This window comes from Kribbella sp. NBC_01484 (assembly GCF_036227145.1).
Taxonomy (GTDB): Bacteria; Actinomycetota; Actinomycetes; order Propionibacteriales; family Kribbellaceae; genus Kribbella.
The window spans coordinates 5,883,607-5,998,949 of sequence record NZ_CP109437.1 but is presented as its reverse complement, the minus strand read 5'-3'; the positions used below and the strand labels follow the sequence as shown (position 1 = coordinate 5,998,949).

Sequence of the window (115,343 nt, the reverse complement as noted above, 5' to 3'; positions counted from 1 at the left end):
TCGCCGAACTCCAGCAGGCCCACGAGGAGAACGCCGCTCTGCAGGCCCAGCTCCTGATCCAGGCCAGGGAAGCGGGCATCGCCGACGAACGCCGGCGGCTGGCCGCCGAGATCCACGACACCATCGCCCAGGGATTGACCGGCATCATCGCCCAGCTTCAGGTCGTCGCGAAGACCGCCGACCCGGCGGCCGCGCGAGAGCACGTGAACCGGGCCACCGACCTGGCCCGGCACAGCCTGGGCGAGGCCCGCCGCTCCGTGCAGAACCTCGCTCCGGTCGGCCTGTCGTACGACGGACTCCCCGAGGCGATGCGCAAGACGGTCGACCAGTGGGCGGAGCGGACCGGCGTACGCGCGGAGTTCACCCTCACGGGTCCGGCGCAGCACCTGCACGGAGAGGTGTCGGCGACGCTCCTGCGGATCACGCAGGAGGCGTTGGCGAACGTGGCCAAGCACGCGGCCGCCACCCGCGTCGGGGTCACACTCAGCTACATGGACGACGAGGTCACCTTGGACGTCCGCGACGACGGGAAGGGATTCGATCCGATGACGCTACCCACCCGCACCGGTACCGGCGGCTTCGGCCTGGACGGCATGCGTGCCCGCGCCGAGCGCATCGCCGGCTCGCTCAGCGTGGAGTCCGAGCCGGGCTCAGGTACGGCGGTGTCGGCTCGCGTACCGTTGGTGCTCCATGGCTGAGATCTCGCTCCTCCTCGTCGACGACCACCCAGTGGTCCGGAACGGTCTGCGCGGCATGTTCGAGGCGGAGCCCGGCTTCACCGTGCTCGCCGAGGCGTCCAACGGCGTGGAGGCGGTGGCACTGGCCGCCGAGCTCGACCCGGACGTGATCCTGATGGACCTGCGCATGCCCGGGGGCGGCGGACTGGACGCCATCACCGAGCTGACCCGCCGCGGCGCCCGGGCGAAGGTCCTGGTCCTCACCACGTGGGACACCGACACCGACACGCTGCCGGCAATCGAGGCGGGCGCGACCGGCTACCTGCTGAAGGACGCGCCGCAGGATGAGCTGTTCACCGGGGTCCGCGAAGCGGCAGCAGGACGCACGGTACTCTCCCCTGCCGTCGCCTCCCGGCTGGTCTCCGCTGTCCGGACGCCGGCGGCGACTCCGCTGGCCGCCCGTGAACGCCAGGTCCTCGCACTGGTTGCCAAAGGCACCTCCAATCGCGAGATCGCCCGCGAGCTCTTCATCAGCGAGGCGACGGTCAAGACCCACCTCAGTCACCTGTTCACCAAGCTCGGCGTGACCGACCGCGCGGCGGCGGTGGCCAAGGGCTACGAACTGGGCATCCTCGGTCAGGACTGATCAGCGGCCTCCGGTGAACGTGATGCCGTTCGTGATCTGCTTCTGAGCGACGAAGAAGACCACCAGGCAGGGCAGCGTGATGAGCACGGAGGTTGCCATCAGCAACGGTGTGTCGGTGCCGTTGACGGACTGGAAGCCGGCCAGGGCGAGCGGGAGGGTCTTCCACTGGTCGGAGTTGATGTAGATGGCCGGGCCGAGGAAGTTGTTCCAGTAGCCCATGAACAACAGGATCGACACCGCGACCACGGCCGGCCGGGCCAGCGGCAGGTAGACCAGCAGGAAGGTCCGGAACCAGCCGCACCCGTCGACAACCGCCGCGTCGGCCAACTCGGACGGCATCCGGGCGAAGAACTGCCGGAACAAGAAGATGTAGAACGGCGACCCGAAGAACGCCGGCAGGATCAGCGGGTAGAGCGTGTCGATCATGCCGAGGTTGTTGAACAGCATGAACTGCGGCACCATCGTCACCTCTCCGGGCAGCAGCATCGTCGCCAGCACGACGGCGAACACGACCCCGGAGAACCGCACCCGCAACCGCGCGAACGCGAACCCGGCCAGCGAGCACGAGAACACGGTCCCGACGATCGGGATGAACGTCGTCAGCACCGAGTTCAGCGCGTACCGCCAGAACGGGAACGACGTGATCGCGCGGGTGTAGTTGTCCCACAAGAACTCGTGCGGCCACACACTGGCCCCGGAACCGCCCACTCCGGCCAGGGACCGCAGCGATGTCGCGAGCATCCACAGGAACGGATAGACGAACACCAGCGATCCGAGGGCGAGGACGACGTACAGGACGGCGGTGAGGGACACGTTCCGGCGCCAGAACGGACGATCGGTGCGGACCGCCACCGCGGGACGTGCTTCGGCCAGGGCCGTCATCGGGTCCTCCTCTTGCGGCGACCGGACAGATCGGACTCGTAGTACACGGCGAACGCGCTGCCTCGGGCCGTCACCAGGGTGAGCGCGAGGATGACGACGAACAGGATCCAGGCCAGCGCGGACGCGTAGCCCATCCGGAAGTTCTGGAAGGCGTTGTCGTACAGGTAGTAGACGAAGAACAGCAGCGAGTCCTTCGGGCCGCCCTTCGCGACGAAGCCCTGGGTGAAGATCTGCAGCGCGCCGATGATCCCGGTCAGCGCGTTGAACAGGATGATCGGCGACATCTGCGGCAGCGTCACGTGCCAGAAGATCCGGACCGGCCCGGCGCCGTCCAGCGCCGCCGCCTCGTAGAGGTTCGTCGGCACGTCCTTCAGCCCGGCCAGGTAGATCACCATCGCCCCGCCGACCGTCCACAGACTCATCAGGATCACGGTCGGCAGCGCCCAGGACGGATCGTTGAACCACCCGGGCCCGTCGATCCCGACCTTGCCGAGTACGTCGTTCGCCAAGCCGTACTGGGGATTGAACACCCACAGGAACAGCACCATCTGGGCCACGCCGGACACCAGGCTCGGCAGGTACCAGACGGTCCGGAAGAACCGCATCCCGGGCAGCTCGGTGTTCAGCAGCAGGGCCACCAGGAACGCCAGGACGGCCTGCAGCGGCACGCTGATCACGGCGTACAGCAGGGTCACCTTGAGCGCCTGCCCGACCCGCGGGTCCTGGAACGCCTCGGTGTAGTTGGCCAGACCGACGAACTTCGGCGGCGTGATCAGGTCCCACGAGGTCAGGCTGACGTAGAGCGAGGACACCATCGGCCCGACCGTGAAGAGGCAGAAGCCGATCAGCCACGGCGAGACGAACAGCCAGAACGCGATCGTCTTGTCGGCCCGCGGCCACTTCCGCCGCGCCCCGTACGCCGCCAGTCCGATGACGGCGTACAGGACGATCAGCAGGAGCAGGAACGGGACCAGCGGCACGAGTACGGTGGGGACGCCCCAGGACTCGGCGAGTCCCCGGATCCAGCCAATGGTCGGGTTCACGGGCTACCTCACTGCTTGAGCGACTGGGTGCACTTGGCGGCCAGTTGCGGCAGGATCTTGGCGACGTCGTCCTTGCCGGTACCGAGCGGGGTGTAGCTCGTCATGCCCTTCTCCGCGTCACCGGAGATCTGCGCTTCCTTGGCGACCGACGGGCCGACGATGCCGCTCTTCAGCGCGGTGGTGAACGCGGCCAGGTTGCGATCGGCCGGCAGCACCTTCTCGAGCGTCGGCGTCGACGCCGCGATGATCGGTACGCCGAGCGCCGTGTTGCCCTGGATCAGCTGGTCCTGAGCGACCTGCTGCGTGCTGGCGAACTCGACGAACTTCTTCGCTGTCTCGAGTTGCTTGCCGGACGCGTTCTTCGCGATCCCGAGCCCGTCCACCTCCATCGGGAATCCCTTGCCGGGCACGGGCACCAGGGTCCAGTTCGGCTTGCTGATCTTGGCGAAGTCGGCGACCGTCCAGGGACCGAAGTCACTGAAGGTGGCCAGCCGTCCGGCCGCGAACCACTGCGCCTGGTCCTGGCCCTGGATGTCCACCGAGGTCGGCGCCGAGCGGTCCTTCTGCAGGTCGACGACGTACTGCGCGGTCTGCACGCCGGTCTCGTCGCCGAACGTGCACTCGGTCCCGTCGGCGTTGTAGTAGCCACCACCGGCGGCCGTCAGCCAGCCGCGGTACCAAAGATTGCTGGAGCCGTAGACGCGGGCCCTGCCGTCGCCGTGCGACAGCTTCGCGGCGATCGTCTTGAACTCGTCCAGCGTCAGCGGGGTCGTTGCGCTAGGCAACGGTACGCCGGCGGCCCTGAACGCGTCGGTGTTGACCGCCATCACCTTGGGCTTCGCGGCGAACGGCATCGCGTAGTACTTGCCCTGGAACTGCAGCGCGGACGAGATGTTCGGCTGCACGTACTTGCCGGGGTCAACGGTCTGCTCGGCGAAGCTCGGCGCGAACCCGGCCAGGCTGGTGTTGCTGATCTCCATCACGGTCGACTGGGTGCCGGCCGCGATCGATGTCTGCAGCTTCTGCTCGTAGTCGGCCTGGATCCAGTTCGTGGTCACCTTCGTGCCGGGGTTGGCCTTCTCGAAGGCCGCGGCGATCGCCTTGAGCGACGCGGCCTCGGAATTCGTTCCCCAGAAGGAGAAGCTGATGGTGGCGGAGTCCCCGGAGGTGTTGCCGGCGTTGTTGCCGGCGGGCTGGTTGCCGGTGGCGCAGCCTGCCGCCAGCAGGACGGCGGCGACCACAGGGATGAGGCGGTTGGGTTGCTTCATGAGGGGTCCTTCGGCTGGGTGCTGACCCGGGCGGTCCGACCGGGTTCGAGGATGCGGTTGGTGCTTCCTGGGCCGACCGTCACCGTCAGCGGCCCCGGTCCGCTGTGCACGGTGACTTCGGTCGCGTGCCGGCCTTCCTGGCTGATCCGGAGATCCCAGCCGCCGACCCGGACGTGGTCGGCGGTCAGCCGGCCGATGGCGGCCGGCAGATGGGATTCGATGGTCAACGTCGCCGACGCCGCGTCCGGCCGCAGCCCGAGCAGTCCGGCGACGAGGTGCTCGACGACGGTGAAGGAGATCTCCGGGTAGTCGTCCCGGCTGTCGATGAGATGCTTCGTCCAGCGCCAGGCGGATTCGTCGCGACCGTGCTTGAAGAACACGGCCGGGAGGTAGCTGAACGACTCGATGTTCAACGGCGGGTGAGACTCCATCCGGGCTTCGATGTAGTCGAGGAGCCGCTCGTTGCGTTCCCCGGTGCCGCTGAGCCCGAACAGCGGGACCAGGTCGTGCGACTCCAGGCCCCACCCGTAGTCGAACCCGTCCTTGGTCCGCCCCCGAGCGAACTGGTCGCCGTTCCACCAGTCGTTCAGGTACGTCGCCTGGATCCGCTCGGCCTCGGCGTCCCGGCCGAGCTTGCGGAGTACGGCGTACTGGAGTGCCATGCCGTCGCCCGCGACGATGAGCGGCGCCTCCCGCTCGTTGTAGGTGGCGGTGCCGAGGAAGATGTCGCCGGTCCCACCTGCCTCGGGGACGCCGTCGCCGTCGGCGTCATGGGCCTCGATGAACTCGCCGACGCTGTGCCGGTAGTACGCCGCCAGGTCGGGGTCGTCGAGCCATCGGCGGTCGCCGGTCCAGTCGTACTGTTCCAGCGCCCGGAAGCTGAGGTCGAACACCGCGGGGATCTCCCGGACGAAGTGCTCGTTGTGGTGGTAGTCGAGCGCGGCGATCCGCCCGTCGAAGTGGAACGCCCAGATCGGGAACCACTTCCGGGCCGGCGTCGCCGAACGCGCGAAGTACCGGAACATCGCGAAGTTCTCCGCGTCCAGCCCGAGCAGATGCGCACCGGTGGCCTGGTGGCAGACGTCGCGCGAGTAGAACATCGGCCGGGACGGATACCCGGCCCAGTACGACGGCAGGTTGCCGGGCCCGGCGTCCGTCTGGACCCAGTCCAGCGCCCGCTTGCGGGCCCAGGCGAAGGCGTCCTCGACGAGCGGGTTGTCGGAGCTCACAGCCAGCACGGGCACTCCTCGATGAATCCGATATTAGCGCTAAAACTAGAGACCTGGACCAATTCGGTCAATACCTTCTGGCGATCTGGTTTTACCGCTATAGTCCCAGCGTGACGACTTTCGAGATCTGGTCGCCCGACGGCCGCACACACCGCACCGGCACGATCGACGGCACCGCCACGGTGACCGAGCGGCCGGCCGTCGAGCCGGGTGTGCTGCGGTACGACGTGGCCGCCGACGGCCCGGTGACGCTGCGGTGGACCTGGCCGGCCGAGACCGCGGTGACACTGTGGCGCGCCACGCAGGGCTCGCGTCGCGAGCTGCCGATCGACTGGGGTTCGCACCGCGATGTCCGGTCGGTCCGGTCCGCGCCGGTCGCGGCCCTCGTCGACGCGCAGGACCGCAGCTTGTCGACAATCTCCTTGTCGGCAAGTGTCCGCGGCTGCGACTTCGCCGTCGGCGTGAACGAGGAGACCGCCGAGCAGCTGATCGAGCTCACCGTGGACGACGTCGAAGCCCGGCGCTTCACCCTGCGGATCGACCTTCGTGAGCTGCACTTCGCCGAGGCGCTCCGGGGCGTGACCACGGAGTGGACTACCGAGCTCGGCGACCGGATCGCGCCCGTGCCGTCGGTGGCACGGGAGGCGATGTACTCCACCTGGTACAGCGACCACCAGCACGTCTCGGCCGAGTCCGTCGAACGGCACGCCCGCGCGGGAGCGTCGTACGGCTGTGCTGCGGTGATCGTCGACGACGGCTGGCAGACCGACGACACCGCCCGCGGGTACGCGTACTGCGGTGATTGGGAGCCGACCAGCCGGACGTTCCCCGACATGGCCTCGCACGTCCGCCGGGTGCACGAGCTCGGATTGCGTTACGTGCTGTGGATCGCGCCGCCGCTGATCGGCGTGCACTCGAAGGCCTGGGATCGGTTGAAGGATCGCATTCTCGGCTTCGCGGACGGTGAGGTCACAGCGGTGCTGGATCCGCGCTACCCCGAGGTGCGCGAGCACCTCCTGGAGAGCTGCATCCGGCCGGTGCGGGACTGGGGTGCCGACGGGCTCAAGATCGACTTCATCGACTCGTGGGCGTGGTCTTCCCCGCCGCCGGCGCCGGATGCCGATTGCACCTCCGTCGACGAGGGTGTCGAGTTGCTGCTGCAGGCGATCACCACCGAGCTGCGGAAGTTGCGGCCGGATGTGCTGATCGAGTTCCGGCAGGACTATGTGAACCCGCGGCTGTGGCAGTTCGGCACGTTCCTGCGCGCCGGGGACTGCGCGATGGACCCGGTGGAGAACCGGGTGCGCACGATCGACAGCCGCTTGCTGGCCGGGGATCGCGCGGTGCACTCGGACATGCTGATGTGGCACCCGTCGGCGTCCGCGGAGAACGTCGCGCAGCAGTTCATCGGTGCGATGTTCAGTACGCCGCAGGTGTCGATGGAGCTCGATGCGATGTCGCCCGAGCACGAGCGCGTGGTGCGGTACTGGCTCGGCTTCCTGCGTGATCACGCCGATGTGTTGCTGGACGGCGTACTGGTGCCTTCGCGGCCGGATGCTCGGTACACGCAGGTCCGGGCTGTCGGTGCGGAGACTGTGGTGGCCGTTTTCACCAACCCTGTGGTGCGGGTGGCGGACACCGATCGGTCGATCGTGCTGGTGAACAGTGGCGCTTCGAGCCGGATCATCGTGGAAGATGCCGGACCTGGGCCGGTCGACCTCGTAGTGTCGGACTGCTCGGGCACGGAGGTGCATCGCGGGCGGACGACACCGCCGGAGGTGTGGGCGATCGACGTACCGATCGCCGGGGTGGCCCGGATCCAACGGGTCTGACAGAGGGGGCTGGATTGACGCAACAGAAGCCGCGGCGGACGACCGTCGCGGATGTGGCCCGGCGGGCCGGGGTGTCGGCGATGACGGTGTCGAACGTACTGAACGCGCCGCACCGGGTGGCCGAGCCGACGGTCCGGACCGTGCGCGCGGCGATCGAGGAGCTCGGGTACACCCCGAACCACGCGGCCCGGGCGTTGTCGTCCGGCCGCAGCCAGGTGATCGGATTGCCGCTCTACCTCGAGGACGACGCGTTCAGCGAGCAGAACCCGGGCCTGGGTGGGTTCCTGCACGGTCTGCTCGGTGGCCTGGTGAAGGCCGCGGCGGTGTCCGGGTACGGCGTGCACGTCACGACGCCGACCGAGGGTGCGACGGAGATCGCGCTGTACGAGAAGCTGATCGCCGCCCGGCAGGTCGACGCGATCGTCGTCCTGGAGACGATGCCGCGGGACGAGCGGATCGAGTTCCTCAGCCAGCGGCGGTTCCCGTTCGTTGCGTTCGGGCGGACCGGGCCGCAGCATCGGCAGTGCTGGGTCGACGTGGACAACGAGACCTCGATGGCGGGGATCGCGCAGCACCTGCGGTCGACCGGACGCTCGCGCGCGGTCTACCTGGCGACCGACAGTGCGTTGCCGTGGGTGCATCAGCGCCAGGCCGGGTTCCTGCAGGAATTCCCGTCGGCGCTCGTGCGATCGTTCCGGTCGCTCGAGGCAGTCGCGTCGTACGTCGAGGAAGCCGATCAGCCGGATGTCTTCGTGGCGGACAACGACGCGTACGCCGTGGTCGCGATGCGGGCGTTGCAGCGACGCGGGATCACGGTCGGCGAGGATGTCGCGGTCACCGGGTTCAACGACTTCCCCTTCGCGAGCATGCTCGACACGCCACTGACAACAGCGCGGATCCCGTTGCGGGACATCGCATCGTGCCTGTTCGACCGCGCGCTCCAGGAGATCAGCGGCGACGTCGATCAGCCCGGCCGGCTGGTCACCGCTCCCCTGGTAGTCCGCTCGAGTGCCTGACGGGCGATCAGGAGTGTGGTCGCCGTACCGAGGATGCCGGCCGCGGCGATGGTGAGGTTCGGGGCGAGGAAGGTGCCGACGACGCCGGCCAGGGCGATGCTGACGCCTTGGATCGCCATCAGGCCACTGGTCTGGACGGTGAAGAGCCGGCCGCGGTACGACGGGTCGACCGCCTGCAGGATCAACGGATCGACGCCCTGGTTGAACGCGTAACCGGCGCCGGAGACCGCGAGCAGGACGGCCGCGACCGGGATGGACGGGGTGAAGAAGAAGGCGATCGCCGGGAGCTGCGTCATCAGCAGGAGTGGAACGACGAGCCGTCGCCGCGTGGAAGGGGGAAACCGCGCGGCGACGAACTCGCCGAGTACTGTGCCGGTCGCGTAGCCGGTGAAGAGCGCACCGGCGGCCGCCGCGACCGTACCGGCCTGGGCTGTGTAGGCGACCGCCAGACCGTCGGGGACCGAGGAGAACGCCGGCGCCACCCAGGTCAGCAGGATCAGACGGCGAAGCCGTTTGGTGGTGAACAGGTAGCGCAGCCCGTCCCAGGAGTCACGGACCGTATTGCGCCGCCGCTCACCGGCCGGGGTGTACGGCGTACCCACGCCGATCAGTACGGCGGACGCGACGAAGGACACCACGTCGAGCGCAAGCAACCGGGTGGGCCCGATCGCCGCCACCGCGACCGCCCCCAGCGCGAACCCGGTCAGCACCGTCACCTGACTGATTGCCCGAAGCAACGACCTCCCGATCGGGAACAGGTCACCGGGCAGCAGCTGCGCGAGACTCGCGGCCCGCGCGCCGGCGAAGACCGGCGCGATGATCCCGGTCGCCAGCAGCAGCCCGAGCAGCGCCGCCACCGGAAGTCCGGGGATCAGCATGACGCCGATCCACAACCCGCTGAGCAGGTCACAGCCGACCAGCACCCGCCGTGCCGGGAACCGGTCCGCGATCGACGAGAGCAGGATTCCACCCAGCGCGTACGGCAAGAACGAACACACCAGCACCAGGGCCGAAAGCAACGGCGACCCGGTCCGCTCGAACACCAGAATCGACAACGCGACCTGGGCGGCCACCGTCCCGAGCATCGACACCGTGTGGGCGAGGAAGATGGCGGGCATGCCGGGAACGCGCAGGACGCCTCGATAGCCGGGGTTGGGTGTCACAACAGTCGCGCTCACGTCGCGAGCGTGCCCGACCGGGACGGCGCGGGCGTAGAGTTTTGGTTGTGGCCGAAAGTTCGTTGCGATGACGGTACTGCGCTTCACCCAGGGCGACGCGTTGCGCTGCCGGTTCGGGGCTTCGCCGTTGTGGGAGACGATGTCGGCGGTGCGCGTGCTGAACGGCTCGAAGCATCAGCCGCTGTACGCGGGCTGGGTGGAGACGAAGCGCGAAGCCGCGGCCGGGCTCGATCTTCGCGGCCTGAAGGCGTTGCAGCCCCGCGTCGGGTTCACGCCGGACTTCCTGACTCCACCGCCGAAGGCTTCGCGGGCCAAGTTCACGACCGAGATCGCCCGGGTCCGCAGTACGCCGCTCGAGCGGGTGCGGACCGAGCTGATCCGCTCACGCGACGAGCTCAGCAACCCCGCCGCACCGGCGATCAACCGGATGCTGCAGGACCTGGCCGGCACCCGGGAACGACTCGCGGACGAGATCGAGAGCGCGTGGATCACCTTGATCCAGCCCGACTGGCCGCTCATCAGCCGCGTCCTCGAGGACGACATCGCGTACCGCGGTCAGCAGCTCACCGACGGCGGCTTGGCCGCGCTCTTCGACGACCTGCACCCGACACTCACCTGGGAGGACGACCGCCTGATCGCCACCCGGTACCGCTCGGAAGACCGTGATCTCACCGGGCAGGGCCTGCTCCTCGCCCCCGGCGTCTTCGCATGGCCCTACCTCGTCATCGTCGTCGACCCGAGCTACCAACCCACTCTGGTCTACCCAGCCCGCGGCGCAGCCCGCCTCTGGTCCGATGCACCCGCTCCCCCGGATCCGCTGGCCCGCCTCCTCGGCCGCACCCGCGCAACCCTCTTGGTCGCACTCGACCCACCGGCAACCACCAGTGCGCTCTCCACTCAGTACGGGTTGGCCTTGGCCACGGTCGCCGAACACCTCTCCGCCCTGTACGACGCGGGTCTCGCCACTCGGCGTCGTACGGGACATCAGGTGCACTATCGCCGTACGGAGGTCGGACAAGCCGTCATCGACGCCTCCGTCGGTTAACCAGGTTTCGGGGTCAGAATGCTGGGGTGAATAAGGAGCCGAAACCCGCTGCCGGACCGAGCAGTCGTCATACGCGGCGGTGGCCGGCGTCGCTGGCGGTGTTAGCGGTGCTGATCCTGCAACTGCTCGTGCCGACGCAGATCAATCTGCTGCCGCAATGGCTCATGCCCATCATCGGTGCGCTGCTCCTGCTGCCGCTGGTGTGGACGAACCCGTTCCACCTTCGCCGGGACGAGCCCTGGCTGCGCTGGGTGGAACTCGTGCTGGTCGCGATCCTGGTCCTCGTCAACGCGCTGTACCTGGCCGGCCTGATCGCCTTCCTCAACTCCGGCGAGGCGACCAACGGCAAAGTGCTGGTGAAGGGCGCTGTGGTGATCTGGGTGACGAACTTCGTCGCCTTCGCGGTCTGGTACTGGGAGATCGACCGCGGTGGCCCGTTCGCGCGGGCGCCCGAACACGAGCGCCAGATGGAGCGGGCGGACCTGCTGTTCCCGCAGATGACGGTCGACCTTCCCGGGTGGGAACACTGGCTGCCCGGGTTCACCGACTACCTGTTCGTCTCGTTCACGGCCGCGACCGCGTTCAGCCCGACCGACACGATGCCACTGAGCGCGCGGACGAAGACACTGATGGGGATCCAGTCGTCGATCGCGCTCCTCACCCTCGCGGTGATCGCGGCCCGCGCGATCAACGTCCTCTGAGATCTGTCTCGACAGGGATGTAATGGGCATGAGACTGTTATGCCCATGTACAGCACGAAGTCGGTGGGGTTGGGGTTCGCGGTGTTCTCCGCGATCACATTCGGTGGGTCGGGGCCGTTCGCCAAGGCCCTCATCGGGGCCGGTTTCACGCCTGAGCAGGCGGCCTGGTTACGCATCCTCGGCGCCGCCGCGCTGCTTGTCCCGCTCGTGCTGACCTTCCGTGGTGCGGCGGGACTCCGCGCGGCTCGATCGTCCTGGAAGCCCCTCGTGCTGTACGGGCTGACCGGGATCGCCGGGTGTCAGACCCTGTTCTTCATCGCGGCCAGCCGGTTGCCGGTAGGCGTCGCGCTGATGCTGGAGTTCTCCGGACCGGTGCTGGTGGTCGCGTGGCTGAAGTTCGGCCAGAAGGTCGCCGTACCGCGGTCCGCCGCACTCGGTGTCGGCATCGCGCTGATCGGTCTCGCCACGGTGGTCGAGATCTGGTCCGGGCTGCAGCTCGACGCGGTCGGCCTGCTCGCCGGACTCGGTGCGGCCGCGTGCCAGGCGACGTACTTCATCCTGATCGACAAGCTGACGGGTGCCGCGGATCCGCTGGTGATGACCGCGGCCGGGAGTGTGGTCGGTGCCGTGCTGCTGACCCTGATCTCCGCGCCCTGGGGGATCCCGTGGCACACGCTGGTCGACACCATCGCGATCGGCCACCGGCACGCTCCCGGCTGGGTGCTGGCCGGCTGGCTGATCGTCGTCAGCACGGTCGTCGCCTACCTGGCCGGTGCCGCCGCGATCCAGCGGCTGTCGGCCGCCATCGGCGGAGCAGTCGCGTACGTCGAGGTCGTCGCGGCGAGCATCTTCGCGCTGATCCTGCTCGGCGAGACGTTGAGCACCAACCAGATCATCGGCGGCGCGATCGTCCTGGTCGGGGCGTTCGTGGCCCAGTCGTCGGTCGGGAAGGTCGTGCCTCCGGAGATCCCGGACTCCGATCCTGATCCCGACACCCCGGACCCCCGCACCGCCGACCTCGACCCGGCCCGCATCTGACCACCCGCCCCTCCTCCATTTGAGGGGTTATCAACTCGAGTTGCGCCTTCTCCCCTGGTGTACGAGCGGAGAAGGCACAGCGGCAGGGGATAACTGGGTCTCCTGCTCAATGTGTGGGTGGTGGCCGACGTGTCACGTCCTCGTCGGAGGCCGGATCCGTTGACCTGAGACAGCTTGTGGTGGGCGGGGATCTGCAATACCAGGTCCCCGCCCACCACGTCCTGCGTGAGACCCCCGGGCCGACAGCGGGATCGTCGCGACCTCGGACAGGTACCAGGGACCGCGGACACGGCACAACCTGTCCGACGACCCCAAATGGTGTCCCCAGTCCCGCAGATCCGCACCAATCCCACCGTCAACCCCACGAACCCGCCCGGCTCCCGCTCCGCCGTGCCCCACCCCGGCTCCCGCTCCGCCGTGCCCCGCCCGGTTCCCGTTCCGCCGTGCCTCGCGGTGCGGTCGGTTGGGTGCGGTCGCAGGCTGATGGGGCGCAGCTGGAGGCTGGGATGTGCAAGGTCATTAGGAGGTGTCGGCCCCAGCCCCGGCCGGACCAGCCGATCTCAGGCGTGAATGCCTCGCCCGAACGGCACCCTGGACCGACACCACCTGTCGAGCTGCACACCGGCCAGCCTGGCTCACCTCGCCCACACATCCAGCAGAACAGCCGGATAACCCCTCCAACTGAGCGTTCTCCCCTCGCATACCAGGGGAGAAGGCACCGCTTCAGGGGATATCCGGATAACCCCTCAAATCACCCCACATCTCAAATCACCCACACATCGAGCGGAAGAGCCCTGAAATGGCGTTATCGCAGCGAGTCGACGAGCTCCCGGGGCAACCCGTGGGTCTCGTGCAGGTACTCGTAGTCGGTGTCGTCGAGGGACTTGTGGAACCGCTCGTGGCTGAGCACCTTGCGGCCCCGATCGAGCAGGTCGCTGAACCGGATCTCCTCGTCGATCAGGATCCGGCGGACCAGCGTGACCGTCTCGCCCTGGTGGAAGTGGTTCAGCGTGTGCTCGAACAGCTCCAGCGGCAGGTCGGACAGCGACCGGGACTCGTCGCCGCGCCACAGGATCGTCAGCACCCGGCGGATCAGCCGGCGCAGCACGTAGCCACGGCCGGTGTTCGACGGGTGCACGCCGTCGCCGACGATCACGATGCTCGAGCGCAGGTGGTCGATGACGATCCGCTGCGACTCCTCGTCCAGCTGCCACAGCTTCGGGACGATCCGCAGCCACGGCTCGAACAGCGAGGTCTCGTACACCGAGTCCTTGCCCTCCAGCAGCATGGTGAGCCGCTCGAGGCCGAGACCGGTGTCGATGTTCTGCTGCTGCAGCGGTTCGAGCGAGCCGTCGTCGAGCCGGCGGTAGCGCATCATCACGTGGTTCCACACCTCGACCCAGCGCTTGTCGGTGCTCGGCGTACCCTCCGGCTCGCCGTCACCGGTCCAGACGAACATCTCCGAGTCGGGGCCGCACGGACCGGTCGGGCCGTTCGACCACCAGTTGTCCTCGGTGGTCCGCTCGATCGGTACACCCAGCTCCTGCCAGGTCGTGACTGACTCCTCGTCCAGCGGCACCTGTTCGTCGCCGCCGAACACGGTCACGTACAGCTTCCCGTGGTCGATGCCGAAGCCGCCGGTCAGCAGCTCGTAGCCCCAGCGCAGCGTCTGGCTGCTCCCGTAGTCCCCGAGCGACCACGAGCCCAGCATCTCGAACACGGTCAGGTGGGTCGGATCCCCCACCTCGTCGAGATCGGTCGTGCGCAAGCATCGCTGGATGCCCACGAGTCTGCGCCCCAGGGGATGGGGTTCCCCTTCCAGGTACGGCGTCAGTGGATGCATCCCCGAGGTCGTGAAGAGCACCGGATCACCGAGCCGCGGGATGAGCGTGGAACCCGTCGTCGGGATGTGACCGCGGTCGAGGAAGAAGTCGATGAAAGTCCTGCTGATGGTCATGGTTCTGGTCCTTGTCTTTCACATGACCGGAAACCAGACCACCGGGCCTCAGAAACAACAAAACCGGCGAACCGTTTCCGGTCGCCGGTGGAGTTGGAAGATGTCAGGCAGCGGCAGCCGGAGAGCACGAAGCTCGTACGGCTGCGATAAGTCGGCCCATCTGCTGCATGTCGGCCAGGGTACACGATTCGCGGACCTAGATGTCCAGGAGTTTCCTGAGTTCTGTGCCGGTGTGGGGCCAGGTCCAGGCGTGTTGGACCCACTCGCGGCCGGCGGCGCCCATGGCTTGGGCCCGGGCGGGGTCGGTGAGGAGCTCGGCGATGCGTACGCCGGTGGGCGCGGGGTTGTAGGGGTCGACGAGGTAGCCGGTCTCGCCGTGGCGGACGGTGTCGGGGGCACCGCCGGAGTCGCCGACCACGACCGGCTTCCCGGTCGCGGACGCCTCCAGCGTGACGATCCCGAGCGCCTCCGGCTCGAGGCCGAACCGCCGGGTCCGGCACGGCATTGCGAACACATCCGCAGCATCGACGTACGGCGGAATGTCGGCCCACGGCACCGGCCCGGTGAACACCACCGACGCCCGCACTCCCACCGACGCCGCCAGCTCCTCGAGCCGTTCGCGATCAGGACCGCCGCCGACCAGGAGCAGGATCGCCGACGGTACGGCGGCCAGGACCCGCGGCCACGCGCGGATCAGCGTGTCCTGCCCCTTCCGCGGAATCAGCCGCGACACACACGCGACCACCGGCACACCATCGAGGCCGAGCCCCTTACGGACCTGCTCTCCCCCGCAACCCGGGAAGAAGCGATCCGTGTCGACCCCGGGCGTCAGCCGCCGCATCCGTCCTACGGCGGCCGGCGACAGCGCCGGCGCGATCTGCGCCTCGCACCACGACGACACCGTCGTCATCGTGTCCGCCGCGTCACCGATCCTCCGCAACGCCCACCGCGCACCTGGTACGCCGGCCCACCAGGTCTCGTGCCCGTGCGTCAACGCGACGATCCGCTTCGCCCCGGCCCGCCGCAGCGCCGGGCCCATCAGCCCGAGCGGCGCGGCCGCACCGAACAGCACCCGGTCCGCGTCGTACTCGCGCAGCAGCCGGACGGCGCGCTTCGTGATCCGGGCCGTCGGCAACAACATCGTCGTCCGGTCCCGAACCACCGGGAACGGAAGGCTCTCGTCGTACGCCGTATCGCCGGGCTCGTGCGACGTGTAGACGACAGGCTCGGGAAGCTCGTCGCACAAGGATCGGACGAACGTCTCGATCCCGCCCTGGCGCGGCGGGAAGTCGTTGGTGACGACGAGCACCGTCATCGCGGCACCAGCGGCGGGACAGGCGTGCCGTACTCGGACGCCCAGGCCCGGCCCATCGCGATCCGCTCCGGCGCGGTCGGGTGGGTGGCGAACAGCCAGTATCGCCAGCGGCTCGGGTCCAGCCCGGAGATGTTCGTCACGGCCAGGTCGTGCTGCATTGCGACGAAGTCCGTCGGGTCGTTCGTCAGGTGCAGCGAGTGGTAGTCGGCGCGGGCCTCGATCCGGCGGCTGACCAGGTTCTGCACCGGGGAGGCGAGCGTCGTACCAGCGACTATCAGCGCGAGCAGCAGTGCGGTCCGGCGCGGGTCGGCCATCCGGGCCCTGAGCAACAATCCCAGCAACGTCACCGCGAACGCCGCGCCGAGCACGCCGATGATCGTGCCGTGCAGTACGTCGTTCTCCGCGGCGTGACCGAGCTCGTGCGCGACCACGAGCCGAACCTGCGCGGGCGGCGTGTTCTTCAGCAGCGTGTCGTAGAGGACCAGCCGGCGGGTCGAACCGAAGCCGGAAACATAGGCGTTCACGGCGGTCGTGCGCTTCGACGCGTCCGCGACCAGCACGTCCTTGACCGGTACGCCGTCCTGCGCCGCCAGCTGCATGAACTGGTCACGCAAGGCGCCGGCCGGCATCGACGTGAAGTGGTTGAACCGCGGCTCGACCAGCACCGGATAGGCGAACGACACTCCGAGCACCAGCACCGCGGCAGCGATTGCCGCAGGCAACCACCACGCGCTGCGCCAGCGTTTGGCCAGGCCGATCAGGACGAGCGCGATCACCGCGAGTCCGAGCGACATCAGCAGCCAGTTGACGGCGCGGTCACGCGTCCACAACCCCCAGTCCTGCACCGACAGGCCGTACTTGCGGGTGATCCGCTCGGCCATCACATCAGTCGGAACCGTGATCAGGCTGGTGAGCAGTCCCAGTCCGAGAACGAGCAGCGGTACGGCGACGTACCAGCGCCGGATGCGGATGGCGTCGTACAGGCGAGGGCCGAGCGGGCTGAAGCCGATCGCGAGCGGGACCAGGATCGTGAGCACCCACGAGGTTGTTGACCACGGCAACAACTCGTGGCGGAACGCGTTCTGGCGGGCGATCTCCGCAGCGGTGAAGTCGAGGCTCGCGTCCGGTCTGGGCAGGTCGATCAGGTGCCAGGGCGTGGTGACGACGATCGTCAGGATCAGCGCCACTGCGAGGACGCCCGCGGCCGCACGTGGTGCCCACCGTGCGACTGGCTCAGACACCGGCGAGCCTCTTGAGGTACTGCTGCCACTCGGCGACGAACTCCGCCTCGGTCATCCCCAGCACCGACTTGAACGCGTCCGCCAGACCGCTCGTGGTCTTCGACGCGTGCACCGCCCGGTAGAACTTCACCAACTTGCTCTGCCCCTCCCGCTCGGAGATGAGCCGGCACGCGAGCCAGGCCGACTCGTACGCCTGGGGCAGCTCGGTCGCCGACGCCGCGAACGCCTCCGGTGCCGGGAGGGTGGCCGGCACCTTGCCGGCCCGGATCGCCTTGAACAGTTCCTTCGCCGCCGACTCGTCCTGCACGGGTACGGCGGTGAACGCGACGTAGTCGGCGAACCCCTCGGCCAGCCACAACGGCACCGGCGAGGCCGTCGCGGTCGAGGCGACGTGGGTGGTCTCGTGGGTCAGCACGATCCGGCGGCCCTGTTTGCCGAGCTCCTCGAACAGCTTCGGATTCGCCACGATCCGCACCGGGGCACCGGCCTCGGGCGTGTCCAGCTCGGCCATCGTGACGGCGGCGATCTGGGTATAGGTGTTGGGCTGGGCGCCGAGGACGGATTCCATCTGCGCCTGCTTGGCCGGCAGGTAGACGATCACCTTCTGCCGCCAGCCCTTGCCCCACACCTTGGTGACGGACTCGACCGCCTTGTCCGCGACGGACACGTAACTCTTCGCGTCCGCCTCCGAGCCGAGACTGATCACCAGGCTGTGGGCGCCCTTGGCCACATCGATCGGGCCGAGCGCCCAGATCGGCCGGCGCTGACCGGCCACGAACCGCTCCGAGAACGAGGCGGCGTACGTCGCTCCGTCACGCGTGACGAACGTGACCGGGAGGGTCTCCCGGGCCGGCTTGGCGTCGAACCCGGCGAGCTGCCAGGACACCTCGACCTGAGCCAGCCAGGCCTGACTGCCGCCGAGCTCGCTCCGGCGGTCCGGAGTGAGCGCCCCGGTGTCGTCGCTCACGTACCGTAACTGGAATGTGCCGATCGGAAGCGTGCTCAGGTTGGCGAAGATCGTCCGCGCGCTGGCCCGGAACTCGGCGGCCTTCGGGTCGATGCTGTCCAGGAACTCGGTGCGGTTGTCGTTCTCGACCGCGTCGGTCATCTTCTGCAGCACGGCCTCGCCCGCGACGGCCCGCCGTACCCCTTCGGCGGCTTCGTCGGAAGTGGCGGAGGTCTGCGGCGGGTGCGTGCCGGACGCGTTCGGGTCGGCCGGCGCGTCGGCGATCTGGCGGAGTCCGGCGTACCCGGCTCCGGCGACCAGGCAGACGGCCAGGCCGAGAGCGACCTTCTTCGCGATCGGGGCGAACGACGGCGGGATCCCGCGACCACGCAGGGCTGGGCCGTCCACAGCCGACGGCCGGTCATCACTTCGCTCCGGACGGTCACCGGCCGGAGGCGCCGCCGGGAGAGGCACTGTGTCGCCCTGTTCGTCGATCACCTCGGCCCCTCGCTGCTCACCTGCCCCAGTCAGGCGGGACACTACGTGCCTCCTCCGACACTACGGCACTCGGATGATCGTGAAACGAATCGGCTCCGGGGGTCGTGCCCCCCGGAGCCGGTGAGTATGTCAAGGACGCAGGTCAGCCCGGGCGGACCGCGGTGTTGTAGGGCATCTCGTCCATCGGGGCGATCTCGACCGACTTGCCCGGACGCGGGGCGTGCACGATCCGGCCGTTGCCGATGTACATCGCGACGTGGCTGATCGGCGAGTAGTAGAAGATCAGGTCGCCCGGCATCAACTGGTCCTTGCTGACCCGGCGGCCCTCGCCGGCCTGCGCCTTCGACGAGTGCGACAGCGAGACACCGGCCTTGGCCCAGGCGTACATCATCAGGCCCGAGCAGTCGTAGGAGCTGGGACCGTCGGCGCCCCAGACGTACGGGTCGCCGAGCTGCGACAGCGCGGCCGACACCGCGGTGCCGGCGCGGCCGCTGACCGGCACCGGCAGGTTGTCCATCCGGTCGCCGGAGCGGGTCGGCCGCTCCTTGCGTGCCTTCTCGGCCGCGTCGGCATTCTCCTGCGCGATCCGCTTCCGGTCGGAGTCGCTGAGCTTGTCGAGCACCTTCTGCGCGGCGTCGAGGTTGGTCTGGAGTTGCTTCTTCAGGGTGTCCTGTTGAGCCTGCACGGCCTGCAGCGCGGACAGTTCGGTCTGCTCACTGGCCTGCAGATCGGTCAGCTTGCCCTCGGCCTGCTGGTAGCGGCGCAGCGCGGTGTCCTGCTGGCCCGCGAAGGCCTGGGCGGTCGACGCCTGGCTGAGGAACTGGTCGGGGTTCGGCGACAGCAGCAACTGAGCCGTCGTCGACATCCCGGAGGTCTGGTACCCGGCGACCGCGAGGGATCCGATCTGCCGCTTCACCGTGTCGACCTGGCCCTGCTGCTTGGCGATGGCGGCCTTCAGGGCGTTCACCCGGGCGGTCGAGGCGCTGATCTGCCCACGCAGGTCGTTGGCCGACTCACCGGCGACCTCGGCCTTGTGCTGCAGTGCGGCGACCTGCGCCTTCGCCTGCGCCAGAGTGGGCTGCGGATCAGCGTCCGCGGCTCCCTGGATGAAGATCACGCCCGCGACGACGGCGGTGCTGGTGATGGCGGCGAGGGCGATTCCCTTGGTGCGGTTGATGCGTCCGGTGGACACAGCCCGGTCGGTCCCTTCCTCTGCTCGCGCCGTCCCCGTCAACCGCGCCGGCTGTGGATATCTCACCCACAGGTGCCGACTGGTTACTCCCTCGGCTTACCGCTGCCCGGCCGGTCTGATCAACCGGCGCCCTGAGGCAACGAGACGTAACAGTAGTGACCGTTTCGTGACCAGTGCAATTCGCCCCTCGGGTTTGATCCAAAATTAACGCAGGATCATCCCGACCCAACGGCCGTTTCACCTTCACCTGCAGGGCTTTCGGCAGCAGTGTCGGGGTCGACACTGCTGACAGCGTGAACGAGGCGGAGCGGTGGCACCAGACCCGACTCGGCCAGGGCGTCCAGAGCGGCCTTCTCGTCGTCGTCGATCCGCAGGCTGCCGGACCGTCCGGCGGCGCCGGCCCGTTCGGTAGCGAAGCCGAGCACCACCGTGACCACGCAGTCCTGACAGCCCGGACCCTTCATCACGCACGCGTCGCAGTCGATCAGCACAACGTCCTCCAAAGTGGGGAAGCACCCGGACTTGCATCCGGCTGAGAAGGACGCTAGAGAAGGCCGCCGACAGTTTTCGTGGTCAGGCGCGAGCGATGCGTGCGATCAGACTGGCCGCGGAGAGTGAGCGGGCGCCGAGGTTGATGATGCTTTCGGCAACCTCGCGGTCGGTGGAGACGACGACGACCGGGCGCCCCGGGGGCTCGGCGCGGACCAGTTGCCGGATCACCTCATCGGCGATCACCCCGGCCGGGCTGAAGCGCACGCGCACACCACGGGGCGGATTCAGCTGCACCGGACCGGACAGCTCCGCACCGTCGAAGACGACTGTGACTTCGATCCTGCGTTGGGCGACCAACGCACCCAACGCCGTCACCAACCGCTGACGCTGCGAATGCAATGGTGAGTTGGGCCACGCGGTCTTCGTCACGTTGTAGCCGTCGATGATCAGATGCACCTGAGGCAACGACAACAGCTCGTCGAACAACGCCGGATCGTCCTCAGGCGCGGTCCGCCCGACCGGGGCGGCGTCAGGCTCTCTCCCGGCCACTGTGTCGGCCGGCCTGAGCTCTCCCCCGGGCGGCAACGCCAGTTCGCGCCGCAGTCCACTCGCTGCCTCGAGCACCGTGTCCAGCAGCAGGCGTGTCCGGGTCGACGCGAGTTCGCGTTCCTGTCCCGCCGTACGACGGGCCGCGTGTTCGACCGCTTCCAGTTCGGTGATGCGGGCGCGGAGTTTGCGCAGCTCACGCTCCACCTCGGCGCGGGCGGCGTCGACGCGCTCGTCGGCTGTCTCGGCTTGCGTCGTCCGGAGCTCGAGATCGCTCTGCAGTCCGCTGATGCGCTGACGCGCCTCGTTCAGTTTGCGGCGGAGCGTGACGTTCTCGGCCTTGAGCTCGTTGACCTGTTCACGAAGCCGTTCGCGGACTTGGCGGGTCTCGGTCCGGGCCTGATCGAGCTGGTCGGAGAGCCTGCTGACGACCTCGCCGTCGACCTGCGGCGTGTCGACCGGCACCTGGGCGGCCGCGGCGACGCGCTGCTCCCAGTCGTCCGGGCGGAGCAGGTAGGCCAGCGCCGCGACCTCGATCGGATCCGCGGTCGGAACGGGGATGCCCTCGGCCACGGCATCGCCGAGCTCCGGGTGCTCACGCCGTACCTGGAAGGCCGCGAGCCGGCGGAAGTGGTCGTCGGTCTCGAGGATGGGGCCGAGCACGGACGCCGACAATTTCGCGCGCTTGGCCGGCGCGAAACTGGCGAACCGCCGCAACGGGGCCGGGATGTCGGACGCGGGAAGCTGGCCGAGGGCGTGCGCGGCCAGAGTGAGAACCCGTTGCCGGACCGGTTCGGGCAAAGTCGTAGCGGCGGAGCTCGCGGCGGTGCCTGCCTCAGTCACCGGTCCGCAGTCCGGCCGGAATGCTGGCCTGGCTCAGCCAGTGATGCAGACCACAGCGGGCGGGCACGAAGCCCGGAATCGCGGTGATCGCCTGTGTACGCATACAGAGAGCCTAGTCGACTCCCGCGCGTGTCACCTGCGGAATTGTCGGTGGTGGCTCTTAGCGTCGTGGACATGACCAGCCCCGTGCGCGCGCCGGCTCCGGAACCGCTGATGCCGATCCGCGGTGTCCAGCCGAGTTTCGACGACCTGGGTACGCCGCTGCGCGACGTCACGTTCTGCGTCGTCGACCTGGAGACCACGGGCGGCGCGCCGGGTGAGTCGGGAATCACCGAGATCGGTGCGGTGAAGGTGCGGGCCGGTGAGCTGATCGGCGAGTTCCAGACGCTGGTGAACCCGTCGGATCCGATTCCGCCGTTCATCGCCGTACTGACCGGCATCACCAACTCGATGGTTGCCTTGTCACCGCGGATCGAGTCTGTGCTGCCGGCCTTCCTCGAGTTCGCCCAGGGGTGCGTGATGGTGGCGCACAACGCGCCGTTCGACATGGGCTTCCTGAAGCACGAGAGCCTCGTGCACGGGTACGACTGGCCGGACTTCGCCGTCGTCGACACCGCGCTGCTGGCGCGCCGGGTGATCACACCCGACGAGGCGCCGAACTGCAAACTCGGCACGCTGGCGAAGCTCTTCCGAACCACCACGACGCCGAACCACCGCGCCTTGTCGGATGCCCGTGCGACCGTCGACGTGCTGCATGGGCTGTTCGAACGCGTCGGCTCGCTCGGTGTGCAGACGCTGGAGGATCTGCAGACGTTCTCGTCCCGGGTCGCGCCGGCTGTGCGCGCGAAGCGGCACCTGGCCGAAACGTTGCCGCACGCACCGGGTGTGTATCTGTTCACCGACGATCGCGGCGAGGTGCTGTACGTCGGCAAGTCGAAGGACCTGCGGACCCGGGTCCGGTCGTACTTCACCGCCTCCGAGACCCGCAACCGGATCGGCGAGATGGTCGGCATCGCGACCGGCGTCCGCGGGATCGAGTGCGGGACGTCGCTCGAGGCCGAGATCCGCGAACTGCGGCTGATCGCGGAGCACAAGCCGCGGTACAACCGGCGGTCGAAGTTCCCGGAGCGGCAACACTGGCTGAAGGTCACCGTCGAACCGTTTCCCCGCTTGTCGCTGGTGAAACAGGTGCGCGACGACGACGCCGGGTACCTCGGCCCGTTCAGCTCGCGGAAGACGGCCGAGCGGGCGATGGCCGCGCTGCACGAGGCGTTCCCGATCCGGCAGTGCACCGCGCGGATGTCACGGCACCCGCAGTTGTCGCCGTGCGTCCTGGCCGAGATGGGCCGCTGCGTGGCGCCGTGCGACGGACGCATCTCGATGGATTCGTACGGCGAGTTCGTGACGGCGCTGCGGATGGCGCTGACCGTGGATCCGACGCCCGTGGTCGAGGCGGTGGACCGGCGGATCGACGTACTGTCGGCAGACGAGCGGTTCGAGGATGCCGCCGTCCATCGGGATCGGCTGAGTGCTTTCGTGCGCAGCTCGGCGCGGATGCAGCGGATGGCGTCGGTGACCGGATGCGCCGAGATCTGCGCAGCCCGGCGGACCGACGACGGCGGCTGGGAACTGCATGTGATCCGCCGCGGCCGGCTCGCGGCGGCCGGGATCAGCCCGCGCGGGACGGATCCGCGCAAGTACCTGGACATGCTCCGCGCGTCCGCCGAGACCGTGCTGCCCGGCATCGGCCCGGTCGCCTCGGCCTCGCCGGAGGAGATCGAGCTGGTCCTGCGCTGGCTCGATCAACCCGGCATCCGCCTGGTCGAGATGGACGGCACCTGGACCTGCCCGGTCAGCGGCGCCGGCCGCCACCTCACCCGCCTCGACAATGCCCACTCCGACGTCCACCACCACCCGACCGAGCGCCGGCGCCACCTGCGCCCGCTCGGTCCGGCGCGGGTCGGCTAGTCCGTGTCTAAGCCTCGATGAACTGGTAGTCGGTGCGGATCCTGCCGTCGGGTGCGAGCAGGAGGAGATCGATGCCTACCGCAAGCACCTCGCCGCCGCCGGCCGGCACCATCTCCCAGCGCAGCTTCACCATGTCCTGCAAAGCCGCGGCCTCACCGTGCGGCCGGAACACGAACTGCCCCGGCGCGACGAACTCGTCGTACGCCCGTGTCACCCGCCGTACGAGTTCCTCGTGCCCCCGGGCCTCCAGCGTCGCGGTGACGCCGATCTCCTCGGCCCGCTTGACGATCTCCTCCGGCGGTTCGAGCAGATGCAGGCCGTCCTCGGTCCACAGCTCCTGGATTGCCTTCCGCCGGGTTTCCGTGTCGGGTTCGTTCCACACCGCGACGTACCGCTCGGCCAATTCCTGCGCGTCGGACAAGACATCCTCCTCGAGTCCGGGCGACCCTCGCCGCCCTGCCTCAGAGCTTGCCGAGAGCGCCGTACCTCGGACAATTCCCTGCTGGGTATGGATTGTCGGTGCGATGCGCTAGACAGAGAACATGTTGACCTCGCCGCACCCCTCCGACCTGTCGAACGGCCTCCGGCTGTGGCGGAACCGTCGGCGGGTGAGTCAACTGGAGCTCGCGCTCCGAGCCGGCACGACACAGCGCCACGTGAGCTTCATCGAGAGCGGCCGCTCGGTCCCCGGCCGCGACATGGTCATCCGCCTCGCCGAGTCGCTCCAGGTCCCGCTCCGTGACCGCAACGCGCTGCTCCTGGCCGGCGGCTACGCCCCGGCGTACGACGAGACGCCGTACGACGGACCGGGGCTCGGGGCGATCCGGACGGCGCTGACCGGGATCCTCGAGGGGCATCGACCGTACCCCGCGGTGGTCGTCGATCGACGCGGCGACCTGGTGCTGGCGAACCGTGTCTTCCACGCGCTGACGACGGGCGTCTCAGCCCACCTCCTCACGCCGCCCGTCAACATCCCCCGCCTCCTCCTGGACCCCTCCGGACTGGCCCCCCGCATCGTCAACTTCGCCCAATGGTCCTGGCACGTGATCGACGCCCTGACCCGCGAAGCCGCACAGAACCCGACGCCCGAGTCCGACGCCCTGATCCAGGACCTGATCGCCCTGATCCCACCGCGCCCAGAGCCGGCGCCCGGGCACCTGGGCTTCGCGGTCCCGCTCTGCCTCCGCTCCGAGTACGGCGACCTGCGACTGATCACGACCCTCACCCGCTTCGGCACAGCGGTCGACGTCACGGTCGCCGAACTCCGCATGGAAGCGTTCCTCCCGGCAGACGACCAAACCACCAAGGCCCTCCGAGCCCTGGACCCCACCCACCCCGCCTGACCGGCTCGTCATACCTCGGAGCGCGAGTTGGGGGGTGGTCCGCACTATGCTTCAGCAGGTTGGGGTGTGATTCGAGGAGAGGACGGCATGGTCACCGCGATCGTGTTCATCAAGGCCGACGTCGCACGGATCCCGGAGGTCGCCGAGCAGGTGGCGGCGATCGAGGGCGTCAGCGAGGTGTACTCCGTCACCGGCGGGCTCGACCTGATCGCGATGGTCCGGGTCGCCCACCACGACGACCTGGCCACCGTCATCCCGGACCACGTGAACCGGGTGCCCGGTGTACTCAGCACCGAGACGCACATCGCGTTCCGCGCGTACTCGACGCACGACCTGGATGCCGCCTTCAGCCTGGGCCAGGAGGACGGTGTCTGAGGGCTGGGAAACCACGGCCTCGCTGACACGACCTGAAGTTACGGTGAACGCATGAGCAACCCTCCCGAGGGCTGGTACCCGGACCCCACCGGCCAGCCGAACACCATCCGCTGGTGGAACGGGAAGCAATGGACCAACCGCACCCAGCAAGAAGACCTCGCCGCGACTCACCCGGCAGACTCGAACCACGCCGAGCCCACCACGGCCACCGCCGAGCCCGTCAACGCACAGACCGGCTCCCCGCAGCAGCCAGCCGTGGTCCGGCCCGGCCCGTGGCAGCAGTCCGACGGTGAGGCGCGGTCCGAGGGTTCGCAGGAGTCAGGCGACACCGCGGACTCGAGTTGGTGGCAACAACAAGCCACGTCCCAACTATGGGCCAACGCCGAGGCAACCCAGTCGACTGGTGGGCCGCACCTGTCCGCGGTCGGACAGCCCGAGAACACCACCGGCCCAGCCGGCACCGAGGCAGCCGGTGACGAGGATCCTGAAACTGACGAGGACGGCCTGACCCCGTTCGAACGCGCTCGCGCAACCTGGAACGCACCTGTCATCGCCCCCGCCCCACCCGAACACTGGACCCAACGCGAAGCCGTCCCCCTCGACGACCTCGCCGAGACAACCAGCCAAGACCAGCCGAAGTCCTGGACCCTAAAACTCGCCCCACCCCCCGTCGACCACGACCCAACCGACACACCAGCCGCTGAGCCCACCCCCAACGCAACCGGCACCGCCGCAGCCAAAGCAGCCGACGCAAGCGACGCGGTCGCCGGACACAACGGACCCAGCGAAGGCAACGCAGCCACAGGACCCGCCGCAGGCGGCGGCACCGCCGCACGCAATGGTCTCACCGCGGTTGGAGGCACGGCGGCCAAGGCCGGACCTGCTGTGGGCGGCGCGGACACCTCCGACGGGGCGAGGGCAGAGTCGGCGGCACAGGGCTGGTCAGACGCGAGCTGGACCGGCGCCCCGAACGCGGGCCAGCAGCCGCAGCAAGCCTCACAGCCCGAAGGCCAGCAACCGTGGGCCGCGCAGCACGACGCCGACGAGCCCACGCAGATCCAGCCCACCTGGGGCGCACAGCACGATCCGCAGACCTCGCAGCCGACAGACCACACCCAGCCATGGGGACCTGACGAAGGAAGCGACGACCCCACCCAGGTGCAGCCAGCCTGGAACACCCAACCCGACCAGGACCACCAGACCTGGGCCGCGCAGCAGACCAACCAACCAAATGGTTGGAGCGCCCAACAGTCCGGCGAGGACACCGACCCGGCACAGCGCTGGGGCGCCCAGGAGACTGGCCAGCCCAACCAGTCCCAGGGCTGGAACGCGCAACCGACCGGCGAAGGCACCCGCCAGACCGAGGGCTGGAGCACGCAGGAGGGCGCCGAGCAGGCCGGTCAAAGTCAGGGCTGGGCCGCAGAGCAGAACGGCGTAGGCGCGGGCGATGCTCCGGCGTGGGGCGCGCAGCAGACCGGTGGGCAAGACGAAGGCTGGGGCACGCAGGAAGCCGGACAGCAGGCTGGCCAAGCGCAGAGTTGGGGCGCCGAGCAAACCGGTCATGACGACCAGGGCCAAGCCTGGGGTGCGCAGCCGACCGGCGATGACGCCGCCCAGGGCCAGCCGTGGGGAGCTCAGCAGAGCGGCGAGAGTGAGCAGGGCCAGGCGTGGGGAGCTCAGCAAAACGGCGCGCAGGGCGACCAAGCGCAGGGCTGGGGACCTCAGCAGAGCGCGCAGGGTGAGCAGGGCCAGGGCTGGGGAGCTCAGCAGAGCGGGGTGCAGGGCGACCAGGCGCAAGGGTGGGCGGCTCAGCAGGGTGGGGATGGCTCGGGGCAGGCTGGTGGTTGGGCGCATGAGCAGGCTGGGACCGACCCGTGGCAGCCGACTTCAGATGGCGGCGGCTGGGGTGTTGGTGACCAAGGCGGCCAGGGGGCTGGTGCGCCGTGGGGTGGAGACGAACAGCAGGCAACTGGCAACGGTCAGAGTGCGCAGCAGACCGGCGAGGCTTGGGGTGCGCAGCAGGCGAGCGGCGAGTCCTGGGGTAACGGCCAGCACGACAACGGCCAAAGTTCCGGCGGCGAGACGGGGGCTTGGGGTGCGCAGCAGGCCAGCGGCGAGAACTGGGGTAGCAGCCAGCCCGGCAACGGCCAGTGGTCGGCCGGCGGGGAGTCCTGGGGTGGCGGACAGAACGGCGGGCAGGATTCGGGTGGTCGGCAGGAGGCGGGTGCTGCGGCTTGGGGTGGGCAGCAGGGCGGTGGTGAGGGTTGGGGTGGCAGGCAGATTGGCAGCCTGAACTCGGGCAGTCAGCAGCAGGCGGCGTGGAGTGGTGAGCAGCAGAGCGGGGCTGCGGCGTGGGGGGCACAGCAGGCGGTTGGTGGTGGGCAGCAGAGCGGGGCTGTGGCTTGGGCGGCGCAGCAGGCGGTTGGCGGCCAGGAGACTGCTCCTCGGGCTTGGGGGGAAGAGGATGAGGCCTGGGGTGGCGGGCAGCAGGAGCTGAGCTCGGGTGGGGCTGGGCGTGGAGGGAAGCGGGAGAAGAAGGGCAAGGGGGACGGTGGCGGGCCTTCGGGGATGAAGGTGCCGTTGATCATCGGCGCGGCGGTTGCGCTGGTGATGTTGGTGATTGCGGCGGTGTTCCTGATCGTCAACCCGAGCGGCGACAAGAAGGCGGGACCGGACACCACCGGTACGCCGACCGCACAGCCGACCGGCAGCCAGCCGACGAACCAGAGCAGCACCAAGCCGGGGCAGTCGAAGAATCCGAAGCTGCACGAAGGCGCGCGCATCTCGTCCGACGCGATCTCGTTCCCCCGTCGTACGCCGCCGTGGTCGGACCGCAAGCGGTTGGTGCCGCAGTTGCTCGACTCCAGCGGGCAGTACGTCGTACTGCAGGAGAAGTTCGACGGCACGAACGACTGGTACGCCGACATCTTCGTCGGCGCGCTGGGGACCGGCTCGGGCTTCAACGGCGACCCGAAAGCGACCGCGGCGGCGCTGTCGATCCAGCTGCGGACCTCCATGTACGGGGACATTCCGGTGACGTTCAAGACGGTGGCCAACGGTGCGGTGAAGCGTTCGGACAAGTCGGGCTGGTTCTTCCAGCAGACGGTGACCGCGAAGTCGGCCAAGGTGACCGCTCGAGTGCTTACCCTGACTGTGGCCGTTTTCGACCTCGGTGACGGCACTGCAGTCGCGTACATCAGCGACATCCCCAACACCCGGCCGGATCTGAGGGCGGCCGAGAGTCAGGCCTACAAGGGAATCAACGTTGGCTGAGAACGAAAACCAGACCCCACAACCGCCCCAGCGGCCGCCCGCCCGCCACAGTGCGCCCGCACATGGCTCCGGCGACACCCCGCAGTACGGCGACCAACCACAGGCCCACGCGCCGACCCCGCCCCCCGCGGACCCGTCGGCTCGAGGCCTCGTGCCGCCCTCCGGCGATCCACTAGCCGGCACGCCCCAAGCCCCACCCACCCCAAACTCGCACTCCGCGGTGTCGGGGCAGTCCGCAGTGTCCGGGCGGTCGGCGGTGTCTGCGCAGTCCGGGGCTGATGCGTTGGGTGGTGGGTCGTCCGATCCGTTGTTCGGGCAGTCGCCCGCGCCGGCGCCGCCGCCCCCTCCCCCGCCGGCAGAGTCCGCCCGCGGCGGACAGGCGCCTTTCGGTATGCCGCAGCCCACACAGCAGCGGGGTCCGCAGCAGCCTTACCAGCAGCGCCCCGGGCAGCAACCTCCAGCGGCGCCACAACACTCGGCCCCGCAACACGCGGCACCTCAGCAGCCGCCTGCCCAGCAACACTGGACCCAGCAACAGCCTTGGCCCCAGCAGCAGGCCGGTCCGCAGCAATCGGGCGCCCAGCAGGCCGGACCGCAACAACGTGGCGGCTGGCAGGCCGGGCCGGGGCAGGCTGGCGGCCAGCAGCCCCGGTCGCAACAGCAGAGTCCCCAGCAAACGGGTGCACAGCAGGCCGGCCCGCAGCACGCCGGTCCGCGGCAGCCAAACGCACAGCAGCCTGGTCGGCAACACCAGAGTCCCCAGCAAGCAGGCACCCAGCAGGCCGGCGCGCAGCAGGCCGGTGCACAGCAGGCCGGTGCGCAGCAGGCGGGTGCGCAGCAGGCGGGTGCGCAGCAGATGTGGGGACTGCAGCCGGCTCCGTCGCGGCACGGTGGGCAGCAGCCGCCCGGGCAACAGCCGGCTTGCTACCAGCAGCAAGGTGGCTGGCAGCCCGGGCAGCCTCAGCACGCGCAGACACCACCCGGCCGGCCGCAGGTGGGGCCGCCTCAGCCAGGGCAGCCTCCGTACGGAGGGCCACAGACTGCCCGGCAGCCCGGCCACCCGGCACACGGGCAGCAGAGCGGGCAAGCGGCGTACGGGCAGTTGGCTGGTGGGCCGTCGCATGGTCGGCACGCCGGGCAGGCGGCGCACGGGCAGCAGGGTGGGCAGGAGGCGCATGGACCGGCTGAGTATGGGGTGACCGGGCCTGCGGGGCGCGGCGGAAAGGCGCCGATGGATCCTGGGACCAGGGCTCGGTTGGTGGGGGCGTTGGTGTTGGTACTGGCGGCGTTGGCGACCACTGGGTTGAGTGTCGGGTGGATCTGGAACAAGGCGGACGCGGTCAGCCCCGTCGCGTTGCCGTCCGGGAATCAGGCGCCGATCGAGACGGTCAGTCCGTCGGTGAAGCCGTCCGAGACGCCCACGCCGTTCGGCAAGGTGCTGGGCACCGAGATGCTTGCCGCTAACAACGACACGATGCCGATCATGAGTTCGGCCTGGACCAACTACGACGAGCAGACCGGTCTGTGGGGCGGCGCGGCGATCTGGTTCATCGTGCACAAGAACTACGACGGCAAGGACCACGACTGGGGTAACTACGCGGCATTCGGGCAGCTGGCTCCCGACATCCCGTACAAGAACACGGCGGCCGGCCTGAAGGAGGCCGCGGTGCAGGCGGGGTCGCGGGCGATCATCGGCCTGTACTCCAAGGACGTCAAGATCCTGCCCGGCACCACCCACAAGGCGATCACGGTCGGCGGCCATCCCGGCCATGAGCTCGTCGCCAAGGTCGTGGTGAACGAGGCCGGCGTCAAGGAGACCTTCTCGACCGTGATGATCGCGGTGATCGACCGCGGCAACGGCACAGCGGACGTGGCCGTCGCCGACATCGCCGGGTCCACGCCGGCCTGGCAGAAGGTCTGGCGCTTCAAGGTCAGCCAGATCAAGATCAACGCATAACGTGCAAAGGGCCGGCGGGGACTCCCCCGCCGGTCAGCCGCGCACCTCGGCGCAGGCCGCGATCCACCGATCCAGGGTCTCCTTCGCCGCACCGGAGTCGATCGCCTCCGCGGCACGATCCATCCCAGTACGGATCCGGCTGGTGATGTCCCCCGGCAACGGCTCATAAGCCGCCAGCGCCGCCCCGGCGTTGAGCAGTACGACGTCCCGCACCGCCCCCGGCTCACCGTCGACCAGCGCCCGGACGACCTTCGCGTTGTACGACGCATCCGCACCCCGCAACGCGTCCGCGACGACCGGCTCGATCCCGAGTTCCCGCGGATCCACCGTGAACGGCCCATCCACCGACCCACCGCCGACGATCCACACCTGCGACGTCGTCCGCGTGGTCAGTTCGTCGAGCCCGTCGTCACCATGGAAGACCAGCGCATCAATCCCACGTCGCGCCAGCACGCCGGCGATCAGCCCGGCGATCCGCTGGTCCGCAACGCCGACCGCCTGCGCAGACGGATCGCCAGGGTTCGCCAGCGGTCCAAGCAGGTTGAACGTCGTCGGTACGCCGAGCTCACGCCGAGGTACGGCGGCATGCCGCAACGCCGGGTGGAACGCGGAAGCGAAACAGAAGGTGATCCCGGCCCGCTCCCCCACCTCGGCGACCTGCGCGGCGGTGAGGTCGAGCGGAATACCCAGCTCCTCGAGTACGTCGGCCGCACCGCACGCCGACGAAGCCGCACGGTTGCCGTGCTTGACCACCTTGGCGCCCGCACCCGCCGCGACGATCGCCGCCATCGTGCTGATGTTCACGGTGTGGGCTTGGTCACCGCCGGTGCCGACCACGTCCAGCGTCCGGCCCGGCACCGAGACCTTGCCGGCGAACTCGCGCATCGTCGCGACCAGGCCCTCGACCTCGGTCACGGTCTCGCCCTTGGACCGCAGCGCGATCACGAAGCCGGCGAGCTGCGCCGGCGACGCCGCGCCGGACAGGATCTGCTCCATCGCCCACGCGGTGGCGGATGCCTCCAGGTCCTCACGCCGCAACAACGGGTTGAGAACCTGCGGCCAGGTGTAATCCGACTCGGCCATCGTCCGTCAGGCAGTGGTGGCGGGCAGCGTGGCCAGCCGCTGCCGGAGCAGGTCCGCGGTGACCTCGGCCAGCCGGAGCGGGTCGATCGGGTGCGAGACCGCGCCCTCGGCCCGCGACCAGGTCGCCAGCCACGCGTCCTGCGGGCGGCCGGTGATGACGAGCAGCGGCGGGCACTGGAAGATCTCGTCCTTCAGCTGCCGGGCGATGCCCATGCCACCGGCCGGCACGGCTTCGCCGTCCAGGATGGCCAGGTCGATCCCGCCCTTGTCCATGGTCTTGATCACGGCCGGTTCGGTCGCGCACTCGACGTACTCGAGCTCGGGCAGATCGGCGGCCGGCCGCTTGCCCAGGGCCAGCCGGACGGACTCCCGCGTCGTACGGTCGTCGCTGTAGACCAGCACCTTCAGCGGACGCTCTGAACTCATCGATCCATCCCAAGCTGTGTTCTAAGAAGACTGGACACCGCGAATGCTACCGGGGTGGCTGCGCGGCCCGGCGAGCCTGTTCCTCCAACCGGTCCAGCCGGCGATCCTCCCGGCGCGCCTCGCGCTGCGACTCGCGCACCCATTGGACGAACAGTACGGCGAAGAACACCACGCCGATGAGGTCACCGGAGCCCCAGAGCAGGCCGCCGGCGATGTACTGGTCGCGCAACGGCGACGGCGGCCAGGAGCGGCCGAAGCTCGTGTACCAGTCCTCGGCGATCAGCTTGTTCGCGGACATGATCGTGATGCCGAGGAACGCGTGGAACGGCAGTGTGAGGAATATCAACAGCAGCCGGAACGGGTAGATCACGCGCCCCGGCACCGGGTCGATCCCGAGCAGCGGCCAGAAGAAGAGTGAGCCGATCAGGATGAAGTGCACATGCAGCAGATCGTGCAACCCGGTCGAGTGCAGGGTGGCGTCGTACCAGCCGCTGAAATAGAGCGCCCAGGGGCTCAGCACGAACAGCGTGAAGCCGACCAGCGGGAAGCAGAGCACCTTCGCGAGCCGTGAATGCAACACGGAGAGCAACCACTTCCGGGGACGCTGTGGAAGCGTCCGCAACGCCAGCGTGATCGGCGCGCCGAGCGCCATCGCCAGCGGCGTCAGCATCGACAGCATCATGTGCTGGCCCATGTGCACGCTGAGCAGCACCGTGTCATAGGTCCCCAGCGCCGATTGGGTCGCGATCACGGCGCTTCCGAGCCCGACGCCGACGAACGAGAACGTGCGGCCCCGGGACCACTTGTCGCCCCGCTTGCGCAGCTTGTGGACGCCGTACAGATAGAGCCCGCCGAGGATCACGATCACGCCGAGTAACACCGGTTCGAAGGTCCATGCCGTCAGCAACCGCAGCGGCGTGAACGGCTCGATCTGGTCGCCGGGCGTGGCGTGGAGGGGAAGCACGCTTCAACAGTAAGAACAACGAGTTGACGACATGCATGGGGGTGGTCGTGGCGGTTGATACCCGGACCGACATAATGACGGCGTGGCCACTGCAACCGCGCTCCCAGCGTCTCGTGAACACGGACACCACGACCGTCCCAGCATGGTCAGTGTCGGCACGATCGTCTGGCTCTCGAGCGAACTGATGTTCTTCGCCGCCCTGTTCGCGGCGTACTTCACGATCCGGTCGGTGACGACCGCTTCCGCCGTGCCCGGTCAGGAGACGCTCTGGGACTTCTCGACCTCGCACCTGAACGTCACGTTCGCCTCGGTGAACACGTTCATCCTGGTCGCGTCGTCGTTCACCTGCCAGGCCGGTGTGTTCGCCGCCGAGCACGGCAAGGTGGGCCGGACCGGCCCGCTGGCGAATCCGCGCAACTGGGGTATGCGTGAGTGGTTCATCCTCACGTACCTGATGGGCGCGACCTTCATCGCCGGCCAGGTCACCGAGTACGCGACCCTGGTCCACGAGGGCCTGACGATCTCGTCGTCGCCGTACGGATCGGTCTTCTATCTGGCCACCGGGTTCCACGGTCTGCACGTGACCGGCGGACTCATCGCTTTCGTGTTCGTCCTGGCCAGGACGTACATGGCTCGTAAGTTCACCCACGAACAGGCGGTCTCGGCGATCGTCGTGTCCTACTACTGGCACTTCGTCGACGTGGTCTGGATCGCCCTGTTCGCGACCATCTACCTGCTCAAATGAGTGAGAAGAGACTTTCCTTGTCACCGGCGCGCTTCCTCTCCGCACGTCGACGGCACCGGTCAGCCGGCCTCGTCGTGCTCCTGTTCGGCCTCTTGGCAGTGGGTTCGGCGTACGCCGCCTTCGCCCCTGACAACGCGGTCGCGGACAACTCGCCCCAGTCCCAGCAGATCGAGGAGGGCAAGAAGCTCTTCGCGGTCGGTTGCGCCAGCTGCCACGGCCTGAACGCCGAGGGCGGCAGCAACGGCGAGGGCAAGATGGCCGGCCCGTCGCTGATCGGCGTCGGCGCGGCCGCGGTCGACTTCCAGGTCGGCACCGGCCGGATGCCCGCGATGCAGACGGGCTCGCAGGTCCCGCGCAAGACGCCGTCCTACACCGAGGCGGAGATCGAGGCGCTGGCCGCGTACGTCGCCTCGCTCGCCCCCGGCCCGGCGGTCCCGGGGCAGGAGTCGTACGACGTCAGTAAGGCGACCGACGAGCAGATCGTCCGCGGTGGGGAACTGTTCCGCACCAACTGCACGGCCTGCCACAACTTCGCCGGTCGCGGTGGCGCACTGCCGAACGGCAAGTACGCGCCGTCGCTGATGGGCGTCAGTGAGAAGCACATCTACGAGGCCATGCTGACCGGCCCGCAGCAGATGCCGGTCTTCTCCGACCAGGTGATGACGCCGCAGGACAAGCGCGACATCATCGCGTATGTGAAGTCGCTGCAGGAGCAGAAGGACCCGGGTGGCTTCGGTCTCGGCCGGCTCGGCCCCGTCTCGGAGGGTCTGTGGGGCTGGCTGGTCGGTATCGGCCTGCTGGTCTGTGTAGCGGTCTGGATCGGCGCCAAGGGCGTCAAGGCCAAGGGAGCGAAGGCCGAATGAGTCACGACGAGAACCTTCCCGCCGTGAAGGCGGACGAGGAGCACAGCCAGGTACAGGTGGCGGAGCCGATCCCGGACCCGGGCATCGAGCCGCACGAGTACCGGATCACCGACATCGACCCGAAGGCGGCCGACCGGGTCGAGCGCCAGGTGTCGACCATGTTCACCCTGGCCGCCCTGCTCGCGCTCGGCTCGTGTGTGGCGTACTTCGCCATCCCGCGGGACGGCCGGATCGTCTTCGGCCCGCTGTCCGGCAACGCCAACAACATGACGATCGGCCTGTGCCTGGGGCTGGCGCTGTTCCTGATCGGCGCCGGCGCGATCCAGTGGGCCAAGAAGCTGATGGTCGACGAGGAGATCTCCGAGGACCGGCACCCGGCGAACTCGTCGCCGGAGCAGATCGCCGAGATCACCGAGGCGTTCAAGCAGGGTGCCGCGGAGTCCGGTTTCGGCCGGCGCAAGATGATCCGCCGCTCGCTGATCGCCGCGATGGCCCTGCTCGGCCTGCCGGCCATCGTGCTGCTGCGCGACCTGGGTCCGCTGCCCGGCCGCAGCCTGTACAACACGATCTGGGCGAAGGGCGTCCGGGTCGTCAACGACGTCACGGGCCGCCCGATCAGGCCGTCGGACATGGTCATCGGCCAGCTGGTCAACGGGATCCCGTCCAACCTCCTGGAGCTGCAGGAGGTTAGCGCGGTCGCGTACCAGAACCAGCGGGCGAAGTCCGCGGTGATCATGGTCCGGATCAGGCCGAGCGAGATCCAGACCCCACCCGGGCGGGAGAACTGGGGTGTCGACGGCATCCTGTGCTACTCCAAGATCTGCACCCACGTCGGCTGCCCGATCTCGCTGTACGAGCAGACCACCCACCACGTGCTCTGCCCGTGCCACCAGTCGACGTTCGACCTGGCCGACGGCGCCAAGGTCGTCTTCGGTCCCGCCGCCCGTCCGCTGCCTCAGCTACCCTTGGCAGTTGACAGTGAGGGCTACCTGGTTGCGCAGAGCGGCTTCCTGGAGCCGGTCGGCCCGAGCTTCTTCGAACGAGGGTGACTGCAGTGTCAGACAAAGAGTTCCCCGGACCGGTCAAGTATCTCGACGATCGCCTCGGGATCGGCAAGATCGGCCGGAAGAACCTGCGCAAGGTCTTCCCGGACCACTGGTCGTTCATGCTCGGCGAGATCGCGCTGTACAGCTTCATCATCCTGATCCTGACCGGCATCTTCCTGACCTTCTGGTTCAAGCCGTCGATGGCCGAGGTCGAGTACCAGGGCTCGTACAGCCTGCTCAAGGGCCTGCACATGTCCGACGCCTACGCGTCGACGCTGAACATCTCGTTCGACGTCCGCGGCGGCCTGCTGATGCGGCAGATCCACCACTGGGCCGCGGTGCTGTTCATCGCCGCGATGATGGTGCACCTGCTCCGCATCTTCTTCACCGGCGCGTTCCGCAAGCCGCGCGAGCTCAACTGGGTGATCGGCTTCACGATGCTGTTCCTCGGCATCATCGAGGGCTTCATCGGGTACGGCCTGCCGGACGACCTGCTGTCCGGCACCGGTCTGCGGATCACCCAGGGCATGATCCAGGCGTCCCCGGTGATCGGCACGTATCTGAGTTTCTTCATCTTCGGTGGCGAGTTCCCGGGCGACCAGATGGTGTCCCGGTTCTTCACCGTGCACGTGCTGCTGATACCGGGGTTGATCCTTGCCCTCGTCACGGTCCACCTGTTCCTGGTCGTGTACCACAAGCACACGCAGTACGCGGGTCCCGGCCGGACCAACAACAACGTGGTCGGCTACCCGCTGATGCCGGTGTACATGGCCAAGGCCGGCGGCTTCTTCTTCGTCGTCTTCGGCATCACCGCGCTGATGGGCGCCCTGCTGCAGATCAACCCGGTCTGGCTGTACGGCCCGTACAACCCGTCAGAAGTGACAGCGGGATCCCAGCCGGACTGGTACATGGGCTGGCTGGAAGGCTCGGTGCGAATAATGCCCGGCTTCGAGTCGCATTTCTGGGGCATCACACTCAGCTGGAACCTGATCATCCCCGCCCTGCTGGTACCCCCTGCCTTCGTGACCCTGGTCGCGCTCTATCCGTTCATCGAAGGCTGGATCACCGGTGACAAGCGCGAGCACCACCTGCTGGACCGGCCGCGCAACATGCCGACCCGGACCGGTATCGGCGCCGCCTTCATCACCTTCTACGCCCTGCTCTGGATCGGTGGTGGCAACGACCTGATCGCCACCCACTTCGGAGTGTCGCTGAACCACGTGACCTGGTTCCTCCGGTTCGCGGTGTTCCTCGGCCCGGTGCTGGCGTTCTGGGTGACCCGGCGGATCGCGATCTCGCTGCAGCGCGCCGACAACGACCGGCTGCTGCACGGCCTGGAGACCGGTGTGATCGTCCGCTCCCCCGAGGGCAAGTACACCGAGCGGCACGAGCCGATCGGCACCTACGAGTCGTACACCCTGACGGCCCGGGACCGGCTGCTGCCGCTCGACATCGGTCCGGAGACCGACGACAACGGCGTCCGCGCCCCGCGCCGGGCCTTGAACAAGCTCCGCGCCCGGCTGTCCCGGTTCTACTTCGCCGACGCGGTGCAGAAGCCGACCCGGGAGGAGCTCGAGGAGGGTCACGAGCACGCTCACGACTCCGACGAGATCCACGACCTGAGCGAGACGGAGACCTACCGCGAGGTCACCAGCGACCGCTCCTGACGTCGTACCGAACGACAAGGCCTCGGCATCACGCCGGGGCCTTTTCGTTTATCCCAGCACCTCGGAGACCTCGGTCAGGTAGTCCTTGACCAGCGCTTGGTCGCCGGGGGCAAGGGCTTGGGTGGTGGCGATCAGGCGGTCGAGGAGCGGGCCGAAGAACTGCCAGCCGAGCGCGATCGCGGTGTCGGAGACCTGCAGGTGGGCGCTGCGGCCGTCTGAGCGGCTTCTGAGGCGTTCGACGTGGCCGGCGGCCTCCAGGCGGTGGATCACGGCTGTCGTCGCCTGAGAGGTCATTCCCAGCTGCTGAGCGAGCCAGCTCGGCGTGGCGTCCAGGCCGGCCCGTTCGGCGTCCAGGAGGCGGATGAGCGCCCGTACGTCGGTCCCGTGCAAACCGGTCGTCCGGGCGAACTCCCCCGCCGCCAGCTCGAGCCGCACCGCGACCTCACGCAGCAGGTGCACCAGCTCCAGCGCCGCTGCCCGCTCGGGATCGGCCGGACGCACTCCTTCACGCATGCCAGTAGATTACCTCACTGAGTGAGCTATTCTCGACTCATGACCTTCCAGGACGCGTACGACGCCCTCCTCGCCCGCTGGGGAGTCCCGGTGGAACAACTCAACCTCGGCGGCACCCACGTGAACGCCTGCGGCCCCGCCGACGCCCCTCCCTTGGTGCTGCTGGCCGGGCATGGAGCCACCTCGACGGTCTGGTTCGCCGTCGCTCAGCACCTGGCGGAGGATCGCCGCGTCTACGCCGTCGACCTGATCGGCGACGCAGGCCGCACGATCGGAACGCCACCACGCACAGTCGACGATCTGATGACCTGGCTGACCGGAGTGCTCGATGCTCTGCAACTCGACCGCGCCACGCTGGCCGGACATTCGTACGGCTCGTGGATCGCGCTCACTTACGCGCTTCGCAACCCGGGACGAGTCGGCAAGCTCACACTGATCGATCCGACGGAATGCTTCGCCGGCCTGAAGGCGAGCTACGTCGCCAGAGCACTCCCCACGCTCCTGAAGCCCAGCCCGGCACGTAACGAATCCTTCCTGCGCTGGGAGACGCAGGGCCTGCCGGTCGCGCCGGACTGGTTGCGTCTGGCCGGACTGGCCACTCTCGAGCCCAGCGCCCGACCGGTCCGCCCGCAGCGGCCGGCACTGGCTGACATCGAGCGCTTGGACAGCGAGCTCGTTGTCGTCGTCGCGGATCGCAGCAAGGCGCATGACCCCGACGAGATCGCCCGACGCGCCAGTGCCGCCGGGGCGAGCGTCGTACGGATCGCGACCGCCACCCACCACTCGCTGCCGGAGTTGCATGCCGAAGAACTGGCCGGCGCCTTGCTGCGAGCAGGGTCGAAGGGTTTGTAGCTTCGTCTCCTCAGGTGTGTGGGCTCCTTCGGCGGCCACCGATCGAGCCGAGCAGTGGGAGGCCGAGTTCGCGACCGGACGTGATTCCGCCGGGACGGAGGAGCAAGGTCAGCAGCAGCGTCAGGGCGAGGATCAGCTGCTGGATACCAGGGTGCGGAGCGAGCTCGAGCGGGCCCACATCGCCCCCGGCCTCGATCCTTCGGAGCAGCTCGGCCAGCACCGAGATGAACACGGTCCCGATGACGGCCCCGCTCAGGCTTCGGATTCCGCCGACTATGAGCATGAGCAGTGTGAGCAGCGTGAGCTGGAGGTAGACATCACCCGGGGTCAGCGCTCCGAGGAAGTGGGCATACAGGCCACCGCCGACGCCGCACACGAACGCACTGATGACGAATGCGATCGAGCGGTCGCGACGGATGCGGACCCCCAGCGCGGCGGCGGCGACGGGATCCTCGCGGGAAGCCCGCAGCCGGAAACCGGACCGGCTCAGTTGGTAGGCCAGGGCGACGGCGATCGCTCCGATGAGCCAGGGGACGGTGGCGCCGATGGTGAGATCGGCCGGGATCCCCACGATCCCCTGCGAGCCACGCGTGACCGCGTCCCAGTTGCTGATCACGACGTTCACGCTGATGAGCAGCGCCAGGCTTGCGATGCCTGCCGCCATCCCGTCAAGCCGCAGGATCACCAGCGAGAAGACGGCGCCGAGCAGGAGGGAGAGCAGACCGGAGATGAGCAGCGCCTCGGGGAGGCTGAGCTCGAGCGCCGCGAGCCACCCCGGAAGCGCGGGCAGCAGGGCCTGCTTCAGGTTGTGGGGAATGGTCGTCAGCGCGGTGACATACGCACCCACGGCGACGAACACGACGTGACCGAAGGACAGCACACCCGAGTTGCCGACGAAGATGTACGTGCCGACGGCGATGACACCCATCACGAGCATCTGCGTGGCTGTCCGCTGGGTCGTCTCCGAGCCGATCAGGGCCAGGCCACTGACCGCCAGCACCAGCAGCGTGCAGACGACGGCGGGGGCGCTGCGTGCGAGCACGGAGGTCCGCGGGTGCGTCATACGCGCACCGCCCCGGGGCGGCCCGCGATGCCATGCGGCCGGAACATGAGGATCACGACGATCCCGAGGTACACCAGGGCGTCTCGGTACGGGGCCATCTCGCCGGGCAGATATGCCTGCAGCATCACCGAGAGCAGGGCGAGCACAAACGCACCGAGTGCCGCCGCCCACAGCCGGCCGAGCCCACCGAGCACGACTGCGACGAAGCCGGTGAGCACCGGACTCAAGCCCATGGCCGGCGTCAGCGTGCCCGTTCTCGCAACCAGGAAGATCGCCGCGATCGCCGCGAAGGCGCCGCTCATCCCGAACGCGGCAGCGACGACGAGGTTGGCGCGCACCCCGAGCGCACGGGCCATTCTGAAGTCCTCGGCCGCAGCGCGCATCTGGAGGCCGAGCGGCGTCGCCCGCAGGAACCACGCGAGCCCCAGCAGCAGCACCGCGGTGACACCGACGATCGCGATGTCGAGCTTGCCGACGGACAATCCGGCCACCTCCACGCCCGCGCCGAGGCTCCCGAGCACGTCGGCGCTCTTCGGGTTGGCGCCCTCGAACAGCAGGACGCCGCCCTGGACGAACAGGCTGAGGGCGAAGGACGTCATCAGCAGCGTCTCCCCGGTCGCCCCACGCACGGAGCGGAAGGCGAGCCGTTCCATCGCGAGCCCGCACCCGATGACGACGGCCACGACGAGTACCGCCGCCACGGCGAAGGGCAGCGCGGCGAACCACAGCAGCGCGTACCCGCCGATCATCACCAGCTCGCCGTGAGCGAAGTTGATCAGTCCCATGATGCTGAACAGCAGGGCGATACCGATGGCGATCAAGGCATCGAGGCTGCCGAGGCTGAGCGCGTTGACGAGGTTCTGAGCCATCCCGCTCACCCCATGCCCAGGTGCTTGGCCCGGAACGAGGGGTTCCGCAGCAGTTCGCCGGGCTCGTCCACCCGCTCGATCACGCCCCCGCGCAGCGAGTACAGGTGGTCGGCGAGCTTCACCGCCCGCGCGACGTTCTGCTCGACGAGGAGGATCGTCCGGCCCTCGTCGCGCAGCGCGGCGAGGTTGGCGAACAGGTCGTCGAGCACCACCGGAGCGAGCCCGAGCGAGGGCTCGTCGAGGATCAGCAACTCGGGCGCGGCCACCAGTGCCCGTCCGATCGCGAGCTGCTGGCGCTCGCCACCCGACAGCACGGCGGCGCGCTCGGAGAGGCGATCCGCCAGCGCGGGAAAGTGCCGCAGGGCCAACTGCACCCGCTCCGAGACATCGACGCCTCCGGCGAGCGCACAGCCGGCCAGCCGGAGGTTCTCACCGATCGACAGCGTCCGGAACACGCCGCGCGACTCCGGGACGAACGCGATGCCGGCCCGTGCCCTGCGCTCGGGCGCCCAGTCCGTGATGTCCGCGCCGCGCCAGCGGACCGTTCCGCTCCGCGATCGCACCAGACCTTGGATCGCCTGCAGGATGCTGGACTTGCCGGCCCCGTTCGGACCGACGACTGCGACCACGTCGCCTCGTTCGATGCTCAGCGAAACCCCTTTCACGGCGTCGATCGGCCCGTACGAGACCTGCAGGTCGGAGATCTCGAGCAGCGTCATCCCATCGCCTCCGCCCCCAGGTACGCGGACACGACCTCGGGATCGGTCCGGATCTCGTCAGGGCTGCCGACCCGGAGCGTGACGCCGTGGTCGAGGACATGCACGCGATCGCACAGGCTGAGGATCATCCGTACGTCGTGTTCGATCACGACGATCCCGCAGCCGAGCTCCTCGTGAATCTGCCGCACGGTCTGTGCCATCGCGACGCTCTCGTCGTCGTTGAGGCCCGCCGCCGGCTCGTCGAGCAGGAGCACTCGTGGCCGGGCGCACAGGGCGCGCGCCATGCCCAGGCGCCTCTGCACTCCGTACGGCAGGTCGCGGGCGAGGACATCGGCGCTCTCATCCAGGTCGAGCCAGTCCAGCGCCTCGCTCGCACGAGCGCGCGCGGCCGCCCAGGTTCCGCCGCAGCTGACCACCGCCGCCTCGCAGTTCTCGCGCACGGTCATCTGCGGGAACAATCGGACGTCCTGGAACGTCCGGCTGATGCCCGCCCTCGCCCGACGGGGTGGATCCCAGCCGGTGATCCGGAGGCCGTCGAGCTCGACCTCGCCCGTGGTGGGGCGCTGGAAGCCCGACAGCACGTTGAGCAGCGTCGTCTTCCCGGCCCCGTTCGGCCCGATCAACCCGAGGATCTCGCCGTGGTCCAGCTCGAGTCCGACGTCGTCCAGCGCGCACAGTCCGGCGAAGCGCACGGTGACGTGGCTCGTGCACAGCAGCGGCCGCATCGGGCTCAGCCTTTCGCGATCTTGCGTCCGCCGGCGTACATGGCGACCGGGCTGACCCGGCCTCCGTCGACGCCCATGATCACCGCGGGACGGTCGGTCACGATGTGCTGCGTCGCGCTGTACCCTGCGGGACCGGCGATCGTCTCGTACGACCCCAGTCCGTCGATCGCCTTCGCCAGCGCAGCGCCGTCGGTGGTCTGAGCCGCCTCGATCGCCTTGGCGATCACCTGGATCGTCGCATAGCCGGTGAGCGCGTAGGCGGTGACAGCCGGCTCACCGAACTTCGCCTTGTAACGCGCGAAGAAGTCGTTCACATCCGCGCGCGGATCACCGCCGTACAGCGACCCGAACGCGTCGTAGTAGAAGTTCTTCAGGTTCGGAACGCTTTGCAGCCAATAGTTGCCGTCCATGGCGATGTTCGACATCACCGGGATGTCGACGCCCGCGGCTCGGAGCTGACGCAGCGCCGTGGCCGCTCCCGGGTTGTAACTGCACAGCTCGAGCACGTCGGCGCCGGACTCACGGAGCCGCGCGATCTGGCCGGCGAACGACGCGTCGTTCTGCTGGATCGTCTCGGTCCCGACCACCTTGGCCTGCGGCTGGGCACTGAACCTCGACTCGAACGCGGCGCAGGTCTCCTTGGTGTGAGTGATGCTCGGATCGAGCCAGAGGAACGCCTTCCGGTAACCCTTGTCGTAGGCGAACTGGGCGACGTTCGCCGCACCGGCCGCGCTCTTGGTTCCCATCGAGTACGCAAGCGGTCCCAGCGTGGGCACGTCGAACTGCGAGGAGCCCGCACAGGGCGACACCGCCACAACGTTCTTGCTGGTCGACGCGATGGCAGCGGGACTGCCCAGGTCGAAGTCGCACGTGACGAGCATGACCTGCGCTCCGTGCGACAGCAGGTCGAGCCCCACGGTGGTGCCGAGCGCCCGGTCGGACTTCGTATCGCCGTACTTGAGTTCGAGGTGGTGGCCCAGGACGCCGCCGCGGGCGTTGAGGTCCGCCACGGCGAGCTCGGCGCCGCGAGACGGCCCGAGGTCGTACGCCGCAGCGAACCCGGAGCGCGCGACCGCCATTCCGATGACGATCGACCCGTCCGGCAGCTTCGCCTTCGCGGACGACCGCCCTGAGTCGTCATGGCCGCCGCAGCCGGCGGCCACGGTCAACCCAAGGATCCACACAGTCAGGAGAACGACGATTCGGCGCATCGCAAATTCCTTGATCTCGAGGGCGAGCTTGGCATTTGCAATCTAAGGCACTGAAATCTCAATGTCTAGCATCAGATATCTCAACTGCTCGGATCGGTGGACCAGGCCGGTTCGGGCTCGTGACCCGACTCGGGCCGGCGTGCCGCCTGGGGGATGCGCGGCCAGGTGCGGTGGGAGGTGCTCGCTGGGTCCTCCGCGCGTCGAGCCGTCGTTCAGGGTCGCGGACCTGGCTGCCGGGCTTCGTCGAGCCCGTCGAGTTCTTTACGGAGATTGCTCACCCGATCCCCAGGGTGGCGCGGTGCCGCACCAATTCCTGTGGCGGGCCGAACAATGCGGCGTCCGCCATTCAGAGGCATTCTTCGGGTCGACAAGGAATGTGTAACCGCACAATTCTGTAAACGTCCTAAGCAACTCCGGCAAACTGCGCCTGGCCGGTCGGCCACCTCCGCGGAGGCAGTCGGCGTACACGGGGGTTCGACCGTTCCAGGCAAGAGAGTTCCACCGCCACCTGAGCCATCAACGACACAGTTGCGCTGATGTCTGCAAGGTCGGCAGTCGGCGCGGCCACACGCTACATGTGACCGCAGTCACTAATATTCGAGCCCCATTCGCCGGGACCGCGCACGTGCCCATCTGCCAATACTCGCCGTGTGCCGCTAAAACCCCGCGACAACACCGAATGGGTCACTGACAGGAAGGCGCCGGCCAGCACGAAAACTGCCCGCAGGCTTGTCGCATCTCCGCTGTGGAGGTGTGACCAGCCTGCGGGCAGCCGATGCGCTGGCGTCAGGAGAGGGCGGAGCCGGCCTTGTAGACGGCCCAGGTGGTGTTCCAGTCGGTCCAGCCGTTGCCGGGCTCCATGTGGCGGGTGGTGCCGACGACGGTGACGGGGTCGCCGCGCAGGGTCTGGGCGTAGAACCACTGGGCGTCCGCGAGGCTCATGCCGACGCAGCCGTGGCTGACGTTGGCGCTGCCCTGGCTGCCGGCCGACCACGGCGCACCGTGGATGAACTCACCGGAGCTGGTCACCCGCTGGGCCCACTTCACGTCGCTGATGTTGTAGTAGTTCGGGTCGCCCGGCTTGATGCCTACGGTCGCGGCGTCCATCCGCTTGGTGGGGAACTTCTCCATGATCACCTTCACCCCGCTGCGGGTGGTGAAGCCTTCCTTGCCGGCGGTGATCGGGATGGTCCGGGCCAGCTTGCCGTTGATCGCCACGGTCATCGTGTGCTTCGTCACGTTGACGGTGCTGACGACCGACTTGCCGATGCTGAACGCGATCTTGCGGCTGCTCGTGCCCCAGGTGTTGTTGCCGGCGTTGACGCCCTGGGTGTCGATGGTGACGGTCACCTTGGTGCCGGCCGGCCAGTAGTTCATCGGCCGGTAGTTGACCTGCTTGTTGTTCACCCAGTGCCAGGTGCCGGTGACCGGGACCGAGGTGGTCACCTTCAGCCGCTTCTCCACCGCCGCACGGTCCTTGACCGGGTTGTTCCAGTAGATCTGGATCGGCAGCGCGACGCCGACGGTCTCACCGTTGAGCGGGACGACCGAGGCCTTCAGGCTCTTCGTCGCCTTCAGCGTCCTGAAGTTCGAGCTGATCGGCACGGTCCCGCCGTCGGTGCCCTCGGCGGAGCCGCTCAGGGTGTACGACGCGCCCGGCTTGAGGTGGTCCGACGAGGTCCACTGGGTCTTGTCCGTGTTGAAACTGCCGTCGACCTTGTCGCCGTCGTCGTCCTTCAGCGTGACCTCGGACAGCTTGCCCTGGGACGTGGACACGGTCACCGGCTTGTCCGGCTGCACCGACGACGCGCCCTGGGCGGGCACTATCGTGAGATTCGACGCGGCCGGATCCTGCGACGGGGTGGTCGACGCGCCCGGGGTCGTCGACGCGCCGGGGGTGCCATTGCCCTGCGTCGTGGACGCACCAGGTGTTGACGGGCTGTTGCCGCCCGCCTCCGTGTCGCTGCACGCCGTGCCGGCCAGCAGCAGCACACAGATCCCCGCCACGGCAAGGCCGTGCTTCCTCACCGAACCGCTCACCATTCCCCAGCTCTCCCCTGTTTGGTCAAACCGTCGCAAGGGTAACCCGTCATACGGACAGTCCCGTGCAACGCACCGCCACCGCAGTGGTACGGACCACAACGGCCTGTTACCGGTGGCGTCTCTAAAGACGCACGAAAACGCCGCCCGGTTCGTTCCCGGACGACGTTTTTCGTACGACGCTCAACTAATGAGCGTGGTCACCGCGGTAGTACTCGAAGATGAAGCCGCTCAGGGTGACGATGCCGATGCCGCAGCCGGCGATGAACAGCCACCAGCCGAAGACGATGCCGAGCACGGCCACCGCCAGCGTCATCGCCGTCCACAGTGGCCACCACGAGTACGGCGGGAAGAAGCCGAGTTCACCGGCTCCATCGACGATCTCGCCTTCCTTGCGGTCCTCCGGACGGGGGTCCATCCGGCGGGCGGTGATGCTCAGGTAGAACGCCACCAGCAAGGCCAGGAAGAACGTCATCACCAGCGCCGTGGTGCCGGTCGGGTCGTTCGACATCAGCCAGTAGATCGGCGTGACGACCAGCACGAACAGGCTCAGGATCCCGAAGACCCAGGCTTCGATCTTCACGCCTTGTCCTTCCCCTCAGCGTCGGTCTCCGCGGCGACGACCTGCTCCAGGTGCTCGACCCGGCCCTCGTCCTCGGCCGCGTCCAGCAGGTTGTCCTTGCCGGCCCGGTTGTCCGGGTACTCGGCCAGGGCCAGATCGGCGTGGTGCAGGTCGAACGCCGGGCTCTCGGACCGGATCCGCGGCAGCTTCTCGAAGTTGTGCCGCGGCGGCGGCGAACTGGTCGCCCACTCCAGCGACCGGCCCCAGCCCCACGGGTCGTCGACGCCGACCTTCGGCGACTTGCGCGACTTGTAGACGTTGTAGAAGAACGGCAGCATCGACAGGCCGAGGATGAAGGCACCGACGCTGGACACCTCGTTCAGCGTCGTGAAGCCCTCGTTCGCGCCGTACGACGCGTAGCGCCGCGGCATACCCTCGACACCGAGCCAGTGCTGCACCAGGAACGTGGTGTGGAAGCCGATGAACAGCAGCCAGAAGTGCAGCTTGCCGAGGCGTTCGTCGAGCATCCGCCCGGTGAACTTCGGCCACCAGAAGTAGAACCCGGCGAACATCGCGAACACCACCGTGCCGAACACCACGTAGTGGAAGTGCGCGACCACGAAGTACGAGTCGGACAGCTGGTAGTCCAGCGCCGGCGAGGCGAGGATGATGCCGGTCAGACCCCCGAAGAGGAAGGTGGTCAGGAAGCCGATCGCCCAGAGCATCGGCGTGTCGAACGACACCGATCCGCCCCACATCGTGCCGATCCAGTTGAAGAACTTCACGCCGGTCGGGACCGCGATCAAGAACGTCATGAACGAGAAGAACGGTAGGTTCACCGCTCCGGTGACGAACATGTGGTGCGCCCACACCGCCACCGACAGGACCGCGATGCCCAGCGTCGCGCTGACCAGACCGATGTAGCCGAAGACCGGCTTGCGGCTGAACACCGGCAGGATCTCGGTGATGATGCCGAAGAACGGCAGCGCGATGATGTAGACCTCGGGATGCCCGAAGAACCAGAACAGGTGCTGCCACAGCAGTGGCCCACCGTTCGCGGCATCGAAGACGTGAGCCCCCAAGGCTCGATCCGCCTCCAGCATCAGCAGCGCACCGGCCAGGATCGGGAACGCGATCAGGACGAGGATCGACGTGACCAGGATGTTCCAGGTGAAGATCGGCATCCGGAACATCGTCATCCCCGGGGCGCGCATCGTGATGATCGTCGTCACGAAGTTGACCGCACCGAGGATGGTGCCGAGACCGGCCATCCACAGGCCCATGATCCACAGGTCACCGCCGATACCCGGCGAGCGGACCGCGTTGGACAACGGAGCGTACGCGAACCAGCCGAAGTCGGCCGCGCCGCCCGGGGTGAAGAACCCGCTGAGCGTGATCAGGCCGCCGAACAGGAACAGCCAGAAGCTGAACATGTTCAGTCGCGGGAACGCCACGTCGGGGGCGCCGATCTGGATCGGCATGATCTCGTTCGCGAAGCCGACGAACAGCGGGGTCGCGAACAGCAGCAGCATGATCGTGCCGTGCATGGTGAAGAGCTGGTTGTAGACCTCTTCGTTCACGATCTGCAGACCCGGCCTGGCCAGCTCGGCCCGGATCACCAGCGCCATCACGCCGCCGATCAGGAAGAACGCGAACGAGGTGATCAGGTACATGTGGCCGATCAGCTTGTGATCGGTGGTGGTCAGCCACTTGACCGCGATCTGGCCCTTGCTGCGCCGCCGCGGCAGCACGGTGGTGGTGGTGGTACCGATAGCGCCGGTGCGCTCGGCGATGTCGGTCACTTGCCGCCCTCCTGCTCCCCGTGACCGGGAATGGTGGTCGCGTCCGAGCCGCCGGTGGCGGCGCCGGTCTGGCCCTTGGCGGCCAGCTCGCGCAGATGCGCGTCGTACTCGTCGCGGGAGACCACGTTCACCGAGAACACCATCCGGCTGTGGTAGAGCCCGCAGAGCTCGGCGCACTTGCCGGCGAAGATGCCGGTCTTGGTCGGGGTCAGCTGGAACTTGTTCGTCCGGCCCGGGATGACGTCGAGCTTGAAGTAGAACGACGGCACCCAGAAGGAGTGGATCACGTCCGGCGAGTTCAGGACGAACTCGACCGACTCGTCCACCGGCAGCCACAGCTGGGCGGGCTTTGACAGCGTGCCGGTCTCCCAGACGCCCTGCTGCCCGTCGACGGTGTCCTTGTAGTTGAAGGTCCACTGCCACTGCTGGCCCACCACGTTGATGGTGTGGTCCGTGCTGGCCGACATCTTCGTGACTTCGTTGCCGTGCTCGATGGTGTAGAAGAACAACACCCCGATGATCGCGAACGGCGCCAGCGTGTAGAGCACCTCCAGCGGCAGGTTGTACCGCACCTGCCGGGGGGCGTCGTCGTTGCGCTTGTGGTATCGCACCACGACCCACAAGATCAGGCCCCAGACCAGCACGCCCACGATCAGGGCGGCGATCCAGGCACCGACCCAGAGGCTCTCGATGGCCCCGGTCCGGTCCGATGCACCCACGGGGAGACCGAACCGTTTCCACTGCTCCTTGGTCGCCTGCGAACAACCGGTCAGCAGCAGGGTGCCGAGCACCACTCCCGTACCGACCAGCAGGCGTCGCTTCGCCGGACGTGTGGCGCCGGCAGGTACTGCCGTGCGCTCCTCCACTCCGGGCGTGCCGTTCGAACCCACGGGGCGCCTTTCCCTTCCCAAGTGAGACTGACGACCAAACACTACTGGACACCTTTGGCGATCTTGCGCACAGGTAGGAGTTAGCGTTTCCCGTGTGAGTCAGCGTGCCTATCTGGATGCCGCGTCGGCCGAGTCGTTGCACCCGGCCGCGCGGGAAATGTTGCTGTCGGCAGTCGATTCCGGGTGGGCGGATCCGGTCCGGTTGCACCACGAGGGACGGACCGCGCGGCTGTTGCTGGACAACGCCCGCGCGGTGCTCGCGGACGCGGTCGGAGTGCGTGCGGACGAGCTGTATCTGACCACCTCGGGTACGGCGGCCATCCACGCCGGACTGACTGCGATCACGGCCGCCCGGACACGGGCTGGGTCCACCGTTGTCCACAGTGCTGTCGAGCATTCCGCCGTACTGCACACCGCGGGTGCCGACGGAGTCGAGGTGGGTGTGGACTCGGCGGGCCGGGTCGACCTGGATGCGTTCGCGGCGGCGGTGCGGCAGACCGGGGTGGCGGTGGCGGCGCTGCAGTCGGCCAATCACGAGGTCGGCACGCGGCAGCCGATCGAGGCCGCGGCCGAGGCGTGTGGCGACGTACCGCTGTTCGTCGACGCGGCCGCGTCCATCGGGCACGACGCCGTACCCGCGGGGTGGTCGGCGTTGACGGCGAGCGCGCACAAGTGGGGTGGACCGGCGGGCGTCGGCCTGCTGGCGGTCCGGAAGGGCACACGGATCGCGCCGGACTGGCCGATGGACGAGCGGGAGGACGGCCTCTCCCCCGGGTTCCCGGACGTGCCGAGTGCGTTGGCAGCCGCTGCCGCGTTGCAGGCCCGGCTCAGCGAGGCCGAGGAGCTGAACAAGCAGCACCGGGCCTGGATCGACGAAGTACGACGCCGCATGGCCGCGGACATCCCGGATGTCGAAGTGGTCGGCGATCCCGACGACCGCCTGCCGCACATCCTCACGTTCTCCTGTCTCTACGTGGACGGCGAGGCACTCGTGACTGCATTGGACGCGGAAGGGTTCGCGGTCTCCAGCGGCTCGGCCTGTACGTCGAGCACGCTCAAGCCCTCGCATGTCCTGGCCGCCATGGGCGTCCTGACTCACGGCAACGTCCGCATTTCCCTGACGCGCGACACGACCTATGCGGAGATCGACCGGTTCTGTGCGGTGGTGCCAGGCGTAGTCCGGCGGATCCGGGCGGAGGTGGGGATGTGAACGTCGACCTCGACTGCAGCGGCCTGCTCTGCCCACTCCCGGTGATCAAACTGGCCAAGACGCTTCCGACCGTTGCCGTCGGCGATACCGTCACGGTCCGCGCAGATGATCCGGCCGCGGCCACCGACATCCCGGCCTGGTGCCGGATGCGCTCCCAGGAACTGGTGTCGGCAGTCGAAAACACGTACGTCGTTCGACGGGTCAGCTGAGAGACTCCGCGGTGTGACCGACTTCGCCCACAAGCCGACCCTGACCGGTGAGCTCGTCATCCTGCGTCCGTTGGACGAGAGCGACTACGACGCGCTGATGGCGGCGATGGCCGATCCCGAGGTGAGCAAGTTCACCGGCGACCACGACGGTGGTGGCGTCGAGGAGGAGACGTACCGGGACTGGCTGCGGACCCGAAAGGATCAGACCGACCGCCTGGATCTGGCGATCGTGTCGAAGGCGACCGGCCGGACCGTCGGTGAGGCGGTGCTCAACAGGTGGAGTCCGGAGGACGAGTCCTGCAACTTCCGGATCCTGATCGGCGCGGACGGCCGGGATCACGGGTTCGGCTCCGAGGCGACCCGGCTGATCGTCGGCTACGGGTTCGAGCAGCTCGGCCTGCACAGGATCTCGCTCACGGTGTTCGCGTTCAACCCGCGGGCACAGCGGGTGTACGAGAAGGCCGGGTTCGTCGAGGAGGGGCGGCTGCGGCACGCGCTCAAGTGGGACGGTGAGTGGGTCGACGACATCGTGATGGCGATCCTGGCTCCCGAATGGGAGGCGCTACGGTCGAAGGCGTGATCGACGCCGAGCGCATCGCCGTACTGACCGGAGCCGGGATCTCGACCGCGTCGGGGATCCCCGACTTCCGCGGACCGCAGGGGTTGTGGACGAAGGACCCGGCGGCGCAGGCGATGTTCGACATCGACGAGTACGTCGCCAGTCGCGAGGTCCGCGTGGAGGTGTGGAAGCATCGCCTGGCCGCGCCGGCCTGGACCGCCGAGCCGAACCCGGGTCACCTGGCGCTCGTGGAGCTGGAACGCCAGGGGCGGCTGACCGGACTCATCACCCAGAACGTCGACGGCCTGCACCAGAAGGCCGGCTCGTCGCCTGAACTGGTCCACGAGTTGCACGGCACGGTCTGGTTTGTCGACTGCCTCGGCTGCGGGCGCCGGATCCCGATGGCCGACGTACTCCCACGGCTCGAGGCCGGCGACGAGGACCCGGCCTGCGAGGTCTGTGGCGGGATCCTGAAGTCGGCGACCGTGTCCTTCGGCCAGTCCCTCGACCAGACGGTCCTCGACCGGGCCGTCGCGGCCACCGAGGCCGCCGACGTCTTCCTCGCCGTCGGCACCTCCCTGCAGGTCTACCCGGCTGCCGGTCTCTGCGACCTCGCACTGACCGCCGGCAAGCCGCTGATCATCCTCAACGCCCAGCCGACCCCGTACGACGACGAGGCCACGACCGTGCTCCGCACGCCGATCGAGACCACGCTGCCAGATCTCCTGTCGTGAGCCACGCGAACCAGCAGCGAATCGGCCGACGAATCCGCAGCCGAATTCACGACAGATCGGCAGCCAAGCATCCGACGGATCGGCGGGCAGGGGTTCGACGAAACGGCAGTATAATTCGTCTGTGAATCTCCTTGCACGAGCCGCCGCCGAGGCCATCCGCACGGCGATGACCGACACACCGGTCGTCGTGGTGAACGGACCGCGCCAAGTCGGCAAGACGACACTCACACGTCAGCTGGCGTATCCGGGCACGGTCGACTTCGTGACGCTTGACGACGAGACCAATCGGCTCGCCGCCCACGCCGATCCCCGCAGCTTTGTCCAACGACCGGCGGATACGTTCGTTATCGACGAAGCACAGCTCGAACCGAAAATGTTCCGGGCGATCAAGGCCGAGGTCGATCGAGATCGTCGCCCGGGCCGGTTCCTTTTGACCGGGTCGTCGCGCCTGCTCTCGGCCCCGGACATGGCCGCATCGCTGGTCGGCCGGGTGGAGACGATTGACCTCTGGCCGTTCTCGCAGGGCGAGCTCGCCGGCATCGCGGACCGGTTCGTGGACCTCGTATTCGATGATCCGATCGCGCTGATCCGGAACAAGTCGACCGAACGGGCAGACATCGTGAAGCGAATCGTCACCGGCGGGTATCCCGAGGTTGTACGCAGGCAACCCGGCCGGCGCCAATCGTGGTTCGACGGCTACCTCACGACGATCACCCAGTCAGTCATCCGGGATCTGTCCTCGATCGAGCGGCTGGCTGAGATCCCACGGCTGCTGAGGCTCTGCGCAGCCCGGACCGGAACCGAGCTCAACGTGAGCGCACTCGCAGGAGAGTTCGGATTCCCTACTCGCACGGTGGACGGCTACCTCGCGCTGCTCACCCAGGCGTTCTTGGTCGACCGGATCCCGGCCTGGTCGACCAACCTCAGCCGCAAGGTGATCCGCCGTCCGAAACTCGTCCTGACCGACACAGGACTTGCGTCATTCCTGATCGGCGCGAATCAGTCCAACGTCGCTCAGATCGGTGGCCCACTCGGCCAGCTGATGGAGACCTTCGTCGCCAACGAGATCAAGAAACAGCTGACCTGGTCCAACGGCAGGCCCTCGCTGTGGCATTTCCGTGATCGCGACGGCGCCGAGGTCGACCTCGTCCTCGAGCATCCGGATGGGCGGGTGGTGGGCATCGAGGTGAAAGCAACAAGCTCGCCGTCCGCCGACGATCTGCGGGGACTGCGATTCCTCGCCGACCGGCTCGGCGACCGGTTCCACTTCGGCGTGCTGCTCCACACCGCGCCGGAGGCGACCCGGTTCGGACCCAACCTCGCGGCCCTTCCGGCCTCCGTTCTCTGGGAGTTCTGAGCGACCGCCTGCCGACTTGTGACGGTCAAACCCTTCCGTTGCCGCTGACCCTTGGCTAGCGTCCCCGGCAGGTTCGGCTGGGAGGGGTGCCCTGATGAGCAGGTTCAGGCGATTGACGGCAGGCTTCACCGCGGCTGCGGTGATCGTTCTCGGACTAGGTACGGCGACTTCCGCGCCGGCGCAGGTGGCGGCGGAGCGGGTGATCACACTCGCCGGGTCGCTGCAGAGCGAGCTCGGGTGTCCCGCTGACTGGGACCCGGGATGTGACGCGACCAGTCTCGGGACGAGTGCGCCGTACACGAAGGTGTTCGACGTGCCGGCCGGCACGTACGAGTACAAGGTCACCGTGAACCGTGCCTGGGACGAGAACTACGGCGCCGGCGGTGTGCTGAACGGGGCGAACATCCCGCTCGCGATCCAGGGTCCGGCCAAGCTGGTGTTCAGCTACGACGACACCAGTCATGTCGTCACGGTGAAGCCGGTCGATCTCGCCGGGCCGACCGTGACCGCGGCCGACAAGACGCTGGCGTCACCAAGTCTGCGCAAGGACCTCACGAAGGAGCGGTTCTACTTCCTGATGGCGGACCGGTTCGCCAACGGCGACACGGCGAACGACGCCGGCGGCCTGACCGGCGACCGGTTGCAGACCGGACTGGACCCGGCCGACAAGGGCTTCTACCACGGCGGCGACCTGTCCGGCGTGATCCAGAAGCTCGACTACATCAAGTCCCTGGGTACGACGTCCATCTGGCTGACCCCGTCCTTCAAGAACCGGCCGGTGCAGGGCGACGGCGCGAACGTGAGCGCCGGGTACCACGGCTACTGGATCACCGACTTCACGCAGATCGATCCGCACCTCGGCACCAACGCGGACATGAAGCAGCTGATCAGCCTCGCGCACCGCAAGGGGATGAAGGTCTTCTTCGACATCATCACCAACCACACCGCGGACGTGATCGACTACCAGTCCCATCAGTACGGGTACATCCCGAAGTCGACGTCGCCGTACAAGGATGCTGCCGGCAACGTCTTCGACGACAAGACCTATGCGGGCGGTGACACGTTCCCGCCGCTGGACAAGAACACCTCGTTCCCGAACGTGCCGGTGTTCCGGACGCCGGCGGACGAGACCGTCAAGGTGCCGGCCTGGCTGAACGACCCGACGCTCTACCACAACCGCGGCGACTCGACCTTCGCCGGCGAATCCGCGGAGTACGGCGACTTCGTCGGCCTGGACGACCTGTTCACCGAGCAGCCCAAGGTCCGCGACGGGATGATCGACGTCTACAAGACCTGGGCCGAGTTCGGCATCGACGGGTTCCGGATCGACACCGTCAAGCACGTGAACATCGAGTTCTGGCAGAAGTTCTCCCCGGCGATCCTGGCCGCGGCCAAGAGCGCGGGGTCGAAGAACTTCTTCATGTTCGGCGAGGTGTTCGACGCGAATCCGCAGTTCATGTCGACGTACACGACGAAGGGCGCATTGCAGGCCACGCTCGACTTCGGCTTCCAGCAGAGCGCGGTCGCCTACGCGAAGGGTGACCCCGGCACCAAGCTGCAGGACTTCTACGCGGGCGACGACTACTACACCGACGCCGACTCGAACGCGTACCAACTGCCGACCTTCCTCGGCAACCACGACATGGGCCGCGTCGGTATGTTCCTCAAACAGGGCGGCGCGTCGGGTCAGGAACTGCTGGCGCGGGACAAGCTGGCGCACTCGCTGATGTTCCTGACCCGCGGGCAGCCGGTCATCTACTACGGCGACGAGCAGGGGTTCACCGGTCCGGGCGGTGACAAGGACGCGCGGCAGGACATGTTCGCGACCAAGACCGCGGACTACGCCGACGACGAGGTCGTCGACGGATCCGGTACGACGACGATCGGCAGCAAGGACCGGTACGACGTCAACGCGCCGATGTACAAGCACATCGCGGCCTTGGAGCAGCTGCGGGCCAAGTACCCGGCGCTGGCCGACGGCCGGCAGGTGCACCGCTACTCGTCGAACACCAACGGCCTGTATGCCTTCAGCCGGCTCGGCACCGACAACGTCGAGTACCTGGTGGTCGCGAACAACTCGAAGACGGCCGCGTCCGCGACGATCCCGACGTACGGCCCGAACACCTGGCTCAAGCCGGTCTATGGCGGCTCCAACGCGGTCAAGACCGACCGTGAGGGCAGAGTGCTGCTCAGCCAGGCGCCGCTGTCCGTGACCGTCTACCAGGCGGCCAACAAGGTCCCGTCGCGCCCGAAGGCGCCGGCTGTCTACATGACCTCGCCGGAGCTCGGTGCGACGGTCGGTGGGCGTGCCGAGATCGGTGCGGCCGTGCCGGAGAACACTCCGGTCACCGTGACCTTCGGCTACCGGCCTGTGGGTACGACGGCCTGGCAGCGACTCGGCTCCGACGACAACGCGCCGTACCGCGTGTTCCAGGACGTGTCCGCGCTGCCCAAGGGGACGCTGCTCGAGTACCGGGCCGTGCTGCGGGATGTGTCGGGCAACTACTCGGTGTCCGGCTCGTACGGCGTGGTCGGCGATGCTCCGACGCCAGGTGGTGGCGGTGGTGGGACCGGTCCCGTCGTACAGCCCGCCAACGTGAGCGTGCCTGGTGATCACAACAGTGAGATGGGCTGCGCCGGTGACTGGGATCCGGCCTGCAGCCAGGCACAGCTGACGCTGGACCCGAAGGACAAGGTGTGGAAGGGGACGTACACCCTCCCGGCCGGTGAGCACGCCTACAAGGCCGCGATCAACAAGACCTGGGACGAGAACTACGGTGCCGGCGGCGTCCTGAACGGCGCGAACATCTCCTACACGGCTCCAACCGGTCCGGTCACCTTCTACTACGAACACGGGCGGCATTACGTCACGTCCAGTGCCGAGGGCCCGATCATCACTGTGCCCGGCTCGTTCCAGTCGGAGCTCGGCTGTCCGGGCGACTGGGACCCGTCGTGCATGCGACCGTGGCTGACCGACGAGAACGGCGACGGGACCTACACGTGGTCGACCAGTGAGTTGGGAGCGGGTAGTTATGAGGCGAAGGTCGCGCACAACCTGTCCTTCGACGAGAACTACGGCGCCGGCGGAGTCAAGAACGGCGCCAACATCCCGTTCACCGTTCCGGGCGACGGCCTGGTCGTCACCTTCTCCTACGTCATCGCAACCCACGTGCTGACCGTGACGACGTCCCGGCCGGGTGCCCAGCCGGATCTCAGCCAGGCCAAGGCCTACTGGCTGACTCACGACCTGCTCGCCGTACCGCCGGTCGCCCACCCGGAGCAGTCGCGCTGGCGGCTGCACTGGTCGGACGACGGCTCGCTGAAGGTCGACGCGGACGACATCGGTGGCTCGTCGTCCGGACTGCGTTATGACCCGGCCGGGATCCCTGCGTCGGTGCTGGCGAAGTTCCCGGCGTTGAAGGGCTATACCGCGCTCAGACTCGACCACGCCGACGTTCAGAAGATCCTCACCGGGCAACTCGGGCTCGCACAGTACGACGACGTGGGACGGTTGCTGGACGCGACCGGCGTCCAGATCCCGGGTGTGCTCGACGATGTCTACGGCAGTGCCGCGGGGCGCACGTACGGCGTGAACTGGCACGGTGGTGCGCCGACGTTCACGCTGTGGGCGCCGACCGCGCAAGCGGTGACGCTGCTGGTCGGGTCCAGCCGGGTGCCGATGCGACTCAACAACGATGGGTCGTGGTCAGCCGACGGACCACGGTCGTGGAAGAACGCGTCGTACCTCTATGAGGTGAAGGTCTACGCGCCTTCGACAGGCAAGGTCGAGACGAACGTCGTCACCGATCCGTACTCGGTCGCGCTCACGACGGACTCGGCGTACTCGGTCGCCGTGGACCTGAACGATCCGGCCGGGAAGCCGGCGCTCTGGTCGGGTACGCCGGCGCCGAAGCTGGCGCGGGGTGTCGACTCGACGATCTACGAGCTGCACGTCCGCGACTTCTCGATCAACGACAGCAGCGTGCCGGCCGCGCACCGCGGGACCTATCTCGCCTTCGCCGACCAGGGCAACGGGACGAAGCACCTGCAGGCACTTGCGGCGGCCGGACTCAACACCGTGCACCTCTTGCCGACGTTCGACATCGCGTCGATCCCGGAGACCGGGCAGCAGACGCCGGCCTGTGATCTGAAGTCGTTCCCGGCGGACTCCGATCAGCAGCAGGCCTGCGTGACGGCGGTCGCGGCGAAGGACGGGTTCAACTGGGGCTACGACCCGTACCACTGGCTTGCGCCCGAGGGCTCGTACGCGACCGCCCGTGATGGCCTGGCCCGCGTCGCCGAGTTCCGCACGATGGTCGGCGGACTGCACAAGTCGGGGCTGCGCGTCGTACTGGATCAGGTCTACAACCACACCCCGGCGGCCGGTCAGGCGCCGACGTCCGTGCTGGACAAGGTCGTGCCCGGGTACTACCAGCGGCTGAACGCGACCGGGAAGGTGGAGACGTCGACCTGCTGCAGCAACATCGCCACCGAGCACGCGATGGCCGAGAAGATCATGGTCGACAGCACCGTCAGCTGGGCGCGCAACTATCGGGTCGACGGCTTCCGGTACGACCTGATGGGCCACCACAGCAAGGAGAACATGCTGAAGATCCGCGCCGCGCTGGACAAGCTGACCCTGGCCAAGGACGGGGTGGACGGCAAGAGCATCTACCTGTACGGCGAGGGCTGGAACTTCGGCGAGGTCGCGAACGACGCGCTGTTCGTCCAAGCGCGGCAGGGCAACCTCGGCGGCACCGGGATCGGTACGTTCTCCGACCGGCTCCGCGACGGGGTCCGCGGCGGCGGTCCGTTCGACGACAACCCGCGGATCCAGGGCTTCGGCTCCGGCGAGGCGAGCGACCCGAACGGCGACCCGATCAACGGCACGCCCTCCGAACGCGCTCAGCGACTCGCCCACGACACGGATCTGATCCAGCTCGGCCTGGCCGGCAACCTGCGCTCGTTCACCTTCCGCTCCGCCTCGACCGGCGACGTCGTCCGCGGTGACGCGGTCGACTACAACGGCTCACCGGCCGGGTACGCCGACCAGCCGGACGAGGTGATCAGCTACGTCGATGCCCACGACAACGAGACGTTGTGGGACACGCTGACCTACAAGTTGCCGACAGCAATGACGATGCCGGACCGGATCCGGATGAACACGGTGTCACTGGCAACGACCGCGCTGGCCCAGACGCCCTCGTTCTGGCACGCGGGCGCCGACCTGCTGCGGAGCAAGTCGCTCGACCGCAACTCCTACGACTCGGGCGACTGGTTCAACACCCTCGACTGGACCGGTGCCGACAACGGCTTCGGCCACGGTCTGCCGCCCAAGGCCGACAACGAGGCCAAGTGGTCCTACATGAAGCCGCTGCTCGCGAACCCGGCGCTGAAGCCGACCGCGGCCGACGTGGCGACCGCCTCAGCCGCAGCCGCCGACCTGCTGAAGCTGCGCTTCTCGAGCCCGCTGTTCCGGCTCGGCTCCGCGGAACTGATCAACCAGAAGCTCACCTTCCCGGTCAGCGGCACGACGCCCGGTGTGATCACGATGCGCATCGACGACACCGTGGGTCCCAACGTCGACCCGGCGCTCAAGGGCGTCCTGGTCGTCTTCAACTCGACGGGAGCGGCGGTCACACAGCAGATCCCGGCCTTGGCCGGCGCCAACCTGGCCCTGTCCCCCGTCCAGGCGAACGGCTCCGACGCCGTCGTCAAGCAGACCACCTGGACCGCCGGAACGGGCACAGCCACAGTCCCACCGCGGACCGTCGCCGTACTCGTCCAGCGCTAGGAGCAGCGGACCGCCAGGCCATCACAATTGCCGCCACCGGGCGGCCCTGACGCTCAACCGCGCTGATGACAGCCGATTGAGATGGCCTGGCGATCCGGCCTTGCCGCGATGCCTGCGGGTTGGTCAGGTGAGCGCCGCGAAACGGCTGGCTGCGACGAAGGAGGCGAGGGCCAGCAGGGTGACGTTGGCCGCGACCGACTTCGGTTCGCGGAGCGAGGCATGGGAGATGGCAGCACCGATCATCACGATGGTGAGGCCGACGGCCGCCAGCGGCGTGAGGACGCAGGCCTTGTCTGTCAGCCAGGGCGCGAAGAGGCCGGCGACGGCGAAAATGTCGGAGATGGCGACGACGCGGACCAGCGGCATCGGGAAGGGCGCGATGCCGGTCTGGCCGGTGGCGATCAGGCGGGAGCGGGACATGGTGGCCTTGACGGCACCGGAGTACGCGAAGATCGCGGCCAGGATTCCGGAGAAGACCCAGGTGACTGTGTTCATGCCGATTGCAGACGATCAGCGATCCGATCCTGTGACACTGTCACTGGGAGACGTCCTCGATCGTCTGTGAAAGGTGTGATGGAGGAACTCAGGCCACTGCTGCTGTCGATCGCGTACCGGATGCTGGGGAGCTTCGGTGACGCGGAGGACGTCGTACAAGAGGCCTATCTCCGGCTGCATCGAGAAGACCAGGTGGAGTCGCCGAAGGCGTTCCTGACCATGGTGACGACGCGGTTGGCGATCGATCAGTTGCGGTCCGCACGCCGGCAGCGCGAGACCTACCTCGGCCCGTGGCTGCCCGAGCCGGCCGTCGACGAGTACGTCGACCTCGCCGACCGGGCCGCGTTGTCGGACTCGCTGTCCACCGCGTTCCTCGTCGTCCTCGAGCGGCTCTCCCCCGACCAGCGCGCGGTCTTCCTGCTCTGCGACGTCTTCGGCTACTCGTACGACGAGGTCGCCGGGATCATCGCGAAGACGCCGGCCGCCTGCCGTCAGCTCGCCGTCCGCGCCCGGCGCCGGATTGCCGACAATCGACCGCGCTACGACGCATCACCCCAAGAGCGCGACGAATTGGTCCGGCGCTTCGTCGCGGCCGCCGAGGACGGTGAGCTCGACGCCCTCGTCGACCTGCTCGCACCCGACGCCACCTTCACCGGGGACGGCGGCGGCAAGGGCGGCTTCCCGCGACCGGTGCACGGCGCCGGCAATGTCGCCCGGATGCTGATCGGCGCCTTCGGCAAGTTCGGCGACCTGACCGTCGAAGGAGTGCACGTCGGCGGCCAGCCGGCGCTCCGCATCCACGACCCGGCCGATCGCACGATCGCCATCTGGTCGTTCGTCGTCACCGAGGGCCGGATCACGACCATCCACGGCGTCGTCAATCCCGACAAACTCACCCACCTGGGGCCGTCAGGGCACCCGCACGACCACGGCTGACGGATCGACCGAGGCGCTGAGCGAGCGGCCGTCGGCGATGGTGTCGCCGTCCAGCTCGCGGCGTACCGTCTTCGCGGCCGTCACCTGGATCCGCTTCCCGGTGAACCGCTGGACATGCTGCTCGCGCATCGACTTCACCACCAGGCTCAACGCCAGCCGCGGCCATTGGCTGACCCGCCGGGGCGACAGCACCACAGCGTCGATGAGCCCGTCGTCAGGGACCGCGTCGGGCAGCAGCGGGATGTTCGCCTGCAGGGTGCCGACGTTGCCGATCACCACGGTCCGCGCGCGGTGGCGTACCGGCGGCTGGTCGTCGACGGTGATCTCGACCCGCACCGACGGATGGTTCAGGTTCTTGATCGTGGACACGACGTACGCCGCCCAGCCGACCCGCTTCTTCAGGTCGTCCGGCGCGTCCGCGATGATCGCCGCGTCCAGTCCGAGTCCCGCCATCACGACGAACCGGTCGGTGGCCAGCTCGTCGCCCTCGATCAGCACACTGTCGATCCGCCGCTCGGTACCGTCGAGCACCTCGGCCAGCGCGTCGTCCATGTCGAGCGAGATCCCGAGGTTGCGGGCCAGCAGGTTCCCGGTCCCGGCCGGCAGTACGGCGACGGGGATGCCGGTCCCGGCGAGCTCGGCACAGACGATCCGCACGGTGCCGTCCCCGCCGGCGACCACGACCAGGTCGACGGCGTCCTTGACCGCCCGCTGGGCCATCGTCACGCCCGCATCGTCCTCGGTCGTCTCCAGCCACAGCGCGATGTCGACGCCGCGCTCGGTCACCGCGGTCTCGACGGTCCGGCGAAAGTCGTCGGGCACCTTGATGGGATTGACAATCACAGCTGCTCGTCTGGCGGAACTCACCTGATATTTGTCCGTTCGGGAAGATAACGTGCCTGGGATGAGCAGACTTGCACGGAGTACGCCAGAAGCCCAGGGGTTGTCCGCCGCGGCGCTCGACGCGTTCGTCGCGGCGCTCGACGCGTCCACGCCGGAGATCCAGACCGTGATGCTGCTGCGGCACGGTCACGTCGTCCTCGAGGAGGCCTGGTCACCCTACCGGCTGACCGATCCGCACCTGCTGTTCTCGGTGTCGAAGAGCTTCACCTCGACCGGCGTCGGCCTGGCGATCGACGCCGGCCTGCTGTCGCTGGACGACCAGGTCATCTCGTTCTTCGAGCCCGACGAGTTGCCCGCGACGATCAGCGACAACCTGGCCGCGATGAAGGTCCGGCACCTGCTGACCATGACCACCGGGCACAGCCAGGACACCGTCGAGGCGCTCTCCCGGGACCGCCGGATGATCAAGGTCTTCCTCGGGCTCGACGTCGACCACGAGCCGGGCACGGTGTTCGTGTACGACACTGGCGCGACGTACATGCTGTCGGCGATCCTGCAGCGACTGACCGGTGAGCGGCTGCTCGACTACCTGCGCCCCCGGCTGTTCGAGCCGCTCGGCGCGACCGAGGCGTCCTGGCAGGTGTCGACGGAGGGCATCACCGTCGGCGGCTGGGGGCTGAGCATCAACACCGAGTCGCTGGCCTGCTTCGGTCAGCTCGTGCTCCAGCGCGGCGTGTGGGAGGGCAAGCAACTCGTACCCGCCGAGTGGTACGAGGCGGCCACCTCCAAGCAGGTGCCCAACGACAATCAGGACAACCCGGACTGGAAGCAGGGGTACGGCTTCCAGTTCTGGCGCGGCCGCCACGACACCTACCGCGGCGACGGCGCGTTCGGCCAGTTCTGCCTGGTCTTCCCGGCGTACGACGCCGTCCTGATCGTCACGAGCGCGACGGAGGACATGCAGGCGATCCTGAACACCGTCTGGGATCACCTGCTCCCGGCCCTCGAAGGCAAGGAGGTCACCCCGGTCGCCCGCCCGTCGCGGCTTGAGTTGGCGCCGCCGATCGGTGCCGCGCCGGCCGGTGGGAACGGACAGACCTACCGGTTCGCCGACGACAACGCCACCGGGCTGACCGCGGTCCGGCTGGACCCGGACGGAACCGGCACGTTCACGTTCGCCGGGCTCGAGCCCGGCGCGACCGACCCGGTGGACATCGTCTGCGAGCCGGGCGACTGGCGGGAGCTCACCTCCGTCGGCGTTCTCAAGGAGGCCGATCCCCAGGTCCGGCAGCGCGTCGTCTCCAGTGCCCACGCGGACGGTGACAAGTTCGTGGCGACGATCCGCTTCCTCGAGACGCCGTTCGTCCTCACCCTCGCCTGCCACCCGCCGACCGACCACCTGACCATCGACGTCACCCAGAACATGTCCTTCGGGCCGACCTCGTTCACGGTCACCTCGGAGGCGTGATCGGCGTCACTGTCACACGCCGAGGCCGGCGCGTGTCCTCCGGGTCGTAACGACAGACGACGGAGGAATGACATGAAGGTCTTGGTAGCAGGTGCGACCGGCGGACTGGGCCGGTCGCTGGTGCCGCAACTGGTCGCGGCCGGACACGAGGTGACCGGGATGATCCGGTCGGAGTCCAGCGCGGCCGGGGTGCGGGCGTTCGGGGCGGGCGTCGCACTCGCGGACGGGCTCGACGCGAAGGCCGTCGCGGCCGTGGTGAAGTCGGTCCGGCCGGAGGTCGTCGTACACCAGATGACGGCACTCAAGGGTGGGATCGACTTCAAGAAGTTCGACGACAGCTTCGCGCTGACGAACCGGCTCCGCACCGAGGGCACCGACAACCTGCTCGCCGCTTCCCAGGCTGCCGGCGTACGACGGTTCGTCGTCCAGTCGTACGCCGGCTGGAACTTGCAGCACGGTGGCTCCGCGACGAAGACCGAGGCGGATCCGCTCGACGCCGAGCCGGCGACGGCGCAGCGCAAGACGATGGCGGGGATCAGGCACCTCGAGTCGGTGGTGACGAACGCCGAGGGGATCGAGGGCGTCGCGCTGCGGTACGGGAGCTTCTACGGCCCGACCGGTGACATCGGCAAGGGCGGCTCGATGGTCGAGCTGATCCAGAAGCGCAAGCTGCCGGTGATCGGCGACGGGGCCGGGGTGTGGTCGTTCATCCACTACGACGACGCGGCCGACGCGACGGTGAAGGCGGTCGAGAGCGACGCGACCGGAATCTTCCAGATCGCCGACGACGACCCGGCGCAGGCGGCGGTGTGGTTGCCGGAGTTCGCCCGCATCCTCGGGGCGAAGCCGCCGCGGCACGTTCCCGCGTGGCTGGGCCGGCTCGCGGCCGGCGATGTCGGGGTCGCGGCCTTCACCGAGATCCGTGGCGCGGACAACAGCCTCGCCAAGGCGACCTTCGGCTGGCAGCCCGGCTACGCCTCCTGGCGCGACGGCTTCCGCAACGGTCTGTAAGGCGTGGCTGGACGGCCAGACTCGACCTAGCGCCGGTTGAACGAGAGAGTTTCGCCGCGGGCGCCGCGCATCCAGCGGTCCTGGCAGGCCGCGGCGAACTCCTCGAGGTTCGAGACGACCCCTCCGAACACGTCGCCCCGGACCCAGCCCTTGTCCAGGCTGACGGTGATGTGCTTGCTCATCGTGCCTTCAAGGTGGGTGTGCGGAGATGCCAGTCGGTGGCCGCTTGATACGCCTGGCCGACGCGCAGGGTGAGCGCATCCGCATGCCTCGCCGCAACCACCTGCAGTCCAACGGGAAGCCCCGCCTGCGTGAACCCACACGGCAGGCTGAGCGCCGGCTGCTGAGTGAGATTGAACGGATAGGTGTACGGCGTCCAGCTCGTCCATTCCGGTGACGCCGAACCGTCCGGCACATCCTGGCCGACCGGGAACGCCGTGATCGGCAGCGTCGGCGTCACGAGGACGTCGTACGTCTGATGGAACCGTCCCATCAGCTGCCCGAGCTCCATCCGGGTAGTCGTCGCGTCCAAGAAGTCCGTGGCTGAGTACGACGCTCCGACCGCGGCAACCCGGCGCAGTCCGGGATCGACGCGATCGTCGACCTCGTACGCCGACAGCACCTTCGCGGCGCCCGACCACCACAGCACGTGGAACGCGTCGACCGGGTCCGCGAACCCCGGATCGACTTCGCTCACCTCGGCCCCGGCGTCCGCCAGCACACCGACCGCTGTGCGGACGAGCGCCTCGACCTCGGGGTCATTGTCGACAATCCCAAGATCGGACGAGAAGGCAATCCGCAGGCCGGCAACACCGTCGTCGAGCCCACGCAGGAACGACGTGGCCGGCGTGGGCATCGCGGACCAGTCGCGGGCGTCGTACCCGGTGATCACGTCGAGCAGCGCGGCCGCGTCCCGGACCGACCGCGTCATCGGCCCGCCGTGCGACAACGTCCCGAACGCGCTCGGCGGATACAACGGGATCAGCCCGTACGTCGGCTTGAGCGCGACCGTTCCGGTGAACGCGGCCGGGATCCGGACCGATCCCCCACCGTCGGTGCCGACCGACCACGGGCCCATGCCGAGCGCGACCGCGGTCGCTGATCCGCCGCTCGAACCGCCGGGGGTCGTCGACGGATCCCAGGGGTTACGCGTCACGCCGTACCTGGAGGAGTCGGTGACGCCCTTCCACGAGTACTCAGGCGTGGTCGTCTTGCCGAGGATGACGGCGCCGGTCTCCCGGAGGCGGGCGACGGCCGGGGCATCCTCGTCCCACGGCCCGGCCTCGTCGATCAGCGTGCTGCCGCGCAGGGTCGGCCATCCCTTTGTCCACAAGGCGTCCTTGATCGACGTCGGTACGCCGTCGCCGGGGCCCAGTGGCTCCCCAGAATGCCACCGGGCCTCCGACTCCTTCGCGGCGGCGAGGGCGCCCTCGGCATCCACCAGGACGAACGCGTTGACCTGGTCGTCGTACTGTTCGATCGCGTCCAGCGCCGCTTGCGTCGCCTCCACCGGCGAGATCGTGCCGTTCCGATATCCGTCGACCAATTCGGTTGCCTGCGTCATCGGGCTCCTGTCGGGACGTAGCCGAGCTTCTTGTCCACCACGTTGAGCAGGGATTCCCCGGCCAGCCAGCGCCGGACGTTGGTGGCGAACTGTGCGGCCAGGGTGTCCCGCCAGCCGATCACGTCGCCGGACATGTGCGCGGTGATCGTCACGTTCGGCGCGTCCCACAACGGATGGTCCGGCGGCAACGGTTCGCGGTCGAAGACGTCGAGGGTGGCTGCGATTCGCCCGTCCGGCAGGGCGTTCAGGAGCGCGATTTCGTCGACAATCGGACCGCGCGCGACGTTGATCAGGTGCGAGCCCGGCCGCATCGCCGCGAGTACCTCGGCGTCGACCAGTCCTCGGGTCGCGTCCGTCAGCGGCGCCGCCAGGACCACGTGATCGGCCCACCCCACCTCGGCCGAAAGATTGCTACTGGCAACGACCTCGCCGAAGTCCGGGTCGTCCGGGCGTGCGACCCGTCCGGCTCCACGGACCTGCAGACCGGCCGCGCTGAGCAGCCGGGCCGTCTCGCGTCCGATCGCCCCGGTGCCGACAATCAGCGCGGTCGCACCGAGGATGCTGCAGGTCTCGCGATGCTGCCACTCGTGCCGTCGCTGCAACTCCAGGCTGCGCCGACTGTCCTTCGCATGCGCGATCACCGCGCCCAGCACGTACTCCGCGATCGGCCGGTCGAACACACCATGGGCGTTCGTCACCACCACGTCCGAGTCCCGAAGCTCGTCGAACAGCAACGTGTCCACCCCGGCCGCCGTCACATGAATCCACTCGACCGAACCCGCCTCAGCCCACACATCCCGAACCGCCGTCGAAAAGAAGTCCCACAACATCAACCCCCGAGCCCCCCGCACCGCCTCCCCCAACCCGCCCGCATCACAAAACCGAAACTCAACCCCCAACCCCTCCAACCCCGGCGGCACCAACAACCCACCCACACCCGGCTCCGCGCCCACACCCACCTCGGCGCCCACACCCGCACCTGGCCCCGTGCCCGCACCCGGCGCCCTCGCCGCACCCGGCGTGCCTGCCCCTGGAGACCGTTCGCAGAGCACCGTGATGATGGGGCGCTCGGCGGGGGGTGGCATGCGTCGAGGCTAGGAACCCGTCCGTAGGATTGTCAACAATCCTGTCCCAGCCGCACACTGAGTCGCATGTTCACGCGTCCGTCTGTTCGAACCGATCGTGGTCACCGCCGGCGGCGTCGAGCGCCTGAGCGATCTGTCCGACGAGCTGACCAGCAGGAGGTAGTTCCGTGCAAGCTCTCCCGTACGCCGCACGCGTGGCCGGTCTCGTCGGGTCGGTGATCGACTCGAGTACGTCGTTGCTGCACAAGCAGACCCACGACATCGTCCGGTTCGCGATGGGATCACCGGCCGCGGAAGCAGTACCGTCGGCCGTCCTCGCCGCGATCGCTGCCGAACAACTGAGTCGTCCCGACGCGTACGACTACGCGGCCACCGAGGGAGATCCACCGCTGCACGCCGCCCTGCTCGAGATGCTCCGCGGCACCACCGACGAGACCATGGCCGACCGGCTCACCATCACGGCCGGCGGGATGCAGGGCCTCGACCTGTTCTGCAAGCTCTTCGTCGACCCCGGTGACCTGGTCGTCGTCGAATCGCCGACGTACACGAACGGCAGTGCGACCGCGCTCTCGTACGGCGCCGAACTGCTGGAGGTCCCGGTCGATGTCGACGGGATGATTGTCGACGATCTACCACGGCTCCTCGACGGACGACGGCCGAAGGCGATCTACACGATCCCGACGTTCCAGAACCCGTCCGGCGCGACACTCTCCCTCGAGCGGCGGCACAAGCTGCTCGACCTCGCCCGCTCGTGGGGCTCGATGGTGATCGACGACGATCCGTACGGGCTGCTGCGGTTCGCCGGGGACCCGTTGCCGTCACTGCGTGAGCTCGGCGCGGGCGATCCGCTCGTGTTCGCCGTACGCACGTTCTCGAAGATCGTCGCGCCGGGACTCCGGGTCGGCTGGGTCGACACCGATCCCGAACTGCAGCCGTTGCTGATCAACGCGAAGCAGGCGATGGACACCTGCACGAACCTGCCGGCCCAGCGGCTGCTCGCCGGGTTCCTGACCGGCGGCCACCTCGAGGAGCACCTGGTCACGCAGCGACTCGAGTACAAGTGCCGCAAGGACGCGATGCACACGGCACTGCAGGAGAACTTCGCTGACATCGCCCGCTGGACCGATCCCGAGGGTGGCTTCTTCCTCTGGGTCACGTTGGAGAACGGCGTCGACACGAGCGAGTTGTTCGAGATCGCCCTGGCCGAAGGCGTCGCGTTCATCCCCGGCCCGGCCTTCTCTCCCACCGGCCGCTTCCACGACGCGCTCCGCCTCTGCTTCGCCTCGACGCCACCGGACCGCATCCACGAGGGCGTCGCCCGCCTGCGCCGGGCCGCCGACAAACTGTTGCCCTAGGCAACCGCGGCCAATGGAACCGCGGCAACCGCAGCCCGCGGGCGCCGGCAGTGGCTCTCTGTTCTCTCACCACTTCCGTCCCCGATGAGAGGATTCGTTAACCGTCTCGTTACACCTCAGGACGCCCACCGAAACCGGCGCGCCCTGAACTAAAGAAGACCCGCCGCCAGGGCGGGGCGCCCCTAGGGTTCCGCTGCCGATCGTGGCAGGTCTGGTCCGAGAGGGGAGGCGGCGCCGTCACGACGGCGCCGTTCCACGGCGGGACAAAAGCCCGGGAGGCCTTGAAGGCCCCGGGTGCCGTGTGCGTTCCGGGCCGATCCGATGGAGGCCGGAATGTCAGCCACCCCTGAAACACTGACCTCACCCACCGACGACCTCGGCGCGAACGACCTGGGCCGGTTCGGCTACACCCAGCAGCTCTCGCGCCGGGTCGGCAGCTACGCCTCGTTCGCGGCCGGCTTCTCGTTCGTGTCGATCCTCACCACGGTCTTCCAGTTGTTCGGACTGGGCTTCGGCTTCGGCGGTACGGCGTTCTTCTGGACCTGGCCCGCGGTCCTGGCCGGCCAGCTGATGGTGGCGTTGTGCTTCGCCGAACTCGCCGCGCGCTACCCGTTGTCCGGAGCGATCTATCAATGGGCCAGGCGGCTCGGCGGCGCCGTCGTCGGCTGGTTCGCCGGCTGGACGATGGTGATCGCGCAGATCATCACGCTGGCCACCGCGGCGATCGCCCTGCAGGTCGTGCTGCCCGCGGTCTGGTCCGGCTTCCAGCTGGTCGGGACCGACTCGGCGCTCTCGTCGAAGGATGGCGCGGCGAACGCCGTCGTCCTGGGCTGCCTGCTCCTCATCGCCACCACCCTTCTCAACGCGACCAGCGTCCGCATCACCGCGGTGGTCAACTCGGTCGGCGTGACCTGCGAGCTGGTCGGTGTCGTGCTGATCGTCCTTTTGTTGACAACCAGAGCCGAGCGCGGGCCGTCCGTCGTACTGCACACGACGAACCTCGACAGCACCACCGGGTACGTCGTACCGCTGCTCATCTCGGCGCTGATGGCGGCGTACGTGCTGGTCGGGTTCGACAGCGCGGGTGAGTTGTCGGAGGAGACCCACCGGCCGCGGGCGACCACGCCCCGGACGATCATCCGGGCCGTTGTCGCGTCCGGGATCGGCGGCGCGTTCCTCATCGTCGCCGCGCTGATGGCGGCGCCCTCGCTGACCGACGGGGACCTCGCGACGCAGGGTCTCCCCTATGTACTGACCAGCCGGCTTGGTTCGACGGCCGGCAAGCTGCTGCTCCTCGACGTCGCGCTCGCCGTGTGCGTCTGCACGCTCGCGATCCAGACCGCAGCTGCGCGGATGATCTTCTCGATGGCACGCGACAACGTCCTGCCGGCGTCGCGTCAGTTGCGCCAGGTGTCCCGCCGAACCGGCACGCCGGTCGCGGCGACCATCGTGCCCGGCGTCCTCGCCGCCGTCTGCCTGGTGGTGAACGTGGGCAACGCGGGCCTGTTCCTCGGCCTCGCCAGCGTTTGCATCATGCTGCTCTACGTCGCGTATCTGATGGTGACCGCACCTCTGCTGGTACGACGGCTGAGCGGCAACGGACCGGCCGCCGGGGTCGATGAACAAGGCCGGCCGCTGTTCTCGCTCGGACGGTTCGGTCTGATTGTCAACATCGTCGCGGTTTCCTACGGGCTCGCGATGGCGATCAACCTCGGTTGGCCGCGGGCTGAGGTGTACGACCCGGCCGGCGCGGGCTGGTATCTGCACTATCTGCCGCTGATCACCCTCGCGATCGTGGGCCTCGGCGGAGTGATCGCCTACCGGTACCAGCGCCGCGCGTACCACGCCTCGATCGGCCTGGTCCTGCCGTCAGCTGCGGCGCCCGCCGTCGCCGAAGCGGAAGGAGCCGGCGCATGAACCACGAGATCCCTGCCGCCGCGGCCTGGTCGGCACCGGTCCGGGCGGGGCGAAGCATGACCCTCACCGCACTGGCCGACGGCGCGAATGCGTCGGTGCTGATCATCGGGTCCGACCGGCTCGATCGGCTGAACATCCCGGACACACTGAAGTCGCAGATGTCCGCGCGGATCCGCACCGGCATGGTCCTGATGTCCGACCGCGGCCTCGCCCTGGCGACCGTTCTCGCATCGACGCTCGATTGGCACGACTGCCTCACCGGCGGGCGCCCCGATCGATTGGTGCTGCTCGAACTGGCCAAGCACGGTTTCGGAGCAGCCGATCTGCATGCCTGCATCAACTTCTTCTCGAAGGTCGCGATCTCTGACGACCCGCGCGCATCGCTGGCGTTCGTACCGGCACACGCACGAGCCGGTGACACCGTGACACTGCGAGCCGAGCAGGACCTGCTGGTCGTCATCTCCACCGCGCACCATCTGCTGTCCGACGGTCCGGCCGCGGGAGTCGCCGTACACATCGAAGCGGCCACCCCAGGCGATCCGGAGCTTCGCGAGGAAGCTGTGCGTGCGCTCGAGCTGACCCGGGAGCTGATCGCGTGACCATCACCGAGACGGGTACCGCTCTGGATACCGTGGTCGAGCCTGGCGATGGCGCACTGCTCACCGTGCCGGCAGGTGGTCGATTGCAGATTGTCGACTTGCAGGGCAATCAGGCTGTCGACACCTTGCTGTACGACGCGCACGACATCGACAACCGGTACTCTGCCTTCGACACGATCCGCGAGCAGCGGGCTGTCTTCCTCACGGCCGGATCACGGCTGTTGTCGACCAGGCTCGACGAGCTCGCGGTGATCAGCGACGACACCTGCGGCCGGCACGACACCGTCGGCGGCGCGTGTTCCCAGGAGAGCAACGTCATCCGGTACGGCGAGCACACCCGGCACCAGCACGCCTGCCGCCAGACCTTCCTCTGGTACGGCGCGCAGGCCGGCATCGGGCAGCGTCAGCTCACCCACAACATCAACTTCTTCATGAACGTCCCCGTCACCTCCGGCGGAGACCTGAGGTTCGACGACGGTCTCTCCGCCCCGGGCCGGTACGTCGAGCTCACCGCCTCCCGGGACATCCTGGTGCTGATCAGCAATTGTCCGCAGGTCAACAATCCCTGCAACGGCTGGAATCCGACGCCGATCCAGCTCGTGGGCTGGTGGTGACAGTGGCCGTCATCACCATCGTCAATCCGGGGACGCAGACCACGATCCAGGACCTAACCGGCCGGCCGGGGCTCTGGGACGTCGGCGTACCGCCTTCCGGCGCGGCCGACGAACTGACCTTCGCACTGGTCAACGCCGCGGTGGGCAACCCGGACAGCGCGGCCGGACTGGAGTGTGTGGTCACCGGACCAGTGCTGACCTGCGACGAGGACCGTCTGATCTGCGTTGGTGGCGCGGTCCGCAACGCGACGATCGACGGTTTCCGCGTCCGCCCTGGCATGGTCGTCCGCCTGCCCGCCGGGGCCGTGCTCGACCTGGGTGCGTTCGACGGCCCGGGCCTGCGCGCGTACCTGGCGATCGAAGGCGGCCTGGATGTCCCGCGCGTCCTCGGCAGCCGATCGACCTTCGTGCTCGGTGGTTTCGGCGGTCACGACGGCCGCGCGCTCGCGGCAGGCGACCAACTCCCCTTGGGCCGGCGGGAGAACCTACTCACTCCGCTGTCTGTCGACCTTCCGGAGCTCTCAGGCAGTTGGCGAGTCCGGGTGATCGCCGGCCCGCACGGCGCCCCGGACCATCTCACCGCTGAGGGTGTCGACGAATTCTTTGCCAACAGTTGGATTGTCGACCATCGCTCCGATCGCACCGGGATCAGGCTGGTCGGACCGGTGCCGGGCTGGGCCAGGACCGACGGCGGTGAGGCCGGATTACATCCCTCCAACGTGCACGACTCCGCGTATCCGGTCGGCGGCATCATGCTGTCCGGAGACACCCCGGTCATCGTCGGAAAGGACGGCCCGTCGCTCGGCGGCTTCGTCGTACCGGCCGTGGTGATCGAGGCCGATCGATGGATGCTCGGGCAGCTCCGCGCCGGCGACACGGTCGACCTGGTCCCGGTGACGATGGCCGCGGCGACCGAAGCAATCCGGGTACGGCGTCATTGGTTGAGTGATCTCCGGCAGGACCCGGCCGAGCTCGCCTCCCCGATCAGCACCACGGACCGTCCGAAGGCTCTGCACCACGCCGAACGCGCGACCACGGCTCCGCCGTACACGATCAGATGCGCGGGCGAGCGGCACCTGCTGGTCGAAGCAGGACCGGCCGAGCTCGATCTCACGGTCCGGGTGTGGATGCATCTGCTGGCGCAGTCCTTGCGTGCCGACCGGCCGGACGGTGTGACGGAGATCGTCGAGGGTGTGCGGTCGATGCTGGTGGCGGTCGACTCGTCGCGGCTCGCGCTGACCCAGCTCGCCGAGCGACTGGCGTTCCTCGCCGCCGGGCTCGAGGATCCCGAGACCGTGGTGCTGCCGGCGCGCGAGGTGACGCTGCCGATCGCGTTCGACCACCCGGAGGCCCATGAGGCGATGCGCCGGTACGCGACCTCGGTCCGGCCGGACGCACCCTGGTGCCCGGACAACGTGGAGTTCATCCGGCGGGTCAACGATCTGCGCGAACGCGACGAGGTCTTCGAGATCGTGCAGGCCGCGACGTACCTGGTGGTCGGACTCGGCGACGTCTACCTCGGCGCGCCGGTCGCCGTACCGATCGATCCGCGGCACCGGCTGGTGACGACGAAGTACAACCCGGCGCGCACCTGGACGCCGCAGAACGCGGTCGGGATCGGCGGGATCTACCTGTGCGTTTACGGGATGGAGGGACCCGGCGGCTACCAGTTGGTCGGCCGGACCGTCCCGGTCTGGCGGCTCTCCCCCGCCGACGAGCAGCCTTGGTTGCTGCGGCAGTTCGACCTGATCCGCTTCACCCCGGTGAGCGCCGAGCAACTCGCCCATGAGCGAGCCGAGATCGCAGCCGGCCGGGCCGACCTCCGGGTCACCCCGTCCACGTTCTCGATCGCCGACGTACGCCGCATCGAACAGGAGGCACCCGTGGACATCGCAACCCTACGAGCCAAACGCCGAGCCGCCTTCGAGGCCGAGCGGGCCCGGTGGGGCGCATGAACGAATGGATCACCCGCGTCGAGCCGGTCGAAGCTCGGCCCGGGCCGCTGCATGGGCTCACGATGGCGTTGAAGGACAACATCGACCTGGCTGGGGTGCCGACGACCGCTGGAGATCCGCGCAATGCCGAGCCGGCGGCGCACAACGCCTTTGTGGTCGACCGGTTGGTTGCAGCGGGCGCCGTACCGCTCGGGAAGACGAATCTCGATCAGTATGCGACCGGGCTGGTTGGCACGCGGTCGCCGTACGGCGCTTGTCACTCGGTCTACTCGGCGGAGCATGTGTCGGGTGGATCGAGTTCGGGCAGCGCAGTCGCGGTTGCGAGCGGGCAGGTCGACTTCGCGCTCGGTACGGACACCGCCGGGAGCGGCCGGGTGCCGGCTGCCTTCAATCGGATTGTCGGCATCAAACCGAGTCGCGGGATCGTCTCCGCGCGTGGCGTCGTACCGGCCTGTCGGTCGCTCGACTGCGTGACGGTGATGGCCCGGTCGGTCGCCACTGCGCGCCGCGCCTTCGATGTGATGGTTGCCTTTGACCCGGAGGACGCGTGGTCCCGGCGGTACGAGTCGCTGCCGCACAGCCGGCCGGGCCGAGTGCCCGGGTCCCCCGCGGTGATCGGCGTACCGGATGTGTCTCTCGCGCTCGACCCACTGCACGAGGAGGCGTGGCAGGCGACACTGGACCAGGCTTATCGGCTCGGCGACGTGGTGAAGGTGGATGTTCAGCCGCTGCTGGCAGCCGCCGACCTGCTGTACTCCGGCCCTTGGCTGGCCGAGCGTTGGCTGGCCTTCGGGGACAAGCTCGTCAATGATCCGGCGGTGGACCCAACTGTGCGGTCGATTGTCCACAATGGTGCCGCCCTGACCGCGGCCGATGCGTTCGCCGGGTTCGATCGACTGGCGATCCTGGCGCGGGCGAGCGAACACCTGTGGACGCAACTCGACGCACTGCTGCTGCCGGTGACGCCGGAGCATCCAACCCTGGCGGAGGTCGCGGCGGATCCGATCGGCGTGAACAGCCGGCTCGGACGATTCACCAACATGGTCAACCTGCTCGATCTGTGCGCTGTCGCCTTCCCCGGGCCGGACCGGAGCGACGGGCTGCCGTTCGGGATCCAGTTGCTCGCGCCGGCGGGGCACGACCGCGTACTGATCGACCTCGCGGCGACCTGGGGTGGTGAACCCGCGGAGGAGATCCTGCTCGCGGTCGCGGGTGCACATCTGTCCGGGCAGCCGCTCAACCACGAACTGGTACGACGGGGTGGACGGCTCGCGTTCGATGCGCGGACGGACGCGTCGTACCGGATGTATCTGGTGGACGGACCGCGGCCTGGTCTGACCCGGACAGTGCCGGATCAGGGCGGCGCCGGGATCGAGGTGGAGGTCTGGAGTTTGCCGGCGCTTGAGTTCGGCGGGTTCTTGGCGACGGTCGAGCCGCCGTTGGCGATCGGCCCGGTGGAGTTGTCGGACGGGCAGCGGGTGCTCGGGTTCGTGTGTTCGGCTGATGGCGCGGATCCGGCGCGCGACATTACGTCGTACGGCGGCTGGCGCGCGTACCTGGCAGGGAGGTCGGCCTAGGCCAGGGCTGTCTCAGCGCGGTGACCGGTCGAGAGTGCGCGCGGTTCTCAGCTGCCTCGCAGTCCGATGCTTTGTCCTCGAGGTGCGGCTCCAGGGAAGAAGCGGTCCGGATACAGTCGTCCGGTGTCCCGGTCTCGCGGGCGACGAGCACGGGCGCGGCGAGTCCGTCCGCGAGACTCCGGAATGCATCAGGGCGGCGAGAGCAAGGAGGAGCGAGATGATCACGTGCGTCGTCGACTACGTCATCGATCCGGCGGAGATCGAGGCGTTCGAGGAGTTCGGCCGGCGGTGGATCGAGCTGGTCGAGCGGCATGGTGGTACTCATCACGGGTACTTCTTGCCTGCGGAAGGCGCCAGCGATCGGGCGCTTGCGTTGTTCAGTTTCCCGAGCCTGGCGGCGTACGAGAAGTACCGCGCGCTGTTCGGGGTGGATCCGGATTTCGTTGCCGCGGACAAGATTCGGGACGACAGCGGGTGCGTGCTGCGTTACGACCGCAGCTTCCTCCGCCCGCTCGAGCGGTGAAGGTTTCCGCTGCCGGCCTCGGAGGACGATGCGGCGGAGTCGGCGCGGCAGTTGTTCCGATCACGTCGTACGGCGGCTGGCGGGCCAACCTGACCGGGAGGTCGGCCTAGGCTAGGGCAGCATGAGCGTGACGTCCGCCGAGCAGGCTGTGCTGGATCGTATCGACGAGGATCTGCTGGTGCGGGTCACCACGGAACTGTTGCGGGCGCCTGGGCAGAACCCGCCCGGCGATGAGGCGGCGACAGTCGCGGTTCTGGCCGCGGCAGGCCGGGAGCTCGGGCTCGAGGTGGTCACCACGCCCGTCGAGCCCGGCCGCGACAACCTCACCATCACTCTTGCCTCCGGCAATGATGCGGGGGTGTTGCTGCTTGGGCACACGGACGTCGTGCCTGTTGGTGACGGGTGGACGACCGATCCGTTCGGCGGGGAGGTTCGCGACGGGCGGATCTACGGCCGCGGCGCCTCCGACATGAAGGGCGGCCTCGCGGCGGCCCTGGTTGCTCTCGCCGCGCTGCGCGGCACCCGCCTGAGCGGACCGGTCGAGCTGGCGGCGGTCATGGACGAGGAGGAGACCGGCAAAGGCATCCGCGCGTACGTCGCCGACACGCAGCGATCCTTCGTCGGGTGCGTCACCGCCGAACCGACCGACCTGCAGACAATCATCGCCGCTCGGGGCGACTCGTACCTACGCGTCGCAGTCCACGGCCGAGCCTGTCACGCCGGCAACCCGGCAGATGGCGCGAACGCGATCTACGGCGCGGCCGCAGTCGTCGCCGAAATCGAACGGCTGCACACGATCCTTGCCGCCGACCCCCATCCGCTGCTCGGCCCCGCCACCTGGAGCGTGGGTCAGATCAACGGCGGCACCGGCGGATCGATCGTTCCGGCCGAGTGCGTGATCGTCGCCGACCGCCGGCTCCTCCCCGGCGAGTCGCCGGCCGCCGTACTCGACGATCTCCGTCACCGCGTCGCGGCGCTCCGGCTGGAGGACCGTGGGCTGACGGTCGACCTCGACATGCCGATGGAGATGCCCGCCTTCGAGACCGCGGCCGATACCGACCTCGTCCGCATCACCGAGGCCGCCCGGGTCGACGCCGGCGGTCCCGAGCTCCCATTGGGCGGCTGGACCGCGGCTTGCGACGGTGGGTACGTCGCCCGCGATCTCGGCGTACCCGTCGTCGTCCTCGGCCCCGGCTCGGTCACAACGCAGGCGCACCGTGCCGACGAATCCGTGGCGATCCACGAGCTCGTGACGGCTGCCCGCGCGTACGCCCTCACCGCCCTGCGCCTTCTGAGCTGAACAGGATCAGCCCCCGGCAGGGCTTACGTGCACTGTGGCGCTGTGGAGTTTGGGCAGGGAGTGGGACAGGCGGTGGTGGGCGTCATGCGCAATCGCGTGTGCATCGGCGAGAGTCAGGGACGGATCGACGACAACGCTCGTCTCGGCCCGGATGCGATGTCCCGTCCAGCGGAGGCGGAGGTCCTCGATCGCGGTCACGCCGGGCGTGCCACGCAGGGTGGTCTCGGCGGTGACGAGCAGCTCCGGATCGATCGCGTCCATCAGCCGCCGGTAGACGTCGGTCCACGCGCTCTTCAGTACGACGAGGATCGCGACCGTGATACCGAGGCCGACGAGTGGGTCGGCCAGCGGGAAGCCGGCCAGTACGCCGATCGCGCCGAGCACGACCGCGAGTGAGGTGAACCCGTCGGCGCGGGCATGCAGTCCGTCCGCGACCAGCGCCGCGGAGCCGATCCGGCGGCCGACCCGGATCCGGTACGCCGCGACGAGTTCGTTGCCGGCGAATCCGACCAGACCGGCGATGATCAGCACCGCCAGGTGCTCGGGTGGCCGCGGGTCGACGAGTCGGCGGATCGACTCGTACCCGGCGACGACTGCCGACAACGCGATCATCGCGACGATGAAGATCCCGGCGAGATCCTCGGCGCGCCCGTACCCATAGGTGTAGCGCCGGGTCGCCGGCCGGCGCGCCAGTACGAAGGCCGCCCAGAGCGGGACGGCGGTCAACGCGTCCGAGAAGTTGTGGATGGTATCGGCGAGCAGCGCAACCGAGCCGGTGAGGAGGACGAGACTGGCCTGGGCGATCGCGGTCAGGCCGAGGCCGGCCAGGCTGAGCTTGACTGCGCGGATGCCCTCTGCACTCCCTTCGAGCGCGGCGTCGACCGACTCCGCCGCGTCATGCCGATGCGGCCTGACCATCCGCACCACCCACCCGACCGCCCCGCGCCGCCCACCACCGGCCTCATGCCCATGCCCGTGACCGTGACCGAGCCCGTGATCGTGGCCGTGACCACGCCCGTGACCGCGATCGTCGCCTTGATCGTGATCGTGACCACGCCCGTGCTCGTGACCACGCTCGCCACCCGCCTCAAGACCATGCCCGCCACCGGCCTCGTGACCATCCCCGTGATCACGCCCGCGATCATGATCGTGGCCGTGACCGTGATCGTGCGATCGACCGTGATCCGCTGGAGCTCCTTGTCCTGCATTCATGAGATCATGTTATCTGCGCATCCATGCATATACGCAAGTAGGCAGGTCCCAGGTAGAGTGCCGGGCATGCACTCGTCGATCGACGATTTCGAGATGCCGAACGAGGAGCAGGTGCACCTCGCCGCCGAATCCTTCCGCCTGCTCGCCGACCCGACCCGGATCCGCGTGCTGTGGGCACTCCTCCAAGGCGAGTCGTCAGTCGCCTGCCTGGCCGAGCTCACCGGTGCCGCGCCTGCCGCCGTCAGTCAGCACCTGGCGAAACTCCGCCTAGCCGGCCTGGTCCGCGGCCGCCGCGAAGGCACGTTCGTCTACTACTCGGCCGCCGACCACCACGTCCGCAAACTCCTCGACCAGGCCCTCTTCCACGCCGACCACCTCGACCGCGACCTCCCCAACTAGCCACCGGGCAGTCGCACCACCGGCCCACGGCACCATCCGCACCAACAGGCAGCCGCGCCATCGCACCACCCGCCCACCGGGCCATCCGCACCGCCGCGCCCCTCGGCCGCCGCGCCCGCCGGGCTACCGGTGCACAGCTACAGCCGCGGGCCGCGGTCCTCGCCTTGCGGGCGGAGTGCGGTTGCGAGGAGTTCGGCCAGGTGGTGGGCTCGGCGTGAGGTGCCATGGGCGATCTGGGTGCGGCAACTGAAGCCGTCGGCCAGTACGGCGGTCGCTTCGGGCAACGCTCGTACGGCGGGGAGCAGAACGCGCTCACCAATCGCCCTCGAGACGTCGTAGTGGTCGCGCTCGAACCCGAAGTTGCCGGCCAGGCCGCAGCACCCGGAGTCGGGCACGGTGGCGTCGATGCCTGCCGCCGCCATCACCCGGCGATCGGCGTCGAACCCGAGCACAGCGTGCTGGTGGCAATGCGTCTGTACTAGCGCCTCTCCCCCGACCTGCGGAGGTTCCCAACCCGACTCGACCAGGAACTCGGCGAACGTCCGCGTAGCGTGCGCGGCCTGGTCGACGAGTGGATTGTCGGCAATCAGATCAGGTGCGTCGTGCCGGAGGGCCGCAGTACAACTCGGTTCGAGACCCACGATCGGCGTACCTGCGGCGAGATGCGGCGCGAGGATCCGCAGCGAACGGTTGAGGACGCGCCGGGCCTTCTTCAGCTGCCCGGTCGAGATCCAGGTCAGACCGCAGCACACGGGCTTGTCCGGCAGTACCACCTCGAACCCGGCCGCCTCCAGCACCTCGACCGCCGCCCGCCCGATCTCAGGCGCCAGGTGATCGGTGAACGTATCCGGCCACAACACGACCTTGCTGCCACCGGTCGACGAACCCCCACGAGCAGCAAACCAAGAAGTAAAGGTCTGCCGGGCGAAGGGCGGAACTTCGCGCTCGGCCGCGATCCCACCAAGCCGCTTGATCAGCCGCGCCCTCGCAAAACGATTCGCCAGCCCCGGTACCGGCGACGCGAGCCGGGCCCACAACGGCAGCCACCCCATCGACCAATGCGACAACGGCCGCGCCCATGGGCGGCGCGCGTAGTGATGCTGGGTGAACTCGGCCTTGTACGTCGCCATGTCCACATTGACCGGACAATCGGACAGACATCCCTTGCAGGACAGGCAAAGGTCCAACCCATCGCGTACTTCGGTCGACCGCCAGCCGTCCGCGATCACGTCGCCCTGCAGCATCTCCCAGAGCAGGTGCGCGCGGCCACGGGTCGAATGCAGTTCGTCGTGCGTCACCTGATAACTCGGGCACATCACGCCGCCCGAACTCTGCCGGCACTTGCCGATCCCCACACACCGGCGTTGCGCCTGCGCGAAGTCGTGCCCGTCGTCCGGATACGTGAAGATTGTCGGCAATCGACGATCCTTCGCCGGCCCGTCGTGACGGATCGCCAGGTCGAGCGGCGGCGGGTCGACGATCATGCCGGGGTTCATCACCCGCGCCGGATCCCAGATCTCCTTCAGTTCCGCGAACAGCCGCACCCCGTCGGTGCCGTACATCCGGCTGAGCAACTCCGACCGCGCCCGCCCGTCGCCGTGCTCCCCGGAGACCGAACCGCCCAACCCGACCACGAGCTCCGTCGCCTGCTCGACGAACTCCCGGTACCTCGCGATGCCGCGCGTACTGAGCAGGTCGAAGTCGATCCGCATATGCATGCAGCCCTCACCGAAATGCCCGTACGACGCCCCGGACAGATCATGCCTGCCCAGCAACTCGTCAAGGCCGCGAAGGTAAGCACCCAACCGCGCAGGCGGTACGGCGGCGTCCTCCCAACCACCCCACGCCTCAGCTCCATCCGCCCTCCGAGTCGCCAGCCCAGCCGCATCCGTCCGACACCGCCACAAAACAGCCTGAGCCGCCGGATCCGTCACCAGACTGGCCGTCGCAGCCGCCCCGCCCCCGACCGAGCCCAACCCCGCGGTCACCCCGAACGAAGCGGCGCCCGATGAGCCGGCCGCAGGTGAGCCGGCGGCAGGTGAGCCCGAACCCACGCCTGCCCCGGACGAGGCCGCGGCCCACGAGCCGGCAGCAGATGAGCGGGCAGCCGGCAAGCCCGAACCCGCAGCTCCCCCGGACGAGGCCGCGGCCGATGAGCCGGCGGCCGGTGAGCTCGGGCCGGTGGTTGTCGTAGTTGGGGCGGAGTCGCGGAGTTCGTCGAGCATGGCCTGGGCGGCGCGGGCGGCCAGCACCTCGTCGTCTCCGCCCATCTCGACGAGCAACCACGCCTTCCCCGCCGGCAATCCGGCGCGCACCGCGGCATCGCGGACCTCCGAAGGCAGGCGCTCGACCAGGTCGCTGTTGATGGATTCCATCGTCAGCGGGTGATGCCGCAACACGATCGGCACACAGTCCGCCGAAATGATCGAGTCCCCGAACCCGAGCACACACAAAACCTTTGCCTTCGGCAACTCACTCAACCGCACCGTCGCCCGCAGCGTCGCCGCCAGGCCGCCTTCGCTCCCAGAGAGCAGCGCCGCGACGTTGTACCCGTACTCCGGCAACAACCGATGCAGCGCATACCCGGAGATCTGCCGACTGAACTGCCCGAACCTCCGCCGGATCAGCAACTCATTCCGATCCACCAACGCTTGCAGCGCCCGGTGCACCTCCCCCTCACGCCCGAGCCTTGCCGCACACTCGGCACGGTCTCCGGTGGACCCGACCGTCATCCTGGTGCCGTCCGCAAACACCACATCGAGCGATTGCAGATTGTCGGCAGTCGTCCCCCAGGCCACGGAATGCGCCCCGCACGCGTTATTGGCAATCATCCCGCCGAGCGTCGCCCGGCTCCCCGACGACGGATCCGCCCCGAACGCCAAGCCGTACGGCCTCACCGCCGCCAGCAGGTCCGTCAACACGACCCCCGGCTCGACGACCGCCGTCCGCGCGCCCGGGTCGATGTCCAGAATCCGGTTCACATGCCGCGATGCATCGATCACCACGCCACCGATCGCGTTGCCGGCCATCGACGTACCCCCGCCGCGCAGCACCACCGGCGCCCCGGCCGCCGCGGTCAGCGTGACCGCGATCGCCAACTCCTCGGCATCGGCCGGTACGACGACCAAGTCAGGTACGGCGCGATAGTTCGAACCGTCCGTCGCGTAGAGCGCCCGGGTCCGTCGGTCGTCCGCCACGGACCCCTTGAGTTCCCGGCGAAGACCGGCCGCCAGCCGCGCGACGTCGTACCCGAGACCGGAGCCCGCCCGCGGATCGACTCTTCCAGCGGCGAGATTGTCTGGGGTTAGCATTGTCGACAATCTACCTATTTGCGCGCCGGTCAGCCAGGAAGAGGCGGCGATCGGCAAGCCAGTGCTCACCGCCAACCAGGTGACGGTGTGGAAAGGGCTCGATTTGCTTGGCCCAGTACCGTCTCTGCCAAGCTTGGGCAGTCTGTTTTCATCAAGGGGGACCTACGCGTGACCAGTTACATCGAGCCGCTGACGCAGGAGTCGACGCCGAGCATCATCGCCGACAAACTGCGCAAGGCGATCGGAGCCGGCGAGCTCAAGCCCGGCGCCCAGCTCGGCGAGGCGGACCTGGCCCGCAAGCTCGGCGTCAGCCGCGGGCCGCTCCGGGAAGGCATGCAGCGGCTCACCCAGGAAGGCCTGCTGGTCCCGATCCGCAACCGCGGCCTGTTCGTCATCGACATGACGGTGGACGAGATCCGCGACATGTACCTGGCCCGCGAGGCGATCGAACGCACCGCCGCCCGCCTCGTAGTCGCCGGCGACTACGAGGCGGCTGGCGACGAACTCCTCGCCGTAGTCCGCAAAATGAGCGAAGCCGAAGGCGACCCAGCCGCCGTCGGCGAGATCGACATCGCCTTCCACGAACTCCTGGTCCACTTGGCCGCCAGCCCCCGCCTGACCCGAATCCACAAAACCCTCATCACCGAAACCCGCATGTGCATCCACGCCCTCGCGGCCACCTACTCGGGCGCGGAGGCCCGCGTCGACGAACACCGACACATCGCCGAAGCCATCCGCGCCGGCGACCACCTCCAAGCCGACGACCTCCTAGCCGCCCACATGGAAGACGCCATCGCCCGACTCACCAGCCGCTAGTTAGCGGTCGGCGGTTAGCCGCAGGGTGTCAGCTGGTGCTAGGTCCTTTCGGCGGCTGGTGGGTTGGTTGACTCTGACACTGTGTGAGGGCGTAGACCGGCGGCATGACGACGACGGCTACGGAGATTGCGGAGCGGATTCGGCGCGGTGAGGTCACGTCGCGGGCGGTGACCGAGGACGTGCTGGCGCGGATCGCGGGTGACGACGCGGTGAACGCGGTCGTGGAGACGCGGGCGGAGTTTGCACTGCTGGCCGCGGATGCGGCTGATGCGGCTGTCGCGGAGGGGCGCGCGGTCGGACCGCTGCATGGCGTACCGATAACGATCAAGGAGTGCTTCAACGTCGCGGGGATGCGTACGACGTGGGGCAATCCGGCGTTCGCGGAGTACGTCGCGGATCGGGACGCGACTGTGGTCGAGCGACTCAGCCGGGCCGGCGCGATCATTGTCGGCAAGAGCAATGTCCACACCATGCTCGCGGATTTCGGGCAGACCTCGAACGAGATCTATGGACGGACGAACAACCCCGCCGACCTCTCCCGTACGCCGGGCGGCTCGAGCGGAGGTGGCGCGGCGGCGCTGGCCGCGGGACTGAGCTACCTCGAGTACGGGTCGGACCTCGTCGGGTCGATCCGGCTGCCCGCGGCGTACTGCGGTGTCTACGGGCTGAAGCCGACCACCGGACTGGTCCCCCTGCAGGGCTTCCAGGTGCCAGGGCCGCCGGAACTGCCGAACGAGTTCCCGAACTTGTCGACAATCGGACCACTCGCGCGATCGGCCGCAGACCTGCGGACGGCACTGCAGGTGACCGGCGGGCCGGCGGCGCCGTTCTCGTGGGAGCTTCGGCCCTCGCGGCGGCAGCGGCTTGCGGACTTCCGGGTCGGCGTTGTGTCCGACCATGCGGCCGCGCCCGTGTCGAGCGAGGTGGGCACGGCGCTGTCCGAGACGATCGATCGGCTCGGTCGGAGTGGCGCCAAGATCGTCGAGGGCTGGCCCGACGGGGTCGATCCCGAGGAGCAGGCCGAGGCGTTCGGATCCCAAGTCGAACTGTTCTTCGCGTTGCACGGCGGCGCGCCGACGTCCGCGAGTCTCGCCGAGGTGATCGAGCAGGAGCGTCGGCGGATGGTCACGCGGCAGAAGTGGCAGCAGTACTTCGAGGATGTCGACGTGTTCCTGTGTCCGACCAGCTTCACCGCTGCGTTCCCCCATGACGACCGGCCTTTCGAGGAGCGGACGATCAGGACTTCGTACGGCGAGCAGCGGTACGACGCTCAGGCGTTCTGGATTGCCCATGCCTCGCTGATCGGTCATCCCGCTCTCAGCATGCCGATCGGTCAGACGCCGAACGGTCTGCCCGTCGGCGCACAGGTGATCGGTCCGTGGCACGAGGACGACACCGCCATCACCTTCGCAGAACTGCTCTCCGCTTGAGTCACTCGGCAGTTGCTCGAGCCGGTGAGGACCTGCCGCCTGGCAGCGTCCGAGCGTCGCCCGGACGGGAGCGCGCGAACCTCGGCTCAGATGGGCGCACGCGAGCCTCGACTCAGATCGGCGGGCGCGCGCCTTCGGTCGGATGAGAGTGCGTTAGCGTCGAGTTGGAAGGGAGTGGGGATTGTTCGCCATCGGGGAGTTCGCGCGGCACGGGCGGGTGTCGGTTCGGATGTTGCGGCATTACGACGCGATTGGGCTGCTGCGGCCGGCGTACGTCGATCCGACGACGGGCTATCGCAATTACACCGCCGGGCAGTTCGCCGAGCTGAACCGGATCGTCGCGTTGAAGGATCTCGGCTTCGGCCTCGAGCAGGTGCGGACGATGATCGCGGACGAGATCAGCCCGGCCGAGCTGCTCGCATTGTTGACAATCCGACGCGCGGAACTGGAGTCGAGCGTCGCCGAGAGCTATGCCAGGCTTGCGCAAGTCGAGTCGCGGCTGCGTGGCATCACGGGCGATCTGCCCGCCGCCGACGTGGTGATCAAGGAACTGCCCGCGATCCGGCTGGTCGGACTGACCACCACGGCTGCGAGCTTCACTCCGGAGGACATCGTCCCGGTTATCCGTCCGCTCTGTAACGAACTCGGCTGCCGGCTCCCCGATGCTGATGTCCGACCGGTCGGCCGCTTGACGTGTCTGTACGAACGGTCGCGACCGCAGTCGGGCGAGGATGAGGACGAGGTCGTCGTACGCGCGACTGTCCCGGCCACTCTCGATGCCGACAGCAACCTGAAGGGGGCTGACAGCAACCAGGAGGCAGCCGGCCGCGACACCGAACGGGCTCGTGGCAGTGCGGCACTGGCTGACGGCAACGCGGAGCGGGTCGGCGGCAACCTCAATGGGCTTGAGGTGATTGATCTGCCGGCGGTGCGAGTTGCGACGCTGGTGTATCGCGGGCCGATCGACCAGGTGCTGCCTGCGTGGCAGGCGCTGGCTCGCTGGATCGACGACAACGGCTATCGGTCCAGCGAGCCTGCGCGGGAGCTCTACCTCGACTGCCCGGAGGACCCTGCTGACTGGGTCACCGAACTCCAAGAGCCGATCGAGCCATCAAGCCTTGGCGAGTAGTCAGGCTGTGGCGAGCAGTCAGACCTCGGCGAATAGGTAGACCCAGCCAAGGCGCGGCCGCAGCGCGGGGCTGGGAGCGCGGCTCCTTCGGCGAGGGCGGGCAGGGAGCCGGGAGACGCTGGACGCGGCGCAGGCTGGGGGCGCGGGCTGGGGGCGGGGTTATGGGGTTTCGGCTAGGGCGGCTAGGCCGGCGACTATGACGGTGAGGCCGAACTCGAAGCGGGCGTCGGTGGTGGCGCCGGAGGTGAGGGGGCCGGCGAGGGCGATGGTCAGGGGGTAGCGGTCGGCGGGGAGGGAGGCGAAGAAGTTGCGGAGGCCGGCGACGAAGCCTTCGACGTCTGCTTCGGTCCAGCCGGCGGCTCCCTGCACGCTCTCCTCGAAGGCGATCGCCGTGACGTAGAGCGGGATCAGGTCGACGGCCCAGGCGGCGGCCTGGTCGGGGAGGTTGCCGGCCTTGAGGATGCCGAGGATCCGTTCGGTGCTGAGCAGGGCCCGCTCCCCCAGCGGTACCTGCCCGATCGCGGCTCGGGCGACGCCCGGGTTCGCCCGCATCACCCGGAGCAGTTCACGCATCGCGTCCTTCAGTTGCTCCTGCCAGCGCTCCGGATCCGGCGTCTCCGGGAGCTTCATGTCCTGCGCCGCGCGGTCGACCAGCAGCTGATCGAGCTCCTTCTTGTTCGCGACGTGCGCGTAGAGCGACGCAGGTCCGGTCCCGAGCGCCGAGGCGACCTTGCGCATGGACACGGCCTCGTACCCCTGCTCGACCAGCACCCGCATGGCCGCGTCGACGATCCGTTCCCGGGTCAGCGGCGTTCGGGCCGCGCGGACGGGCTTCTCGGGACTGATCGGCTGCCACGGCGACTGGGTCATGGCCCCACTGTAGCGAACACCGTACTTGACAGGAACACTGTTCGCGCGTAGAACAGTGTTCGTCAACGAACACCGTTCGCAATCCCAGGAGCCACCGATGAGCACCTCGACCGCCACCTCCTCGGCCAACCCGGCCACGCCTGCCACCCGGGCCAACCCAGCCGCCCAACCACCGACCGGCTCCGCGAGTACGCCGTACCGCTGGCGCTGGCTCGTCCTCGCGACCGTGCTGATCGCCGAGATCATGGACCTGGTCGACGCGACGATCGTCAACATCGCGGCGCCGTCGATCCGGGCCGAGCTGGGCGGGTCGGAGTCGGCGATGCAGTGGATGCTGGCCGGGTACACGCTGGCGTTCGCGATCGGGCTGATCAGCTTCGGCCGGCTCGGCGACCTGGTCGGCCGGCGGCGGCTCTTCCTGATCGGCGCCGTCGGGTTCACCGTCGCCTCCGCGATCTGCGGATTGTCGACAAGCCCTGAGCTACTGATCGGCAGCCGGGTGGCGCAGGGTCTGCTCGGCGCGGTGATGATCCCGCAGGGCTTCGCGATCCTGAAGGCGGTCTTCCCGGCGGACGAGATCGGCAAGGCGTTCGCGATGTTCGGCCCGGTGATGGGTCTGTCGGCGGTGGCCGGCCCGATCATCGCCGGTGCCCTGATCGACGCGAACTGGTTCGACGCCGGCTGGCGGATGATCTTCTTCATCAACGTCCCGATCGGCATCGCGGCCCTGGTCGGCGCGCTCCGGTTCATGCCCGAGGTGAAGACGCCGGGCGCGTCCCGGCTCGACGCGGCCGGTGTGATCCTGGTCAGCCTCGCGTCCGGTCTGCTGATCTACCCGCTGGTCCAGGGCCGCGAGCTCGGCTGGCCGTTGTGGACGATCCTGATGATGGCCGCATCGGTGCCGACGTTCCTCCTGTTCGGCCGGCGTGAGCGCCGGTCCGGCAACCCGGTGATCGACCCGTCCCTGTTCCGCAACCGCGGGTACGTCGCCGGCCTCGGCGTGATCACCACGTTCTTCCTGGCGATGTCCGGCTTCATGCTGGTCTTCAACCTGTTCACCCAGCTCGGACTGCACTACAGTCCGCTGAAGGCCGGCCTCGCGATGGTGCCGTTCTCGCTCGGGATCGCGATCGGCGCGCCGCTGTCCGGCGGCCTGCTCGCTCCGAAGCTCGGGCGGAAGGCGCTACAGCTGGGCGTCGCGGTGATGACGCTGGCGATGGGCGGTGTCTGGTTCACCCTGCACACGTACGGCGATGCGACCACGATCTGGAATCTGGTGCCGGCGACCCTCGCCACCGGGATCGGTGCCGGCCTGGTGTTCGCGCCGCTGTTCGACATCATCCTGGCATCGATCGACGACCAGGCCGCGGGCTCGGCGTCCGGCGTACTGACCGCCATGCAGCAGTTCGGCGGCGCGATCGGAGTCGCGGTGATCGGCACGATCTTCTTCCAGCTGCTGCCGGCGCACGCGTTCCTCGGCGCCACCAAGACAGCTGTGCTGGTCGCGATCGGGATGTTCCTGATCAGCCTCGCGGTCACCTGGCTGCTGCCGAAGCGCGCCCGCGAAGGAGCCTCGGCGCACTGATCCGGGCGTGACGAAGCCCCGCTCGCCTAGTGTGGCGAGCGGGGCTTCGGCGGTAGATCAGTTGAACGAATCGCCGCAGGCGCAGGAGCCGGTGGCGTTCGGGTTGTCGATCGTGAAGCCCTGCTTCTCGATGGTGTCGACGAAGTCGATCGAGGCGCCCTTCAGGTACGGCGCGCTCATCCGGTCCGTCACGACGTTCACGCCACCGAAGCCGGCGACCACGTCGCCGTCGAGCTGACGCTCGTCGAAGAACAGCTGGTACCGCAGGCCGGAGCAACCACCCGGCTGCACGGCGACCCGCAGCGCGAGGTCGTCGCGACCTTCCTGCTCGAGCAGCGCCTTCACCTTGGCGGCGGCCCCGTCGGTGAGGATCACACCCGTGGCGACGGCCTGCTCGGTCTGCGCTTCAGTCATTCCTGACTCCAGTCATCTCGTGAGCGCCCGGCTGCGTGGCAGGCAGCCGTGCGCGGAAAGTCCGCTGTCATTCCGCACCAACAAGCGCCGATCCGGAACCATTCCCATGGTCGCACACCAATTTCCAGGATCAACTACCCCGGTCACAGGCTGGTCAGCGAGCCCAGGTGCGGGCAACACGCTCCGCAACCGCCGCGAGCGATCCGTGTGCATCCGCGAAGGCCCGCTCCTCGCCGACCAGGTCCACCAAGGAGTACGCCGACTCGACGCCCATCGTGCGCATCTCGCGGGCCCCGATGAGGACCTTGCCGGCCAGTACGACGCATGGCCGCATGGCGTCGTTGGCCACCTTCGCGACCCCGGCGATCACCTTGCCGTCGCGGGACTGGAAATCGAACGCACCCTCGCCGCTGAGCACCAGGTCCACCCGCGACGCCTTCTCCTTCAGCCCGGTCAGCTCCGCGACCAGGTCGATCCCGGACACCCGCTCGGCGCCCAGCAGCAGCAGCGCGTACCCGAGGCCGCCCGCGGCGCCGGCGCCCTTCTTGTCCGCGGTCTTCCGGTCGGCCAGCTCGGCGAAGTGGGTCAGCCACCCGTCGACCTGGGGCTTGCGGTCGTCGGTGATCCCCTTCTGGGTGCCGAAGATGTTGGTGGCGCCACGGAGCCCGAGCATCGGGTTCTCGACGTCACTCGCCGCGACGAACTCGATCCCCGCCATCCGCGCCCGAGCCGGCTCCAGGTCCACCGAGGTCAACCCGGCGAGCCCGGCAGCCCCGGCGTCCAGCCGACCACTCGACGCACCCGCCCCCGAATCACCGCCGGTCAGCTGGCCACCATCGGCCGCCTGACCACCGCCGGTCGCTTGACCACCGCCGGCCGCTTGACCACCGCCGGCCGCCCGACCAGCATCGGCCGCTTGACCATCATCGGCCGCCTGATCACCGCCGGTCGCCCGACCGTCGCCGGTCGCTTGACCACCGTCGGGCGTCTGATCACCGCCGGGCATCTGATCACCGTCGGGCGTCTGATGACCGCTGGTTGCCGTTGCGCCGAGGGCGGCGAGTAGTCCGGCGCCGGCGTCGTTCGTGCCCGAGCCGCCGAGTCCGAGGATGATCCGCTTCGCCCCGGCGTCGACCGCGGCCGCGATCAGCTGACCCACGCCGTACGTCGTCGCGTCCTCGGGCCGGCGCAGCTTCGGCTCCACCAGGTGCAATCCGCACGCCTGCGCGGTCTCGACGTACGCCGTTTCGCCCGCGAGCAGCACCGTCGCCGGGGTGTCGTCGCCGAGCGGTCCGCGAACGGTGACCGACAGCAGCGTCCCGCCGACGACCGCCGAGAGTACGTCGATGAACCCAGGCCCGCCGTCCGCCATCGGCGCCACCAGCACCTCGGCCTCCGGATCCCGCCGCCGCCACCCTTCCTCGATGGCCGCGGCCGCCTCCACGGCCGTCAACGTGCCCGCGAACTTGTCCGGCGCAATCAGCACTCGCATGCCGCCATCCTCTCCTACCCCCGATCGTTGACGGGCCCGGTGGTCGACAGTTGGATCGTCGACATGAAGACGATCCTCTTCGCGTTCCGCGTCAGTGACCTAGAGCGGTCGCTCGCCTTCTACCGGGCCGTGGGCTACACCGAGCTCGGCACCGTGCCGTTCGACGACGGGTCCAGCCTCGTCTGGCTGAAGCTCCCCGATGAACACGCCGTGTCGCTCGAGCTCGTGCACCGGCCGGCCGACGGGTCGATCGAGACCGGCGGCTTCGAGCACTTCGCGATCGAGGTCGACTCACTCAGCGCCACCATCGACCACCTGACCGCCGCCGGCCTAGAGCCGGCGCCGCCAGAACTCCCCGGTGGCCCCGAGGGCCCCAAGACCTCCTGGCTCACAGACCCCGACGGCTACCGCATCGAGCTGGTCGAGTGGCCACCCGGCGGCCCACCCGTCCCCGACCAGTTCTGATCGGCCGATCTTCGGAAAGGAATCGTCACCCAGTGGCAGCAATGTTCCGGAAATGAGCAATGGTGCCGCACCGGCCACTGTCGCAGCATGGCTGACGACCCTCCGCGGTGCCCAGGTCCACGAGGCATGAGTACAGCGAGCGGGTCGGGCGGACCGCTTCGCTGAGGTTGGGGCGGCCGCGGCAGTGATGGATGGAGATCGGCTGCTGCTGACTCGGCGGAGCGACAACGGTGAGTGGTGTCTGCCGGGTGGTGGAGTCGCTCCGGGCGAACGGCCGGCTGAGGGCGACCCTCGCCCGCCCGTCAGCGGCGGAGTAGTCGGCGGAGAATGAGGGCTACGATCGCGCCGATGATGTACGGGCGGGCTCGGCGGGCCAGCACGGGGAGCAGTGTTGTCCCGAGGTTGAGCGACACTTCCGCGACGGTCTCTGATTCAGACTCCGTGCCTGTGCGGGAGGCGGTCGAGGTGTCCGCGGGCGACGGGGGCCGGTCAGGCGAGGTGGCGCCCGCGGCCGACGCTGCACCTCCAACTGACACTGCACCTCCGGCTGACGTGGTGCCTTCGGGTGACGTGGCTGCGTCAGCTGACGGTGCCGGCCCGGCCTGAGCGGCCGGCGAGGTCGGCTCAGCCGCGGGTGCGGCGGCAACCGAGGCTGCCGGGCCCGTGGAAGGCGCCGCCTCGACTGGGGCTTCCAGTTTGGTGACCAGGCACGCGATGAAGTCGTCGAGGAGTTTGTTGGAGACCTCCTGGATCAGGCCGCGGCCGAACTGGGCCGGCCGGCCGGTGATGGTGAGGTCGGTGGCGACGGTGACCTCCGTGGACGTCGGCCCGGACGCGGTGAGGTACGTGGTGACCTTCGCGATCGCCGTACCGTTGCCGCGCCGGTCCTTGCCCTTGGCCTCGATCACCGCGTGGTGATCCGCCGGATCGCGCTCGGCGAAGGCGCCGTTGCCGGTGTACTGCAACGAGATCGGTCCGAGCTTCACCTTGACCGAGCCGGTGAACTCGTTGCCGTCGTACGACGTCAGGGTGGCGCCGGGGAAACACGGCACCACCCGTTCGAGGTCGTTGAACGCGGCCCAGGTCTGCTCGATCGGAGCCGGTACGACGAACTTGTGCTCCAGCCTCATCCGGTACCTGCCGCAGCCAGGACCGCCCGCCGGGTGAGCACCGTCGCCAGGTGCCGCCGATAGTCCGCATCACCATTGATGTCGGTCACCGGCGACGTCCCCTCCGCGGCCCGGGCAGCGGCCTCGCGCACCGCTTCGGCTGTCGCGGGCCGGCCGATCAGCGCATCCTCGACCGCGCTCGCCCGGATCGGCGTCGACCCCATGTTGCCGAGCGCAACGCGCGCCTCCGCGATCGAGTCACCCTCCAGCCGGACGGCCGCCGCGACGGACACGATCGACCACGCCTGGGCGACCCGGTTGAACTTCTCGTAGTGCGCTCCCCAACCGGTGTACTTCGGCACCCGGATCTCGACCAGCAGTTCGTCCTCGGCGAGCGCCGTACTGAACACTCCCTGGAAGAAGTCCGCCGCGGCCACCGTGCGCCGACCGTCCGGCCCGGCGATCACGAACGACGCGTCGAGTGCGACCGCCACCGCGGGAAGATCACCGGCTGGATCGGCATGGGCGAGCGAGCCGCCGAACGTGCCGCGGTGCCGAATCTGCGGGTCGCCGACCGTTGCCGTCGCCAACGAAATCAACCGGGCATGCTCGCCGACCAGCGGATCGGACTCCACCGTACTGTGCGGTGTCATCGCGCCGAGGACCAGCGCGTCCCCGTCGTCGCGGATGCCCCGCAGCTCGTCGATCTTGCCGAGGTCGACGATCGTCTCCGGCGCCGCCAGCCGCAACCGCAGCACCGGCGTCAGGCTCTGCCCACCGGCCAGTACCTTCGCGTCGGAGTGCTCACGCAGCAAGGCCACTGCCTCGTCCACCGACGTCGGGCTGAAGTACTCGAACGCCGCGGGAATCATGACCGGGCTCCTTCCTGCAACGCCTTCCACACGCGGTACGGCGTACATGGCATCGGAACGTCCGTCACACCGAGGTGCCGGACCGCGTCGACAATCGCATTGACGACCGCCGGCGTGGACGCGATCGTGCCGGCCTCGCCGACACCCTTCACACCCAGCTGGTTCGTCGTCGCCGGAGTCTCCGTGCGTGCCGTCTCGAACCTCGGCAGGTCGGGCGCACCCGGCAGCAGATACTGGTCGAACGACCCGGTGACCAGCGTGCCCGAATCGTCGTGCACCGCCTCCTCGAACAGCGCCTGCGCGATGCCTTGCGCCAGACCGCCGTGCACCTGCCCCTCGACGATCAGAGGATTGACCACGACTCCTACGTCGTCGACGCTCACGTAGGACCGGATGGTCGTCGCCCCGGTCTCGGTGTCGACCTCGACAGCGCAGAGGTGGGTGCCGTGCGGGAACGAGAAGTCGTCCGGGTCGAGCGTCGCCTCGGCGTCCAGGCAACCTTCCGCCGAACCGTCCAGCTTGTGCCCCTGGAAGACCGCGAACGCGAGCTCGGCCATCGTCATCCCCGACTCGGTGCCGCGGACGCCGTACCGGCCGGCCGTGAACTCGAGGTCGTCGACATTGGCCTCGAGCAGCTGGGCCGCGATCGGCTTCGCCTTCTCGATCACCCTGTCGGCCGCGGCGAGCACCGCCATCCCGCCGACCGACAGCGAGCGGGAGCCGTAGGTGTCCAGGCCGCGCGGGGCGACCTGCGTGTCACCGTGCAGGACCTCGATGTCCTCGAACGCGACGCCGAGCCGGTCGGCGACCAGCTGGCTCCACGCGGTCTCGTGCCCCTGGCCGTGCGGGCTGGTCCCGGTGATCACTTCGACCTTCCCGGTCGGCAGCATCCGGACCGCCGCGTGCTCCCAGCCGCCGCCGACGTACCCCATCGAGCCGAGCCAGCGCGACGGCGCCAGCCCGCACATCTCGGTGTACGTCGAGATGCCGATGCCGAGCTGGACCGGGTCGCCGGCCTCGCGCCGCTTCAGTTGCTCCGCGCGCAGCTCGTCGTACCCGAAGAGTTCCTTGGCCTTCGCGGTCGCCGCCTCGTAGTTGCCGGAGTCGTAGCGCAGCCCGGACACCGTCGAGAACGGGAACTCCTCGTGCTTGATCCAGTTCCGCTCGCGGATCTCCAGCGGGTCGGCGCCGACCCGGACCGCGAGCTCGTCCATCAGCCGCTCGATCGCGAACGTCGCCTCCGGCCGCCCGGCGCCCCGGTAGGCGTCGGTCCAGGTCGTGTTGGTGAAGACGTTGGTGATGCCGAGGCGGTACGACGGGAACTTGTAGATGCCGTTGTACATGAAGGCCCCGAGCAGCGGGATCGCCGAGGTGACCAGGCCGAGGTACGCGCCCATGTTCGCGATCAGGTCGACCTTGAGGCCGGTCACCGTGCCGTCGGCGTTCGCGGCCAGCGTGAGCTTCTGCCACTGGTCCCGGCCGTGGTGCGCCGCCATCAGCGACTCGGACCTGGTTTCGTTGTATTTACAGGGCTTTCCGGTGTGACGCGCCGCGATGACCGTAAGCACTTCCTCCGGCGTGAACTGGAGCTTGCCGCCGAAGCCACCGCCGACGTCCGGCGCGATCACGCGGATCTTGTGCTCCGGGATGCCGAGCACCAGTGCGATGAAGATCTTCACGAAGTGCGGCACCTGGGTCGACGACCAGACCGTCATCTGCTCGGTGGTCGGATCGACGACGATCGAGCGAGGTTCCATGAACGCCGGGATCAGCCGCTGCTGGCGGATCTCCTTCTCGATCACGATCCCGCCGTCACGGGCCGCCGCGATCGCCGCGTCCACGTCGTCACCGGAGCCGGCCTCGGCCGAGTCGTAGGACCAGACCGCAGACACGTTCGTCCCGAGGTCCGGGTGGGCGATCACCTCGTCCGCGGCCGCGGCCCGCAGGTCGAGCGCGGGTGCGAGTTCCTCGTAGTCGACGTCGACCAGATCGGCGGCGTCGTTCGCCTCGGCCGCGTTCCGTGCGATGACCATGGCAACGATCTCGCCGGCGAAGGCGACGTGCTCGACCGCCATCGACGGGTGGACGGGGGCCTTCTGATCGGAGACGACGGCCCACGCGTTCGGCAGGCCGCCTTGCTCGTCGGCGATGTCCGCACCGGTCAGGACGGCGATCACACCGGTGGCAGCGCGGGCCGCCGCGGTGTCGATGGCGGTGATCCGGGCGTGCGCGAACGGGCTCCGGACCATCGCGAGGTGCAGCATGCCGGGCAGGACGATGTTGTCGGTCCAGCGGGTCCGGCCGGTGATCAGGCGCGCGTCCTCCTTGCGGCGGCGCGGGTTGCCGATCTCGGTCGCCGGGCGGTCCTCGGTGGTGGTCATCGGCCACCTCCCGCGGCGGCTGCGGCCCGGACGGCCTTCACGATGTTCTGGTAGCCGGTGCAGCGGCAGAGGTTGCCCTCGAGGCCGAGGCGGACCTCGTCCTCGGTGGGATCCGGATTGTCGGCAATCAGATCGATGGATTGCATGATCATGCCGGGTGTGCAGTATCCACACTGCAAGGCATGGTTCTCGTGGAAGGCCTGCTGCATCGGATGCAGCTGCCCGTCGGTCGCGAGGCCCTCGATCGTGGTCACCTCGTGCCCGTCGGCCTGGACGGCGAACAGTGAGCAGGACTTCACGCTCCGCCCGTCCAGGTGCACTGTGCAGGCGCCGCAGTTGCCGGTGTCACAGCCGACCACAGTGCCCGTCTTTCCCAGCTGCTCGCGCAGATAATGCACCAGCAGCGTGCGCGGCTCCACGTCGTCCGTGAAGCTGCTTCCGTCGACCTCGACCGTGATCCGGGTCATTGCCCCGCCTCCAGATGTCAGCAACCGCCGTACGGTTGATCCTGCTCCGCTGTGATCTCGACCACAAGAGATCGGATCAGTGGTGGATGCGGCCCGCGCGTCGCGAGAGCCGGTCGCCGGCGCCGCCCCAGTGCTGGGCGATGATCTCCGCGGCGATGCTGACGGCGGTCTCCTCCGGGGTGCGGGCGCCGAGGTCGAGGCCGATGGGGCTGGCGAGACGGTCCAGCTCGGCGTCGGTCAGACCGGCTTCCCGGAGCCGTTCGAGGCGGTCGTCGTGGGTGCGGCGGGAGCCCATCGCACCGATGTAGGCGACCTCGGGCAGACGCAGCGCGACCTCCAGTAGCGGTACGTCGAACTTCGGGTCGTGGGTGAGCACACAGATCGCGGTCCGGCCGTCGATCCGGCCCGCGGCGGCCTCGGCGGACAGGTAGCGATGCGGCCAGTCGACGATCACCTCGTCGGCGGACGGGAAACGTGAAGCGGTCGCGAAGACTGCCCGTGCGTCGCAGACCGTCACGCGATAGCCGAGGAACGACCCGAGCCGCGCGACCGCGGCCGCGAAGTCGATCGCCCCGAACACCAGCAACCGCGGCACCGGCGCGTACGACGACACGAACACCCGCATCCCCTCGCCTCGCCGCTGCCCGTCCGGCCCGTACTCCAATGTCTCCGTACGGCCGTTCTCCAGCAGTCCGCGAGCGTCGTCGACCACCGCGTCGTCGGCCCGCTCCGACCCGAGACTCCCGTCGACCGGCCGGCCCTCCGGTCTGACCACCAGCCGCCGGCCGACCCGCGCCGGATCCGGATGCGCGACCACGGTCGCCACCGCCACCGGACGCCCGGCAGCGATGTCGCCGGCCACCTCGGCGAGCTCCGGGTACGACGTCCGGTCGATCCGTTCCACGAAGATGTCGATGATCCCGCCGCAGGTGAGGCCTACGGCGAAGGCCGACTCGTCGCTGACGCCGTACCGCTGCAGGACCGGCTCGCCCGAGGCGAGGATCTCCTCACCGAGTTGGTAGACGGCGCCCTCGACGCAGCCGCCCGAGACACTGCCGACGGCTTCCAGGCCGGGGCCGACCAGCATCACCGCACCCGGTTGCCGCGGCGCCGAGTCGAACGTCGCGACGACGGTGCCCACGGCAACCGACTCCCCCGCGTCCCACCAGGTCATCAACCGCTCCAGCACGTCACGCATCGGCGACCACCTCCAGAAGGTCCGCGAAGCTGGCCAGGCTGTGCCCGGCGACGAGGTCGTCGACGTGCGGCAGGACGGCGACGATCCCGGCCTGCACCGGCAGGTACCCGGGCTTGCCCCGATGCGGATTGAGCCAGACCACGCGATGCGCCAGGCCGGCCAGTTGCTCCAGTTGCGCCCCGAGCAGCGCGGCGTCCCCGCGCTCCCATCCGTCGCTGCAGACCACGACGACGGCACGCCGCGCCATCCCCCGCCGGCCCCAGCGGTCCAGGAACACCTTCAGCACCTCGCCAAGGCGGGTACCACCCGACCAGTCCGGTACGACGTCCCCCGCCGCACGGAGCGCGAACTCGACGTCGCGGCGACGCAGCGCCGGGGTCACCCGGGTCAACCGGGTGCCGATGGTGAAGACCTCGACCGAGCGCGGGGCCTGCTGGACCATCGTGTGCGCGAGCCGCAGCAGGCTGTCGGCGTACGGGCGCATCGAGCCGGAGACATCGACCAGTACGACGATGCGGCGCGGGCGGGTGCCGCGCCGGCGGTACTGGACGCGGGCCGGCTCGCCGACCTGTCGCAGCTGGGCCCGGAGCGTCCGCCGCGGGTCGATCTCCCCTCGGTACGACGGGCGTCGCCGCGTCGCACGCCGGACCGGAACTCGCGGCCGGAGCGTTCCGAACAGTCGCGCCAGCTCGGCCCGGTCGCTCGCCGACAGTTCGGCGACATCGCGGTGCCGGAGGACTTCCGTCGTACTCGCGGAGACGTTCACGGTCCGGTCGCTGTCCTCCCCCGCGGCGCCGTCGTCGGCATCGAGTGCGGCCTGCACCGAAGATTGCGGCGTACGGCGGACAACCCCGCCCGACCGCTCTCCGGAGAACCAGGCCGAGAAGACCTCGTCGTACTTGGCCGTATCGTCCGGTCCACTGCAGAGCGCGGCTCGGCCGGACCAGTACACGTCGGCGGTCATGGTCGCATCGAGGGTGGCGACCGCTCGGAGGAAGACGTGGACGCGGTCGGCGGTCACGGCCAGACCCGCGTACCGCAGGGCCGATGCGAAGCCGGCGAGGGCGACATCGGGTGTGGTCATCTCGGCTCAGCTCGCCAGCAACCGGTCGAGCGACGCGCGGACGCGGTCGATGTCCTCGCGGTACTTCAGGACCGCGCCGAGGGTCGCGGCCGCGGTCTCCACGTCGAGGATGTCGGTGCCGAGAGCATCGAGCGCGCGAGCCCAGTCGAGGGTCTCGGCGACGCCGGGCGGCTTGAGCAGGTCGAGTTCACGCATCCGTTGCACCGACCGGGCGACCTGTTCGGCCAGGCGGGCGGACACCTCGGGCAGGCGGGTGCGGACGATCTCCACCTCGCGGGCCAGGCCCGGGTGGTCGATCCAGTGGTAGAGACAACGGCGCTTCAGCGCGTCGTGGACCTCGCGGGTGCGGTTGGAGGTGAGGACGACGATCGGCGGCTCGTCGGCGGTGATCGTCCCGAGCTCGGGGATCGTCACCTCATGCGTCGAGAGCACCTCGAGCAGGAACGCCTCGAACTCGTCGTCGGCGCGGTCGATCTCGTCCACCAGCAGGACGGCGGGACTCTCGCGGAGCGCCCGCAGGACCGGACGGGCGAGCAGGAACCGCTCGTCGAACAGGCTCTTCTCCACCTCTTCGACGACCGCGTCGGAGCTGGTCGCCTCGACCGTGCGCAGATGCAGGATCTGGCGCGGGAAGTCCCAGTCGTAGAGGGCCTGGGACGCGTCGATGCCTTCGTAGCACTGCAACCGGATCAGCTGGACGCCTAGCGCTTCCGCGAGGGCGGCGGCCAGGGAGGTCTTGCCGGTGCCGGGCTCGCCTTCCAGCAGCAGCGGCCGGTGCAGGGCCAGCGCCAGGTACCCGACCGTGGCCAGGCCCTCGCCGGCGAGATACCCAGTCCCCCGCAGACGCTCGGCAAGCTCACTCGCGGAGCCGACGGGGTTCATCTGCCCAGCATCGCCCCCGTCACCCCGGGATGCCAAGGCTCAGCCCGGCCGGTGGCCCTCCGGCAGTTGCCCGACGGTGTCCACGTCCGCACCTTCCGCGAGATCCGAACACTCGATCTCCACCACAGCGTGTTCCTTCAGGTACGCGCGGGCGCCCTGGTCTCCACGGGCCGAGGCGATCACCCCGTCCCAGTGCTCCCGCCCCAGCAAGACCGGATGGCCGGGCCGGCCGCCGTAGACGGCTCGCACCAAGGCACGCCGGCTCCCGGCGGCCGTGATCCGCTGGAGGACGGAGACCGTCAGGCCGGGGACATCGACCGGAACGACGAGCACGCCCTCCGGCCCGGCATCGGCGTCGTAGCCGACAGCGGCGTCCGCGCCGACGGCGTCATCCGAACCCGCGGCGTCATCCGAACCCGCGGGGTCGTCCGAGCCCGCGGCGGCTCCCAGGGCGGTGAGGCCGGTGCGGAGGGAGGCGCCCATGCCTTCCGGCCAGTTCGTTGCCTCGACCACCTCGACCGGCATCCCCGCGAGCTCTGCTCGCACCTGCTCCGCCGCGGCTCCGACGACGACTACGACCGGCGCGCAAGCTGCGTCGTCGAGCAACCGAGCGGCGCGCACCACCCAGGTGACTCCGTCGGGGTCGTGAACCAGCGCCTTGGGGCTGCCCATCCGGCGGCCGGCTCCGGCGGCGAGCACCATTCCTGCGATCTTCACTCTCGGAGGGTAGCGATTTCACAATCTGGGCAGTGATGTGTACCACGCGGCCGTCGGGGTGGGACATGGCACGATGTTTGACGTGACGACTACTGCGGATGGCCTTAAGGCTCTTCCTCTGCTGTTCCTGGGACAGAACACCGACCCGCACTCGGAGCGGGGTGTCGAGTGTCCGGGCGCGTTGCCGCCGGCGTCCGACCCGGATCTGGTCGAGCGGGCGCTGAAGGCGAAGGCGGCGCTGGGTGACCAGGTGTTCGTGCTCGGGCATCACTACCAGCGCGACGAGGTGATCCAGTTCGCGGATGTCACCGGTGACTCGTTCAAGCTGGCCCGGGACGCGGCCAACCGGCCGGACGCGCCGTACATCGTGTTCTGCGGTGTGCACTTCATGGCCGAGTCCGCGGACATCCTCACCAACGACGAGCAGACCGTGATCCTGCCGGACCTGGCGGCCGGCTGCTCGATGGCGGACATGGCCCGGATCCAGCAGGTCGAGGCGGCCTGGGACGCCCTCGCCGACGCCGGGGTCGCGGACGTGACCGTGCCCGTCACCTACATGAACTCCAGCGCCGACATCAAGGCGTTCTGCGGCCGCAACGGCGGCGCGGTGTGTACGTCGAGCAACGCGGACACCGCGCTCGAGTGGGCGTTCGAGCAGGGCGAGAAGGTGCTGTTCCTGCCGGACCAGCATCTCGGCCGCAACACCGCCGTACTGAAGATGGGCATCTCGCTCGACGAGTGTGTGGTCTACGACCCGCACAAGCCCGGGGGCGGCCTGACCCGTGAGCAGCTGGCCGCGGCCAAGATGATCCTGTGGCGCGGGCACTGCTCGGTGCACGGGCGGTTCACGGCCGAGTCGGTCGACGACGTACGGGCGCGGGTCCCAGGCGTCAACGTGATCGTGCACCCCGAGTGCCGGCACGACGTCGTGACCAAGGCGGACCTCGTCGGCTCGACGGAGTACATCATCCAGACCCTCGAGACGGCCGAGCCCGGTACGTCGTGGGCCGTCGGCACCGAACTCAACCTCGTCCAGCGGCTGGCCAAGCAGCACACCGACAAGAACATCGTGTTCCTGGACAAGGCGGTCTGCTACTGCGCCACGATGAACCGGATCGACCTCCCGCACTTCGTCTGGGCGCTGGAGAACCTGGTCGCCGGCCACGTCGTCAACCCGATCAAGGTCGACGCGGACACCGAGAAGTACGCCAAGCTCGCCCTCGACCGCATGCTCGCTCTCCCCGGCAAAACCGCCCGCGACTGACCCACCCCGCCCGCCGCCCCGCCACCGACCGGCTCCCGTTCGAGGGGATATCCGGCTCTCCTGCTCAATGTGTGGGTGGTGGCCGACGTGTCACGTCCTCGTCGGAGGCCGGATCCGTTGACCTGAGACAGCTTGTGGTGGGCGGGGATCTGCAATACCAGGTCCCCGCCCACCACGTCCTGCGTGAGTCCCCCGGGCCGACGGCGGGATCGTCGCGACCTCGGACAGGTACCAGGGACCGCGGACACGGCACAACCTGTCCGACGACCCCAGCTGGTGTCCCCAGTCCCGCAGATCCGCACCGATCCCGCCGTCAATAGCACGAACCCGCCCGGCTCCCGCTCCGCCGTGCCTCGCGGTGCGGTCGGTTGGGTGCGGTCGGAGGCTGATGGGGCGCAGCTGGAGGCTGGGATGTGCAAGGTCGACAGACATCCCAGGAGTTTGGGTGTCAAGCTGCGAGGGTTTGGGTGGGGTGGGTCCAGGCGGTTGTTTCGTTGTAGTGGGTGTTGGTTTTGAGGCAGCCGTGGAGGATGCCGACGAGTCGGTTGGCGAGTTGGCGTAGGGCGGGGTTGTGGTCGGCTCCGCGGGCTCGTTGTTTGTCGTAGTAGGCGCGGGCTCCGGGCGAGGCGTTGAGTGCGGCGAAGGCTTGGCTCATGAGGGCGTCGATGAGCCGGTCGTTGTGGACGTAGCGGGCCAGGGCGACTTTCTTCTTGCCCGAGGCGCGGGTGATCGGGCTGGTCGCGGCGTAGTTCTTGCGGGCTTTGGCCGATGCGTAGCGGTCGGGGTCGTCGCCGAATTCTGCGAGCACCCGGGCGCCGAGGATCGGTCCCAGCCCGGGCTGGGACAAGATGATCTCAGCGGCCGGGTGCCGGCCAAAATGGGCCTCCACCTGCCCTTGCAGGCCGGTGACCTGCTCGTTGAGGACGGCCAGGACCGCGACCAGTGCGCGGGTCGAGGCGGCGTAGGCGGCGGTGACCACCGCGGGCTGGCCGAGGTGCTCGGCGCGCAGCGCCGCCTGGATCGCCGCGGCCTTGTCGGCGATGCTGCGGCGACGGGCCCGTTTCAGCGCCGCGGTGATCTGGGCGGTGGTCAGCCGGGCCGCCGCGGCCGGGTCGGGGGCCTTGGTCAGCAGCTCGAGGGTGTCGGCGGCGTCCAGGTCCTCGAAGGCTTCCAGCGCGGCCGGGAAGTACTCGCGCAGCGCGTGCCGCAACCGCTGCGTGGTCCGGGTCCGTTCCCAGATCAGGGTCTTGTGCATCCGGGTGACGACCTTGATCGCCTCGGCCTCGGCGCTGTCACCGGCCACCGGGCGCAGCTGGTGGGAGTCGGTGCGGACCATGTCGGCCAGCACATGCGCGTCGGCCGCGTCGCTCTTGGCACCCGACACCGCGTGCCGTTTGCGGTACTGCGAGGCCTGCAACGGGTTCACCGCGAACACCAGGTACCCCGCGGCCACCAGCGCGGCCACCCACGGGCCCCGATCGGTCTCGATCCCGACCACCACCTCGACCTCGTCAGGATCAGCCGCACCGAACTGCTCGGCCACCAGCGCATGCAACCGCGCCATCCCCGCCACCCCCTCGGGCAACCGCGCCTTGGCCAGCACCCGCCCCGCCGGGTCCATCACCTCCACATCGTGATGCGCCTCGGCCCAGTCATCTCCCACAAAGAACTTCAACACCGATCTCCCACACTCTCGACGCCATCCACACCACCAGCAAGCCGGTCGGGAGAACCATCAGCGACCTAATGAAGCAGTGCTCACGCCCCCCAACCACACCAAGGGCCGGGCACGACATCCCATCAGCGATCAAATCTCCCGGTCACCGGCAGGGGCACGATCTGTCGACAGGACTCAAACGGTCCAGGAGGTACAAGTGCTCACCCACCGGCGGCTTACCAGCCCCGAGTCTGCCCGACGGCGACCCGGTAACTCTCATTAGGAGGTGTCGGCCCCAGCTCCGGCCGGGCCAGCCGATCTCATGCGTGAATGCCTCGTCCGACCGGCACCCTGGACCGACACCACCTGTCGAGCTGCACACCGGCCAGCCTGGCTCACCTCGCCCACACATCCAGCAGAAGAGCCGGATATCCCCTTGTCTTGTCCGCGGAGGCACGAGGCGATTTGTCCATGGGAGGCGCGGGCCGGTCGTCCGTAGGCGGGCGCCGTGGTTGTCACTGGGAGGCACGGGCCGGTCGTCCGTAGGCGGGCGCCGTGGTTGTCACTGGGAGGCACGGGCCGGTCGTCCGTAGGCGGGCGCCGTGGTTGTCACTGGGAGGCGCGGGTCGGTCGTCCGTAGGCGGGCGCCGTGGTTGTCACTGGGAGACGCGGGCTGGGGTGTACCAGGTGGCGAGGATGTCGGGGAGGCGGTCGGGGCCCCAGCGGTCGACCGGGGTGATGCGGCCGCGGAGGGATGCGAGGCCCTTGGCGAGTTCGCCGACGACGTCGCCTCGCCAGGAGACCGCGATGCCTTCGCCGGGGCCGACGATGACGGCCGGTCCGCCGCGGTCGACGCAGACGACCGGGCACCCGGACGCCAGGGCCTCGGTCACCGCCCAGCCGGCCGCCTCGCGCAGCGCCGGCGCGAGCAGGGCGTCGGCGCGGAACATCGCCGCGAGCACGTCCTCCCGCGGCAGCTGACCGGTGAACTCGACCCGGTCGCGGACCCCGAGCTCGTCGGCCAGCCGCTCCGCGCGCCGCCAGTCCGGCCCATCGCCGATGATCCGCAACTCCCAGTTCGCCGCCTCGGGACGCGCCAGTGCGCTGATCCCGAGCAGCACGCCCTTCCACGGGATCAGCCGCCCGACGAACAGCGCCGTCTTGATGCCCGGGGCACCGAACGGCTCGTACGGCCCGGACGCGGTGAACCGCCGGATCGCCACATTCGGCTGCACCGCGATCTCCCGCGCGTACGGGCGGAACGCCTCGGCCACATCGTTGTTCTGGGCAACCATCAGGTCGGCGCTCTGGGCCAGCTTCCGGCCCGTGACGCGACGACGGAGGCCGGTGAAGGCGCGCCGTACCAGCTCGGCCGTCAGCCCACGCGGCCCGAGCCAGTGCGCCATCGACAGCGGCGCCGTGGTCGACCCGCCGACCGGTCCCCAGATCACCTTGGCCGACGACTGCTCGACCACGCCGGCGGACATCCAGTCGACCGCGAAGGTCAGATGGTGGATCACGTCGAAGGTGTGCTGCGCGTGCAGCTCCCGGGCGGTACGACGGGCCAGCCCCTGCCACAGCGGGTAGTACCAGTACACGTCCGACGGCCGGCGCCGCAGCCGCAGGATCCACTTCGGCAGCTCGAGCGGTACGACGGTCAGCCCCGGAACCGGCCGGATCGCCAACTCCTCGGCGATCTCGTGCGCGAACTTGCCCCGGGTCAGCAGCCACACGTCGTGATCACGTGCGGCGGCCTTCGCCCAGGCCCAGCCGGCCCCCGGTTCCGAGCCACCCTGCGGCCGGCATGCGTAGGCACTGAGCAGAACCTTCGGCCGGGCCGGCATCAGCTCATCCCCTCCAGGAGCCTGCGCAGATCGGTGCTGGACGTCGAAGCGGTGTACGGGAAGTAGTGCACCCGCGCACCGACCTCGCCGAGCAGCCTCTCCAGTCTCATCCCCTTCTCGGTGCCCTTCCAGTCATCACCTTTGAAAAGAACGTCGTACCGGAGCTGTTTCCACATCTCGAACTTGTCGCTGGACCAGTCGCTGACCACCTCGTCGACCAGGCCGAGGGCCCGGACGACGTCCATCCGCTCGTCGTGCGGGACCACCGGCGGGCGACCCTTGATCCGGGCCACCACCTCGTCCTCGACGACGCCGGCGATCAGGTGGTCGCACTGCTCGCGGGCCCGGCGCAGGATGTTCAGGTGGCCGATGTGGAACATGTCGTAGACCCCGGGCGCGTAGCCGACGATGCCCATCAGCCGTTCGCCCCCAGCACGGCCATCTCCCGGTACCACTTGGCGAATGCGGCCGCGAGGAAGAGCAGGTTGGCCGCGAGCAGAGCGCCGTACAGGACGACGAACAGCGACGGCGTGCCGAAGGCCAGGAAGACCAGGCACAGGATGCCGTAGTCGGTCGGTGCGATGAGCAACGACTTGAGCACGGAATCGCCACGCTGGTTGGGCTGCTGCGCGCCGCCGTGCCGCCGGCGCAGCTGGTCGATCAGGATCAGCCCGAAGAACAGCACCGACGACATGCAGACATAAGCCAGCGGGACCAGTAGCACCAACTCGTTGCTGAAGGCATCGAAGCGGTAGAACGAGATCAGTACGGCGCTGTGCAGCAGGACGATCTTGATCGAGTCGATCATGTGGTCGAGCCACTCACCGAGCGGCGACCCGTCACCGCGCAATCGAGCGAGTTGTCCGTCCGCGGAGTCCAACCCGTACCCGAGCACCAGCAGCGCGGTCACCGCGAGGGCCAGCGGCAACGACGGTCGAACCAGCGCGATCAAGATGATGCCGATCAGGGAACAGAAACCGGAAGCCAGGCTGACCTGGTTCGGCGTCCGGTGCCCGAGGAAGGCGGCCGCCGCGAACACCCGCCCGATCCGCCGGTTCACGAACCGCGAGTACGCCGGCGTACCCGCCGAAGGCTTCTGCGCCCGGGACAGTTGCCCAACCGTCTCCCGCAACGAGGTCATGGGGTCTCCCGGCCTGGACTGAGGAGCGTAGGGAGCCCGGCCATGGGGCCTCGGTCTGGACTGAGGAACGCAGGGAGCGAAGCGACCGGAGAGACGAGGGAAGACCGGGAGCCAGGCCCCATGACCTGCCGCGCCGGAGGCGTGGCATCCGACACAGCGACTGGACCGACGAGGGAAGACCGGGAGGTAGAGCCCCATGACCCTGCCGGCGCCGAAGGCCCGGCCAAAAGCACAGTCATGCGACGGAACTGCGGGACTGGCGCTGGTCGATGGCGGCGCGCAGGATCGGGCTGCGGGAACCGCGGCCCGCCGGCAGGACGGTGATCAGCGCGGGCGGGATCCCGTCGAGCTCGTCCACCCCCAGCACACCGTCCAGGCGACTGGCGGCGAACACGGTCCGGACCTCCAGTACGTCGGTCAGCCACTCCGGCCGTACGCCGTCCACGACGACCACCTCGTCGACACACCGCAGGTTCTCGAGGATCTGGGCCCGCTCGACCAGCGGGACGAACGGCCTCGCACCCCAGGCGTCCAGCGCCCACTGGTCGGTCAGCACTCCCACGACCAGCCGGTCGCAGGCGCGGCGAGCCCGCTCGAGTACGTCGACATGGCCGACGTGGAACAGGTCGAAGACCCCGGCCACACATCCGATCCGCGACAAGCTTCGATCCCCCAGCAAAAGCGCTGCCCCCTGCGACTCTCGGACGGAGCCCTGTGTCGATGTGCCCGGTACGACGCGGCCCCCCACGTCAGCGGTGACTTTATACCGTTCGCGCACGGCCCGCCCAGCGTCCCCGTCGGGTCCGGCCGCTGTCCGCGTGCCGGGCGATCGCATCGGTGTAGATCCTCTCCGTGGCCGCGAGGTCACGCTCCGGGGTGAAGCGATCGAGATAGACCTGTCGGGCTCGTTCGCCGAAGGCTATCGAAGTCTCGGGATCAGCGACCAACCCCATCGCCTTCCGCAGTCCCTCCGGATCGCCGGGCTCGGCCAGCGCCCCGGTCTCGCCGTCGTCGACCAGCTCCGCGAGCGCGCCGAGCCGGGACGCAACCACCGGGACGCCGTGCGCGAACGCCTCCACCACCACGAGTCCGAAGCTTTCATACGAACGCGCCGGTACGACGGCGGCGCGCGCGGACCGGAGCACATCCATGCCGGCCGCCCAAGGCAGCTGACCAAGCACCTGAACAGACAGGTCCCGCCGAGCCCGTTGCTCCGCCTCGGCGCGCAGCGGTCCGTCGCCGACGACGACCAGCTTGCCGAGCGAGGAATCCCAGGCCTGCAGGAGATCCGCGAACCCCTTGTCCTCGACCAGCCGGCCGAGGAACACCACGGCCTCCCCCGCGCCACTGCGCACCGCGCCGGTGTGCGGTACGGCGTGCGGCTTGACCACCAACTGATCCGGGTCGTAGCCGGCGGCGACGTACCGGTCCCGGACGAACTCGGACGGCACGACCAGAGTGGTGACGTATCGCTGCCAGGTGTGCAGTGTGTTGTGGACGCCGATACTCGTGGCCAGCGGCAACGTCTGCACGCGGGACTCGCGATAGCAACCGTGCCGGACGGCGGCCAGCGGAAGCTTGCCCACACAGGACTCGCACGGCCGGCCGTCGCGCTGCAGGACCGCGTTGGCGCACAGCAGCCGGAAGTTGTGCAGTGTCGCCACGACCGGCAGGTCCAGCCGGTACGCCGCGCGCAGCACCGAGGCGCTGAACAGCGGGAACGTGTTGTGGATGTGCACCACATCGGGCCGCTGCGCCTGCAATAGATGTGTTAAATCGCGTTCCGCCGAAAATGACCAGACGGAGTGGAACGGTAACAGTGCGCGATCTTTTCGGCTCATGGCGGCGATATCGTCGCTGTTCCGGGCGTACAGGTCGATCTCATGTCCTGAGTTACGCAATAAATCAATCGTTTGGGCGACGACGGTGTTCTCGCCACTGGGTTGACCCGTCCGGTAACGGTTGTGCAACATGGCGACCCGCATGGGCACTACCTTAAGTCTCGCGGTGGCTACACCTGGTTCACGGGGTAATGCAACGCCCGGAGGGTGCATTGAGGAAGTTGTGGTTCGCAGCGCTTATCGCCGCTGCGCTCGCCGTCGTTACCGTGGCGCTGCCCGTCATCGCCAACGAGAACAAGGCGACAACCGCGGCCAAGTCAGGTGTCACCGACTCGGCGGCCTCCCACGTCCTCCCCTCGCACCGCGTCCCCAAGACGCCCGGCGCACCGGCGAGCAAGCCGCCGAAGGCCACCCGGACGGCCGGTCCTTCGACGAAGCCGAGCACGACCCGGCCGACGGCCAAGAAGCCGGGAACGACGACCCCCACTCCCCCGGTCCCGACGGTCCCCACCGTGGACTCCGACGAGGCAGGTCCGGCTGTCGCGGGTCCGTGCAGCGGCGTGGTGATCAAGCCGAGCGACGACGCCCAGTCGATCATCAACGCGAAGCCCGCCGGTACGACGTTCTGCTTCGCCGCCGGAGTGCATCGGATCGCGCAGACCCTTCGTCCCAAGGCGGACCAGGTGCTGGCGAGCGCGGACCGCGCCGTCCTCAGCGGGTCCGTGCCGCTGACCGGATGGGCCAAGTCCGGCGCGAACTGGGTGGTGCGTGGAGCGCTGCCCGCGGCGTACGGGATGAGCGGGCAGTGTGAGGACAACAAGGCGAACGTGTGCTCCCTGCGGGAGCAGGTCTTCGTCGACGGCACGCACCTGACCCGGGTCGCGAGCGCCCCCGCGGTCTCCGACGGCAGTTTCTACGCCGACTACGGGGCGAACGCGATCTACGTCGGCAGCAACCCGGCCGGGCATGCGGTGGAGATGTCGAAGACCGCGACCGCGATCGAGTCGGGCGCGACCGGCGTCGTCGTACGCGGCCTCACCATCGAGCACTTCGCCAGCGCACCCCAGGCAGGCGCCCTGGTGTCCGGGCCTGGCTGGAAGGTGACCGCCAACGATGTCCGCTGGAACCACGCCGTCGGCGTAATGCTGGTCAAGGCCAACAACACGAAGGTGGACAAGAACCTGATCCACCACAACGGCCAGCTCGGCCTCGGCCAGTACAGCTCGGCCGCGGCATCCGTGACCCGCAACGTGATCAGCTCCAACAACACCGACGGGTTCTGGATCGCCGACTGGGAGTCCGGCGGGATCAAGTCGACCCGGTCCTCCGGCACCGTCAGCGGGAACGTGATCAAGGCCAACCTGGGCATCGGGATGTGGGCCGACGTCGCCGACGACGGCCGGGTGATCAGCTCCAACCAGATCGTCGGCAACGCCGCCGACGGGATCCGCTTCGAGATCAGCCGCAACGGCACCATCGAGAACAACACGGTCAGCGGCAACGGTTTCGGCACCGGCCGCGGCTCGGGTACGTCGCTGTGGGACGGCGGCGGGATCAACATCAACACCTCGTCCGGCGTGACCGTCAGCGGCAACAAGGTGTCCGGCAACGTCAACGGCATCACGATCCAGTCCCGCACCCGCGGCACCGGGCCGTGGGGCACGTACCTGCTGCGCGACATCCGCGTCTCCGGGAACACGATCGAGATGACCGGCGGCACCCAGGCGACCGGCATGGTGCAGAACTCCGGCTCCCCGATCCCGGCCGGCGAAGTCGTTTTCAGCGGCAACAAGTACGTGCTGGACGCGCTCGGCGCGCAGCGGTTCGCGATGGCCGGCACCAAGCTGACCGCGGCCGGTTGGCGCGACGCCGGGCTGGACACGGTCGGCAGCTTCCTCGCGAACTGATCGCTTGCCGACCGCAACATATTTGTGCACTACGTATTGCCACGACTACCTGAGGTAGTAGTAGTCTGCGAAGCGAAGCCGCGCCATGGGGGGTGCGCTCAGGGCTCACCTGTGCCACCGGAGGCTCCGCTCTATGAAGACAGCTACCGCAGTTCTGGCGATCGTTGCAGCAGGCACCTTTGCTGCCGCCGTCACCGCCCTGCCGGCGCACGGCGTGCCGGCCGGCGACCCGACCGACCTGATCCCCGGCCTGCTGCCCGATGATCAGTCCGCCACTCCCCCGCCGGCCGACGGCACATTCGCCACCGGGCCGTCGCAGGTTTCGGCCTGCACCGGCGTCACGATCACACCCGCCCAGGACGCCGCGACGATCGTCGACGACGCCCCGACGGGTACGACGTTCTGCTTCACGGCCGGCCTCCACCGGCTCACCGGGACGATCCGCCCGAAGGCGAACCAGGTGCTCGCCAGCGACCGGGGCGCCGTACTCACGGGATCGGTCCGGCTGACCAGGTGGTCGGCGAACAACGGCGACTGGCTGACCACGGGAGCCTTGCCCCCGGCGTACGCGCAGACGGGGCAGTGCGAGGACAACATGGCGAACATCTGCTACCTGGCCGAGCAGCTCTTCCTGGACAGCAAGCACCTGACCCGGGTGGCAACGCGCGACAAGGTTGCCCCCGGCACCTTCTACGCCGACTACGCGGCGAATGCGATCTACCTCGGCAGCAACCCGGCGGGGCACGCGGTGGAGATGTCGAAGACGCCGACCGCGATCGAGTCCAGCGCGACCGGCGTCACGGTGCGCGGGCTGACGATCGAACACTTCGCCACCCCGCCGCAGGGTGGTGCGGTGGTGCTCGGGCTGGGCTGGAAGGTGGTCGCCAACGACATTCGCTGGAACCACGCGGTCGGCGCGATGCTGGTGAACGCCGACAACGCCGTACTCGAGAAGAACCACATCCACTCGAACGGCCAGCTCGGCGTCGGCCAGTACAGCACGAAGTCCGCGTCGATCTCGGCCAACGAGGTCAGCTACAACAACACCGACGGCTTCTGGATCGCGGACTGGGAGTCGGGCGGGATCAAGACCACCTGGTCCAGCGGCGGCTGGGTGAGCGGCAACCTGATCCAGTACAACCGCGGCGTCGGGCTGTGGAGCGACGCGTACGACGACGGTCGCACCTTCGCCGGCAACCAGATCGTCGACAACGCGGCGGACGGGATCCGCTACGAGATCGGCCGGAACGGCGTGATCGAGGACAACGCGATCACAGGCAACGGCTTCGGCACCGGCCGCGGCTCGGGGACGTCGCTGTGGGACGGCGGCGGGATCAACATCAACACGTCGTCGAACGTGCAGGTCCGCGACAACGTGGTCGCGAACAACGTGAACGGCATCTCGATCCAGTCCCGCACCCGCGGCTCCGGGCCGTGGGGACAGAACGTGCTCCGCGACATCGTTGTCTCCGGCAACCAAGTGACGATGCGCGGCGGCACCACCGCGACCGGCATGGTGCAGAACTCCGGCGCCGCCATCCCGGCCGGCGAGGTCACGCTGAACGGGAACACCTACAACCTCGACAGCCTGACCGCTGAGCGGTTCCAGAAGGCCGGCCAGTGGTACACCGCCCAGCAGTGGCGCCAGACCGGCCAGGACACCACGAGCGCCTTCAGGATCGGGCAGGCGATCCTGGACGCTACGGGCGTGCTGACAGTGCGCTGACGTGCTCGACCAGCAGCTCGCGGAACACCGCTGAGTCGCGCAGGTCGGGCGTGAAGATCGAATCCACGCCCAGCAACGCATCGACCACGGCGGCCGGCTCGCTCACCCCCGCGATCGCAGCCTTGAGCCGGTCCGCCTGCGGGTCGTCCACGGCCGGAGTCTTCAGCACGTAGACCATCCAGGCCGCGACGGCGAGCGAGATCACCCGCGGCTCGGCTCCTGCCGCCAGCCGATCGCGGACTGTACCGAGCATCCGGACCGGCAGTTTCACCGAGCCGTCCATCGCGACCTGGGCGGTCCGATGCTTCAACGCCGGGTTGGCGAACCGCTCCAGCACGCTCGCGCCGTACTCGGCCAGGTCGAGGCCGTCCGGCGGAGTGAGGGTCGGTACGACGTCCTCGGTCATCAGCGCGCGAGCCAGCGTGGACAACTCTTCGTCCTGGACCGCCTCCGCGATGGTCGCGTATCCGCGCAACGCGCCGAGGTACGCGAGCATCGAGTGGGTGGCGTTGAGCATCCGCAGCTTCGCCTGCTCCCACGGCGCGACGTCCGCCGTCAGCACCGCGCCGCCCCGCTCCCACGCGGGTCGGTCGCCGGCGAAGTCGTCCTCGATCACCCACTGCAGGAACGGCTCCGCCACCACCACCGCCTCGTCGCGTACGCCGAGCAGCCGGGCAGCCTCATCCCGGTCGGCCTCGGTCGTCGCGGGCACGATCCGGTCCACCATGCTGGCCGGGAACCGGGTCGCCTCGAACACGTCGGGAACCTTGCCCAGCGCATCGAAGTAGTCCGTCACCAGCTTCCGCAGGAAGGGGCCGTTCGCAACCAGGTTGTCGCAGGAGACGATCGTCAGCGGCTCCACCCGCCGCGCCAGTCCGGCGGCAAGTTGACCGACCACGGTCCGCGGCGGCCTGCCGGTCAGGTCCGCCTGGATCTCCGGGTCGTTCAGGTCGAGCCCGGCGCCGGCGGCACGGTAGCCCTTCTCGGTCACGGTCAGCGTCACCACGGACACCGCCGGGTCCGCGATCCGGGCGACCACCGCCTCCGGGTCCTCCGGTGCGGTCAGGACCTCGCGGATGCTCCCGATCACCTGCACCGACGGATCACCGAGTCCGCGCTCCAGAACGGCGTACAGGCCGTCCTGGGGGGCCAACTGGTCCCGGACGGTCGCGGAGCGCTGGCTGATACCGGCGATCCCCCACCGCGTCTCACCGCTGACGACCGCGGCCCGCTCGGTGACCACGGCCTGGTGGGCGCGGTGGAACGCACCGAGTCCGAGGTGGACGATGCCGACCGACAGCGCGCGCGGGTCGACCTCGGGGCGGACGGGGAGGTTGGTGAGACTCAGCCTGCTCATACGTTCCCATTTCTGAAATAGATGCTGTCACTCTGAGGGTTCTTCCTTTACCCGGGCCACGAGTTGGGTCGGGTTGACGAAGCGCAGCGCCACCACCAGCAATACCAGCATCATCGCTGTGTACATCACGGCCATCGCATCGACCGACTGCTGGGCGCGGATCCCGGCGGCGGACATCGAGTAGTACAGCGCGACCACCAGCGTCTGCGAGTCCGGACCGGCGGTCAGGAAGGTCAGCTCGAACATGCCGACCGTCCGGACCAGCACCAGGATCGCCGAGGCCAGCAGGCCGGGGACGAGCAACGGCGCGAGGATCTTCAGGAACACGGCCCGCGTGCCGGCACCGAGCATCCGGGCGGCGTCCTCGATCCGCGGATCGACCTGCTCGATGAACGGCGTCATGGTCAGGATCACGAACGGCACCGACGGCACCAGGTTCGCCAGGACGACGCCGGACAGGTGGCCCGCGAAGCCGAACTTGTACAGCACGGTCGCGAGCGGGATGCCGTACGTGATCGGCGGCATCAGGATCGGCAGCAGGAACGTCAGGTACACCAGCCGCTTGCCGGGGAAGCTCTTCCGGGCCAGCACGTACGCCGCCGGCGCGCCGATCACGACCGCCAGTACGACGACCAGCGCCGAGGCGAGCAGGGTCACGGAGATGACGTGCAACAGACCGAACTCGCGCCACGCATCGCCGTACCAGTGGGTGGTGAAGCCGCTGGGCACCCAGGTGTCGAACCATCGCGTGCCGAACGAGCTGACCAGCACCGATCCGACCACGCCGGCCAGGTTGACGAAGAAGAACGCCACCACGGCCCAGATGACCCAGCCCAGGGGTGTGGTGCGCACCGCGCGCCTCGCCGTCTCCGCCTGGACGCTCATCCCTTGCCTCCTGTCGATCCGGTGTAGAGCCGCGATCGCCACAGCAGCACGATCGCCACGACGATGAGCTCGACCGCACCCATGATCATCGCGATCGCCGACGCGTACGCGTAGTCGTACTGCTCGTACGCCGCCTGGTACGCGGCGAGCGAGATCACCCGGGTCGAGCCGGCCGGATTGCCGACCAGCACGGCCGACGGGAAGACCGAGAACGCCAGCACGAACGTCAGCAGAAACGTCGTCGCCAACCCGGGCGCCAGCAACGGCAGCGTGATCCGGCGGAACCGCTGCGCCTTGGACGCGCCCAGGGTCGCCGCGGCTCGATCGAGGGTCGGGTCGATGCCGCTCAGGTACGACAGCACGAGCAGGAACGCGAACGGGAACCCGGTGATGACGAGCGAGAAGAACACGCCCCAGTAGTTGTTCGTCAGGCGGATCGGATTGTCAACAATGTGCAGGCCCAGCAGCACCCGGTTGAACCAGCCGGTCGGGCCGAGGAAGTTCAGCAACCCCTGCGCGGTCAGCACGGTCCCCAGCGTGATCGGTACGACGAGCACCGTCGTGAGCAGCCGTTTGGCGCGGAAGCGCCCCCGCATCCGGAAGGCGATCGGCACCGCGGCGAGCACGTTCAGCAGGGCCGCGGGCAGGGCGATCTTCAGCGTGGTCATGATTGTGTCGCGCTGATACGCGTCGCCGAAGAACTTGTCGTAGTTGGCGAGGACGCCGCCACCGTTCAGCGGCTGGAACGACAGGCTCAGCCCGTAGAGGAACGGATAGACGAACAGCAGCAGCACGAAGATCGTGGCCGGGAGCAACAACCAGAGCCGCCTGTCGACGCCGCGCTCGGCCAGGCGGTGCTGCCAGGTCCCGCTCATGACGGGTAGACCAGGAGTCGTCCGGGTGTGACCGCCAGGGCTACCTGCTCACCGGCACCGACCTGCTGCTCGGTGCGAAGGTGCAGCCGAACGTCGTCCTCGAGCACCACCTCGACCGCACGTTCACGGCCTTGGTACTCGACCACCTCGACCAGACCCTTCAGGCCCTCGCCGCCGAGCTTCACGTCCTCCGGTCGTACGGCGGCGATCACATCGTCTCCCGCTGCGACGACACCCTGCGCCGCGCCGACCATCGTCGTACCGCCGAACTCGATCGTCACCTCGCCATCGGTCACGTCCGCGGCCTTCAACGGCAGCAGGTTGCGGTAGCCCATGAAGTCGGCCACGTGCCAGGTGGACGGCTTGGTGTGGACCTCCTCCGGCGTACCGATCTGTTGCACCCGGCCCTGGCGCATCACGACCAGGCGGTCGGCCATGCTGAGCGCCTCCTCCTGGTCGTGCGTGACGTAGACCGTGGTCAGCCCGAGCGACTGGTGCATGCGGCGGATCTCGGTCCGCATCTCCAGCCGGAGCTTGGCGTCCAGGTTGCTCAGCGGCTCGTCCATCAGCACGAGCGACGGCTCGAGGACGGTCGCCCGGGCGATCGCGACACGCTGCTGCTGGCCACCCGACAGTTGGCCGGGCAGCTTGCTCGCGTGATCGGTCAGTCGGACCATCTCGATCGCGGCCGTGGTCCGGCGCCGTACCTCGTCCTTCGGGATGTGACGCATCCGCAGACCGAAGGCGATGTTGTCGCGCACGGTCAGGTGCGGGAAGAGCGTGTAGTTCTGGAAGACCATGCCGAAGCCGCGCTTCTCCGGCGGCAGCGTGTCGATCCGCTGATCGTCCTGGTGGATCGTGCCCGTGGTGAGCGGGAGCAGGCCGGCCAGGCAGTTCAGCGCGGTCGACCTGCCACAGCCGGACGGGCCGAGCAGCGCGATGAACTCGCCCTGCTCGATGGTCAGATCGAGATCGGCCACGGCGTCCGCCGTACCGAACCGGCGGCCGACGCCCTCCAGCCGGAGTTGGCCCAAGCTACTCACGGCTTCTTCACCTTGCTGCCGCCGACCTCGCGGTCCCACTGGTCGGACGCCGCGACCAGGCTCTTCGCGTCGAGCGGCACCTCGGTCGGATTGTCGGCAATCAGCTTCTCGTACTCCGGGCGCCCGTACTCCATGATCGCGTCCTGGCTCTCCTGCGGCGCCTTCGACAGGTCGACACCCTTGATCGCCGGACCGGGGTAGAAGTAGCCCTTGTCGTACGCCTTCGCCTGCTGGTCCGGCGTGAGCATGAATTGCAGCAGCTGCAGGATCGCGGCCTGCTTGTCGGTCGAGACCCCCTTCGGTACGACGGCGTAGTGCGCGTCGGTGACCCAGTGGAAGCCCTTCAGCGGGGTGACCGCGGCCTCCTTCGGAACCGTGCCGAGGACGCGCGGGTTGATGTCCCAGCCCGTCGTACTCGCGATGACGTTGGCCGAGCCGTTGGCCAGGGCCTTCATGGTGTCCGCCGTCCCGGACGGGTAGAAGTCGACGTACTGGTTGAGCTCCTTCAGGTAGGCCCAGGTCTTGTCCCAGCCGTTGACCGGGTCCTTCGGGTCCTTGTCGCCGAGGATGTACGGCAGGCCCATCAGGAAGGTGCGGCCGGGACCGGAGTTCGCTGGGCGCGCGTACATGACCTTGCCCTTGTTGGCCTTGGCGTAGGCGAGCAGCTCGTCGGCGCTGCGCGGCGGCGCGGGGACCTTGGCCGGTAGGTACTCGAGCAGCGGCCCGGACGGGTAATAGGTGACGGTGACGCCGCTGTTGCCGGCCAGCTCCTGCATCTTCTGTGCGGGCGGCAGGTAGTCCTTCATGCCAGGGATCCGGCCGGCGTACTTCGACAGCAGGTCGATCCACAGCCCCTGCTCCTGGCCGGCCGCGAGACCGTCGGTGCCAGTGAGTACCAGGTCGATGTCGACCCGGTTCGCGTTCTGCTGGGCCTTGATCTTGCCGGACAGCTCGGGCGCCGGCGCCTTCGAATAGGTGACCTTGGAGATCACGTCGTGGTGCTGCTGGACGAAGTCGTCGATCATCGGCTGGGTCAGCTGCAGGTTGCCGGCCACGTCGAGGATGTTCAGCGTCACTGCCTTCGACGGCTCGTCCGGTACGTCGCCGGTGCTCTCGGCGGCCGGCTTGTTGGTGGTGGGGGCGCCGCACGCGACGAGTTGCGGTGAGCAGGCCGGCGACGACGATCGTGCCGATTCTGCGCTGGACGGGCATCGGGATATCTCCTTGGATCAGGGGCGGACCCGGCGAACTGACCGGGATTGATCACCAGGCGGATCAGGAACCAGGCGCGGGGCCGGTGGAGTCGCGGACGACGAGTTCGCCGTGCAGGGTGCCACGGGTGTCGACGGAGCCGTCCGGGTCGTCGAGCAGGGTCAGCAGAAGCTCGACCGCGATTCGGCCGGCCTCCTGTTTCCGCAGCCGGACCGTGGTCAAAGCCGGCCGGGCCATCCGGGACATCGCGATGTCGTCGACTCCGACGACACTCAGATCGCCGGGCACCGAGATGCCCCGGGCGTGCAAGCGGGCCAGCAATCCGATCGCGACCAGGTCGTTGTAGGTGATGACCGCGGTGGCGCCCGTGGCGACGACCTGATCCGCCGCGGCGATGCCACCTTCGTACGTCGGTGCGAAGTTGCCGACCGGGGTCAGTGTGGCGCCGTGCTCCTCGACCGCGTTGCGCAGGCCGAGACCGCGATGCTGGGTCGACCAGGACTTGACCGGTCCACCGACCCAGGCGATCCGGCGATGGCCGAGCGCGACCAGATGGGCGACGGCCTGGCGCATGCCTTCCTCGTTGTCGTACGTGATGCCGGGGATGCCCTCGGCTGCGCGGTTGACCAGGACGACGTTGGTGTCCTGGGCGATCGCGGACAGCTCGGCGTCACTTGCCCGGGGCGAGCAGAGGACCACTCCGTCGACCTGTTTGGACAGCGCACGGACGAGGCCGACCTCGGCGACCGCGTCCTCGTCGGTGTCCGCGACGAAGACGGCGACGTCGGACCGGCGGGCGCGGGCTTGCACGCCCTTGGTCAGGCTGGCGAAGAACGGGTTGGCGAGATCGGGCACGACCAGGCCGATCGTGCCGGTCCGGCCGGTGATCAGACCGCGCGCGGCGCGGTTCGGCAGGTAGCCGAGCTGCTCGACCGCGGCGGCCACCCGGGCCCGGGTCGCGGCGTTGACCATCCCCGGCATCGAGATCGCCCGGGACACGGTGGACGCCGACACACCCGCTAGCCGCGCCACATCCCGGATCGTCGCCGGCATGGTCACCTCCTCAGGTCAACCACCCCGGGCGCAGTTCGCCGACCGCGCACCCTCCGGGT

General features: G+C 68.7%; 101 protein-coding genes and 1 riboswitch (1 of these 102 running past the window's edge). Of the genes, 44 read left to right on the top strand and 57 right to left on the bottom strand.

Translation table 11 applies throughout. From position 1 onward, the window contains the following. Positions 1 to 698, top strand: partial view of a sensor histidine kinase gene (locus OG555_RS29265; RefSeq protein ID WP_329475766.1) — the 3' portion only. The gene continues 538 nt to the left of window position 1, outside the view; only the last 698 of its 1,236 coding nucleotides appear in the window; the start codon falls outside the window, past its left edge; the stop codon is at positions 696 to 698. Then, positions 691 to 1,323 carry a response regulator transcription factor gene (locus OG555_RS29260; RefSeq protein ID WP_329475765.1) on the top strand — a complete coding sequence of 211 codons (633 nt, stop codon included), beginning with the start codon at positions 691 to 693 and terminating at the stop codon, positions 1,321 to 1,323. The genes OG555_RS29265 and OG555_RS29260 overlap by 8 nt, the downstream gene beginning before the upstream one ends. Here OG555_RS29260 and OG555_RS29255 read toward each other — a convergent pair whose 3' ends face one another. Genes OG555_RS29255 through OG555_RS29240 form a run of 4 tightly spaced genes read right to left on the bottom strand, consistent with a single transcriptional unit; the run spans position 1,324 to position 5,754 of the window. Further along, positions 1,324 to 2,205 (bottom strand): carbohydrate ABC transporter permease, encoded by an 882-nt coding sequence (locus OG555_RS29255; protein ID WP_329475764.1) that lies wholly within the window; start codon positions 2,203 to 2,205, stop codon positions 1,324 to 1,326. It abuts the gene before it with no gap. Next, complete coding sequence (locus OG555_RS29250; RefSeq protein ID WP_329475763.1) at positions 2,202 to 3,248, bottom strand: carbohydrate ABC transporter permease; 1,047 nt, start codon at positions 3,246 to 3,248, stop codon at positions 2,202 to 2,204. Before OG555_RS29250 ends, OG555_RS29255 begins: the two co-directional genes overlap by 4 nt. A gap of 8 nt (positions 3,249 to 3,256) precedes the next feature. Beyond that, positions 3,257 to 4,516: an extracellular solute-binding protein gene (locus tag OG555_RS29245; protein WP_329475762.1), complete on the bottom strand. Its 1,260-nt coding sequence runs from the start codon at positions 4,514 to 4,516 to the stop codon at positions 3,257 to 3,259. Continuing rightward, on the bottom strand, positions 4,513 to 5,754 hold the full coding sequence (locus OG555_RS29240) for a hypothetical protein (protein WP_329475760.1): 1,242 nt from the start codon (positions 5,752 to 5,754) through the stop codon (positions 4,513 to 4,515). The genes OG555_RS29245 and OG555_RS29240 overlap by 4 nt, the downstream gene beginning before the upstream one ends. Before the next feature lie 101 nt (positions 5,755 to 5,855). On the opposite strand from OG555_RS29240, the gene OG555_RS29235 reads away from it, so the two are divergent. Together OG555_RS29235 and OG555_RS29230 are read left to right on the top strand one after the other, a co-directional pair. Continuing rightward, complete coding sequence (locus OG555_RS29235; RefSeq protein WP_329475759.1) at positions 5,856 to 7,577, top strand: glycoside hydrolase family 36 protein; 1,722 nt, start codon at positions 5,856 to 5,858, stop codon at positions 7,575 to 7,577. Between the two features lie 14 nt (positions 7,578 to 7,591). Beyond that, positions 7,592 to 8,593: a LacI family DNA-binding transcriptional regulator gene (locus OG555_RS29230; RefSeq protein ID WP_329475758.1), complete on the top strand. Its 1,002-nt coding sequence runs from the start codon at positions 7,592 to 7,594 to the stop codon at positions 8,591 to 8,593. On the opposite strand, the gene OG555_RS29225 is transcribed toward OG555_RS29230, so the two are convergent. Next, positions 8,542 to 9,771 (bottom strand): MFS transporter, encoded by a 1,230-nt coding sequence (locus tag OG555_RS29225; RefSeq protein ID WP_329475757.1) that lies wholly within the window; start codon positions 9,769 to 9,771, stop codon positions 8,542 to 8,544. The two genes, OG555_RS29230 and OG555_RS29225, sit on opposite strands and share 52 nt — an antisense overlap. Positions 9,772 to 9,838: 67 nt before the next feature. Here OG555_RS29225 and OG555_RS29220 point away from each other — a divergent pair, with 67 nt between their 5' ends. The 3 genes from OG555_RS29220 to OG555_RS29210 all read left to right on the top strand — a co-directional run bounded on the left by OG555_RS29220 (position 9,839) and on the right by OG555_RS29210 (position 12,555). Beyond that, complete coding sequence (locus OG555_RS29220; RefSeq protein WP_329475756.1) at positions 9,839 to 10,816, top strand: DUF5937 family protein; 978 nt, start codon at positions 9,839 to 9,841, stop codon at positions 10,814 to 10,816. 107 nt (positions 10,817 to 10,923) lie between these two features. Then, positions 10,924 to 11,517 carry a hypothetical protein gene (locus OG555_RS29215; protein ID WP_329475755.1) on the top strand — a complete coding sequence of 198 codons (594 nt, stop codon included), beginning with the start codon at positions 10,924 to 10,926 and terminating at the stop codon, positions 11,515 to 11,517. 45 nt (positions 11,518 to 11,562) lie between these two features. Then, entirely contained in the window at positions 11,563 to 12,555 is a 993-nt protein-coding gene (locus OG555_RS29210; protein ID WP_329475754.1) for an EamA family transporter, read from the top strand. A gap of 805 nt (positions 12,556 to 13,360) precedes the next feature. On the opposite strand, the gene OG555_RS29205 is transcribed toward OG555_RS29210, so the two are convergent. The 7 genes from OG555_RS29205 to OG555_RS29175 all read right to left on the bottom strand — a co-directional run bounded on the left by OG555_RS29205 (position 13,361) and on the right by OG555_RS29175 (position 21,585). Beyond that, positions 13,361 to 14,512, bottom strand: coding sequence for an alanine--tRNA ligase-related protein (locus OG555_RS29205; RefSeq protein ID WP_329475753.1), 1,152 nt, complete (start codon positions 14,510 to 14,512; stop codon positions 13,361 to 13,363). A 196-nt stretch (positions 14,513 to 14,708) separates the two neighbouring features. After that, entirely contained in the window at positions 14,709 to 15,827 is a 1,119-nt protein-coding gene (locus OG555_RS29200; RefSeq protein ID WP_329475752.1) for a glycosyltransferase family 4 protein, read from the bottom strand. Continuing rightward, entirely contained in the window at positions 15,824 to 17,068 is a 1,245-nt protein-coding gene (locus OG555_RS29195; protein ID WP_329475751.1) for a M48 family metallopeptidase, read from the bottom strand. The genes OG555_RS29200 and OG555_RS29195 overlap by 4 nt, the downstream gene beginning before the upstream one ends. Then, positions 17,061 to 18,512 carry a hypothetical protein gene (locus OG555_RS29190; protein ID WP_329475750.1) on the bottom strand — a complete coding sequence of 484 codons (1,452 nt, stop codon included), beginning with the start codon at positions 18,510 to 18,512 and terminating at the stop codon, positions 17,061 to 17,063. Before OG555_RS29190 ends, OG555_RS29195 begins: the two co-directional genes overlap by 8 nt. Positions 18,513 to 18,654: 142 nt before the next feature. Then, entirely contained in the window at positions 18,655 to 19,704 is a 1,050-nt protein-coding gene (locus tag OG555_RS29185) for a C40 family peptidase (protein WP_329475749.1), read from the bottom strand. A gap of 215 nt (positions 19,705 to 19,919) precedes the next feature. Next, positions 19,920 to 20,195 carry a hypothetical protein gene (locus OG555_RS29180; protein ID WP_329475748.1) on the bottom strand — a complete coding sequence of 92 codons (276 nt, stop codon included), beginning with the start codon at positions 20,193 to 20,195 and terminating at the stop codon, positions 19,920 to 19,922. Positions 20,196 to 20,277: 82 nt separating this feature from the next. Beyond that, the gene (locus tag OG555_RS29175; protein ID WP_329475747.1) at positions 20,278 to 21,585 is read right to left on the bottom strand and encodes an NYN domain-containing protein; all 1,308 of its coding nucleotides are present in this window, start codon (positions 21,583 to 21,585) and stop codon (positions 20,278 to 20,280) included. Positions 21,586 to 21,759: 174 nt separating this feature from the next. On the opposite strand from OG555_RS29175, the gene OG555_RS29170 reads away from it, so the two are divergent. Next, on the top strand, positions 21,760 to 23,553 hold the full coding sequence (locus OG555_RS29170) for a DEDD exonuclease domain-containing protein (RefSeq protein ID WP_329475746.1): 1,794 nt from the start codon (positions 21,760 to 21,762) through the stop codon (positions 23,551 to 23,553). A 7-nt stretch (positions 23,554 to 23,560) separates the two neighbouring features. On the opposite strand, the gene OG555_RS29165 is transcribed toward OG555_RS29170, so the two are convergent. Beyond that, positions 23,561 to 23,974, bottom strand: coding sequence for a hypothetical protein (locus OG555_RS29165; protein ID WP_329475745.1), 414 nt, complete (start codon positions 23,972 to 23,974; stop codon positions 23,561 to 23,563). A gap of 187 nt (positions 23,975 to 24,161) precedes the next feature. Between OG555_RS29165 and OG555_RS29160 the strand changes: the two genes are divergently transcribed. From OG555_RS29160 to OG555_RS29150, 3 genes are all read left to right on the top strand, one after another. Continuing rightward, positions 24,162 to 24,896, top strand: a complete 735-nt coding sequence (locus OG555_RS29160; protein ID WP_329475744.1) for a helix-turn-helix transcriptional regulator — start codon at positions 24,162 to 24,164, stop codon at positions 24,894 to 24,896. A gap of 87 nt (positions 24,897 to 24,983) precedes the next feature. Beyond that, positions 24,984 to 25,271, top strand: a complete 288-nt coding sequence (locus tag OG555_RS29155; RefSeq protein ID WP_328521881.1) for an Lrp/AsnC family transcriptional regulator — start codon at positions 24,984 to 24,986, stop codon at positions 25,269 to 25,271. 51 nt (positions 25,272 to 25,322) lie between these two features. Next, entirely contained in the window at positions 25,323 to 28,544 is a 3,222-nt protein-coding gene (locus tag OG555_RS29150; protein WP_329475743.1) for a hypothetical protein, read from the top strand. A 172-nt stretch (positions 28,545 to 28,716) separates the two neighbouring features. Here OG555_RS29150 and OG555_RS29145 read toward each other — a convergent pair whose 3' ends face one another. After that, positions 28,717 to 29,511 carry a hypothetical protein gene (locus OG555_RS29145; protein ID WP_329475742.1) on the bottom strand — a complete coding sequence of 265 codons (795 nt, stop codon included), beginning with the start codon at positions 29,509 to 29,511 and terminating at the stop codon, positions 28,717 to 28,719. Between the two features lie 291 nt (positions 29,512 to 29,802). Between OG555_RS29145 and OG555_RS29140 the strand changes: the two genes are divergently transcribed. Beyond that, the gene (locus tag OG555_RS29140; protein ID WP_329475741.1) at positions 29,803 to 30,501 is read left to right on the top strand and encodes a hypothetical protein; all 699 of its coding nucleotides are present in this window, start codon (positions 29,803 to 29,805) and stop codon (positions 30,499 to 30,501) included. A 33-nt stretch (positions 30,502 to 30,534) separates the two neighbouring features. Here the strand turns inward: OG555_RS29140 and trpD are convergent, their stop codons facing one another. The 3 genes from trpD to OG555_RS29125 are packed head-to-tail and all read right to left on the bottom strand — an operon-like array spanning position 30,535 to position 32,974. Next, positions 30,535 to 31,584, bottom strand: coding sequence for an anthranilate phosphoribosyltransferase (gene trpD / locus OG555_RS29135; RefSeq protein WP_329475740.1), 1,050 nt, complete (start codon positions 31,582 to 31,584; stop codon positions 30,535 to 30,537). Positions 31,585 to 31,590: 6 nt separating this feature from the next. Then, positions 31,591 to 32,010: an Rv3143 family two-component system response regulator gene (locus OG555_RS29130; RefSeq protein WP_328521886.1), complete on the bottom strand. Its 420-nt coding sequence runs from the start codon at positions 32,008 to 32,010 to the stop codon at positions 31,591 to 31,593. Positions 32,011 to 32,056: 46 nt separating this feature from the next. After that, positions 32,057 to 32,974 carry a cytochrome c oxidase assembly protein gene (locus tag OG555_RS29125; protein WP_329475739.1) on the bottom strand — a complete coding sequence of 306 codons (918 nt, stop codon included), beginning with the start codon at positions 32,972 to 32,974 and terminating at the stop codon, positions 32,057 to 32,059. Between the two features lie 142 nt (positions 32,975 to 33,116). Between OG555_RS29125 and ctaE the strand changes: the two genes are divergently transcribed. The 4 genes from ctaE to qcrB are packed head-to-tail and all read left to right on the top strand — an operon-like array spanning position 33,117 to position 37,295. Further along, positions 33,117 to 33,719, top strand: coding sequence for an aa3-type cytochrome oxidase subunit III (gene ctaE / locus OG555_RS29120; RefSeq protein WP_329475738.1), 603 nt, complete (start codon positions 33,117 to 33,119; stop codon positions 33,717 to 33,719). After that, positions 33,716 to 34,582, top strand: coding sequence for a cytochrome bc1 complex diheme cytochrome c subunit (qcrC, locus tag OG555_RS29115; RefSeq protein WP_329475737.1), 867 nt, complete (start codon positions 33,716 to 33,718; stop codon positions 34,580 to 34,582). Before ctaE ends, qcrC begins: the two co-directional genes overlap by 4 nt. After that, positions 34,579 to 35,631, top strand: coding sequence for a cytochrome bc1 complex Rieske iron-sulfur subunit (gene qcrA / locus OG555_RS29110; RefSeq protein ID WP_329475736.1), 1,053 nt, complete (start codon positions 34,579 to 34,581; stop codon positions 35,629 to 35,631). Before qcrC ends, qcrA begins: the two co-directional genes overlap by 4 nt. Before the next feature lie 5 nt (positions 35,632 to 35,636). Beyond that, the gene (gene qcrB / locus OG555_RS29105; RefSeq protein WP_329475735.1) at positions 35,637 to 37,295 is read left to right on the top strand and encodes a cytochrome bc1 complex cytochrome b subunit; all 1,659 of its coding nucleotides are present in this window, start codon (positions 35,637 to 35,639) and stop codon (positions 37,293 to 37,295) included. Between the two features lie 48 nt (positions 37,296 to 37,343). Here the strand turns inward: qcrB and OG555_RS29100 are convergent, their stop codons facing one another. Beyond that, positions 37,344 to 37,808: a MarR family winged helix-turn-helix transcriptional regulator gene (locus OG555_RS29100; protein WP_329475734.1), complete on the bottom strand. Its 465-nt coding sequence runs from the start codon at positions 37,806 to 37,808 to the stop codon at positions 37,344 to 37,346. 39 nt (positions 37,809 to 37,847) lie between these two features. Here OG555_RS29100 and OG555_RS29095 point away from each other — a divergent pair, with 39 nt between their 5' ends. Continuing rightward, positions 37,848 to 38,660 (top strand): alpha/beta fold hydrolase, encoded by an 813-nt coding sequence (locus tag OG555_RS29095; protein ID WP_329475733.1) that lies wholly within the window; start codon positions 37,848 to 37,850, stop codon positions 38,658 to 38,660. A gap of 10 nt (positions 38,661 to 38,670) precedes the next feature. On the opposite strand, the gene OG555_RS29090 is transcribed toward OG555_RS29095, so the two are convergent. The 9 genes from OG555_RS29090 to ctaC form a co-directional block, all read right to left on the bottom strand. Then, a complete protein-coding gene (locus tag OG555_RS29090; RefSeq protein ID WP_329475732.1) occupies positions 38,671 to 39,723 on the bottom strand; it encodes a branched-chain amino acid ABC transporter permease in 1,053 nt (350 codons plus the stop codon). Beyond that, the gene (locus OG555_RS29085) at positions 39,720 to 40,592 is read right to left on the bottom strand and encodes a branched-chain amino acid ABC transporter permease (RefSeq protein ID WP_329475731.1); all 873 of its coding nucleotides are present in this window, start codon (positions 40,590 to 40,592) and stop codon (positions 39,720 to 39,722) included. The genes OG555_RS29090 and OG555_RS29085 overlap by 4 nt, the downstream gene beginning before the upstream one ends. A 5-nt stretch (positions 40,593 to 40,597) precedes the next feature. Beyond that, positions 40,598 to 41,311 (bottom strand): ABC transporter ATP-binding protein, encoded by a 714-nt coding sequence (locus tag OG555_RS29080; RefSeq protein ID WP_329475730.1) that lies wholly within the window; start codon positions 41,309 to 41,311, stop codon positions 40,598 to 40,600. Further along, positions 41,308 to 42,036 carry an ABC transporter ATP-binding protein gene (locus tag OG555_RS29075; RefSeq protein WP_329475729.1) on the bottom strand — a complete coding sequence of 243 codons (729 nt, stop codon included), beginning with the start codon at positions 42,034 to 42,036 and terminating at the stop codon, positions 41,308 to 41,310. The genes OG555_RS29080 and OG555_RS29075 overlap by 4 nt, the downstream gene beginning before the upstream one ends. 5 nt (positions 42,037 to 42,041) lie before the next feature. Continuing rightward, on the bottom strand, positions 42,042 to 43,247 hold the full coding sequence (locus OG555_RS29070) for an ABC transporter substrate-binding protein (protein ID WP_329475728.1): 1,206 nt from the start codon (positions 43,245 to 43,247) through the stop codon (positions 42,042 to 42,044). A 786-nt stretch (positions 43,248 to 44,033) separates the two neighbouring features. Further along, on the bottom strand, positions 44,034 to 45,275 hold the full coding sequence (locus OG555_RS29065) for a L,D-transpeptidase (RefSeq protein ID WP_329475727.1): 1,242 nt from the start codon (positions 45,273 to 45,275) through the stop codon (positions 44,034 to 44,036). A gap of 199 nt (positions 45,276 to 45,474) precedes the next feature. Next, on the bottom strand, positions 45,475 to 45,870 hold the full coding sequence (locus OG555_RS29060; protein ID WP_329475726.1) for a cytochrome c oxidase subunit 4: 396 nt from the start codon (positions 45,868 to 45,870) through the stop codon (positions 45,475 to 45,477). Next, positions 45,867 to 47,600: an aa3-type cytochrome oxidase subunit I gene (gene ctaD, locus OG555_RS29055; RefSeq protein ID WP_442914541.1), complete on the bottom strand. Its 1,734-nt coding sequence runs from the start codon at positions 47,598 to 47,600 to the stop codon at positions 45,867 to 45,869. The genes OG555_RS29060 and ctaD overlap by 4 nt, the downstream gene beginning before the upstream one ends. Before the next feature lie 47 nt (positions 47,601 to 47,647). Further along, the gene (gene ctaC / locus OG555_RS29050; RefSeq protein WP_329475725.1) at positions 47,648 to 48,541 is read right to left on the bottom strand and encodes an aa3-type cytochrome oxidase subunit II; all 894 of its coding nucleotides are present in this window, start codon (positions 48,539 to 48,541) and stop codon (positions 47,648 to 47,650) included. A gap of 94 nt (positions 48,542 to 48,635) precedes the next feature. Here ctaC and OG555_RS29045 point away from each other — a divergent pair, with 94 nt between their 5' ends. From OG555_RS29045 to pulA, 6 genes are all read left to right on the top strand, one after another. Then, on the top strand, positions 48,636 to 49,751 hold the full coding sequence (locus OG555_RS29045) for a cysteine desulfurase family protein (protein ID WP_329475724.1): 1,116 nt from the start codon (positions 48,636 to 48,638) through the stop codon (positions 49,749 to 49,751). Further along, positions 49,748 to 49,960, top strand: coding sequence for a sulfurtransferase TusA family protein (locus tag OG555_RS29040; RefSeq protein WP_329475723.1), 213 nt, complete (start codon positions 49,748 to 49,750; stop codon positions 49,958 to 49,960). Before OG555_RS29045 ends, OG555_RS29040 begins: the two co-directional genes overlap by 4 nt. A 13-nt stretch (positions 49,961 to 49,973) precedes the next feature. Continuing rightward, positions 49,974 to 50,540, top strand: coding sequence for a GNAT family N-acetyltransferase (locus tag OG555_RS29035; protein WP_329475722.1), 567 nt, complete (start codon positions 49,974 to 49,976; stop codon positions 50,538 to 50,540). Next, a complete protein-coding gene (locus tag OG555_RS29030) occupies positions 50,537 to 51,253 on the top strand; it encodes an SIR2 family NAD-dependent protein deacylase (RefSeq protein WP_329475721.1) in 717 nt (238 codons plus the stop codon). Before OG555_RS29035 ends, OG555_RS29030 begins: the two co-directional genes overlap by 4 nt. Positions 51,254 to 51,374: 121 nt before the next feature. Continuing rightward, positions 51,375 to 52,610: an ATP-binding protein gene (locus OG555_RS29025; RefSeq protein ID WP_329475720.1), complete on the top strand. Its 1,236-nt coding sequence runs from the start codon at positions 51,375 to 51,377 to the stop codon at positions 52,608 to 52,610. A gap of 94 nt (positions 52,611 to 52,704) precedes the next feature. Beyond that, on the top strand, positions 52,705 to 58,404 hold the full coding sequence (gene pulA, locus OG555_RS29020; protein WP_329475719.1) for a pullulanase-type alpha-1,6-glucosidase: 5,700 nt from the start codon (positions 52,705 to 52,707) through the stop codon (positions 58,402 to 58,404). Between the two features lie 123 nt (positions 58,405 to 58,527). On the opposite strand, the gene OG555_RS29015 is transcribed toward pulA, so the two are convergent. After that, positions 58,528 to 58,899 (bottom strand): DoxX family protein, encoded by a 372-nt coding sequence (locus tag OG555_RS29015; protein WP_329475718.1) that lies wholly within the window; start codon positions 58,897 to 58,899, stop codon positions 58,528 to 58,530. Between the two features lie 78 nt (positions 58,900 to 58,977). Between OG555_RS29015 and sigJ the strand changes: the two genes are divergently transcribed. Next, the gene (sigJ, locus tag OG555_RS29010; protein WP_329475717.1) at positions 58,978 to 59,835 is read left to right on the top strand and encodes an RNA polymerase sigma factor SigJ; all 858 of its coding nucleotides are present in this window, start codon (positions 58,978 to 58,980) and stop codon (positions 59,833 to 59,835) included. Here sigJ and OG555_RS29005 read toward each other — a convergent pair. Beyond that, a complete protein-coding gene (locus OG555_RS29005; protein ID WP_329475716.1) occupies positions 59,809 to 60,678 on the bottom strand; it encodes a diacylglycerol/lipid kinase family protein in 870 nt (289 codons plus the stop codon). The two genes, sigJ and OG555_RS29005, sit on opposite strands and share 27 nt — an antisense overlap. 61 nt (positions 60,679 to 60,739) lie before the next feature. On the opposite strand from OG555_RS29005, the gene OG555_RS29000 reads away from it, so the two are divergent. Together OG555_RS29000 and OG555_RS28995 are read left to right on the top strand one after the other, a co-directional pair. Next, complete coding sequence (locus OG555_RS29000) at positions 60,740 to 62,146, top strand: serine hydrolase domain-containing protein (protein WP_329475715.1); 1,407 nt, start codon at positions 60,740 to 60,742, stop codon at positions 62,144 to 62,146. A gap of 72 nt (positions 62,147 to 62,218) precedes the next feature. Further along, positions 62,219 to 63,157: an NAD-dependent epimerase/dehydratase family protein gene (locus OG555_RS28995; protein ID WP_329475714.1), complete on the top strand. Its 939-nt coding sequence runs from the start codon at positions 62,219 to 62,221 to the stop codon at positions 63,155 to 63,157. Between the two features lie 26 nt (positions 63,158 to 63,183). Here the strand turns inward: OG555_RS28995 and OG555_RS28990 are convergent, their stop codons facing one another. The 3 genes from OG555_RS28990 to OG555_RS28980 are packed head-to-tail and all read right to left on the bottom strand — an operon-like array spanning position 63,184 to position 65,641. Beyond that, positions 63,184 to 63,339, bottom strand: a complete 156-nt coding sequence (locus OG555_RS28990) for a DUF3830 family protein (protein ID WP_329475713.1) — start codon at positions 63,337 to 63,339, stop codon at positions 63,184 to 63,186. Then, positions 63,336 to 64,721 carry an amidase gene (locus tag OG555_RS28985; protein WP_329475712.1) on the bottom strand — a complete coding sequence of 462 codons (1,386 nt, stop codon included), beginning with the start codon at positions 64,719 to 64,721 and terminating at the stop codon, positions 63,336 to 63,338. Before OG555_RS28985 ends, OG555_RS28990 begins: the two co-directional genes overlap by 4 nt. Then, positions 64,718 to 65,641: a D-2-hydroxyacid dehydrogenase gene (locus OG555_RS28980; RefSeq protein WP_329484889.1), complete on the bottom strand. Its 924-nt coding sequence runs from the start codon at positions 65,639 to 65,641 to the stop codon at positions 64,718 to 64,720. Before OG555_RS28980 ends, OG555_RS28985 begins: the two co-directional genes overlap by 4 nt. 332 nt (positions 65,642 to 65,973) lie before the next feature. On the opposite strand from OG555_RS28980, the gene OG555_RS28975 reads away from it, so the two are divergent. From OG555_RS28975 to OG555_RS28940, 8 genes are all read left to right on the top strand, one after another. After that, entirely contained in the window at positions 65,974 to 67,161 is a 1,188-nt protein-coding gene (locus OG555_RS28975; protein WP_329475711.1) for an aminotransferase-like domain-containing protein, read from the top strand. Positions 67,162 to 67,332: 171 nt separating this feature from the next. Continuing rightward, positions 67,333 to 67,441, top strand: a riboswitch (guanidine-I (ykkC/yxkD leader). A gap of 53 nt (positions 67,442 to 67,494) precedes the next feature. Continuing rightward, positions 67,495 to 69,078 (top strand): amino acid permease, encoded by a 1,584-nt coding sequence (locus OG555_RS28970; RefSeq protein ID WP_329475710.1) that lies wholly within the window; start codon positions 67,495 to 67,497, stop codon positions 69,076 to 69,078. After that, positions 69,075 to 69,677, top strand: coding sequence for a DUF1989 domain-containing protein (locus tag OG555_RS28965; RefSeq protein ID WP_329475709.1), 603 nt, complete (start codon positions 69,075 to 69,077; stop codon positions 69,675 to 69,677). Before OG555_RS28970 ends, OG555_RS28965 begins: the two co-directional genes overlap by 4 nt. Continuing rightward, positions 69,674 to 70,291: an urea amidolyase associated protein UAAP2 gene (locus OG555_RS28960; RefSeq protein WP_329475708.1), complete on the top strand. Its 618-nt coding sequence runs from the start codon at positions 69,674 to 69,676 to the stop codon at positions 70,289 to 70,291. The genes OG555_RS28965 and OG555_RS28960 overlap by 4 nt, the downstream gene beginning before the upstream one ends. A 2-nt stretch (positions 70,292 to 70,293) precedes the next feature. Next, positions 70,294 to 72,246, top strand: a complete 1,953-nt coding sequence (locus tag OG555_RS28955; RefSeq protein WP_329475707.1) for a 5-oxoprolinase/urea amidolyase family protein — start codon at positions 70,294 to 70,296, stop codon at positions 72,244 to 72,246. Further along, positions 72,243 to 73,823, top strand: a complete 1,581-nt coding sequence (locus OG555_RS28950) for an allophanate hydrolase (protein WP_329475706.1) — start codon at positions 72,243 to 72,245, stop codon at positions 73,821 to 73,823. Before OG555_RS28955 ends, OG555_RS28950 begins: the two co-directional genes overlap by 4 nt. 217 nt (positions 73,824 to 74,040) lie before the next feature. Further along, entirely contained in the window at positions 74,041 to 74,346 is a 306-nt protein-coding gene (locus OG555_RS28945) for an NIPSNAP family protein (protein ID WP_329475705.1), read from the top strand. 121 nt (positions 74,347 to 74,467) lie between these two features. Continuing rightward, a complete protein-coding gene (locus tag OG555_RS28940; protein WP_329475704.1) occupies positions 74,468 to 75,646 on the top strand; it encodes a M20 family metallopeptidase in 1,179 nt (392 codons plus the stop codon). A gap of 6 nt (positions 75,647 to 75,652) precedes the next feature. Here the strand turns inward: OG555_RS28940 and OG555_RS28935 are convergent, their stop codons facing one another. Continuing rightward, a complete protein-coding gene (locus OG555_RS28935) occupies positions 75,653 to 76,564 on the bottom strand; it encodes a cation diffusion facilitator family transporter (protein WP_329475703.1) in 912 nt (303 codons plus the stop codon). A gap of 45 nt (positions 76,565 to 76,609) precedes the next feature. Between OG555_RS28935 and OG555_RS28930 the strand changes: the two genes are divergently transcribed. Continuing rightward, a complete protein-coding gene (locus OG555_RS28930) occupies positions 76,610 to 77,257 on the top strand; it encodes an ArsR/SmtB family transcription factor (RefSeq protein WP_329475702.1) in 648 nt (215 codons plus the stop codon). A gap of 137 nt (positions 77,258 to 77,394) precedes the next feature. On the opposite strand, the gene OG555_RS28925 is transcribed toward OG555_RS28930, so the two are convergent. Continuing rightward, positions 77,395 to 80,568, bottom strand: coding sequence for an FAD-binding and (Fe-S)-binding domain-containing protein (locus OG555_RS28925; RefSeq protein WP_329475701.1), 3,174 nt, complete (start codon positions 80,566 to 80,568; stop codon positions 77,395 to 77,397). Between the two features lie 168 nt (positions 80,569 to 80,736). Here OG555_RS28925 and OG555_RS28920 point away from each other — a divergent pair, with 168 nt between their 5' ends. The 3 genes from OG555_RS28920 (at position 80,737) to OG555_RS28910 (ending at position 83,943) form a co-directional block, all read left to right on the top strand. Then, entirely contained in the window at positions 80,737 to 81,384 is a 648-nt protein-coding gene (locus tag OG555_RS28920) for a GntR family transcriptional regulator (RefSeq protein ID WP_329475700.1), read from the top strand. A gap of 104 nt (positions 81,385 to 81,488) precedes the next feature. Then, on the top strand, positions 81,489 to 82,814 hold the full coding sequence (locus tag OG555_RS28915) for an amidase family protein (protein ID WP_329475699.1): 1,326 nt from the start codon (positions 81,489 to 81,491) through the stop codon (positions 82,812 to 82,814). A gap of 181 nt (positions 82,815 to 82,995) precedes the next feature. Continuing rightward, on the top strand, positions 82,996 to 83,943 hold the full coding sequence (locus tag OG555_RS28910) for a MerR family transcriptional regulator (RefSeq protein ID WP_329475698.1): 948 nt from the start codon (positions 82,996 to 82,998) through the stop codon (positions 83,941 to 83,943). A gap of 159 nt (positions 83,944 to 84,102) precedes the next feature. Here the strand turns inward: OG555_RS28910 and OG555_RS28905 are convergent, their stop codons facing one another. Beyond that, a complete protein-coding gene (locus OG555_RS28905; protein ID WP_329475697.1) occupies positions 84,103 to 84,813 on the bottom strand; it encodes a TetR/AcrR family transcriptional regulator in 711 nt (236 codons plus the stop codon). Between the two features lie 97 nt (positions 84,814 to 84,910). On the opposite strand from OG555_RS28905, the gene OG555_RS28900 reads away from it, so the two are divergent. Then, entirely contained in the window at positions 84,911 to 86,398 is a 1,488-nt protein-coding gene (locus OG555_RS28900) for a DHA2 family efflux MFS transporter permease subunit (RefSeq protein WP_329475696.1), read from the top strand. Between the two features lie 57 nt (positions 86,399 to 86,455). Here the strand turns inward: OG555_RS28900 and OG555_RS28895 are convergent, their stop codons facing one another. Next, positions 86,456 to 86,812 (bottom strand): HesB/IscA family protein, encoded by a 357-nt coding sequence (locus tag OG555_RS28895; RefSeq protein WP_328521926.1) that lies wholly within the window; start codon positions 86,810 to 86,812, stop codon positions 86,456 to 86,458. A gap of 154 nt (positions 86,813 to 86,966) precedes the next feature. Then, positions 86,967 to 88,304, bottom strand: coding sequence for a glycerate kinase family protein (locus tag OG555_RS28890; protein WP_329475695.1), 1,338 nt, complete (start codon positions 88,302 to 88,304; stop codon positions 86,967 to 86,969). A 63-nt stretch (positions 88,305 to 88,367) separates the two neighbouring features. Here OG555_RS28890 and OG555_RS28885 point away from each other — a divergent pair, with 63 nt between their 5' ends. Both OG555_RS28885 and OG555_RS42985 read left to right on the top strand, forming a co-directional pair. Beyond that, the gene (locus tag OG555_RS28885; RefSeq protein ID WP_329475694.1) at positions 88,368 to 88,769 is read left to right on the top strand and encodes a VOC family protein; all 402 of its coding nucleotides are present in this window, start codon (positions 88,368 to 88,370) and stop codon (positions 88,767 to 88,769) included. Positions 88,770 to 88,956: 187 nt separating this feature from the next. Continuing rightward, positions 88,957 to 89,100 (top strand): NUDIX domain-containing protein, encoded by a 144-nt coding sequence (locus OG555_RS42985; protein WP_405072228.1) that lies wholly within the window; start codon positions 88,957 to 88,959, stop codon positions 89,098 to 89,100. Here OG555_RS42985 and OG555_RS28880 read toward each other — a convergent pair. From OG555_RS28880 to OG555_RS28845, 8 genes are all read right to left on the bottom strand, one after another. Continuing rightward, positions 89,072 to 89,899, bottom strand: coding sequence for an SRPBCC family protein (locus tag OG555_RS28880; RefSeq protein ID WP_329475693.1), 828 nt, complete (start codon positions 89,897 to 89,899; stop codon positions 89,072 to 89,074). The two genes, OG555_RS42985 and OG555_RS28880, sit on opposite strands and share 29 nt — an antisense overlap. Continuing rightward, entirely contained in the window at positions 89,896 to 90,750 is an 855-nt protein-coding gene (locus OG555_RS28875) for an FAD binding domain-containing protein (protein ID WP_329475692.1), read from the bottom strand. The genes OG555_RS28880 and OG555_RS28875 overlap by 4 nt, the downstream gene beginning before the upstream one ends. After that, positions 90,747 to 93,131, bottom strand: coding sequence for a xanthine dehydrogenase family protein molybdopterin-binding subunit (locus OG555_RS28870; protein WP_329475691.1), 2,385 nt, complete (start codon positions 93,129 to 93,131; stop codon positions 90,747 to 90,749). Before OG555_RS28870 ends, OG555_RS28875 begins: the two co-directional genes overlap by 4 nt. Next, a complete protein-coding gene (locus OG555_RS28865; protein ID WP_328521933.1) occupies positions 93,128 to 93,598 on the bottom strand; it encodes a (2Fe-2S)-binding protein in 471 nt (156 codons plus the stop codon). Before OG555_RS28865 ends, OG555_RS28870 begins: the two co-directional genes overlap by 4 nt. 76 nt (positions 93,599 to 93,674) lie before the next feature. Beyond that, the gene (locus tag OG555_RS28860) at positions 93,675 to 94,796 is read right to left on the bottom strand and encodes an XdhC/CoxI family protein (RefSeq protein ID WP_329475690.1); all 1,122 of its coding nucleotides are present in this window, start codon (positions 94,794 to 94,796) and stop codon (positions 93,675 to 93,677) included. Further along, complete coding sequence (locus OG555_RS28855) at positions 94,789 to 95,880, bottom strand: vWA domain-containing protein (protein WP_329475689.1); 1,092 nt, start codon at positions 95,878 to 95,880, stop codon at positions 94,789 to 94,791. The genes OG555_RS28860 and OG555_RS28855 overlap by 8 nt, the downstream gene beginning before the upstream one ends. Before the next feature lie 6 nt (positions 95,881 to 95,886). Then, on the bottom strand, positions 95,887 to 96,762 hold the full coding sequence (locus OG555_RS28850) for an AAA family ATPase (RefSeq protein ID WP_329475688.1): 876 nt from the start codon (positions 96,760 to 96,762) through the stop codon (positions 95,887 to 95,889). 39 nt (positions 96,763 to 96,801) lie between these two features. After that, entirely contained in the window at positions 96,802 to 97,479 is a 678-nt protein-coding gene (locus OG555_RS28845) for a nucleotidyltransferase family protein (RefSeq protein WP_329475687.1), read from the bottom strand. Positions 97,480 to 97,561: 82 nt separating this feature from the next. On the opposite strand from OG555_RS28845, the gene nadA reads away from it, so the two are divergent. Continuing rightward, on the top strand, positions 97,562 to 98,743 hold the full coding sequence (nadA, locus tag OG555_RS28840) for a quinolinate synthase NadA (protein WP_329475686.1): 1,182 nt from the start codon (positions 97,562 to 97,564) through the stop codon (positions 98,741 to 98,743). A 448-nt stretch (positions 98,744 to 99,191) separates the two neighbouring features. Here the strand turns inward: nadA and OG555_RS28835 are convergent, their stop codons facing one another. From OG555_RS28835 to OG555_RS28810, 6 genes are all read right to left on the bottom strand, one after another. Then, positions 99,192 to 100,364 (bottom strand): IS110 family transposase, encoded by a 1,173-nt coding sequence (locus tag OG555_RS28835; RefSeq protein ID WP_329484779.1) that lies wholly within the window; start codon positions 100,362 to 100,364, stop codon positions 99,192 to 99,194. Between the two features lie 692 nt (positions 100,365 to 101,056). Next, positions 101,057 to 102,244: a glycosyltransferase gene (locus OG555_RS28830; protein ID WP_329475685.1), complete on the bottom strand. Its 1,188-nt coding sequence runs from the start codon at positions 102,242 to 102,244 to the stop codon at positions 101,057 to 101,059. Then, positions 102,244 to 102,660 carry an adenylyltransferase/cytidyltransferase family protein gene (locus OG555_RS28825; protein ID WP_329475684.1) on the bottom strand — a complete coding sequence of 139 codons (417 nt, stop codon included), beginning with the start codon at positions 102,658 to 102,660 and terminating at the stop codon, positions 102,244 to 102,246. The genes OG555_RS28830 and OG555_RS28825 overlap by 1 nt, the downstream gene beginning before the upstream one ends. Then, entirely contained in the window at positions 102,660 to 103,385 is a 726-nt protein-coding gene (locus OG555_RS28820) for a CDP-alcohol phosphatidyltransferase family protein (RefSeq protein ID WP_329475683.1), read from the bottom strand. The genes OG555_RS28825 and OG555_RS28820 overlap by 1 nt, the downstream gene beginning before the upstream one ends. 235 nt (positions 103,386 to 103,620) lie before the next feature. Beyond that, positions 103,621 to 104,046: an adenylyltransferase/cytidyltransferase family protein gene (locus tag OG555_RS28815; protein WP_329475682.1), complete on the bottom strand. Its 426-nt coding sequence runs from the start codon at positions 104,044 to 104,046 to the stop codon at positions 103,621 to 103,623. 100 nt (positions 104,047 to 104,146) lie between these two features. Next, on the bottom strand, positions 104,147 to 105,358 hold the full coding sequence (locus OG555_RS28810) for a glycosyltransferase family 4 protein (RefSeq protein ID WP_329484888.1): 1,212 nt from the start codon (positions 105,356 to 105,358) through the stop codon (positions 104,147 to 104,149). Positions 105,359 to 105,438: 80 nt separating this feature from the next. Here OG555_RS28810 and OG555_RS28805 point away from each other — a divergent pair, with 80 nt between their 5' ends. Further along, positions 105,439 to 107,133 carry a right-handed parallel beta-helix repeat-containing protein gene (locus OG555_RS28805; RefSeq protein WP_329475681.1) on the top strand — a complete coding sequence of 565 codons (1,695 nt, stop codon included), beginning with the start codon at positions 105,439 to 105,441 and terminating at the stop codon, positions 107,131 to 107,133. 133 nt (positions 107,134 to 107,266) lie between these two features. Continuing rightward, positions 107,267 to 108,859 carry a right-handed parallel beta-helix repeat-containing protein gene (locus OG555_RS28800; protein ID WP_329475680.1) on the top strand — a complete coding sequence of 531 codons (1,593 nt, stop codon included), beginning with the start codon at positions 107,267 to 107,269 and terminating at the stop codon, positions 108,857 to 108,859. Here OG555_RS28800 and OG555_RS28795 read toward each other — a convergent pair. The 6 genes from OG555_RS28795 to OG555_RS28770 form a co-directional block, all read right to left on the bottom strand. Beyond that, positions 108,834 to 110,216 carry a mannitol dehydrogenase family protein gene (locus tag OG555_RS28795; RefSeq protein WP_329475679.1) on the bottom strand — a complete coding sequence of 461 codons (1,383 nt, stop codon included), beginning with the start codon at positions 110,214 to 110,216 and terminating at the stop codon, positions 108,834 to 108,836. The two genes, OG555_RS28800 and OG555_RS28795, sit on opposite strands and share 26 nt — an antisense overlap. A 27-nt stretch (positions 110,217 to 110,243) precedes the next feature. After that, complete coding sequence (locus OG555_RS28790) at positions 110,244 to 111,101, bottom strand: ABC transporter permease (protein WP_329475678.1); 858 nt, start codon at positions 111,099 to 111,101, stop codon at positions 110,244 to 110,246. Beyond that, complete coding sequence (locus OG555_RS28785; RefSeq protein WP_329475677.1) at positions 111,098 to 111,976, bottom strand: ABC transporter permease; 879 nt, start codon at positions 111,974 to 111,976, stop codon at positions 111,098 to 111,100. The genes OG555_RS28790 and OG555_RS28785 overlap by 4 nt, the downstream gene beginning before the upstream one ends. Beyond that, positions 111,973 to 113,019 (bottom strand): ABC transporter ATP-binding protein, encoded by a 1,047-nt coding sequence (locus OG555_RS28780; protein ID WP_329475676.1) that lies wholly within the window; start codon positions 113,017 to 113,019, stop codon positions 111,973 to 111,975. Before OG555_RS28780 ends, OG555_RS28785 begins: the two co-directional genes overlap by 4 nt. After that, positions 113,016 to 114,095: an ABC transporter substrate-binding protein gene (locus tag OG555_RS28775; RefSeq protein ID WP_329475675.1), complete on the bottom strand. Its 1,080-nt coding sequence runs from the start codon at positions 114,093 to 114,095 to the stop codon at positions 113,016 to 113,018. The genes OG555_RS28780 and OG555_RS28775 overlap by 4 nt, the downstream gene beginning before the upstream one ends. 199 nt (positions 114,096 to 114,294) lie before the next feature. Continuing rightward, positions 114,295 to 115,284 (bottom strand): LacI family DNA-binding transcriptional regulator, encoded by a 990-nt coding sequence (locus OG555_RS28770; protein ID WP_329475674.1) that lies wholly within the window; start codon positions 115,282 to 115,284, stop codon positions 114,295 to 114,297. Positions 115,285 to 115,343 lie beyond the last annotated feature (59 nt).

What these genes read in the sequence shown, in the direction of transcription:
- OG555_RS28795 (WP_329475679.1), bottom strand. Translation starts at nt 110,216, where the DNA reads ATGAGCAGGCTGAGTCTCACCAACCTCCCCGTCCGCCCCGAGGTCGAC.
- qcrA (WP_329475736.1), top strand. Translation starts at nt 34,579, where the DNA reads ATGAGTCACGACGAGAACCTTCCCGCCGTGAAGGCGGACGAGGAGCAC.
- OG555_RS28945 (WP_329475705.1), top strand. Translation starts at nt 74,041, where the DNA reads ATGATCACGTGCGTCGTCGACTACGTCATCGATCCGGCGGAGATCGAG.
- OG555_RS28905 (WP_329475697.1), bottom strand. Translation starts at nt 84,813, where the DNA reads ATGACCCAGTCGCCGTGGCAGCCGATCAGTCCCGAGAAGCCCGTCCGC.
- OG555_RS28770 (WP_329475674.1), bottom strand. Translation starts at nt 115,284, where the DNA reads ATGCCGGCGACGATCCGGGATGTGGCGCGGCTAGCGGGTGTGTCGGCG.
- OG555_RS29080 (WP_329475730.1), bottom strand. Translation starts at nt 41,311, where the DNA reads ATGACGCTGCTCGAGATCTCCGACCTGCAGGTCTCGTACGGGCCGATC.
- OG555_RS28785 (WP_329475677.1), bottom strand. Translation starts at nt 111,976, where the DNA reads ATGAGCGGGACCTGGCAGCACCGCCTGGCCGAGCGCGGCGTCGACAGG.
- OG555_RS29210 (WP_329475754.1), top strand. Translation starts at nt 11,563, where the DNA reads ATGTACAGCACGAAGTCGGTGGGGTTGGGGTTCGCGGTGTTCTCCGCG.
- OG555_RS28895 (WP_328521926.1), bottom strand. Translation starts at nt 86,812, where the DNA reads ATGACTGAAGCGCAGACCGAGCAGGCCGTCGCCACGGGTGTGATCCTC.
- OG555_RS28900 (WP_329475696.1), top strand. Translation starts at nt 84,911, where the DNA reads ATGAGCACCTCGACCGCCACCTCCTCGGCCAACCCGGCCACGCCTGCC.
- OG555_RS28865 (WP_328521933.1), bottom strand. Translation starts at nt 93,598, where the DNA reads ATGACCCGGATCACGGTCGAGGTCGACGGAAGCAGCTTCACGGACGAC.
- OG555_RS29200 (WP_329475752.1), bottom strand. Translation starts at nt 15,827, where the DNA reads ATGACGGTGCTCGTCGTCACCAACGACTTCCCGCCGCGCCAGGGCGGG.
- OG555_RS28830 (WP_329475685.1), bottom strand. Translation starts at nt 102,244, where the DNA reads ATGCCGGCCCGGCCGAAGGTTCTGCTCAGTGCCTACGCATGCCGGCCG.
- OG555_RS28810 (WP_329484888.1), bottom strand. Translation starts at nt 105,358, where the DNA reads ATGTTGCACAACCGTTACCGGACGGGTCAACCCAGTGGCGAGAACACC.
- OG555_RS29015 (WP_329475718.1), bottom strand. Translation starts at nt 58,899, where the DNA reads ATGAACACAGTCACCTGGGTCTTCTCCGGAATCCTGGCCGCGATCTTC.
- OG555_RS29070 (WP_329475728.1), bottom strand. Translation starts at nt 43,247, where the DNA reads ATGCGCCGAATCGTCGTTCTCCTGACTGTGTGGATCCTTGGGTTGACC.
- OG555_RS29255 (WP_329475764.1), bottom strand. Translation starts at nt 2,205, where the DNA reads ATGACGGCCCTGGCCGAAGCACGTCCCGCGGTGGCGGTCCGCACCGAT.
- OG555_RS28990 (WP_329475713.1), bottom strand. Translation starts at nt 63,339, where the DNA reads ATGAGCAAGCACATCACCGTCAGCCTGGACAAGGGCTGGGTCCGGGGC.
- qcrC (WP_329475737.1), top strand. Translation starts at nt 33,716, where the DNA reads ATGAGTGAGAAGAGACTTTCCTTGTCACCGGCGCGCTTCCTCTCCGCA.
- OG555_RS28930 (WP_329475702.1), top strand. Translation starts at nt 76,610, where the DNA reads ATGCCCATGCCCGTGACCGTGACCGAGCCCGTGATCGTGGCCGTGACC.
- OG555_RS29130 (WP_328521886.1), bottom strand. Translation starts at nt 32,010, where the DNA reads ATGAGTTCAGAGCGTCCGCTGAAGGTGCTGGTCTACAGCGACGACCGT.
- OG555_RS29220 (WP_329475756.1), top strand. Translation starts at nt 9,839, where the DNA reads ATGACGGTACTGCGCTTCACCCAGGGCGACGCGTTGCGCTGCCGGTTC.
- OG555_RS28875 (WP_329475692.1), bottom strand. Translation starts at nt 90,750, where the DNA reads ATGATTCCCGCGGCGTTCGAGTACTTCAGCCCGACGTCGGTGGACGAG.
- OG555_RS29170 (WP_329475746.1), top strand. Translation starts at nt 21,760, where the DNA reads ATGACCAGCCCCGTGCGCGCGCCGGCTCCGGAACCGCTGATGCCGATC.
- OG555_RS28950 (WP_329475706.1), top strand. Translation starts at nt 72,243, where the DNA reads ATGAACGAATGGATCACCCGCGTCGAGCCGGTCGAAGCTCGGCCCGGG.
- OG555_RS29090 (WP_329475732.1), bottom strand. Translation starts at nt 39,723, where the DNA reads ATGACGCACCCGCGGACCTCCGTGCTCGCACGCAGCGCCCCCGCCGTC.
- OG555_RS28965 (WP_329475709.1), top strand. Translation starts at nt 69,075, where the DNA reads ATGAACCACGAGATCCCTGCCGCCGCGGCCTGGTCGGCACCGGTCCGG.
- OG555_RS29075 (WP_329475729.1), bottom strand. Translation starts at nt 42,036, where the DNA reads ATGCGGCCGCTGCTGTGCACGAGCCACGTCACCGTGCGCTTCGCCGGA.
- OG555_RS28885 (WP_329475694.1), top strand. Translation starts at nt 88,368, where the DNA reads ATGAAGACGATCCTCTTCGCGTTCCGCGTCAGTGACCTAGAGCGGTCG.
- OG555_RS28800 (WP_329475680.1), top strand. Translation starts at nt 107,267, where the DNA reads ATGAAGACAGCTACCGCAGTTCTGGCGATCGTTGCAGCAGGCACCTTT.
- OG555_RS29095 (WP_329475733.1), top strand. Translation starts at nt 37,848, where the DNA reads ATGACCTTCCAGGACGCGTACGACGCCCTCCTCGCCCGCTGGGGAGTC.
- OG555_RS28925 (WP_329475701.1), bottom strand. Translation starts at nt 80,568, where the DNA reads ATGCTAACCCCAGACAATCTCGCCGCTGGAAGAGTCGATCCGCGGGCG.
- OG555_RS28835 (WP_329484779.1), bottom strand. Translation starts at nt 100,364, where the DNA reads ATGGACCCGGCGGGGCGGGTGCTGGCCAAGGCGCGGTTGCCCGAGGGG.
- ctaE (WP_329475738.1), top strand. Translation starts at nt 33,117, where the DNA reads ATGGTCAGTGTCGGCACGATCGTCTGGCTCTCGAGCGAACTGATGTTC.
- OG555_RS28790 (WP_329475678.1), bottom strand. Translation starts at nt 111,101, where the DNA reads ATGAGCGTCCAGGCGGAGACGGCGAGGCGCGCGGTGCGCACCACACCC.
- pulA (WP_329475719.1), top strand. Translation starts at nt 52,705, where the DNA reads ATGAGCAGGTTCAGGCGATTGACGGCAGGCTTCACCGCGGCTGCGGTG.
- OG555_RS29100 (WP_329475734.1), bottom strand. Translation starts at nt 37,808, where the DNA reads ATGCGTGAAGGAGTGCGTCCGGCCGATCCCGAGCGGGCAGCGGCGCTG.
- OG555_RS28870 (WP_329475691.1), bottom strand. Translation starts at nt 93,131, where the DNA reads ATGACCACCACCGAGGACCGCCCGGCGACCGAGATCGGCAACCCGCGC.
- OG555_RS28915 (WP_329475699.1), top strand. Translation starts at nt 81,489, where the DNA reads ATGACGACGACGGCTACGGAGATTGCGGAGCGGATTCGGCGCGGTGAG.
- OG555_RS28825 (WP_329475684.1), bottom strand. Translation starts at nt 102,660, where the DNA reads ATGGGCATCGTCGGCTACGCGCCCGGGGTCTACGACATGTTCCACATC.
- OG555_RS28855 (WP_329475689.1), bottom strand. Translation starts at nt 95,880, where the DNA reads ATGACCACACCCGATGTCGCCCTCGCCGGCTTCGCATCGGCCCTGCGG.
- OG555_RS29085 (WP_329475731.1), bottom strand. Translation starts at nt 40,592, where the DNA reads ATGGCTCAGAACCTCGTCAACGCGCTCAGCCTCGGCAGCCTCGATGCC.
- OG555_RS28880 (WP_329475693.1), bottom strand. Translation starts at nt 89,899, where the DNA reads ATGAGGCTGGAGCACAAGTTCGTCGTACCGGCTCCGATCGAGCAGACC.
- OG555_RS29245 (WP_329475762.1), bottom strand. Translation starts at nt 4,516, where the DNA reads ATGAAGCAACCCAACCGCCTCATCCCTGTGGTCGCCGCCGTCCTGCTG.
- OG555_RS29205 (WP_329475753.1), bottom strand. Translation starts at nt 14,512, where the DNA reads ATGACCATCAGCAGGACTTTCATCGACTTCTTCCTCGACCGCGGTCAC.
- OG555_RS29150 (WP_329475743.1), top strand. Translation starts at nt 25,323, where the DNA reads ATGAGCAACCCTCCCGAGGGCTGGTACCCGGACCCCACCGGCCAGCCG.
- OG555_RS28940 (WP_329475704.1), top strand. Translation starts at nt 74,468, where the DNA reads ATGAGCGTGACGTCCGCCGAGCAGGCTGTGCTGGATCGTATCGACGAG.
- OG555_RS28970 (WP_329475710.1), top strand. Translation starts at nt 67,495, where the DNA reads ATGTCAGCCACCCCTGAAACACTGACCTCACCCACCGACGACCTCGGC.
- OG555_RS28860 (WP_329475690.1), bottom strand. Translation starts at nt 94,796, where the DNA reads ATGCGTGACGTGCTGGAGCGGTTGATGACCTGGTGGGACGCGGGGGAG.
- OG555_RS28890 (WP_329475695.1), bottom strand. Translation starts at nt 88,304, where the DNA reads ATGCGAGTGCTGATTGCGCCGGACAAGTTCGCGGGCACGTTGACGGCC.
- OG555_RS28935 (WP_329475703.1), bottom strand. Translation starts at nt 76,564, where the DNA reads ATGGTCAGGCCGCATCGGCATGACGCGGCGGAGTCGGTCGACGCCGCG.
- trpD (WP_329475740.1), bottom strand. Translation starts at nt 31,584, where the DNA reads ATGGCCGAGTCGGATTACACCTGGCCGCAGGTTCTCAACCCGTTGTTG.
- OG555_RS28820 (WP_329475683.1), bottom strand. Translation starts at nt 103,385, where the DNA reads ATGACCTCGTTGCGGGAGACGGTTGGGCAACTGTCCCGGGCGCAGAAG.
- OG555_RS42985 (WP_405072228.1), top strand. Translation starts at nt 88,957, where the DNA reads ATGGATGGAGATCGGCTGCTGCTGACTCGGCGGAGCGACAACGGTGAG.
- OG555_RS28985 (WP_329475712.1), bottom strand. Translation starts at nt 64,721, where the DNA reads ATGACGCAGGCAACCGAATTGGTCGACGGATATCGGAACGGCACGATC.
- OG555_RS29260 (WP_329475765.1), top strand. Translation starts at nt 691, where the DNA reads ATGGCTGAGATCTCGCTCCTCCTCGTCGACGACCACCCAGTGGTCCGG.
- OG555_RS29000 (WP_329475715.1), top strand. Translation starts at nt 60,740, where the DNA reads ATGAGCAGACTTGCACGGAGTACGCCAGAAGCCCAGGGGTTGTCCGCC.
- OG555_RS29155 (WP_328521881.1), top strand. Translation starts at nt 24,984, where the DNA reads ATGGTCACCGCGATCGTGTTCATCAAGGCCGACGTCGCACGGATCCCG.
- OG555_RS28995 (WP_329475714.1), top strand. Translation starts at nt 62,219, where the DNA reads ATGAAGGTCTTGGTAGCAGGTGCGACCGGCGGACTGGGCCGGTCGCTG.
- OG555_RS28850 (WP_329475688.1), bottom strand. Translation starts at nt 96,762, where the DNA reads ATGAACCCCGTCGGCTCCGCGAGTGAGCTTGCCGAGCGTCTGCGGGGG.
- sigJ (WP_329475717.1), top strand. Translation starts at nt 58,978, where the DNA reads ATGGAGGAACTCAGGCCACTGCTGCTGTCGATCGCGTACCGGATGCTG.